The following is a 115,343-nucleotide window of genomic DNA, read 5'->3' as shown; positions in this document are numbered from 1 at the left end:
AACCTCCGCGAGATCCTGAACTACGGTCACACCCTTGCCCACGCCATCGAGCGACGCGAGCAGTACCGGTGGCGCCACGGTGCTGCAGTGTCGGTCGGTCTGGTGTTCGCGGCCGAGCTCGGACGGCTCGCCGGCCGTCTGGATGACGCCACGGCCGACAGACATCGATCGATTCTCGAATCGGTCGGCTTGCCGGTCACCTACGACGAGCACGCGTTCGGGGACCTGCTCAAAGGCATGCAGACGGACAAAAAAAATCGCGCCGGACTGTTGCGGTTCGTGGTCCTGGACGGTCTGGCCAAGCCGGGACGGCTGGAGGGTCCAGATCCGGCGCTGCTCGTCGCCGCATTCTCCGCAGTCGGTCGCGAGGCCCCGGCAACCGGTGGGTCCGCCATCATGTTGTGACACTCGGCCCCGGGCTCCGGACGAGATGAGAACGGGCGGTGAGCGACGCGTCATGCGTCGCTCACCGCCCGTGTGTTCGTAGCGGGGGTCAGGAACCGTCGGCGGTGCCGTGCCGGTTGCCGCGCTTGTCCAGTCGGGGCTTTCCGTCGGCGTCCACTGCCGAGAAGACCTCGGTGTCGGCTTCGCCGTGCTCTGCAGCCCACTGAGGTTCGGATCGCGTCGGTTCGGACCGCGTCTGCTCTGCCTGCGATCGAGTGCCGCGACTCGACTCGGTGCGTTCCGCGCTGCCCGCATTCACCAGCTCGCGGTTGTGCGCACGGTCGGCGTCGGAGGTGGCCAGCTTCTTCTTCGCGTCGCGGTTGACGATCAGCCGACCCACGAACACCGCAATGGTGGCAACGACGAAAATGGTGAGGATGGTGAACGCTGCACCGGAGGTGAGCTCGAAGATCAGACCGTTCTGACCGAGGCTGAAGTCGACGAAGAAGTCGATGATCCAACTGAGCAGTCCAGCGAGCAGTCCTGCGACGACCGCGGCCTTGAGCCACACCATCGTGAGGTCCTGGCCGTCGTCGGGATCAGGATGATTGCGTCGATCGCGAACGCCGTCGATTCCTGCCCAGACGACGATCACGAGGATCACGAGGGCATACGCCACCCATCGCAGCGCCGAGCCACTCAGCGGCCACATCGATACTGCCGCCCCCAGCAGCAATCGAACGACGGCGTTGATCAATCCCATACCTATGCCACGCACTGCCCACCCAGTCATGCGGCACAGCATATCCGCACGTCGCCGTTCGTGTGGCAGGGCCCACAAAGTTCGAGTCCGATGTGTCCGGGCCGAGGCACGTCGGGGACAGCAGTAATGTCGAGCGCATGCCTGCTGATTTCGGTGCCCGTCGTGGTGCCCTGCGAGAACTGTTGGCCGCCGACGGCCTCGACTCGATGTTGATCACCGACTTGCTGAACGTGCGTTATCTGACCGGTTTCACCGGCTCGAACGCGGCCCTGCTGGTCTCGGCGTCGGATTCCGTCGACGGTGAGAACGAGACCGTGATCTGCACCGACGGTCGGTATGTCACCCAGGTCGCCGAGCAGGTGCCGGATCTGCGTGCCGAGATCGACCGCGCATCGGCGATCCACCTCCTCCGGTCGGGAGTGTCGGGCCGTGGCGGCCGCATCGGTTTCGAGAGTCACGTCGTGACGGTCGATGCCCATCGCAGCTGGGCCGAGTTGGACGGGGGCGTCGACTTGGTGCGCGCACCCGGTGTCGTCGAGTCGTTGCGCATGGTCAAGGACGAGTTCGAGGTGGGATTGCTCCGTGACGCGTGCCGCGCTGCCGACGATGCGCTCGCCCAATTGCTGGCCAGGGGCAGCATTCGCGCCGGGAGAACCGAGCGTGAGGTGGCCCGCGAACTGGAATCTGCGATGCTCGACCACGGTGCCGATGCGATCTCGTTCGAGACCATCGTGGCTGCAGGCGTCAACTCCGCAGTGCCGCATCACCGACCGACGGATGCGGTGTTGGCCGAGGGGGACTTCGTGAAGCTGGACTTCGGGGCGCTCGTGGGCGGGTACCACTCCGACATGACCCGGACCTTCGTGATCGGTAGTCCGGCGCAGTGGCAGCGCGACCTGTACGAGTTGGTGCAGCAGTCGCAGACGGCCGGTCGAGAGGCGCTGGCACCAGGGGTGAACACCGCCTCGGTCGACGCGGCGTCGCGCTCGGTCATCGAGGACGCAGGGTACGGCGAGTACTTCTTGCACGGGCTCGGTCATGGCGTGGGCCTGGAAATCCACGAAGCGCCGGGAATCGCGAAGACGAGCACCGGTATACTGCTGAGCGGTGCAGCGGTCACCGTCGAGCCGGGTGTCTACTTCTCCGGTCGCGGCGGCGTTCGGATCGAGGACACACTCGTCGTTCGTGACGGGGGTCCGGAACTGCTCACCCTGACAAGCAAGGAACTCACGTCCGTCTAGCGCGCGGGCGGGAGCGAATCCAAGCCCGTGACCGACGGCGCGTCACGCGCACAAACGATTGAGGAGACGCGAAGCAAGTGGCTTCCACCAGCGATTTCAAGAACGGCCTGGTTCTCAACCTGGAGAACCAGCTGTGGTCGATCATCGAATTCCAGCACGTCAAGCCAGGTAAGGGACCCGCATTCGTGCGGACCAAGCTCAAGAACGTGCTCTCGGGCAAGGTCGTCGACAAGACGTTCAACGCCGGTGTGAAGGTCGAGACCGCGACGGTCGACCGCCGCGACATGACGTACCTCTACCACGACGGCAGCGACTACGTGTTCATGGACGCAGACACGTACGACCAGCTCTCGATCGGTGAGGCCACCGTCGGCGACGGAGCCCGCTTCCTGCTCGAGAACCTGCGCGTCCAGGTCGCGATGCACGAGGGCGTCCCGCTGTACGTCGAGCTTCCCGTCACCGTCGAGCTCGAGGTCAAGCACACCGACCCTGGTCTGCAGGGCGACCGCTCCACCGGTGGTACCAAGCCTGCGACACTCGAGACCGGAGCCGAGATCTCGGTGCCGCTCTTCATCAACACCGGCGACAAGCTCAAGGTCGACTCGCGTGACGGCAACTACCTCGGGCGTGTGAACTCCTAACGTGTCATCGAAGAAGTCGACATCCTCCGGCGCGCAGAACGGTGCCCCGGGCGCGAAGAAGCTGGGCGCGCGTCACAAGGCCCGCAAGCGCGCGGTGGACTTTCTGTTCGAGGCAGAGGCGCGCAACGTCGATCCGGTGAACCTGGCCGCCGAGCGCATCGAGCTCGCTCGAGCCGACGACACCATCGCGCCGGTCAGCGACTACACCTCGACGCTGGTCGAGGGTGTTGCGGAGAACCTGGATCGCCTCGACGGGGTGATTGCCGATCACCTCAAGGATTGGACGCTCACGCGTCTTCCTGCGGTCGACCGGGCCATCCTTCGGATTGCCGTCTGGGAGCTGTTCCATGCCACCGACGTGCCTCCGGTCGTGGCCGTCGACGAGGCCGTCGAGCTGGCCAAACAGTTGTCCACCGACGACTCGCCCGGCTTCGTCAACGGTGTGCTCGGCCAGATCGTCCTCGTGGCACCGCAGGTACGCGCCGCGGCGGCGGCCGTATCGAGCCGTCCGCAGGTAGACACGGCCGGCGACGCCGAGAACTGATCGAACTCTCGACGGTCCTGTGACCGAACGCTCTGCGAGCCTGGTAGGTGTGGTTCGCAGAGCGTTGCTAGGCTCTACGAAGTTCTATGTCAGACATCCTTTAACGATCCGTCCAGAGAGGCGGAGAAGGAGGTCGTAGTTTGCCTGCGCCCGAAAGCTCGTCTGCGAACCCTGCCGTTCGCGAATTGCTGTCCTCGGCCGATGTGGGACGAACCATCTCCCGCATGGCTCATCAGATCATCGAGAAAACTGCGCTCGACGCTGCCGACTCGCCGCGCGTCGTTCTGCTGGGTATTCCCACCCGCGGCACCACCCTGGCCGAGCGCCTCGCCGAACGCATCGAGGCATTCTCCGGCGTGCGACCCCCGCTGGGGTCTCTCGACATCACCCTGTACCGCGACGATCTGCGGAACAAGCCGCACCGCCCACTCGAGCGGACGTCGGTCCCGGTCGGCGGCGTCGACGACGCGTTGGTCGTGCTGGTCGACGACGTGCTGTTCTCGGGCAGAACGGTCCGCTCCGCGCTCGATGCGCTACGGGACCTCGGTCGTCCACGCGCCGTGCAGCTGGCGGTTCTCATCGACCGCGGCCACCGCGAACTTCCTCTCCGTGCGGACTACGTGGGCAAGAACGTCCCCACCGCGCGCACCGAGGACGTCTCGGTGTTGCTGTCCGAACACGACGGCCGCGACGGTGTCAGCCTGTCCGAGGGAGGATCGGCGCGATGAAGCACCTGCTCTCGGTCGCCGATCTCACCGTCGACTCGGCCACCGAACTTCTCGACGAGGCCGAACGCTTCGAGCAAGCGCTGCTCGGCCGCGAGGTCAAGAAGCTACCGACGCTGCGCGGCCGAACGATCATGACGGTCTTCTTCGAGAACTCGACGCGCACTCGCGTCTCGTTCGAGGTGGCCGGCAAGTGGATGAGTGCCGACGTCATCAACGTCAGTGCCAGCAGTTCCTCGGTGTCGAAGGGGGAGTCGCTCCGCGACACCGCGATGACATTGCGTGCTGCCGGAGCCGACGCCCTCATCGTTCGACACCCGGCATCGGGTGCTGCTCACCAGATCGCTCAGTGGACTGCCGACCAAGGATCAGGTGGAGGTCCTGCCGTCATCAACGCGGGCGACGGTACGCACGAACATCCCACCCAGGCCCTGCTCGACGCTCTGACGGTTCGTCAACGTCTCGGCAACATCGCCGGCCGACGAGTCGCGATCGTCGGCGACATCCTGCACAGCCGGGTGGCGCGCTCGAACGCCATCCTGCTGGCCAAGCTCGGGGCCGAGGTGGTGCTGATCGCGCCACCGACACTGCTTCCCGTCGGAGTGACCGGCTGGCCGGTGCGGGTCTCACACGACATCGACGCCGAACTGCCCGGGTTGGACGCCGTGCTGATGCTGCGGGTCCAAGCAGAACGGATGAACGGCGGGTTCTTCCCCTCGGCTCGGGAGTACTCCATCACGTACGGGCTCTCGCAGCGCCGGCTGGAGCTGCTGCCCGATCATGCCGTCGTGCTGCATCCCGGTCCGATGCTGCGCGGTATGGAGATTGCGTCGTCGGTCGCAGATTCTCCCAAAACTGCAGTCTTGCAACAGGTTACGAATGGAGTTCACGTGCGGATGGCAGTGCTGTTCCGATTGCTGGTCGGTTCGGACGGGGGTGCTTCATGACCGCATCCACGGCCTCGGTTCTGCTGCGGGGCGTCCTGCTGTACGGCGAGGGCTCCGAAACCGACGTGCTGATCCATGGCGAGGAAATCGCGGCGATCGGTACCGACCTCGATGCCGACGGCGCGCAGGTGATCGAGGCCCGCGGCCACATTCTGCTGCCCGGATTCGTCGACATGCACACGCACCTGCGCGAGCCGGGCCGGGAGGACACGGAGACGATCGAATCCGGGTCCGCCGCCGCCGCTCTGGGCGGTTACACCGCGGTGTTCGCCATGGCGAACACCGATCCGGTTGCCGATTCGGTGGTCGTGACCGACCATGTGTGGCGCCGCGGACAGGAAGTCGGGCTCGTCGACGTCCACCCGGTCGGAGCGATCACCGTCGGGTTGAAGGGCAAGCAACTCGCCGAGATGGCCACGATGGCCGCGGGAATCGGCCGAGTGAAGATGTTCTCCGACGACGGACACTGCGTCGACGATCCGCTGATCATGCGTCGGGCGTTGGAGTACTCGAGTTCGCTCGGTGTGCTCATCGCTCAGCACGCCGAGGAGCCCAGGCTCACCGTCGGTGCCGTCGCACACGAAGGGCCCACCGCGGCGAGGCTCGGACTGGCCGGTTGGCCGCGCGCGGCAGAGGAATCGATCGTCGCGCGCGACGCTCTGCTGGCCCGAGACGCGGGCGCACGGGTGCACATCTGCCACGCGTCCACCGCGGGCACCGTCGAGTTGGTGAAGTGGGCTCGTGGACAGGGCATTTCGATCACCGCCGAAGTCACCCCGCATCATCTGCTGCTCGACGACTCGCGTCTGGAAACGTACGACGCGATCAACAAGGTGAATCCACCACTGCGCGAGAAGTCCGATGTCGACGCCCTCCGTCGAGGCCTCGCCGACGGTGTGATCGATTGTGTGGCAACCGATCACGCGCCCCACGCCGAGCAGGACAAGTGCTGCGAATTCTCGATCGCACGTCCCGGAATGCTCGGACTCGAGACCGCACTGTCCATCGTGTTCGACACCATGGTGACTCCCGGCCTGCTCGATTGGCGGGGTGTGGCGAGAGTGATGAGCGAGCGTCCCGCGCAGATCGTCGGATTGGCCGACCAGGGCCGGCCGATCGAGGTGGGCGAGATCGCCAACCTCACCGTGGTCGATCCGGACACGAGCTGGACGGTATCGGGCAAGAAGTTGGCCAGCGTCGCGCACAACACGCCGTTCGAGGACATGACCTTCTCCTCGAAGGTGACCACGACCGTGTTGCGCGGACGAATCACAGTCCGCGACGGCGCAGTAGCAAACAGGGGCGCAGTAGCAAATAGAGGCTCAGTGGCGAACAGGGCAGGGGAGTAGAGCCGTGGACAGAGTTCTCATCGTCATCGGATTCATCCTGTTCTGGGCGCTGATGATCGCGCTGATCTTCTGGGGTTGGCGAGGACGGCAGAAGCGTCAGGAAGATCGAATCGGTGAATTCCCGACCGTGCCAGACGACTTGGGTGCCACGCACATCGAGCCGACCACCGGCCTGTACGTCGGTAGCACCATCGCGCCGAGCTGGCAGGACCGGATCGCCGTCGGCGACATCGGCCACCGCGCCACCGGTGAACTCTCCCGATACGAGAAGGGGATTCTTCTCGATCGAAACGGCGAATCTCCCATCTGGATTCCAGCGGCATCGATTCGTGCGATCCGCACCGAACGCGGATTGGCGGGCAAGGTCATGACCAAGGACGGGCTCCTTGTCATCCGCTGGGAGCTGCCGACAGGGACCGAGATAGACACCGGCTTCCGGGCCGACGACAAGCAGATCTACCCGGTGTGGACAGCAAGTTCCACCGGAGAAACCAAGGAGGAAACCGCGTGAGCAGCGCAGTTCTTGTTCTGGAGGACGGCCGGACATTCCGCGGCACCACATTCGGCGCACAGGGGCGCACCCTCGGCGAGGCCGTGTTCTGCACCGGAATGACCGGGTACCAGGAGACACTCACCGACCCGAGCTACCACCGACAGATCGTCGTCGCGACTGCGCCGCAGATCGGCAACACCGGCTGGAACCAGGAAGACGGTGAAGCCGCCAGCGCCCAGGATCCCAACAAGATCTGGGTCGCCGGCTACGTCGTCCGAGATCCGGCCCGCCGCACCTCGAGTTGGCGCTCGACCGGGACTCTGCAGGATCAGCTCGAGGCACAGAACGTCGTGGGCATCGCCGGAATCGACACGCGCGCACTTGTCCGGCACCTGCGTACCCGCGGCTCGATGCGAGCGGGAGTGTTCTCGGGCGACGCGCTCGGCACCTCGGGTGAGATGCTCGAGCAGGTGGTCGGTCAGCCGTCGATGCTCGGTGCCGATCTCGCCGGTGAAGTGACCACTGGAGCCGGCTACACCATCGAGCCGACCGGCGACGCTCGATTCACCGTCGTCGCAGTCGATCTCGGTATCAAGACCAACACTCCGCGGATGTTCGCCGAGCGCGGTATCCGCGTGCACGTGGTGCCGTCGAACACCACCATCGAGCAGGTTCTGGAGCTGAACCCGGACGGTGTCTTCCTGTCCAACGGACCGGGCGACCCGGCCACGGCCGACACCAGCGTCGCGTTGACCAGAGAAGTGCTCGAGCGGAAGCTGCCCCTGTTCGGCATCTGCTTCGGCAACCAGATCTTCGGGCGGGCACTCGGACGCGGCACCTACAAGATGAAGTTCGGGCACCGCGGCATGAACATCCCGGTGATCGAGCACACCACCGGCCGCATCGCGATCACTGCACAGAACCACGGATTCGCACTCGAAGGCGAAGCAGGCGAGGAGTTCGACACCGACTTCGGTCGCGCCCGGATCAGCCACACGTGCGCCAACGACGGCACCGTCGAAGGCGTCGAACTGATCGACGGGAGCGCCTTCTCCGTGCAGTACCACCCCGAGGCCGCGGCCGGTCCGCACGACGCCGCCTACCTCTTCGACCGTTTCACCAGCGTCCTTCAGGAGAAGAAGTAATGCCACGCCGCACAGACCTGAACCACGTCCTGGTCATCGGATCGGGCCCGATCGTCATCGGTCAGGCCTGCGAGTTCGACTACTCCGGCACCCAGGCCTGCCGAGTGCTGCGCGAGGAAGGCCTCCGCGTCAGCCTCGTCAACTCCAACCCGGCGACGATCATGACCGATCCCGAGTTCGCCGACGCCACCTACGTCGAGCCCATCACGGCGGAGTTCATCGAGAAGATCTTCGCGCGCGAGGCCGAGCAGGGGCACCCAATCCAAGCGGTGCTGGCCACCCTCGGTGGACAGACGGCTCTCAACGCCGCCGTCGCACTGCACGATCAGGGCATTCTCACCAAGTACGGTGTCGAGCTGATCGGTGCCGATTTCGACGCGATCCAGCGCGGTGAGGATCGACAGAAGTTCAAGGACATCGTCGCCAAGGTCGGTGGCGAGTCCGCGAAGTCGGCTGTCTGCTACACGATGGACGAAGTGCGCGAGACCGTCGCAGAGCTCGGCTTCCCGGTCGTCGTGCGTCCGTCGTTCACCATGGGCGGTCTCGGATCGGGACTGGCCTACAACGACGAAGACCTGACCCGGATCGCCGGCGGCGGCCTGGCGGCCTCGCCCACGGCGAACGTCCTCATCGAGGAGTCCATCCTCGGTTGGAAGGAATACGAGCTCGAGCTCATGCGCGACGGCCGCGACAACGTGGTCATCGTCTGTTCCATCGAGAACGTCGACCCCGTCGGCGTGCACACCGGCGACTCGGTGACCGTCGCACCCGCGATGACGCTGACCGACCGCGAGTACCAGAAGATGCGCGATCTCTCCATCGACATCCTGCGCGAGGTGGGCGTCGACACCGGCGGCTGCAACATCCAGTTCGCGATGGATCCGGCCGACGGCCGACTCGTTGTCATCGAGATGAATCCTCGGGTGTCGCGCTCGTCGGCGCTGGCGTCGAAGGCCACCGGTTACCCGATCGCGAAGATGGCCGCCAAGCTGGCCATCGGCTACACCCTCGACGAGATCGTCAACGACATCACCCGCGAGACCCCGGCGTGCTTCGAGCCGACCCTGGACTACGTGGTCGTCAAGGCACCGCGGTTCGCGTTCGAGAAATTCCCCGGGGCCGACGGCACGCTGACCACGACGATGAAGTCCGTCGGTGAGGCGATGTCGATCGGCCGCAACTTCACCGAGGCATTCGGCAAGGTGATGCGCTCGCTCGAGACCAAGCGCGCGGGGTACTGGACCGGCCCCGAGGTCGAGGCGGAGAGTCTGGAGAGAATGCTCAAGGACCTGTCCGTTCCTCAGGACGGTCGGATGTACGGAATCGAGAAGGCGTTCGCGATGGGCGCCACTCTCGAGCAGCTCTTCGAGGCGACCAAGATCGATCCGTGGTTCCTGGACCAGTTCCAGCAGATCCACGAACTCGGCGTCCAGGTTCGCGAGGCGGCCGAATTCGACGAGACGCTGTTGCGACAGGCGAAGTACCACGGGCTGTCCGACCGCCAGATCGCCGCGTTGCGACCCGAACTCGACGGGGAGGACGATGTGCGTGCGCTGCGCGACGAGCTCGGCGTGCACCCGGTCTACAAGACCGTCGACACCTGTGCGGCGGAGTTCGAGGCCAAGACCCCGTACCACTACGGCACCTACGAGCTCGACCCCGAAGCCGAGACCGAGGTTGCCCCGCAGCCGGACCGGCCCAAGGTCCTGATCCTCGGATCCGGTCCCAACCGCATCGGTCAGGGCATCGAATTCGACTACAGCTGTGTACACGCGGCGCTGACGCTGTCCGAGGCCGGCTACGAGACGGTCATGGTCAACTGCAACCCCGAGACCGTCTCCACCGACTACGACACCGCCGACCGCCTGTACTTCGAGCCGTTGACCTTCGAGGACGTTCTCGAGGTGTACCGGGCCGAGGCCGCTTCGGGAACGGTGCGCGGGGTCATCGTGCAGCTGGGCGGCCAGACTCCGCTCGGCCTGGCGAAGCGGCTGAAGGCCGCGGGCGTTCCTATCGTCGGAACATCCCCCGAGGCCATCGATCTCGCCGAGGACCGTGGCGAGTTCGGCAAGGTCCTCGACGCGGCCGGGCTGCCCGCTGCCAAGTACGGCACGGCGACCACGTTCGACGGGGCCCGTGAGATCGCGTCGGGCATCGGCTACCCGGTACTGGTCCGTCCGTCGTACGTCCTCGGCGGACGCGGGATGGAAATCGTGTACGACGAGGCGTCTCTCGCGACGTACATCTCCAACGCGACGGAGATCTCGGACGACCGCCCGGTTCTGGTCGACCGCTTCCTCGAAGATGCTGTCGAGATCGACGTCGACGCGCTGTGCGACGGCACCGAGGTGTACATCGGCGGCATCATGGAGCACATCGAGGAGGCCGGCATCCACTCCGGCGACTCGGCGTGCGCTCTGCCGCCCATCACGCTCGGCAAGACCGACCTCGAGAACGTGCGGCGATCCACCGAAGCCCTCGCGAAGGGAATCGGTGTTCAGGGCCTGCTGAACGTGCAGTACGCGCTGAAGGACGACATTCTGTACGTCCTCGAAGCCAACCCCCGTGCGAGCCGGACGGTGCCGTTCGTGTCCAAGGCAACCGCCGTGCAGCTGGCGAAGGCCTGTGCACGGGTGATGTTGGGGGAGAGCATCGCCGAACTTCGGACTGCGGGAATCCTGCCGGAGACCGGAGACGGTGGCACCGTCCCGGCCGGCGCTCCTATCGCCGTCAAGGAAGCGGTGTTGCCGTTCAATCGGTTCCGCCGCGCGGACGGTACCGGCGTCGACACTCTGCTCAGCCCGGAAATGAAGTCCACCGGTGAGGTGATGGGAATCGACTTCGATTTCGGTACCGCCTTCGCCAAGAGCCAGACCGCCGCCTACGGATCGTTGCCTGCAGGTGGCGCGGTGTTCGTATCGGTGGCGAACAAGGACAAGCGCTCGCTGATCTTCCCGGTGAAGCGGCTCGCGGATCTCGGATTCACCGTCCTGGCAACCGAAGGCACCGCAGATGTGCTGCGGCGCAACGGAATCAAGTGCGAGCAGGTGTACAAGCAGTCGGGTGAGGACGTCCCGGAGGGTGAGCAGACCATCGTCGACCGGATCTTGGCCGGCGACATCGCGATGGTGATCAACACCCCGTACGGCAACTCCGGCCCCCGCGTCGACGGGTACGAGATTCGCAGCGCGGCAGTGGCACAGAACATCCCGTGCATCACCACGGTGCAGGGTGCGTCGGCAGCAGTGCAGGGCATCGAAGCCGGTATCGCAGGCGGAATCGGTGTTCGCTCGCTCCAGGACCTGCATGCGGGACTGAAGGAAGGTCTGGTCGTGCCATGAGTCATCTCGGCTGGTCGGATCGGTTGCGTTCGGCGGTGAGTGCGCGCGGTCGGCTCTGCGTCGGCATCGATCCACATCCCGCCCTGCTCGACGCCTGGGAGTTGCCGCGCTCGGCCGACGGTCTCGAGGTGTTCGCCGAGCTGTGCGTCGAGGCGTTCGTCGGCGAAGTCGCGATCGTCAAGCCGCAGGTGGCGTTCTTCGAGGCATACGGATCTGCCGGGTACGCGGTGCTCGAGCGCACCGTCAGTGTGTTGCGTGACGCCGGCACCCTGGTGATCGCCGATGCCAAGCGCGGCGATATCGGCACCACGATGGATGCGTACGCGCACGCGTGGCTCGAGCCCGAGTCGCCACTGTCGTCCGATGCGGTCACGGTGTCGCCGTATCTGGGCTTCGATTCTCTGAACGAGACCGTCGAGCGAGCGGTGCAACACCAGCGCGGGCTGTTCGTGCTGGCTCGAACCTCGAATGCGGAGGGTTCGGCCTTACAGCAGGCGGCGACATCGAACGGCGGGTCGGTGGCTCAGTCGATCGTCGACGCGGCGGCGACGCGCAATCGCGTCGATGCCGACACAGTGGGCTTGGTCGTCGGTGCGACGCGTGACCACGGTCTCGATCTGTCGGATTACACCGGACCGATCCTTGCGCCGGGTCTGGGAGCGCAGGGAGCGACGGTGGCCGATCTCGCGGAGATCTTCCGTGATTCGCGTGAGCTGTTGCTGCCCAACTCGTCTCGGGGTGTCCTGGCCGCAGGCCCGTCGGTGACGGCATTGCGCGACGCGGCGACGCGGTTGCGCGACGAGATCGAAGCCGGTCTCGCATAGTCGACGCTACTGCGCTCCGGCACTCGGGGGCGAGTTAGCGGTGAACGCGAGTCGTCGGTACGGTCGCTAGCGCTGCCGACGAACAGTGCAGATCGCCGATGACCGCGGTCCGCGGCAGTGGTACACCGATGGTCGACGTGCCGACAGCGATCGTGTGCGTCGTACCACCCAGAACGAGAAGACGGAGGAACCGACAGTGGCCCTTCCCCAGTTGACCCCCGAGCAGCGTGCCGCTGCCCTCGAGAAGGCAGCGATCGCACGGAAAGCGCGCGCCGAGCTCAAGGAGCGACTCAAGCGTGGCGGCACCGATCTCAAGCGGGTGCTCAAAGATGCCGAGACGGACGAGATTCTCGGCAAGATGAAGGTGTCCGCGTTGCTCGAGGCGTTGCCCAAGGTAGGCAAGGTCAAGGCCGCGGAGCTGATGACGGAATTGGAGATCGCACCGACGCGTCGCCTTCGTGGTCTCGGAGATCGGCAGCGCAAGGCGCTGCTGACGAAGTTCGATTTCGAGGCCTGACCACAGTGGGTGACACTGCGACTTCATCGGCCCCATCGAACGAGCGGGGTCGATTGGTGGTGCTCTCCGGTCCCTCGGGCGTCGGCAAGTCCAGTGTCGTTCGGCTCGTGCGCGCGGCGTTGCCCGAGCTCGTGTTCAGCGTGTCGGTCACGACTCGATCACCCCGACCCGGTGAGACCGACGGACAGGATTATCACTTCGTCTCCGCCGACGAGTTCGACCGGATGATCGCGGACGGCGAGCTGCTCGAGTGGGCGAGCATCCACGGTGGCCTGCAGCGGTCCGGCACTCCGGCCGCGCCCGTCGATGCCGCTCTCGAGGCGGGCAGCCCGGTTCTGCTCGAGCTCGACCTGGCGGGTGCTCGGGCGGTGCGCGTGTCCAAACCGGAGGCTCTACTGGTCTTCATGGCTCCGCCCACATGGGAAGACCTCGTCTCCCGGTTGGTCGGACGCGCGACCGAGGAAAGCGCGGCCACGGAGCGTCGACTGGAGACCGCGCGGGTGGAATTGGCCGCGCAGGACGAGTTCGACACAGTGGTTGTCAATACCGATGTCGACCATTCGTGCGAACAGTTGGTATCCTTGTTGGTCGGTAGGTCGTCGGTCGGCAACAGCTGACCATTCCCACGGCGCACGAGGCCCCGACCAGCTAGTTCGTAGCACCAACGATGCAATTTCAGGAGATCATCAGTGAGCAGCATTTCAGCGGCCGTTTCCGACTTCGACGGACGCAGCGCTCTGCCGGCCTACGACACGCCGCTCGGCATCACCAATCCGCCCATCGACGAGTTGCTTGCCCGCACCTCGTCCAAGTACGCATTGGTCATCTACGCAGCCAAGCGCGCACGCCAGATCAACGACTACTACAACCAGCTCGGTGACGGCATCCTTGAGTACGTGGGACCCCTGGTCGAGCCAGGCCTGCAGGAGAAGCCGCTGTCGATCGCACTGCGAGAGATCCATGCAGATCTCCTCGAGCACACCGAAGGCGAATAAGAACCTCACAGAGGACATCTGACTTGCATGTCGTCGTCGGAGTAGGCGGAGGTATCGCCGCCTACAAGAGTTGTTCGCTCATTCGCAGCTTCACCGAGAGCGGACATCGGGTTCGAGTGATTCCGACCGAATCCGCGCTCGAGTTCGTCGGACGTGCGACGTTCGAGGCACTCTCCGGCCAGCCGGTGCACACCGGCGTCTTCGCGGAGGTTCCGGAAGTTCCTCACGTGCGTCTGGGCCAGGAGGCGGACCTCGTCGTCGTGGCACCGGCCACCGCGGACCTGATGGCCCGGATTGCGGGAGGGCGTGCGGACGACCTGCTCACCGCAACTCTTCTCACTGCCCGCTGCCCGGTTGTTCTCGCACCGGCGATGCACACCGAGATGTGGGAGCACCCGGCCACTGTCGCCAACGTTGCCACGCTTCGGTCGCGTGGCACACACGTGATCGAGCCGGCGTCCGGGCGGTTGACCGGACGCGACACCGGTTCGGGGCGGCTTCCGGAACCGGACGAGATATTCGCACTGTCGATGCTCGTGAGCGAGAGAGCCGATGCCCTCCCACGAGATCTCGAGGGGCGTCGTGTTCTGGTGTCCGCCGGAGGCACCCGTGAGCCCCTGGACCCGGTTCGCTTTTTGGGTAATCGGAGTTCGGGCAAGCAGGGATATGCGCTGGCCAGGGTCGCCGCGCAGCGCGGTGCCCAGGTGACCTTGGTTGCCGGATACACCAGCGACCTCGACGCGCCGGCTGCAGTCGACGTCGTGAACGTCAAGACCGCCTCGGACATGCAGGACGCTGTTCGCAAACATGCCGTCGGCGTCGATGCAGTGGTCATGGCGGCCGCGGTTGCGGATTTCCGCCCCGAGTCCATCGCGGGAAGCAAGATCAAGAAGGGCGCGAACGAGCCGTCCTCGATCCCGTTGATCCGTAACGACGACATACTCGCCGGCCTGGTCGCAGCTCGACGAGACGGCGACATCGAATCATCGACGGTCATCGTCGGGTTCGCCGCCGAGACAGGCGACGCAGACGGCGATGTGCTGACATACGCGCGGGCCAAGCTCGAACGCAAGGGCTGCGATCTGCTCGTGGTGAACGCGGTCGGTGACGGCAAGGCATTCGAGGTGGACCACAACGACGGTTGGTTGCTCGGAGCCGATGGTTCCGAGGCTGCATTGGGAGAGGGCTCGAAAGCTCTCCTCGCGAGCCGCGTCCTGGATTCGGTGGTGCAGATGCTCGATACGAGGAGCCCTCGACCGACTTCGAATCCCCGATGATGCCAAGGGTGCACGAGCGATGTTGTCCCGGCTACTGTGCTGGGCACCTGCTGTACCGATCGTAGAAATCAGGTTTGCCACGTTCCGGCAGGGGCGATAACACCGAGGGAACGTCAATTTTCGTGGAGTGCCCGACCGGCGCACGGCGCCGGGTCTGGCAGGAACATGCGTCGAGAGGAAGTCCGTGAGCACGTCCGGTAGTCGGCTTTTCACCAGCGAGTCCGTTACAGAGGGTCATCCCGACAAGATCTGTGACGCCATCAGCGATTCGATTCTCGATGCTCTGCTCACGGAGGATCCGCGTGCCCGGGTCGCCGTCGAGACGTTGGTCACAACCGGGCAGGTTCATGTTGCGGGTGAGGTCAACACCACAGCGTATGCCGACATCCCGAAGATCGTGCGCGAGAAGGTCCTCGAGATCGGATACGACTCGTCGGCAAAGGGTTTCGACGGTAACTCGTGCGGGGTGAACGTCGCCATCGGTGCGCAGTCTCCGGAAATTGCTCAGGGCGTCGACCATTCTCACGAGGCTCGCGTCGAAGGGCTGTCCGACGACGAGATCGACCGGCAGGGCGCGGGGGACCAGGGCCTGATGTTCGGGTACGCCAACACCGACACGCCCGAGTTGATGCCGTTGCCGATCGCGTTGGCCCACCGTCTCGCACGGCGGCTGACCGAGGTTCGCAAGAGTGGAGTGCTGCCGTACTTGCGCCCGGACGGCAAGACTCAGGTGACTATCGAGTACGACGGCGACAACGCTGTTCGTCTGGACACCGTGGTGATCTCGACTCAGCATGCGGCCGACATCGACCTCGACAATCTGCTCACACCCGACATTCGCGAGAAGGTTCTGGGTTCGGTTCTGGCCGAGTTGAACGTGCCGACCCTCGACACCTCCGACGTGCGCCTGTTGGTCAATCCCACCGGCAAGTTCGTGCTCGGTGGCCCGATGGGTGACGCCGGATTGACCGGACGCAAGATCATCGTCGACACTTACGGCGGCATGGCGCGGCACGGCGGCGGAGCGTTCTCCGGTAAAGATCCGTCGAAAGTCGATCGCAGCGCCGCCTACGCGATGCGGTGGGTTGCCAAGAATGCCGTCGCGGCCGGCCTCGCCGATCGCATCGAGGTCCAGGTGGCGTACGCGATCGGTAAGGCTGCGCCGGTCGGTCTGTTCGTCGAGACCTTCGGCACGGAGAAGACCGATCCTGTGAAGATCCGCGCGGCGATCAGTGAGGTGTTCGACCTGCGCCCCGGCGCCATCATCCGCGACCTGGATCTGCTGCGGCCGATCTACGCTCCGACCGCGGCGTACGGCCACTTCGGCCGTACCGATATCGATCTGCCGTGGGAGTCCACCGATCGGGCCGACAAGCTCCGGGATGCGGCCGGTCTGTAGACAGGGCGAACACGGTCCAGTACGTACCTCCCCTCGCACCGGCTCGGTTCATCCAGGTCTGTCGAGGTCGGAAGAAGTCGAGAAGGAGGTGCGGTGGCGGTCTCGGCACGGGTAGCGGCGTCGAGTCTTCCCATCGCTCGCATTCTCCCGATGTTGCCGCTGGCGCATCTGGACCGCGAATTCGATTACCTCGTACCCGAGGAGTTCGGTGCGGATGCGCAACCCGGCGTCCGCGTTCGAGTGCGGTTCGCGGGCCGTTTGGTCGACGGTTTCGTGGTGGCCAGGCTGGCCGAGACCGACCATGACGGCAAACTCGGATGGCTCGAACGGGTGGTGTCCGCGGAGCGGGTTCTGACTCCCGAGATCGCCGAGCTCGCTGAGGTGGTTGCAGATCGCTACGCCGGAACACGAGCGGACGTGCTGCGTCTGGCCGTACCGGCCCGCCACGCGCGGGTGGAAGCGGAAGCCACACCTGTCGTCGATCCTCCGAACGAGCCTGCCGTCGACCGCGTGGCATGGTCCGCCTATACCCATGGCCCGAATTTCCTCGATGCCCTGGCGTCCGGCCGCCTCCCGCGAGCCGTGTGGCAGGCGCTGCCCGGCGAACAATGGTCGATTCGTCTGGCCGAGGCGGCCGCGGTGACGGTGGCAGGCGGTAGGTCCGCAGTGGTCATAGTGCCCGATCAGCGCGACCTCGATCGCCTGGAGGCGGCATGCACGGGGTTGCTCGGGGCCGAGCATGTTGTGGCGTTGTCGGCCGGACTGGGTCCGGCCAAGCGGTATCGGCAGTGGCTACGGTGTCTGCGATCGGGACCTGTGGTCGTCGTCGGCACGCGTAGTGCCGTCTTCGCTCCGGTGTCGACGCTCGGCATGATCGCGATCTGGGACGACGGCGACGACAGTTTTGCCGAGCCTCGGTCCCCGTATCCGCACGCGCGCGAGGTGGCGTTGCTCCGTGCTCACGTCTCCGGGGCGGCGGTGGTGATCGGTGGACACTCGCGTACGGCGGAGGCCGAAGCGCTCGTCGACTCCGGCTGGGCCCACGACCTCGTGGCTCCGCGTGAGCTGATCCGAGAGCGTCAACCTCACGTGGTCGCGCTGGCCGATTCGGACCACGCTCTGGCGCGGGATCCAGCGGCTCGCGTGGCACGACTACCGGCGATTGCCTTCGAGGCTGCTCGGGCGGCGTTGAAGGCCGACGCACCTGTGCTGGTGCAGGTTCCGCGTGCGGGCTATGTGCCGTCACTGGCATGCGCGAAGTGCCGGAATCCGGCGCGGTGTCGTCGATGCAACGGCCCGCTGGCGCTGCCCTCGGCTGCGGGCAGCGACGGTGCCAGCAGCCCTACGTGTTCGTGGTGCGGAATCGCCGACGCTGCGCATCGGTGCACGGTCTGCGGTTCGCGAAACCTACGTGCAGTCGTGATCGGTGCGGGTCGAACCGCCGAGGAACTGGGGCGGGCCTTTCCTGGTGTTCCCGTGCACAATTCGGGCGGCGCGACAGTACTCGACTCGGTCCGTCCCGGGGCCGGGCTCGTGGTGTCCACGGTGGGTGCCGAGCCGACGGTCGAGGGTGGCTACGGCGCGGCGTTGCTGCTCGACGGCTGGGCACTGCTCGGCCGCGCAGATCTGCGCGCCGCAGAGGAGACGCTGCGTCGGTGGATGACGGCCGCAGCCATGGTGCGGCCGGGTTCGGACGGTGGCCGTGTGGTCGTCGTGGCCGAATCCGAAATACCTACCGTGCAGGCTCTGGTTCGCTGGGATCCGTTGTGGCACGCGAGGAGTCAGCTGGACGAGCGTGTGGAGGTTCGCTTTCCGCCGGCCGTGCACGTTGCGGCGATCGACGGCACCACCGACGCGATCACTGCGCTGGTCGAGAGTGCAGACCTGCCCGAGGCAGTGGAAGTGCTCGGACCGGTCGATCTGCCGGACGGCCAACGCCCTCCTGCAAGTAGCGGAGAGGACGGGCTTTCCGGTGATGTGCAGCGGCTGCTGATACGCGTACCCCGCAGTACCGGGGCGGCACTGGCTCGGGCGTTGTCGGCTGCGCAGGCATCTCGCAGTGCCAAGAAACTCGGTGCGGGAGTGCGGATTCAGATAGATCCTATTCGGATCGGTTGATGCTGCCATCGGGGTGCGGCAGGGCTTAAGGTTGCGTCGGGGAGGCGCACGGGGCGCTGACGAGAGGTGGGGTCGGGGACATGAAGAGAAGGCAGCTGTTTCGCCGAGTGACGACAGGTGTGGCAGTGCTGGTGGGGGCAAGGCTGGTTGCGCCTGCCACCGCCGACGCCCTGCCCGGTACCGGCTCGGCGCAGCCTGCCGGGCCTGCCGTTCCGTTGGATCGCCTGCTGCAGATCGTGTCTCTGTCGCACGTCAACGATCCGGCTCTCACTCCGATCTTTCCCGGCGATCCCGAGTTCACTCTCGAGACGGCGTTCACTGTCGCCGAGGACGGGTTCTACCTCCAGTACGTCAAGGAAGGCGAGCACACCGGAACCCACTGGGGAGCGCCCGCGCATTTTCAGGAGGGTGGACTGACCGCCGACCAACTCGATCCGCAAGACCTGTTTCTGCCCGCGGTGAAGATCGATATCCGCGAGCAGGCGGCGGCCGACGCAGACTACGCCGTCACGGTCGCAGATCTGCAGAGCTGGGAAGCCGTGCATGGACCAATTCCGGCGGGGGCGGCCGTCATTGCGTGGACCGGATGGTCGTCGCGTTGGGGCACCGACGCGTACGCCAACGCAGACGCGGACGGTGTGACACACCAACCCGGCTTCTCGGCGGAGGCGGCTCAGTGGCTGATCGACACGGGCAAGCTCGCAGATCGAGGAGCGCTCGGCACCGATACCTTCGGGCCCGATCTTGGCAACGACGAGACCTACCCGGTGTCGGTCAAGCTCTACGACAGGCGTCGGATCAGCTTGGAGAACCTGACCAATTTGGAGTCCATCCCGGCCACAGGTGCCTACGTTCTGGTCGGCGGTCCCATCAACCGTGCCGGATCTGGTTCTCCTGCAACCATTTTCGGTTTGGTACCCAGGTTGTCCTGATCGATGTCCATCGGTACTCGGCTGAGCGTGCCCACGGCGTCGTAGCCGTAGACCCCGGCCTTCCCCTCATGTTTGGCCCGATACATCGCGCGATCGGCGAGCCGCATCAGCTCGTCCTCGTCGACACCGGTGGTTCGTGGTGCAGTGTCTTCGGGGTCGACGCCGGTTGTGCGGCCTATCTGCACGACACCGACGCACGCGCCGACCGAGACCGGATGCCCGTCGATTTCATGGGGAGTGCGCATAGCTTCGGCGATGCGCGCTGCTGTGGCGCGCCCGGTGTCGAGGTCGGCGTGGACCAAGGCGGTGAACTCGTCGCCGCCGAAACGCGCCACCACACCCTCGCCCACGCATCTGTCGAGTCGGCGTGCGAGTTCGATCAACAGTTCGTCGCCGCCGCCGTGCCCGAATCGGTCGTTGACACTCTTGAAATTGTCGAGGTCGATCAGCAGTAGGACTGCGCTCTTCCGGCCCGCTCGGGCGTCGTTCACCGCTGCGCGCAGGTGTTCGTCGAACGACGATCGATTGAGCAGTCCGGTCAGTCCGTCGTGGTGCGCGCGGTAGGTCAGCTCGTCCCGAGCCAGAGTCAAGCTACGGAGCAGGTTGTCGTTCTGTATCAAGGTGATCATCTGTCGGACGAGCGAGAGCAGCACCACCGCAACCCCGAGCACGATGACCGTCGAGTCGAGGGTGCCGGTCAGCACACGCAGAACCGCCAGCACGATGCCGATGGCGCCCATGAGCGCATAGGGCAGCAGCATCTGCGTTCGTTCACCGGCAATGCTGTCCGTGCCGGCAAACGCAGTGGGTTCCTGGCCGGGCGTCGAAGGGTTGTAGGTCGAAGGGCCGTATGTCGAGGGGATGTACACCGAAGGGCCGTTGTCGACGGTTCTCGGTGTGGCGGCCGCGAGCGCGATGAGCGCGGTGCCGGCGATGAATCCGCCGTCCGTCAGGACGGGCATGAACTCTGCCCCGATTGCGACCAGGTACGCGTAGATGCTGTCCGAGATCGCCAGCATCAGGATTCCTGCACCGAGCAGGGTGAGCTGTGACCTGTACCGCGCCGCGATGGTCGGAATCACGATGAGCAGCACGATCATGGCGACGAGAACCAGATCGGTGATGGGGTACATGACGGCCACCAGGAACTCGATGGGTTCGGACTCCGACGAGTGCACGACCGCACCGAGCACGGTGGCCCATGACAGAACGAAGAGTGATCCCACGACGACTGCACCGTCGAGCAGCGACATGAGCCAGATGTGGCGGGCACCTGCGGCCGCTCGTCGGGGCGACACTCCCACGAAGGCGAACAGAGCGGGAACGGCGAAGACGGGAAAAAGGAAGAACCCGACGTCTGCGACCGATGCGGTCGGCAGCGGCATGTCGAGCACGGATCGGTAGAAGGCCCATACCGCCATGCCTGCGCTCCAGCACGCCATTCCCGCGGCCATCAGCACGCGCCACTGGCGTTCGGAACCCGTCCGACTCCTGGCTGTCCGGCCGCAGACGACCGTCGCGGCGATTCCGCCTGCGAGCTGTGCGACGTCGTCGATCAGCACCGAGATGCGGTGGCCGAGAACGCCGGATCCGACCAGGAGGACGACGGCGAGAACGCAGCCGAGCACGACGACAACCCGTCGCCCCGCTGATCCGGCCATGCGGCCCTCCTCGTTCGTGAGCGAGCGCCGCCCCGCCGGGCGCTGTGATCGGTGGCTCGGACCGGCCGATTCATCGTACCGAGAGGTGGCTGTTGTCCATGGGCTCATCGGTGTCGAAAAGAAGGAATCGGACTCGGGATCTTGCGTAAACTGTATTGCCGATATATCGTCGAAATGTCAATCGATACATAGGAGAACGACATGAACTACGCATTCGAAGGATTCGCACACGAATTCGGACGCCGCGGAGGCCCCCGGATGGGGCCGTTCGCAGGCAGTGGAAACGGACGTGCGCACATGCGCGGCGCACCGTTTCAGATGTGGGTTGCTCAGGCCGACGATGACGTCCCGGTGGACGAGGGCGGTCATCGAGAGCGAGGACGCGGAAAGAGAGGACACGGTGAACGCGGCAGGCGCGGTGCAGGAGGTGGGTTCGGACGCGGCCGCGAGGGCATGCGGCCCGGTTTCGGTGCCGGCGGTTTCGGGGCTGGTGGTTTCGGACCGAATGCAGATTTCGGCCGAGGTCGGGGTCGAGGAGGGCGAGGTCGACGCGGAGATGTGCGTGCGGCAATCCTGCTGCTGCTCGAGGAGCGTCCGATGCACGGATACGAGCTCATTCAGCAGATCGCCGACAAGAGCAACGGCACCTGGAAGCCGAGCCCGGGCTCGATCTATCCGGCTCTGTCTCAGCTCGAGGACGAGGGCCTGGTTCTCATCGACAAGGTGGCCGGACGCAAGACGGCAGCTCTCACCGATGAGGGGCGATCGCACATCGAGCAGCATCGCGAGGACCTGGGCAGTCCGTGGGACGACGTCGCCGATTCGGTCGGTTTCGACGCACGGGATCTGCGCGCACTCATCGGACAGTTGATGGGTGCGGCCGGCCAGGTGGCCGGAGTCGGCACGTCCCGACAGGTCGAACAGGCTGCCGACATCCTCGTCGAGGCGCGGAAGTCCATGTACCGCATCCTCGCGGAGGACGGGCCGAACGACGCCGAGCCCGACGAGACGGTCGACGCTCCCGACGCGACATGACCGCTGGGTGCGGAATCGTCCGCAGCTCCAGGCACTCCCTAGGATGGACACCCGAGATCGTTTCGTCCATCCCAGGGAGTTGCCTACAGTGCGCGTCGTCTTTGCCGGAACACCGGACCCCGCAGTCCCATCGCTGCGAAGGTTGCTGGAGTCCGAACGCCACGAGGTGATCGCCGTGGTGACCCGGCCCGACGCCGCATCCGGTCGAGGGCGAAAGACCGTTCGCTCCCCGGTCGGCCTGCTGGCCGACGAACACGGCATTCCGGTGTTCACGCCCGCGAAGCCGTCGGACCCGGATTTCGTCTCGCAGCTGATCGACCTCGCACCCGATGTCTGCCCGGTGGTTGCATACGGCGCGCTACTGCCTCAGCCGGTGCTCGACATTCCCCGCTTCGGCTGGATCAACCTGCACTTCTCGCTGCTGCCCGCATGGCGCGGTGCCGCGCCCGTACAGGCCGCCATCGCTGCAGGCGACGAAATCACCGGTGCTTCCACGTTCCTGCTCGACGCGGGAATGGATACCGGCCCGGTGCTCGGCGTCGTCACCGAGAGAATTCGCTCGACCGACACCACGGGTGACCTGCTCACCAGACTCGCATCGAGCGGAGCCGAGCTGCTGAACGCAACCCTCGACGCGATAGAAGACGGAACCGCAGGCGCCCATCCGCAACCCGACGACGGTATTTCGTATGCGAGCAAGGTCACCGTCGACGCGGCGCGCATCGACTGGAACCGATCCGCCGCCTACATCGATCGGCACATCAGGTCGGTCACTCCGGCACCGGGGGCATGGACGACGATCGGTGAACTCCGCGTCAAGATCGCCCCGGTACAGCTGGTGCCCGATACGTTGCCTCCCGGCACGATCGAGGTACGCAAATCCGGTGTGCACATCGGAACAGGCACGACCGCACTCGTTCTCGGAGATATCCAACCCCAGGGCAAGAAGGTCATGAAGGCACTCGACTGGGCGCGCGGCGCTCGGCTGGACGATACGGCGGTAGCGCGATGACAGAACCCGACAGGCCCCGTAAGCGCGAGTCCGGTCAGCCGAGAAAGTTCGTGAAGAAGTCGCCGGGCGCCCGCGGTCCCAAAGGAAACCGGCCTCCGCAGGGCGCGGGGCCCCGCGGCGTCGATGCGATCGATCCGGCACGCCGCGCGGCCCGTGACGTACTGAAGGCGGTCCGCGAGCGTGATGCCTACGCCAACCTGGTGCTGCCCGGCTTGCTGCGAGAGCGGAAGCTGGACTCGCGCGATGCCGCGCTGGCCACCGAACTCGCGTACGGCGCGTCCCGCGCACGTGGGGTGCTCGACGCGGTGATCGCCCACGCGGCCGGGCGGCTTGCTGCAGAAATAGACGGGCCTCTGCTCGACATTCTGCGCCTCGGCTCCTACCAGCTGCTCCGGACCCGGGTGGCACCGCACGCGGCCGTCGCCACGTCGGTGGATCTGGCCCGGTCCGAATTCGGCACCGGCAAGGCCGGTTTCGTCAATGCGGTGCTGCGGCGCGTGTCCGAACGCACGGCGGCGCAGTGGGTCGACGAGCTGGCGCCACCAGCAGCGTCCGATCCGGTCGGCCACCTTGCCTTCGAGTACGCACATCCCAAGTGGATCGCGCAGGCCTTTGCCGACGCACTCGGTGCCGATGCCGGTGAACTCGCTGCCGTGCTCGAAGCCGACGACGCACGGCCCTCGGTTCACCTGGTCGCGCGGCCCGGAGAGATCTCGGCCGAAGAACTGGCGCTGGTCACCGGGGGAGAGGAAGGACCTTATTCCCCGTACGCCGTGCACCTCGACGGCGGCGATCCCGGCAAACTCGACGCCGTACGTGACGGGCTGGCCGGTGTTCAGGACGAGGGCAGTCAACTCGTCGGACGGGCGCTCACCCTGGCACCACTCGTCGGTGCGGACGGTGGTCGATGGCTGGATCTGTGCGCCGGCCCGGGAGGTAAAGCCGCGCTGCTCGGTGCCATCGCCGAGATCGACGGTGCCACAGTCGACGCCGTCGAGCCGACGCCGCACCGCGCCGACCTGGTGTCCAAGACGACCAAGGACCTGCCGGTGACGGTGCACACCGTCGACGGCAGGCAATCCGGACTCGACGGTGGCTACGACCGCGTACTCGTGGACGCGCCGTGCACCGGGCTCGGCGCTCTACGTCGTCGGCCCGAGGCGCGCTGGCGGCGACTGCCGTCCGACGTCGCAGCCTTGGTGACGCTGCAGAAAGAGTTGCTGGCAGCGGCGATCGACCTGGTGCGCCCCGGTGGCGTGGTGCTGTATTCGACGTGCTCGCCGCATCTGTCCGAAACCACGGCTGTCGTCGCCGACGCGGTCCGCCGATTCGGCGTCGAGCCGCTCGATACACGCGAACTCGTGCCGGGCGTGCCGCAGCTGGGCGACGGTACGTCCGTGCAACTGTGGCCACACCGACACGGCACCGATGCAATGTTCATGGCGGCGCTACGCAAACCGATGTGACCGAACGGCGGCAGGATCAGCCGCCCGCCAGGAACGTCTCGGCGACGTTCTTCGGGGCGTAGACGAGCCACCCGTCGATCAGCAGTTCCCGTAGTTCGTCGTCGTCGGTGTTGTCGAGGTCCACCAGCACCGCGGCGAAACCGTCGAAGTGCGAGATGGTGAAGCACGCCCGCGGATGTGCAGCGAGGATGGCCTCCTTCTCGTGCAGGTCCGCGGTACGAACGGCAAGGATCGGCCCGCGGGGCGGGGTCCGGTCGCCGAACCGTTTCAGGTCGGCCTTGCTGAACGGGCGAATCCACGCGAACACGTTCTTGCCGACCGCCCACGACGAATGCCCGTACCTGACGCCCACGGTGACCCCGGGCAGTTCGGCGATCATCGCCGTCGCGGAGTCGATGGTGGCCATGGGCGCACCATACCGCTCGGCTAGGCTCGTCAATCGTGGTTTCCCCGATGATTGCCCCCTCCATTCTGTCCGCCGATTTCGCACGGCTCGCCGCCGAAGCCGAGGCGGTGTCCGGAGCTGATTGGCTGCACGTCGACGTCATGGACGCGCACTTCGTTCCCAACCTCACCCTCGGGCTTCCGGTGGTGAAGAGTCTGCTGAAAGCGACGAACATCCCCCTCGACTGCCACCTGATGATCGAGGATCCGGCGCGCTGGGCCCCGCCCTACGCCGAGGCCGGGGCGTACAACGTCACCTTTCACGCCGAGGCCACCGACGACCCGTCGGCAGTGGCGCGCGACATCCGCGCAGCGGGCGCAAAAGCCGGCCTGTCCGTCAAGCCCGGCACGCCGATCGAGCCGTACCTCGAGATCTTGCGTGACTTCGACACCCTGCTGGTGATGAGCGTGGAGCCCGGCTTCGGCGGGCAGTCGTTCATGCCCGAGGTGCTCTCGAAGGCGAAAGCTGTTCGCGCACTTGTCGATTCGGGTGATCTGCGACTTGTGGTCGAGATCGACGGCGGAATCAATTCCGACACGATCGAGCAAGCCGCCGAAGCGGGAATCGACTGCTTCGTCGCCGGCTCGGCCGTCTACGACACCGCCGATCCTGCCGCCGCCGTGCGTGACCTTCGCACCCGGGCCGCCCACGCATCGCACCACCTGTCCTGATGGGCAACCCGGGCGCAGTCGCATGAGCGTCGACGGCGGGGCGGTGTCGATCACCGACGCCATGAACCTCGCCATCGAGGCCTCCCAGTCCGCCCGGGGTATCAGTGCTCCGAACCCTGCGGTCGGTGCCGTGATCCTCGATGCCAGCGGAACGGTCGTCGGTGTCGGATCCACGCGTCCACCCGGCGGACCGCATGCCGAGATCGTCGCCCTGGCCGAGGCCGGGGATCGAGCTCGCGGCGGCACTGCGGTCGTGACCCTCGAGCCCTGTGACCACACCGGTCGCACCGGGCCCTGTTCGCAGGCACTGATCGAGGCCGGCATCGCGACGGTCGTGCACGCCGTCGCGGATCCGAACCCGCTCGCATCCGGCGGAGCCGAGACTCTGCGCGGTGCGGGCATTCGCGTCGAGCAGGGGATCGGGGAACGCGAGGTACGGCAGGGTCCACTGCGGGCATGGCTGCACAAGCAACGCACCGGACGGCCGCACGTGACCTGGAAATATGCCGCAACTCTCGACGGACGCAGCGCCGCCGCGGACGGTACGAGTCAGTGGATCACCGGTCCCGAGGCGCGCGCGCACGTGCACGCCGAGCGGGCCAAGCTCGACGCCATCGTCGTGGGAACCGGAACGGTGCTGGCCGACGACCCGCGGCTGACCGCCCGGCGTCCCGACGGGTCCCTCGCGCTCCACCAGCCCGTGCGCGTCGTCGTCGGATCGCGGCAGATACCGGCGAACGCCGCGATTCGCGGGGCGGAGGCACCCACGGTGTTTCTCGACACACACGATCCGGCGGCGGTGATCGAGGCTCTCGGCGAACACACCGATGTCCAGATCGAAGGTGGTCCGACGTTGGCCGGAGCGTTTCTCGCTGCCGGGCTGATCGACCGCGTGGTGGCATACGTCGCCCCGGCCGTGTTGGGCAGCGGACCCGCGGCGGTGGAGAATGCGGGCATCGGAACAATTGCCGACGCAATTCGGTTCCGCACGGAGACAGTCACCATGATCGGCAACGACATACTGATCGGCGTCGTGCCCGAAGGAGCGAATTAGATGTTCACCGGAATCGTCGAAGAGCTGGGCGAGATCGTGGCCAAGGACGAACTGCCCGACGCTGCTCGCTTCACGGTGCGCGGCCCGGTGGTGACCTCCGATGCAGGCCACGGCGACTCCATCGCGGTCAACGGGGTGTGTCTGACCGTCGTGGAGGTACTGCCGGACGGCGGCTTCACCGCCGATGTCATGCAGGAGACGCTGAACCGATCGAGCCTGGGTGCACTCGACGTCGGCAGCCGCGTCAATCTCGAACGCGCCGCGGCACTCGGCAGCAGGCTCGGTGGGCACCTCGTCCAGGGCCACGTCGACGGAACCGGAACCGTGGCGGGCCGCTCGCCGTCCGAGAACTGGACAGTCGTGCGCATCACCATGCCTACCTCGGTCGCGCGCTACGTCGTGGAAAAGGGCTCGATCACCGTCGACGGAGTGTCGCTGACCGTGTCCGGACTGGGTGTCGACGACGGTTCGCACTGGTTCGAGATCTCGCTGATACCCACCACCCTCGATCTGACCACGCTCGGCACGGCCGAGGTCGGATCACCGGTCAACCTCGAAGTCGATGTCATCGCCAAGTACGTGGAGCGGCTGCAGTCGATCGACGCACAGTAAGTACTGTTGAAGTGCACGCAGGTAACGGTGCATCGGAGACATTCCAAGGGTGCTGAGCCAGGCCCGAGACCTATGGAGCGCACTTTCGTGACCAGGTTCGACAGTATCGAGCGCGCAGTTGCGGACATCGCTGCGGGCAAAGCCGTGGTGGTCGTCGACGACGAGGACCGCGAAAACGAAGGCGATCTGATTTTCGCCGCCGAGAAGGCCACCCCGGAGCTGGTTGCCTTCATGGTCCGCTACACCTCGGGCTATCTCTGTGTTCCGCTGTCCGGCGAGGATTGCGACCGACTCGGCCTGCCGCCGATGTTCGCCACCAACCAGGACAAGCACGGAACCGCGTACACGGTGACCGTCGATGCCCGCGAGGGAATCGGAACCGGGATCTCGGCCTCCGACCGTGCCGCCACGATGCGACTGCTGGCCGACCCCGACACCGGAGCCGGCGATTTCACCCGCCCCGGCCATGTCGTACCGCTGCGCGCCAAGGACGGCGGAGTGCTGCGTCGCCCCGGCCACACCGAGGCCGCCGTCGATCTGGCCCGCATGGCCGATCTGCGGCCCGCAGGCGTCATCTGCGAAATCGTCAGCCAGAAGGACGAGGGCGCGATGGCCCAGACCGACGAACTGCGCGTGTTCGCCGACGAGCACGACCTCGCGCTCATCTCGATCGCAGACCTGATCGCGTGGCGCCGCAAGCACGAGAAGCACGTCCTCCGCGTCGCCGACGCTCGTATCCCCACCAGCCACGGCACCTTCCGTGCGGTCGGCTACCAGAGCATCTACGACGAGGTCGAACACGTTGCGCTCGTGCGCGGCGACATCGCAGGGCCCGACGGTGACGGCAACGACGTCCTCGTTCGTGTGCACTCCGAATGCCTCACCGGTGACGTCTTCGGTTCGCTGCGCTGCGACTGCGGACCGCAACTGGACGCCGCTCTCGAAATGGTCGCCGCCGAGGAACGCGGAATCGTCCTGTACATGCGCGGACACGAGGGCCGCGGAATCGGACTGCTGCACAAACTGCAGGCCTATCAGCTCCAGGACGCCGGCTCCGACACCGTCGACGCCAACCTGCAGCTGGGCTTGCCCGCCGACTCCCGCGACTACGGAATCGGTGCTCAGATTCTCGTCGACCTCGGTGTGTCGTCGATGCGTCTGCTCACCAACAATCCGGCCAAGCGAGTCGGGCTCGACGGATACGGCCTGCACGTGACCGAGCGCGTACCGATGCCGTTGCGCGCCAACGCCGAGAACCTCACGTACCTGCGCACCAAACGCGACCGCATGGGCCACGACCTCACCGGTCTCGACGATTTCGAGAACGGAGTGACCTCATGAGCGGCGACGGCGAACCCACCCTCCAGCTCGCCGGTGCGAACGACCTGAAGCTGGCGATCGTGGCCGGCCAGTGGCATCGAACGATTTCCGAGGCGCTGCTCGACGGTGCGCTGCGCAAAGCCGAGTCTGCGGGAGTTCGGGACGTCACGGTCATCCGCGTCGCCGGTGCCATCGAGCTGCCCGTGGTCGCCCAGGCGCTCGCCCGCAACCACGATGCCGTCGTGGCGCTCGGCGTCGTCATCCGCGGCGGTACACCGCATTTCGAGTACGTGTGCGACGCCGTCACGGCCGGCTTGACGCGAGTATCGCTGGACGAGGGCACTCCGGTCACCAACGGGGTGCTCACCACCAACGACGAGCAGCAGGCGCTCGATCGTGCCGGCCTGCCCGGCTCGTTCGAGGACAAGGGCGCTCAGGCCACTGCAGCCGCAATCGACACGGCACTGACTCTGAAGCATCTGCGTCAACCTTGGACGAACCAGGAGTTCACGTGACCGGCGGCGAACCGACCCCGCAGTGGGACATGCAGGTGAAATCGCGCAAGTCCGCTCGCTACGCCATCGCGGCGGCAGTGTTGCTCGTCGTGGCGCATTCGACCGTCGCCGTCCTGCTCCGGGTGTCACCGACCGGGGTGTATTTCCGTACCGCCGACCAACTCGCGATGGCGGGAATCGGAGTATTGCTCGGCGGCTTGGCGCTGGTGCTGACTCGCCCGCGGATTCGCGTCGGACCCGCAGGTGTCGCGGTACGTAATCTGCTCTCGGAGCGCCTGATCGAGTGGGATCTGGTGCGCGGACTGTCCTTTCCCGACGGGGCGATGTGGGCGCGCGTCGACATCCCCGACGACGAGTTCATCAACGTGATGGCCATCCAGTCCAACGATCGTGAGCACGCGGTCGCCGCAGTGCGGAAATTCCGGACACTCGAACGCAAATACGCACCCGCCGCATCCGTCTCGACCGACGCCGTGGATCAAGACTGACCGATCAGGACTGACCCAGCAGGACTGGCGTAGCAGGGCATGCACCACACCTGAGCTGCGGATGCGGAGAACGTCGGACCCGACGGCTAACGTGGATGCCGTGTCCGACCCCGCTACCTACCGCCCGGCCACCGGAACCATCCCGGTGGAGCCGGGGGTGTACAAATTTCGAGATCCGCATGGTCGCGTCGTCTACGTGGGTAAGGCCAAAAGCCTCCGCAGTCGGCTCAATTCCTACTTCGCCGACGTCGCCTCGCTGCATCCTCGCACCCGCCAGATGGTCACCACCGCGGCGTCGGTCGAATGGACGGTCGTCACCACCGAGGTAGAGGCACTGCAGCTCGAGTACAACTGGATCAAGGAATTCGATCCGCGATTCAACGTCCGCTACCGCGACGACAAGAGCTATCCGATGCTCGCGGTGACGATGAACGAGGAATACCCACGTCTGTTCGTGTACCGCGGACCCCGCCGCAAGGGCGTGCGCTACTTCGGCCCGTACGCCCATGCGTGGGCCATTCGCGAGACGCTGGACCTGTTGCTCCGGGTGTTCCCCGCGCGCACGTGCTCGACCGGAGTGTTCAAGCGGCACAACCAGATCGGCAGACCCTGCCTGCTGGGGTACATCGACAAGTGTTCGGCACCGTGCGTGGGCCGGGTCAGCGCGGAGGAACACCGCCGCACCGTCGAGGATTTCTGCGACTTTCTGGCCGGTAAGACCGACAAGCTCGTGCGGCAACTCGAGAAGAAGATGCAGGCGGCATCCGAGGACTTGGACTTCGAGACCGCAGCGCGCCTGCGCGACGACGTCGGCGCACTGCGTCGAGCATTGGAGAAGCAGGCGGTGGTGCTCGGCGACGGTACCGACGCCGACCTCGTCGCGTTCGCCACCGATGCCCTCGAAGCTGCCGTCCAGGTGTTCCACGTTCGCGGGGGCCGGGTTCGTGGACAACGTGGCTGGGTGGTGGAGAAGGCAGGCGAAGTGATCGAGCGGCAGGACGAGGCCGATCTGCCCGCATTGGTCGAGCAGTTCCTCACTCAGTTCTACGGCGAGCAGGCCGCGCTGACTGCGCAGGCACCGGGTGGCGACGACGGCGGTTCCAATGCAGTTCCGCGCGAAGTGCTGGTGCCCGTTCTGCCCGACAATGCCGACGAGGTCCAGACGTGGCTCAGCGAGCTTCGGGGGTCCAACGTGACCCTGCGCGTTCCTCAGCGCGGCGACAAGAAGGCGTTGGCCGAGACCGTCGAGCGCAACGCCAAGGAGGCCCTGCAGCAACACAAGCTGAAGCGAGCGGGAGATTTCACGTCGAGATCTGCTGCGCTGCAGGGGATTCAGGAAGCTCTCGATCTCGATTCGGCACCGCTGCGCATCGAGTGCATCGACATCTCCCACGTACAGGGAACCGATGTGGTGGCCTCTCTCGTCGTCTTCGAGGACGGGCTGCCTCGCAAGAGCGACTACCGCCACTACGCGATCAAGGAAGCGGCCGGTGACGGGCATTCCGATGACGTCGCCAGCATTGCCGAGGTGACTCGGCGTCGATTCCTCCGACACTCCGCCGATGGGTCGACCGAAGCGAGCGGAGGCGATCTGGCTCCGGAAGCCGCGCTCGATCCTCAGACCGGCAGACCTCGAAAGTTCGCCTACCCACCGAACCTGTTCGTCGTGGACGGCGGTGCCCCTCAGGTGGCCGCAGCCGCGGCTGTGCTGGACGAACTGGGCGTGACCGATGTGGCGGTGGTCGGTCTCGCCAAGCGACTCGAAGAGGTGTGGGTGCCGGGCGAGGAGGATCCGGTCATCCTGCCGCGAACGAGCGAGTCCCTCTATCTGCTGCAGCGAGTTCGCGACGAGGCGCACCGATTCGCGATCACGTTCCACCGCAGCAAGAGGTCTCGTCGGATGACGGCCTCGGCACTGGATTCGGTCCGTGGACTCGGTGAATCGCGGCGAACGGCCCTGGTCGCACACTTCGGTTCGGTAGCCAATCTCAAGCGCGCGACGGTCGCGGAGATCGTCGAGGTGCCGGGAATCGGTGAGACCACCGCGAAGTCGGTGCTGGCGGCGCTCGGTTCGGACACGGACGACGCCGATGTAGGCGATGATGGCAACGCAACTGCAACGACATCGGGCGAGAACACGACGGAACATGCGATCGCGCCGCGCGTGGAATCGGCGGGACAGGCTTCGTAGTGAGCGAACACCAGACACAGAGACATCCGCCGTCCGACGAGCACCTCGAGCCGTCTGCCGAGGCGGAGTCTCGGCACGACGGGATAGAGGTGGCGTTGGTCACCGGCGTCTCCGGCGCAGGGCTGCGCACCGCGGCCAAAATTCTCGAAGACCTCGGCTGGTACGTCGCGGACAACCTGCCCCCCGAGCTCATCTCCAAGATGGTCGACCTCGGACTCGAGTCCCAGCCCCGCATCGAGCGACTCGCGCTGGTGATGGATGTCCGAAGCCGTCTGTTCACAGGGGATCTGGGCTGGGTCGTCAAAGAGCTCGACTCCAAGGGTGTGCGCAACCGAGTGCTGTTCCTGGACGCGTCCGACGCCGTGCTCATTCGCAGATTCGAGTCCAATCGGCGCAGCCATCCGTTGCAGAACGACGGTCAGGACGGAACGCTGACCGAGGGCATCACTGCCGAACGGTTGCGGCTCGCCCAGGTCAAGGCTGCGGCCGATCTGACGGTCGACACCACGTCGCTCTCCGTGCACCAGCTTCGACGCAAGATCGAGACGGTGTTCGGTGAAGCGAACACCAGTGGCGTCGGCGTCACCGTGCAGTCGTTCGGCTTCAAGTACGGCTTGCCGATGGACGCCGATCTGGTCTGCGACGTCCGCTTTCTGCCCAATCCACATTGGGTGCCCGAGCTCCGCGACCACACGGGACAGGACGCAGACGTACGCGATTACGTCCTGGGGCAGGACGGAGCCCGCGACTATCTGCAGACGTACACGCACCTGCTGAATTTGACGATCGAGGGATACGTGCGGGAAGGCAAGAGGTACATGACGGTAGCCGTGGGCTGCACCGGAGGTAAGCATCGAAGTGTTGCGATGACCGAGGCGTTGGCAGGAATTCTCGCCGAGCAGGGTGATGTGTCCGTGCGCGTGCTGCACCGGGATCTGGGTCGCGAATGAGCGAGTTCGACACCGCAACGCAGGAACCGGGCCCGAAGATCGTCGCCCTCGGGGGCGGTCACGGTCTGTACGCCACCCTGTCCGCGGCCAGGCTGCTCGGCCACGACGTCACCGCCATCGTCACAGTCGCCGACGACGGAGGATCGTCGGGGCGGCTGCGGGCCGAGCTCGGCGTCATTCCGCCCGGAGACCTACGGATGGCGCTGGCTGCACTGGCGCGCTCCGACGAACGAACACAGCTGTGGACCGATGTGCTGCAGCATCGGTTCGGGGGTACCGGTGCGCTGGCCGGACACTCGGTGGGCAACCTCATCCTCGCCGGACTCACCGAGGTGCTGGGAGACCCCATCGCCGCCCTCGACGAGATGGTGCGGATGCTCGGAATCGACGGCCGAGTGCTGCCGATGTCGCCCATCGCACTCGACATCGAAGCGGACGTCTCCGGCCTCGAGGACGACCCGCGAGTCAGCCGCGTCATTCGCGGACAGGTCGCGGTGGCGACGACCCCCGGCAAGGTTCGGCGCGTGCGGTTGCTGCCACCCGACCCGCCTGCCTCGGCAGATGCCCTCGCGGCGATCGACGAGGCCGACCTGGTGGTGCTCGGTCCCGGATCCTGGTTCTCGAGTGTCATTCCACACGTTCTGGTGCCGGATCAGCTGGCCGCCCTGGCACGTACTTCCGCGCCGAAAGTGCTCGTGCTGAACCTGGCGCCGGAGCTGGGGGAGACCACCGGATTCTCCGCCGAGCGCCATGTCCACGTACTCTCCCAACACGCACCTGATTTGGGAATCGACTACGTGTTGGTCGATTCCGCCTCGGTCCCGGAGGGCAGCAACCGCGAACACGTAGCGCGGGCAGCGGCCCGGCTCGGTGCCGAGGTCGTTTACGTCGATGTTGCCGAAAACGGCACTCACGCACATCATTACGGAAAGCTTGCTGCAGCTCTCGGCTCCATCGTGACGCCCACCGGCGGCACTGCACCGACTGCTGCAGGCAGAGAGGGGATCACTTCGTGGCCATGACAGCGGAGGTCAAGGACGAGCTGAGCAGGCTCACCGTCAGTCAGGTCAGTTGCCGCAAGGCAGAGGTGTCCGCTCTCCTGCGATTCGCCGGTGGATTGCACATCGTGGCCGGTCGGGTGGTGGTCGAGGCGGAAGTGGATCTCGGGTCCATCGCGAGGCGGCTGCGTCGCGAGATCTTCGAGCTGTACGGCTACTCCTCCGACGTGCACATGCTCGGTGCCGGCGGACTGCGCAAGACCTCGCGTTACGTGGTCCGGGTGGCCAAGGACGGGGAGGCCCTGGCTCGCCAGACCGGACTGCTGGATCTGCGCGGGCGCCCGGTTCGTGGACTGCCCGCCCAGGTGGTCGGTGGCACGGTGGGGGATTCCGAAGCTGCGTGGCGCGGTGCGTTCCTCGCACACGGCTCGCTCACCGAGCCGGGCCGATCCTCGGCGCTCGAGATCAGCTGCCCAGGACCGGAAGCAGCTCTGGCGCTCGTCGGAGCAGCCCGCCGACTCGGAGTGGCCGCGAAGGCCCGCGAGGTGCGCGGAACCGATCGAGTGGTGGTGCGCGACGGTGAGGCGATCGGAGCGCTGCTCACCCGCATGGGAGCACAGGACACCAGGCTCGTCTGGGAAGAACGTCGAATGCGGCGCGAGGTGCGAGCCACGGCGAACCGACTCGCCAATTTCGACGACGCCAACCTCCGGCGCTCGGCGCGGGCGGCCGTTGCCGCCGCAGCGCGGGTCGAGCGAGCCCTGAACATCCTCGGTGAGGACGTGCCGGATCATCTTGCTGCTGCGGGTTCGCTCCGAGTACAGCATCGCCAGGCTTCCTTGGAAGAACTCGGGCAGTTGGCCGACCCGCCGATGACGAAAGACGCGGTGGCGGGCCGAATCCGACGTCTGCTGTCCATGGCCGACCGCAAGGCGAAGGAAACCGGCATTCCGGACACCGAGTCCGCGGTCACCGCGGAACTGCTCGACGAGGCCTGACCGCCTCCGACGAGTGATGCGCGCGCTCTGCCTGCGCGCACACTAGGGTGGGAACCGCGTGTGGCACCCCGCATGCAGGCATGACCAGACATCTGTTTTCACAACTTTTAGGAGCGAACAGTGACGATCCGGGTAGGCGTCAACGGCTTCGGCCGCATCGGGCGTAACTTCTTCAGGGCTGTCGACGCGCAGAAGGCGCTCGGTACCACCGACATCGAAATCGTTGCTGTCAACGACCTGACCGACAACGCATCGCTCGCACACCTGCTCAAGTACGACTCGATTCTGGGCCGCTTGCCGCACGATGTCTCGCTCGAGGGCGAGGACACCATCGTCGTCGGCGGACAGAAGATCAAGGCGCTGTCGCTGCGCGAGGGCCCGTCCGCACTTCCGTGGGGTGACCTGGGCGTCGACGTCGTCGTCGAATCGACCGGCATCTTCACCGACGCTGCGAAGGCACAGGGCCACATCGACGCCGGTGCCAAGAAGGTCATCATCTCCGCGCCCGCCAAGGGTGAGGACATCACCATCGTGATGGGCGTCAACGACGACAAGTACGACGGCAGCCAGAACATCATCTCCAACGCGTCGTGCACCACCAACTGCCTCGGCCCCATCGCCAAGGTTCTCGATGACGAGTTCGGCATCGTCTCGGGCCTGATGACCACGATCCACGCGTACACGCAGGATCAGAACCTGCAGGACGGCCCGCACAGCGATCTGCGTCGCGCCCGCGCTGCAGCGCTCAACGTCGTCCCCACCGGTACCGGTGCAGCCAAGGCCATCGGCCTGGTTCTCCCGCAGCTGCTCGGCAAGCTCGACGGCTACGCACTCCGGGTGCCGATCCCCACCGGCTCGGTCACCGACCTGACCGCTCTGCTGAAGAAGAAGGCCAGCGCGGACGACATCAACGCCGCGATGAAGGCAGCTGCGGAAGGCCCGCTGAAGGGCATCCTGAAGTACAACACCGATCCGATCGTGTCCTCGGACATCGTCACCGACCCGCACTCGTCGATCTTCGACGCGCCGCTGACGAAGGTCATCGACGACCAGGTCAAGATCGTCTCCTGGTACGACAACGAGTGGGGCTACTCCAACCGCCTCGCCGACCTCATCGGTCTCGTCGGCAAGTCCCTCTGACACCGATGGCTGTCAAGACACTGCAGGATCTGCTCGATGCCGGTGTCGAAGGCCGTGGCGTCCTCGTGCGATCGGACTTCAACGTCCCGCTCGAGGACGGCACGATCACCGATCCCGGCCGTATCCAGGCGTCGATCCCGACTCTCCGAGCACTGGTCGAGGCGGGTGCCAAGGTCATCGTCACCGCCCATCTCGGTCGTCCCGACGGCAAGCCCGACGCGAAGTACAGCCTGGCTCCGGTCGCAGCGAAGCTCGGCGAGCTGCTCGGACGCCACGTTCAGCTCGCAGGCGACGTGGTGGGTCAGGACGCCGAGGCTCGCGCCGAGGGCCTGACCGACGGCGACGTGCTGCTGCTCGAGAACATTCGCTTCGATCCGCGCGAGACCAGCAAGGACGAGTCCGAGCGAGCTGCTCTGGCTCGTGAGCTCGTCGCGCTGGCCGGCGACGACGCGGCATTCGTCTCCGACGGATTCGGCGTCGTGCACCGCAAGCAGGCGTCGGTCTACGACGTGGCGCAGTTGCTGCCGCATTACGCGGGCACCCTCGTCGCTGCCGAGGTCGAGGTGCTGGCCAAGCTCACCGAGGATGCGGCACGTCCGTACGCGGTGGTGCTCGGCGGCTCCAAGGTCTCGGACAAGCTCGGCGTCATCGAGGCGTTGGCTCCCAAGGTCGACACCCTGGTGATCGGCGGCGGCATGGCCTTCACTTTCCTTGCGGCACAGGGTTATTCGGTTGGAAACTCGCTTCTTCAGGAGGATCAGATCGGTGTCTGCAAGGATTTGCTCGAGCGCTTCGGTGACGTGATCCACCTTCCTGTCGACATCGTCGTGGGAGACAAGTTCGCGGCGGATGCCGAGGCGAAGACCGTGAAGGCCTCCGAGATTCCGGACGGCTGGATGGGTCTGGACATCGGTCCGGACTCGGTCAGTCGTTTTGCGGTCGTGCTCTCGAACGCCAAGACCGTCTTCTGGAACGGACCGGCCGGCGTGTTCGAGTTCGACAAGTTCTCGGCCGGCACCAAGGGCATTGCGGAAGCGATCATCGGAGCCACCGAGAAGGGCGCGTTCAGCGTGGTCGGCGGCGGCGACTCCGCGGCGGCCGTGCGCACCCTCGGGTTGCCCGACGACGGCTTCTCGCACATCTCCACCGGAGGCGGTGCATCCCTCGAGTACCTCGAAGGCAAGCAGCTCCCCGGTCTATCGGTCCTGGAGGCATGACGCATGGCACGTAAGCCGCTCATCGCGGGCAACTGGAAGATGAACCTCAACCACCTCGAAGCCATTTCGCTGGTGCAGAAGATCGCTTTCTCGTTGCCCGAGAAGTACTTCGACAAGGTCGACGTGACGGTGATCCCTCCGTTCACCGACATTCGCAGTGTGCAGACGCTGGTCGAGGGCGACAAACTGCTGCTCACCTACGGTGCGCAAGACGTGTCGTCAGAGGACAAGGGTGCGTTCACCGGCGAGATCAGCGGTTCGATGCTGGCCAAGTTGGGATGCACCTTCGTAGTGGTGGGTCACTCCGAGCGGCGCACTCTGCACAGCGAGGACGACGCCGTCGTGCTGGCCAAGACGAAGGCGGCGCTGAAGAACGGCCTCACCCCGATCGTCTGCATCGGTGAGGGGCTGAACATCCGCGAAGCCGGCGAGCACGTGGCCTACAACGTGGCTCAGTTGCGTGGTTCGCTCAGCGGCCTGTCGGCCGACGACATCTCCAAGGTCGTCATCGCCTACGAGCCGGTGTGGGCGATCGGCACCGGTCGGGTCGCGTCGGCATCGGACGCCCAGGAAGTGTGCGGGGCGATTCGCGAGGAACTGAAGGCACTGTCCTCGGACGACGTCGCGGCGGGCGTGCGGGTGCTGTACGGCGGCTCGGTCAACGCCAAGAACGTCGGCGAGATCGTCGGCCAGCCCGATGTCGACGGTGCCCTGGTCGGGGGAGCGTCGCTCAAGGCGGACGAATTCGCCACGCTGTCGGCTATCGCCGCAGGTGGACCCCTGCCCTGATCGGTCATCGGCAACGCCGACCGAACGATTTTCGGACACCTCGCTTCGGCGGGGTGTCCGAAGCCGTTCGTGGGGCCAGGTAGGCTGCTGGAGGCATCGAATCGAGTTTGAGGTGGACATGGATCTGTTTCTGGATATTCTGCTGGTCATCACCAGTCTGGCGTTGATCTTGCTGATCCTGCTGCATCGCGGCAAGGGTGGCGGATTGTCCAGTCTGTTCGGTGGCGGAGTGCAGTCCAGCCTGTCCGGTTCCACGGTCGTCGAGAAGAACCTGGATCGTCTGACAGTGTTCACCGGCCTGATCTGGCTCATCGCGATCCTCGGAATCGGCCTGGAGATCAAGTACACCTGATCCACTTCGGCTCCGAGTGCGAGTTGGTGACGAAGCGACGATACTGGGTGGATGAGCGAATCCTCCTACGAGTCAGTCGGTTCCCCAGCCTTCGTCCCACCGACAGCTCAGGGTCGAGAGTTGACCGAGCCTCTCCGTGAGGACATCCGCTACCTCGGCGGCATCCTGGGTGAGATCATTCGTGAGCACGAGGGCGACGACGTTTTCGAGCTGATCGAAGCGGCGCGAGTCGAATCCTTCGCGGTTCGCAGGTCCGAGATAGAGCGTGACGACTCGGTCGGTCGGTACACCGATGTGGAAGTGGTGCAAGCGGTTCCGCTCATCAGAGCCTTCAGTCATTTCTCGCTCCTGGCCAACCTCGCCGAGGATCTGCACCGCGAACGTCGTCGTGCGATCCACCTCGATCGCGAGGATCCGCCACAGAACAGCAGTCTCGACGCAACATGGCTGAAGATCGATGCTGCGGCCCCGACGCGCGAGCAGGTGGCCGCGGCGTTGACCGATGCGTTGGTGGCTCCTGTCATCACCGCCCATCCCACCGAAACACGCCGACGGACCGTCTTCGACGTGCAGTCGAAGATCACCGAACTGATGCGCCGGCGCGATGTGGCCACGGCAGCTCTCGAGGGCAAGGCTGCGAGCGCGACGAAGGAATTGGTCGTCATCGACGTGCAGATTCGACGGCAAGTGCTGACCCTGTGGGAGACCGCTCTGATTCGGTTGTCGCGCTTGCGAATTCAGGACGAAATCGAAGTCGGCCTTCGCTATTTCGAGTCCTCGCTGTTCGACGTCATGCCGGCCCTCAATGCCGATGTGCGCGCAGCGCTGCGAGCACGGTGGCCCGAGGACGACCTGCTGCCCCGCCCCATCCTTCGCCCGGGATCGTGGATCGGCGGCGATCGAGACGGCAACCCGAACGTCACCGGAGAAGTGGTGCACACCGCGACGCACCAGGCGGGCTACGTCGCCTTCGAGCACTATCTGGACGAATTGGTGGCGCTGGAGAAGGAACTGTCCATGTCTGCGCGTCTGGTCGACGTGACCGAGGAGCTGACGGCTCTGGCCGGTGCATCGGCGGAACCGGACGATCGGCGGGCGGACGAGCCGTACCGGGTAGCCGTCGTCGGTATCCGGGCCAGACTGACTGCCACCGCTCGTGCTGTGCTCGACGCGGTTCCGGTGTCCGGCATCGACCTCGGAGCGAAGAAATACAACGGTCCACAAGACATTCTCGACGACCTCGACGTCATCGATCGCGCCCTGCGGGCCGACGGAGACGGATTGATCGCCGACGATCGCCTGCTCCGGCTCAGGCAATCGGTCGAGACGTTCGGATTCCATCTGCAGGCTCTGGACATGCGGCAGAACTCCGAGACACACGAGGAAGTGGTCGCCGAGCTGCTGGCGTGGGCCGGTGTACACCCGGACTACATGTCCCTCGGGGAGGATGAACGGGTCTCCGTACTGTCGCAGGAACTCGCCACTCGGCGCCCGCTCATCGGCCCCAATGCGCAGCTCAGTGAACTCGCCACCAAGGAACTGGGCATCGTCAGGGCAGCCAAGGAAGCCATCGACCACCTGGGACCCGACACGATCCAGAACTACATCATCAGCATGTGTCAGTCGGTCAGTGACATGCTCGAGGCTGCCTTGCTGCTCAAAGAAGCCGGCATCTTCGACCCCGGCACCGATGGGGCGTCGCCTACGTCCACGGTGGGTGTGGTGCCGCTGTTCGAGACCATCGAGGATCTTCAGCAGGGCGCAGCGACGTTGCTCGCCACCCTCGACGTTCCCATCTACCGCGCTCTGGTGGCCGGGCGCGGCATGAATCAGGAAGTCATGCTCGGGTACTCGGACTCGAACAAGGACGGCGGGTATCTCGCAGCCAACTGGGCCCTGTATCGCGCCGAGCTGGATCTGCTCGAGGCATCACGCAAAACGGGTATTCGGCTGCGGCTCTTCCACGGTCGCGGCGGCACGGTCGGCCGCGGCGGCGGTCCCAGCTACGACGCCATTCTGGCGCAGCCGCCCGGCGTGGTGCAGGGATCGCTTCGACTCACCGAGCAGGGTGAGATCATCGCGGCGAAGTACGCCGAACCGTCCATGGCGCGCCGCAACCTCGAATCCCTCGTCGCGGGAACCCTGGAATCGACTCTCCTCGATGTCGAGGGCCTGGGTGACGGCGCGGAGGCTGCCTACGACATTCTGGACGATCTCGCCGCGAAAGCCCGCGCGGCATACGGCCGTCTGGTGCACGAGGAGCCCGGATTCGTCGAGTACTTCCGCACCTCGACGCCGGTCGCCGAGGTCGGTGAGCTCAACATCGGCTCGCGGCCTGCGTCACGGAAGCCCACGAACTCGGTGTACGACCTCCGAGCGATCCCATGGGTGATGTCGTGGAGTCAGTGCCGCGTCATGCTGCCCGGTTGGTACGGCACCGGTTCTGCGTTCGAGGAGTGGGTAGGCGACGACGACGGCAAACTCGAGGTGCTGTCGGATCTGTACCGCAAGTGGCCGTTCTTCCAGACCGTCCTGTCCAACCTCGCGCAGGTGATGGCCAAGTCCGATCTGGGGATCGCGGCCCGGTACGCCGAACTGGTGCCCGACGCAGACCTACGGGCGCGGATCTTCGGCATGATCGAGGCCGAACACGCCACCACCGTCCGGATGTATCTGAAGATCACCGGCCACAGTCGTCTGTTGGAAGACAACCCGTCGCTCGAGCGCTCGGTGCACAACCGGTTCCCCTACCTGGAACCGCTGAATCAGATGCAGGTCGAGATGTTGCGACGCTATCGCAACGGTGACGACGACGAACGCGTCAAGCGCGGCATCCTGCTGACGATGAACGGCCTCGCGACGGCACTGCGGAACAGCGGCTAGCCTCGGGCTCCGCCCTCGTGCGCGTTTTGCGTAGTCCTGAACGCGCAAAACGCGCACGAGGGGCGAGGAACCGGTGGGTATCCGCTCGCGTCCAACGATGTATGAGGCAGTGCAGCAACGACACCGATGCCTGGCGCGACGGATCCGCCTACCGCACCAGCGGTAGGCGGATCGGTCACCCGGAACCAGGACGTGCCTGGGACGCCGGCTACAACGACGGCGAGCGGCAGGGACGTGACCCCGACGTTGCCGAGACCGACTAGTCGTGGGGGATCAGACGGTGTCCAGCTTGGAGGCTGCGCCGGAGTCGAGGAACCACACGGTCGATTCGGTACCCAGTGCGCCGGCCGACGGGACCTCGTCCGAATCGGCCCCACCCACCGCGGCTGCGACAGCGTCGGCCTTGTTCGCCCCGGATACGAGCAGCCACACGTGCTGTGCGCGGCGAACCGCGGGCAGCGTGAGCGTGATGCGAACCGGTGGGGGCTTGGGGGAGTCTTCGACGGCAACGACATAGCGATGCTCTTCGCGCACGGCATCCGTATGGGGGAACAGCGAGTTGATATGACCCTCGCCTCCCATACCCAACAGGTGGATGTCGAATGCCGGTGTCGGCTCTCCCTCGGAGCGAGAATGCAGGATCTGCGCATACGTCGCTGCGGCCACCTCGGGGTCGCTCCCGTGTGGCCCGTCGGACGCAGCCATTCGAAAGACTCGATCAGGATGAACGTCGACGTGATCCAGCAGTGCCTCGGCGGCCTGAACCTCGTTGCGCTCCGGGTCACCCGAGGGCAGGAAGCGCTCGTCGCCGAAGTAGATGTCGACCTTGCCCCAGTCGATCGATCCGGAATCGTGGCGCAGCGCTTCCAGTAACGCAATGCCCGTGCCACCGCCGGTGAGCACCACCGAAGCCGAGCCTCGCTCGGCCTGCGCGGCGGTGACGACCTCGACGAAGCGAGATCGCGCGGCATCGACCAACGCCTGCGCGTCCAGGTACTGAAGGATCGATGTCTTACTCATAGCTCACTTTCGACAGTCCGTGCAGGGCAAGCTCGTAGATCTCGTCGGTGTCGAGTCGGCGCAGTTCCTCGGCCAGGCACTCTCGCGTGTTGCGCCGTGCCAGTGCGACTTCGGCGTCGGGCTGGCCGGTGCGCCGTAACGTTGCGGTCTTCCCGGTCTGCGGACGCGTCAGCGAGATACTGCTGCTCTCTCTGATCAGCTCCACTTTCAGCTCACCCGCGCGGCGATACACCGGCACGTCGAGTTTCGCGGCAAGCCAACCGGCCAAGATGTCGAGTGCCGGCTCCTCTGCCAGTCCCGACACCGTGGCCGAGACGACGGCCTCGAACGGAGCCTGGTCCAGGGCCGTGGCCAACAGACCGCGCCAGTACGTGATGCGACTCCAGGAGAGATCGGTGTCGCCCTCGGTGTAGCTGCTCAGCCGTCCCTTGATCGCAGCTGTAGTGTCGGGCGAATTCGTGGCATCGGTGATCCGTCGAATTGCCAAGCGTCCCAGCGGGTCCTTTGCTGGAACGGCCGGTGCTTCGTCCGGCCACCACGCCACGATCGGAGTGTCGGGCAGCAGGAACGGGATCACCACACTGTGTTCGTGATCAGCGAGTTCGCCGTTGAGACGCAGCACCACGACCTCCGACGCACCGGCGTCACCCCCGACGCGGATCTGTGCGTCGAGGCTCGACTCGGCCGATCGGTCGCCGTGGATGAGCACGATCACGCGGCACGGATGCTCGCGGCTCGCTTCGTTCGCTGCGTCGATCGCCCGTTCGGCTTTCGCCGGATCGCGACTGGCGACGATCAACGTCAACACGCGGCCGATGGTCACCGCACCGCCTGCCTCGCGAACCTCCACCAACTTCTTGCCGACCTCGGCCGTCGTCGTGGCGGGGATGTCGACAATCACGGCATTCTCCATTCGCGTCCGGTGCGCTGCATCATCTCGTCACCCGAGGAGGGACCCCAGGTTCCGGCCTCGTACGGTTCCGCGGTTCCGCCCGAGGCCCAGAAGTCGAGAATCGGATCGAGAATCTTCCACGACAGTTCGACCTCGGCGTTGACGGGGAAGAGCGAAGGCTCACCGAGCAACACGTCGAGAATGAGACGCTCGTACGCTTCCGGCGAGGATTCCGTGAATGCCTGCCCGTAGCTGAAGTCCATGCTGACGTCGCGCACCTGCATGCCCGATCCGGGAACCTTGGAGCCGAACCGCATGGTCACACCCTCGTCCGGCTGAACTCGAATGACCAGCGCATTCTGGCCGAGCTCCTCGGTCATCGTGGCGTCGAAGGGAAGGTGTGGTGCGCGCTTGAACACCATCGCGATCTCGGTGACTCGACGACCGAGTGCCTTGCCGGTGCGGAGATAGAACGGCACTCCACCCCACCGTCGAGTGTCGACCTCGAGGGTGATGGCCGCGTAGGTTTCGGTGTTGGACTCGGAGTCGAAACCCTCTTCCTCCTTGAGCCCCTTCACCTTCTGGCTGCCCTGCCACCCCGCGGAGTACTGACCGCGGGCGGACGTCCGATCGAGCGGCTCGGCGAGTTTCGTGGCCGAGAGCACCTTGATCTTCTCGGACTGCAGCTCCTTGGGGTTGAAGCTGACCGGCTCCTCCATCGCCGTGATGGCGAGTAGCTGGAGAAGGTGATTCTGGATGACGTCGCGGGCTGCACCGATGCCGTCGTAATACCCTGCGCGACCGCCCAATCCGATGTCCTCGGCCATCGTGATCTGAACGTGGTCGACGTAGTGTGCATTCCAGATCGGATCGAACAACTGGTTCGCGAAGCGCAATGCCAGAATGTTCTGCACTGTCTCCTTGCCCAGGTAGTGATCGATGCGGAACACGGTGTCCTCGGGAAACACTCGATTCACGATCGCATTGAGTTCTTTCGCACTCTGCAGGTCGTGGCCGAACGGCTTCTCGATGACCACCCGTCGCCAATTCCCGTCCTGGCTCTGAGCCAGACCGGAACGCGACAGTTGCTCGAGCACAACGGGAAACGCGCTGGGCGGGATGGACAGGTAGAAGGCGTGGTTGCCCCCGGTGCCGCGGGTTTCGTCCAACTCGGTCAGAGTTCGTGAGAGCTCGTCGAAGGCATCGTCGTCGTCGAACGAACCTTGAACGAATCGGAACCCCTCGGCGAGGGTGTTCCATACCTCTTCGCTGAACGGAGTTCGCGCGTGATCACGAACGGAATCGTGCACGATCTGTGCGAAATCCTGGTTCTGCCATTCCCGCCGGGCGAACCCGACCAAGGCGAAACCGGGGGGTAGCAGCCCCCGGTTCGCCAGGTCGTACACCGCAGGCATGAGCTTCTTACGAGCGAGATCGCCGGTCACTCCGAAGATGACCATGCTGCACGGGCCCGCAATGCGGGGGAGCCGCTTGTCTCGCGCGTCGCGGAGTGGGTTGAGCCAATCCGCTGAATGGAGAGGTTCGGTTTCTGCGGTGGGCACAGTCGGTCAGCTCTTCTGACCCGCTTGGCGCAGCTGCTCTCCGGTGGCCTCGAGCAATTCGTTCCAGGCCGACTCGAACTTCTGCACGCCTTCGTTCTCCAACGTCAGGAAGACATCGGTGATGTCGATCCCGAGAGCCGAGATGCGATCGAAGATCTCCTGCGATTCCGGTCCCTTGCCCGAAACGGTATCGCCGACGATCTCGCCGTGATCGGCAACCGCGTCCATCGTCTTCTCCGGCATGGTGTTCACGGTGTTGGGAGAGACCAACTCGGTGACGTACATCGTGTCGGGGTAGGCGTCGGACTTGACACCCGTCGAGGCCCACAGCGGCCGTTGCGGACGCGCGCCGCTACCGACGAGCTCGCGGAACCGAGGAGCGACCTCGAAGACCTGCTGGTACGCCACGTAGGCGAGACGCGCGTTGGCCAGAGCGGCCTTGCCCTTGAGCTCTTCGGCGTCCGGCGTGCCGATCGCGTCGAGCCTGGAATCGATCTCGCTGTCGACGCGGGATACGAAGAACGACGCCACCGAGTGGATCTTGTCGAGATCGTGACCGGCAGCACGCGCGGCCTCCAGACCTTCGAGGTAGGCGTTCATCACCAGCTCGTACCGCTCGACGGAGAAGATGAGCGTCACGTTGACACTGATACCTTCACCGACCACCTTGGCGATGGCAGGGATGCCTTCTTCGGTCGCCGGAATCTTGATCAGCAGATTGGGTCGGTCGACGATCTTCCAGAGTTCGACGGCCTGCTCGTACGTCTTGTCCGCGTCGTGGGCCATGCGGGGATCGACCTCGATGGATACGCGTCCGTCGACGCCTGCGCTGGCCTCGTACTGGGGCATCAGGATGTCGCACGCCTCACGGACATCGTCCGTGGTGACGGTGCGGATCGTGGTCTCGACGTCGGCACCTTCGCCGGCCAGCTTGGTGACCTGCTCGTCGTAGGCGTCGCCCTTGCTCAGGGCGGCCTGGAAGATCGACGGGTTGGTCGTGACGCCCACGACGCTCTTGGTGTCGATGAGGTCCTTCAGGTTGCCCGAGCGGATGCGGTCACGAGAGAGGTCGTCCAGCCATACCGAGATACCTGCTGCGGAGAGCTCTGCGAGATTCTTGTTCTGGGTCATGGATTATCCCTTCACGTTGGTGATGGAGCGCTGAGCGGCTGCGGTGACGGCCTCGGCGGTGAAGCCGAACTCACGGAAAAGTGTTGCAGCATCGGCAGATTCGCCGTAGTGCTCGAGCGAGATGATTTCGCCGAAACCGCCGACGATCTTCCACCACGGCATGGCGATGCCTGCTTCGATCGACACGCGCGCCTTGACGGTCGGCGGGATGACCTGGTCGCGGTAGTTCTGATCCTGGCTCTCGAACCACTCGACACACGGCATCGAGACGACACGGGCAGCAATGCCCTGGGCCTCGAGCTGCTTCTGCGCTTCGACTGCGTACTGCAGCTCCGAGCCGGTACCGATCAACACGACGTCCGGTGTCGCCTTGGACGACTCGACGAGGATGTATCCACCCTTCGAGACGCCCTCGAAGCTGGTGCCGTCGAGGATCGGGATGCCCTGACGCGTCAGGGCGAGACCGACGGGTCCGCTGCTGCTGGACTTGGCCAGCACTGCCTGCCACGCGAAGGCGGTTTCGTTGGCGTCACCCGGACGCACGACCGACAGGTTGGGGATCGCCCGCAGTGCGGCGAGGTGCTCGACCGGCTGATGCGTCGGGCCGTCCTCGCCCAGGCCGATGGAATCGTGGGTCCACACGTAGATGGGATCGATGTCCATCAGGGATGCGAGCCGAACGGCAGGTCGCATGTAGTCGCTGAACTGCATGAACGTTCCGCCGTAGGCACGGGTCGGTCCGTGCATGACGATGCCCGACAGGATGGCACCCATCGCGTGCTCACGAATGCCGAAGTGCAGCGTGCGGCCGTAGGGCTCGGCGTCCCAGTCGTCGGTGGAGATCGACGTGGGGCCGAAGGACTTGGCACCCTTGATGGTGGTGTTGTTGCTGCCTGCGAGGTCGGCGGAGCCGCCCCACAGTTCGGGCAGAACAGGTCCGACGGCATTGAGGACCTCGCCCGACGCCGCACGTGTGGCGACGGCCTTGCTGCCGGGCTCCCAGGTGGGGAGAACATCGGTCCAGTTCTCGGGCAACGTGCCCTGGGTGAGGCGATCCAGCAGCTTCTTGCGCTCGGGCTCGCGTGCAGCCCACGCGTCGAACTGGGTGGTCCACTCGGTGTGGGCCGCACGGCCACGTTCCTGCAGCTTGCGGGTGTGCCCGATCACCTCGTCGGTGACCTCGAAGGTCTTGGCGGGGTCGAAATCGAGTGCCTGCTTGACCTTGGCGATCTCTTCGTCGCCGAGTGCAGCTCCGTGGACGGCGCCGGTGTTCATCATGGTGGGGGCCGGGAAGCCGATGATGGTGCGCAGCACGATGATCGACGGCTTGTCGGTGACGGCCTTGGCTGCTTCGATTGCCTCTTCGATCGCGGTGACGTTCTCGCCGCCCTCGACCACCTGCACGTGCCAGCCGTAGGCCTCGTAACGGGCAGCCGTGTTCTCGGAGAGAGCGATATCGGTCGAGTGCTCGATCGAGATCTTGTTGTCGTCGTAGAACAGGATCAGGTTGCCGAGCTGCTGAGTGCCCGCGAGGGACGAAGCCTCGGAGGTGACGCCTTCTTCGATGTCGCCGTCGGAGGCGATCACGTAGATGTAGTGATCGAACGGGCTCTCACCGAGAGCGGGCTCGGGATCGAACAGTCCGCGCTCGCGGCGTGCCGCCATCGCCATGCCGACGGCGGAGGCGAGTCCCTGACCGAGCGGGCCGGTGGTGATCTCGACGCCGTCGGTGTGACGGAACTCCGGGTGCCCGGGAGTCTTCGACTTGTAGGTACGCAGCGCCTCGATATCGGAGAGCTCGAGGCCGAAGCCGCCCAAGTACAGCTGCAGGTACAGCGTCAGGCTCGAGTGTCCGCACGAGAGCACGAACCGGTCGCGCCCGATCCAGTGCGTATCGGTGGGATCGTGGCGCATGGTGCGCTGAAAGAGGGTGTAGGCGAGGGGAGCCAGGCTCATCGCGGTTCCGGGGTGGCCGTTGCCGACCTTCTGCACTGCGTCCGCTGCCAGAACGCGAACGGTGTCGACCGCTCGGGTGTCCAGGTCCGTCCAGTCGCTCGGGTGGTGCGCCGTGGTGAGGACGTCAATATCGTCTGTGATCGACACGAGCAGAAATCTCCTGACATTCGTTCGAGTTGTGGCTCTGTGGAATTCGTCGCTCGGCCGCGACTGCCGTGCGCCTGCGTTGAGCGCGCACATGGTCGGTGCCGAAGGACGTCCTCCACCAGCCTAGTTCTGTCCGACCCTACTGTCGTGCCTTCCCCCGGCCGATTGCGCGCGGGTTACTCGCAGACGACGTATTTCCCCACTTTGGGTGCCCTGCGAATTGGAGGTGCAAACCCTGCCGTCTACCATCGTCTGTAGTAGGTGCACGTGCGTCGGATTCGGAGCCAGGTTTTTCGGATCGTGGCGACCTGACGTGCGCGCTGGCGTCCATGGTCGTCGTGCAGAGTGAACCCGTGTGCCGGTGGCGCGCGAGCAAGTGGCCCAGCGCCAGAGAATGACAGTCGTGCAAGGAGACGCAGTGCGAATTGGGCAGCAGCCGGGCGGACACGGATTCGCCGGCGGCCCCGGATTCGGAGCCGACGATCAGGGTGAGTCCGCGCAGGCCGCACCGGTGACGTCCGCCCCGCGTCGAGCGTTCGCTCTCCTCCTTGCGTATGTCGCGCTGACGAAGCCTCGCGTCATCGAACTTCTTCTGGTGACAACCATCCCCGCGATGCTGTTGGCCGACCGCGGTCATGTCGATCCATGGCTGATCCTCACCACGCTCTTCGGTGGCATGCTGGCCGCGGCCAGTGCGAACACCCTGAACATGGTGGTCGACGCCGACATCGACAAGGTGATGAAGCGCACCGAGAAGCGCCCGCTGGCCCGCGGTGCCATGCCGGTGTCGCACGCTCTGGTCTTCGGGCTCGTGCTCGGTGTGTTCTCGTTCTTCTGGTTGTGGGCCACCACGAACCTGCTCAGCGGCGTGCTCGCGGTCGTGACGATCTGCTTCTACATTTTCGTCTACACCCTGATCCTCAAGCGGCGCACCTCACAGAACGTGGTGTGGGGCGGCGCGGCCGGATGCATGCCGGTGATGATCGGCTGGTCCGCTGTGACCGGAACGATCGGCTGGCAGGCGCTGGTGATGTTCCTGGTCATCTTCCTGTGGACACCGCCGCACACCTGGGCGCTGATGTTGCGCTACAAGGAGGACTATCAGGCCGCGAACGTGCCGATGCTGCCGGCAGTCGCCTCGGAAACCAAGGTCACCAAGCACATCGTGCTGTACGCATGGGCGACCGTGGCTGCCACGCTGGCCCTGGCACCGGGCTCGGGCGTCATCTATGCCGTCGTCGCCGTGGCCTCCGGAGCATGGTTTCTCGTCGTCGCTCATCGCCTGTACGCGGGAGTTCGAGCCGGAACTCCGGTCAAACCGCTGAAGTTGTTCATCCTGTCCAACGAGTACCTGGCCCTGGTGTTCTGTGGCCTTGCCGTGGACTCGGTGCTCGGCTGGCACACGCTCGCCCAGATCTTCTCCTGAGCGAGCGTCCGCCGAGAGTCGGATCAGGGAACCAGAACGATGGACCCGGTCGTCTTGCGTGACTCGAGATCGATATGGGCCTGCGCCGCGTCCTCGAGGGCATAGCGCGCACCCACCTGGACCGTGAGCGTTCCACTCGCCATCGCTGCGAACACGTCACCGGCCCGCCACTCCAGTTCGGCTCGGTCCCGTATGTGATGCGCGAGCGTGGGCCTGGTGAGGAACAGCGAACCCGCGCCGTTGAGACGCTGCGGATCAAGGGGCGGCACCGGCCCGCTGGCGGCACCGAACAGGGCCAGCGTGCCCCTGATCCGAAGCGACGCCAAACTGGCCTCGAACGTGTCCGCACCGACGCCGTCGTACACCGCGTGCACTCCTTCGCCGTCGGTGATGTCGCGAACGCGTGCGGCGATGTCGTCGTCGTACCGGAGCACGTGCGCTGCGCCGGTCCGTTTCGAGAGTTCGGCCTTCGCGTCCGTCGATACCGTCGTGATCACGTTCACGCCTTTGGCCACCGCCAGCTGCGTCAGGAGCAATCCGACGCCACCCGCCCCGGCGTGGACGAGCACGGTGTCACCCCGCTGAGCGGGGTAAGTGGATTCGATCAGATAGTGCGCCGTCATGCCCTGCAGCAGCGCCGACGCGGCCTGATCCGCCGGAACGCCGTCGGGAACCGAGATGGCCGACGAGGCGTCGACCAGCACGTATTCGGCATAGCTACCGGGTGCCGCGGCCCAGGCGACGCGATCTCCTGGAGCGAAGTCGGTGACGTCCGAGCCGATCTGGTCGATCACGCCCGACCCTTCGTCGCCGGGAACGTACGGCAACGCACGCGGGTACAGGCCGCTGCGGAAGTAGGTGTCGATGTAGTTGATTCCGATGGCATCGGTCCGGACCAGGATTTGACCAGCTCCCGGTGTCGGAACCGGGAGATCGACGACGGTCAAGACCTCGGGCCCGCCGGTGTTGTCTATTCGAATGGCTCGCATGAACACCGTTCTACACGGGCGATCAGCACCTCGGCACGCGGATGTTCGTGGCGAGGGCGATCGGCCGAAGTTACCGATCAGTAACGAGTGGGTGGGTCGATGCAGGGACGGTGGACAACCTGGGTATCGTGTCCGCATGGCTACCGAAATCGACAGTGCGGGCATCGAGAAGAACACGTCGAACGATGTCCCCAAGGGAACGCTGGCGGCAGTGAAGAGTTTTCTCGCCGATCACGGAAACTCCGCTCAGGTCGTGATCCAGCCGATCGGCCGGGCCGGGACACGGCTCACCATGGTCGGTGCCGATGGCGTGCTCGGTGACCAGGTTGTTGCCAGCCACGCCATTGCCCGAGCGGTCGTCGACGAGTTCGACGAACTGACCGAGGCCGAATGGGACCGTGAGCTGGTCAGCTCCGTGAACCCGGCTCCGGGCCATTACGAGAAGATGGCCGGCTGGGTGGCGCGTCAGAAGAAGTTCCCCAAGGCGCGCAACCAGGCGATCGTCTGAGCGAAATTCGCTCCGAAATTTGTTCGATCCCGCGGGAACCATCTCGGAACCCGGTGCGTCGAAGTCAGTGGAGGGGCAGTCGGCCATCTGAGGGGGAGGTCGGCTGCCCCTCCACCCTGTTCGAAGCCGGACCACTCGTCACGACCGTACTGCGACGTCCTCGACGGTCTCGATCTCGTCCGTCACGACCGGGCCACGGGTGCGGCAGGCAGCCCAGACGGCTGCGGTCGCAGCAGTGCACGCGCCCGCTCCTGCGACGTGAAAGGCGACGAGCACAGCCGGAACGCCGGTGAAGTACTGCACCAGTCCGATCAGTGACTGCGCCAGCACCAGCGCGATCAGAACGTGCAGGCGACGCTTGACCGGACTCGGCGCTCGCACCGCGTACAGCGCGAATCCCAGCCCGACCAACAGGGCGAGGTAGCCGACCAAGAACTGGGAATGAGCGTGAACGAGCGTCACGATCTCGATGCCGAGACGGGGCACCGGCTCTTCGATGCTCTTGTCGCCTGCGTGGGGACCGGCCCCGGTCACCATTGTGCCCGCGACCAGTACACCGGTCAGGGCCACTCCGGACAGTCCGACGAGGGCGCGCAGCGCAGCCGGGACAGTGGGGGTCGATTCGGATGCTGCGTCGCTCTCGCCCACCTTGGCGTACAGCAGAGTGGCCAACCAGACCATGGCCATCGAGACGACGAGGTGAACTGCGACCGTCCACCACAGCAGTCCGGTCAACACGGTGAATCCGCCGATCACGGCCTGGACGACGGTGCCCAGCGGCATCAGCCATGCAAAGAACAGCACCTCGCGACGACGCCGTGCACGTGTGACCGCAACGACGATGGCGGCGGCCGCGAGCACCACCACGAATGTGAGGAGTCGATTCCCGAACTCCACGGCCTGATGCAGCACGGGGACCTCGGATACACCGACCGGAGTGAAGCTGCCGGGAAAGCACTGCGGCCAGGTGGGGCACCCGAGGCCTGAACCGGTCACTCGCACGACTGCACCGGTGACGGCGATGCCGCCCTGGGTCACTATCGCGATGAACGCCAGAATTCGCTGCACACGAAGCGACGGCAGAGGAAGGAGATCGACGACGCGCAAGAACGCTCTGTACAGCACACCACGATGGTAAACGCCGATCAACTACACAGCGTCGTTGGGTGGTGAGGCTGCGTCAGGTGAACTTGAACGTGCGGACCGCCAGAGTGCCGCACACCGCTGCCCACACCAGCAGCACGACCACGCCGAACACGTCGAAGGACGACGAGACGCCTCGGCTCAGTGCCTCACCGAGCGCTCCGGACGGAACGATGCGAGCAACGTTCTGCACGCCCTGGGGAATTTGATCGTCGACGAATACCACGCTGCCGATGCCGAGCATGACGAACCAGGCGATGTTCGCCAGCGCCAACACGATCTCCGCCCGCAACGTGCCGCCCAGCAGCAATCCCATGGACGCGAACGTGACGGTGCCCAGAGCGATGATCAAGGCACCGAGCACAAGGCCCGTGGCGCTCGGACGCCAACCGAGGCCGACGCCGATGGAGCCGAGCAGAATCGACTGCAGGATCACGACGATCACAACGGCAGCGGATTTGCCGCCGATGATTCCCCAGCGCGGAAGCGGTGTGGCACCGAGCCGTTTCAGCGCGCCGTAGCGGCGGTCGAAACCGACCGCGATGGCTTGGCCGGTGAACGCCGTCGACATGATGGCCACCATCATCACCGCAGGCACCACCTGGGCAACTCGGTCGTCGCCCAGTGCGCCGAACGGCAGCAGCGTGAGACCGATCAGCAACGTGATCGGGATGAACATCGTCAGCAGCAACTGTTCGCCGTTGCGTAGCAGCAACTTCAGTTCGAGGCGGGTCTGCGCGAACAGCATTCGCGACGCCGAGGCCGGTTGCGGACGAGGCGCGAACAGACCTGTCTCGAATCGGTTGTCGGCGAGCCGGGCTTCTCTGCGCACCGTCACTTCCTCAATTCTCTACCGGTCAGTTCGAGGAACACGTCCTCGAGACGGCGCTGATCGACCTGCAACTCGGTGGCCAGGACGTCCTGCTGGGCGCACCAGGACGTGACGATCACCAGTATCTGTGGCTCGATCACACCCGACACCACGTAGGACCCGGGCGTCGGTTCCGACGGTACGTACCCTGGGGGGAGCGCCGCGTCGAGCATCGACAGTTCGAGACCAGGGGGAGCGGTGAAGCGCAGTTGGCCCTCGGCGCCCTGTTTGGTCAGTTCCGACGGTGAACCCGACGCCACGACACGGCCGTTGTCGATGATCGTCAGCCGATCCGCCAGCTGCTCGGCCTCGTCCATGAGATGCGTCGTGAGCAGCACGCCCACACCGTCGCGCCGCAATGCGTCGATCAGCTCCCACACCAGCAGTCGCGCCTGCGCGTCGAGACCGGCAGTCGGTTCGTCGAGAAACACCAGTTCGGGACGCCCGACGATGGCGCAGGCCAGCGCGAGTCGCTGCTGCTGTCCGCCGGAGAGGCGCCGATACGGGGTGCGAACAGCCGAGGTCAGACCGAGGCAGTCGAGCAGCCACGCCGGATCGTGCGGATCGGCCGAGTACGACGCAACGAGCTCGAGCATCTCACCGGCTTTGGAACCGGGATACGCGCCGCCGCCCTGGAGCATGACGCCGATACGCGGCCTCAGCTGCGCCGACTCTTCGATGGGGTCGAGCCCCAGGACGCGGACCGAACCACTGTCGGGGACGACGAAGCCTTCGCACATCTCGACGGTGGTGGTCTTGCCTGCACCGTTCGGGCCGAGGAGCGCCAAGACTTCGCCGGGGCCGATATCGAGGCTGAGGCCGTCGACAGCGGTGACGCCGTCGTACGACTTGCGCACGTCGCTCAGCTGTACGACAGGTTGCGCCGCTTTCGACGTCCCGGAGATCACGAGGACTCAGCGTATTCGTCGGCCCCGCGGTCGCGTGCCGGTGGTCCGGTGCGTGTGGGCCACGGCATACGGTTTCGTGTCAACAGATACAGCACCGCAATGGTCAGGATCGTCATCACTGCGGCCTGGACGATCTGGAACGGCAAGTACTCACTGCCGTTCGGCATCAGGATGACGCTGACCAGAGACGAGAAGGCGATCGCAGGTCGTCGGAACGACGGCGTGGTGGCCCAGGCTGCCAGCGGAATCACCGCCCACAACAGATACCAGGGTTGTACCACCGGAAACAGCAGTACGACCGCGCCCAGAGCCACGCCGAGTGCGCCGACCGGATGCAGTCGACCCCGCAGAACCGCGACCAGCATGCGGACGACGATGACGGCGGCGACGACGGCCGCGATAGGACGAGTGAGTCCCAACACGGCGGTGGTGTGGTCGCCGAGGCCGAGCAGCACTCCCACGAATCCGGTGCCCAGGCCGAGGATCGTGGGTATGGACATCCAGCTGCGTACGACGCCTGCTGTCCCGAGAGTGTTGATCCAACCGAATCCGAGTCCGCTACCCAGGCTGACGGCGACTTGGACCGCGACGGCGATCGTGCCGAGGAGGACTGCCACATACACCACGGATCGGAGGGTCCCGCCCCACCGCCTCGACAGCGCCATTCCCACGAAGCCGAGCGCGATCAGAGAAGGGATCTTGATCGTCGACGACAGCGCAATCAGCGCCGCTCCGCCGACGAGGAAGGCGACGTCGGTCCTCCGCATCGCTCCTGAGTGTTCGACGGCCCGCAGCGCGAGCTCGGTGCCCGCGAGCATGAGACCGATCATCAGGGCTTCGTTGTGAATTCCGGCAACCAGATGGAACAGCAGCAGCGGATTGGCGGCACCGAGCCAGAGCGCACTCACCGAGGCCACCCCGCAGCGACGGGCCAGGCGCGGCAGAGCCCAGACGATCAGCGCGACGCCCGCCAGCGCGAGGAGGCGATGCAGAAAGATGCCGGCGACGATGTTCTCGCCGGTCAGGTAGGTGATTCCGCGACCCATCCACAGAAACAGCGGACCGTAGGGTGCCGGAGTTTCGCGCCAGATGTTGGGAACGGTACGGGTCAGCACGTTGTCCGCACCGAGTGCAGTTTGGGGGCCGACTTCGTAGGGGTCGAGCCCGCGCGCGGTGATCTCGCTCTGCGCCAGATACGAGTAAACGTCACGCGAGAACATCGGTGGCGCGACACACAGCGGCAGAATCCACAACAGCAGAGTGCGGTCCATCTGGGATCTGGTGAGTCGCCGCGGAATGTTTCCTGATCGCGTTCGACCGAGGGCGAACCTGCCCAGCAGCAACCAGGCGATCACCACGATGACGGTGCCGGTCATCGTGACCGTGAGGGCAGAGGTGGCCATGCGCGACGGCAGGCTGAGGAATCGAACGCCGAAGACGGGGTTCTGCAGCACCGGTTGCGCGCCTGCGCCGAGGGCACCGATCGCCATCAGCAGTGCGCCCGCGGCACCGAAACGGCGGATGTTCCTGAGCTGAACCGTCTCCGCCGGGTTCAGCCCGGGCGCCTCCTGCTCGTCTCCGTGCAGGGTGGCGACCACGCCACCCGGCGGAGTGGGTTCGAGCCCGATGACTCGGCGTGCGGGGGCCACCACGTATCGGTGGAGAATCTGTCCGAGCGCCGATCTCGAGTCGTCGGTACCGATTTGCCGACGTGCTCTGCCCGTGAATCGTGAGCGTTCGGCACTCTGCTCACTGTCGGTCGATGACACAGTGGGAGCGTAGCTGTGCTCTTGCCCGACGCCCGCACCGTCCTCCCGGCCGAGATGGAACGAGGATCGCGACCGGCATAGGGCACCCTTGGTGGACCAGGCAAAACAATTCCGTCACACTGGTGTTGTGAAAACAACCGAAAGCACGTTCGCGCGTCCGGGGAGTGTCGATTCCTCGACCGCCGGCGCAGGCGCGCCGTCGGTTCGACAGGCCTCGCTCCCCGAAGGACAGACCAGGGGTGCAGTTGTCACTCTACTGCTGGAAGAGGGCCCCATCACGGCCTCCGACATCGGCACGCGGCTGGGTTTGAGTGCGGCAGGTGTCCGGCGTCATCTCGATGCGCTCATCGATGCCGGCGAGGCTCGCATCACCACCCCGGCAGGGGCGCGGCAGCGTGGCCGTGGTCGACCGGCCAAGTGTTTTCAGCTCACTGCCGCCGGACGTAACCGCCTCGGACACACGTACGACGATCTCGCCGGTGCCGCAATGCGGCAGCTCCGCAAGATCGGCGGGGACGCGGCCATCGAGACGTTCGCCCGGCAACGCGTGAACACCATCGTGGCCGACGTCGAACCGGCATCGGGGTCCGATGCGCACTCCGTGGAGGATGCGGCAGAGCGAATCGCCGATGCGTTCAGCGCGGCCGGCTTCTCTGCCACCACCCGTCAGGTGGGCAACGGTGTGCAGATCTGCCAGCACCACTGCCCGGTGTCGCACGTCGCCTCGGAGTTTCCGGAGCTGTGCGAAGCGGAACAGTCCGCGTTCGCAGAGATTCTCGGCACACACGTGCAGCGTTTGGCGACCATCGCCAACGGCAACTGCGCCTGCACGACGCACGTACCGCTGTCACCGACGCGGTACTCGAACACCGATAGTTCCGACAAGAAGACTCCCGACGCGCAGCCCCGTGTCGGAGAACGCCCAAGCCTCCGGAAGGAGCCCGCATGACCGTCACACCAGACCAGGTGACACCCACCGCGCCGCTGACTCAGGACGAGACCATCGCCTCGCTCGGCACGTACGGATACGGCTGGGCCGACTCGGACGTAGCCGGTGAAAGCGCCAAGAGAGGCCTCTCCGAGGCTGTCGTTCGGGACATCTCGCAGAAGAAGAGCGAGCCCGAGTGGATGCTCGAGGCACGCCTGAAGGCTCTCAAGACGTTCGAGCGCAAGCCGATGCCCAATTGGGGTTCGAATCTCGACGGCATCGACTTCGACAACATCAAGTACTTCGTGCGCTCCAGCGAGAAGCAGGCTGCGACGTGGGAAGACCTGCCCGAGGACATCAAGAACACGTACGACAAGCTCGGCATCCCCGAAGCCGAGAAGCAGCGCCTGGTCTCCGGTGTCGCCGCTCAGTACGAGTCCGAGGTCGTCTACCACTCGATCCGTGAGGACCTCGAGGCGCAGGGCGTGTTGTTCCTCGACACCGATACCGCGCTCAAGGAGCAGCCGGAGCTGTTCCGCGAGTACTTCGGCACCGTCATTCCCGCAGGCGACAACAAGTTCTCCGCACTGAACACCGCGGTGTGGTCCGGTGGATCGTTCATCTACATCCCGCCGGGCGTCCACGTGGACATTCCGCTGCAGGCCTACTTCCGGATCAACACCGAGAACATGGGTCAGTTCGAGCGGACGCTGATCATCGTCGACGAGGGTGCGTACGTGCACTACGTCGAGGGCTGCACCGCCCCGATCTACAAGTCGGATTCGCTGCACTCCGCCGTGGTCGAGATCATCGTCAAGAAGGGTGGCCGTTGCCGTTACACGACCATCCAGAACTGGTCGAACAACGTCTACAACCTCGTCACCAAGCGCGCCAAGGCAGAAGCAGGCGCAACGATGGAGTGGGTCGACGGCAACATCGGCTCCAAGGTCACCATGAAGTACCCGGCCGTCTGGATGACCGGTGAGTACGCCAAGGGCGAGGTTCTCTCGGTCGCGTTCGCCGGCCCGGACCAGCACCAGGACACCGGCTCGAAGATGCTGCACCTCGCGCCGCACACGTCGTCGAACATTGTCAGCAAGTCCGTCGCCCGTGGTGGTGGACGGACGTCCTACCGCGGTCTGATCCAGATCAACAAGGGTGCGCACGGTTCGCGCTCGACGGTCAAGTGCGATGCGTTGCTCGTCGACACGATCAGCCGTTCGGACACGTACCCGTACGTCGACATCCGTGAGGACGACGTGTCGATGGGTCACGAGGCCACGGTCTCGAAGGTCAGCGACGATCAGCTGTTCTACCTGATGAGCCGCGGCATGACCGAGGACGAGGCGATGGCGATGGTCGTCCGCGGATTCGTCGAGCCGATCGCTCGCGAACTGCCGATGGAGTACGCGCTCGAGCTCAACCGGCTCATCGAGTTGCAGATGGAAGGGTCGGTCGGATAAGTGAACAACCCCCTCACCGGAGTCATGGGTGCCGTGGCATCCGAGAACCCCGATTCCGCCAAGGAAGACAAGTCGAAGCTTGTCGCGAACAAGGGCGCTCAGTTCACGTCGTACGACGTGAATGCGTTCGAGGTGCCGTCGGGCCGTGACGAGCTGTGGCGCTTCACGCCGCTGCGTCGGCTCCGCGGCCTGCACGACGGTTCCGCCGTCGCCGACGGGGCCGCTCAGGTCACCGTCGGGGCGCCGGACTCGGTGGTCGTGGAAACCGTCGGACGCGATGACGAGCGCCTCGGCAAAGCCGGAGTACCGGCCGATCGCATTGCAGCTCAGGCATTCTCGGCGTTCGCCGAGGCCACTATCGTCTCCGTGCCGAACGAGGTCGAGGTGGCCGATCCGATCGAGATCACGATCGACGGCCCCGGTATCGACCACATCGCCTACGGACATGTGCAGGTTCGACTCGGCACGTTCGCTCGTGCGACCGTCGTGATCGATCAGCGCGGGAGCGGAACGTACGCCGAGAACATCGAGTTCGTTCTGGGCGACAGCTCGCAACTGCACGTCGTCCTGATCCAGGATTGGCAGTCCGACGCCGTGCACGTGGCTGCGCATCACGCGCTGCTCGGTCGCGATTCCGTGTTGCGGCACTACAACGTCAGTCTCGGCGGCGATCTGGTCCGCATCAGTCCGACAGTGCGCTACAGCGCGCCCGGCGGCGACGCGAACCTGCTCGGTGTGTACTTCGCCGACGCCGGCCAGCACCTCGAGCAGCGACTGCTCGTCGACCACTCGGCACCGCACTGCAAGTCCAATGTCATGTACAAGGGCGCGCTGCAGGGCGAAACCGGACCCGGCACCGTCGACGCGCACACCGTATGGATCGGCGATGTTCTGATTCGTGCCGAGGCCGAGGGCACCGAGACGTACGAGCTGAACCGAAATCTGGTGCTCACCGACGGCGCTCGCGCCGACTCGGTGCCGAACCTGGAAATCGAAACCGGCGAGATCGTCGGAGCCGGGCACGCGAGTGCGACCGGTCGCTTCGACGACGAGCAGCTGTTCTACCTGCGTGCTCGCGGCATCTCGGAGGAGGTCGCTCGTCGACTCGTCGTTCGCGGTTTCTTCCACGAGATCATCGACAAGATTCCGGTCCCCGCCGTACGCGAGCGTCTCGACGCCGCCATCGAGACCGAACTCGCCGTCGCCGGCGCATAGGTCCACCCGAACCTTTCTCGACTGCACAAAGGAACTTTGATGTCCACACTCGAAATCCGCGACCTGCACGTCAGCGTCGCCAACACCGACTCGTCCGCCGAGCCGATCAACATCCTCAAGGGTGTCGATCTGACCGTGAAGTCCGGCGAGACGCACGCGATCATGGGGCCCAACGGTTCCGGCAAGTCCACCTTGTCGTACGCCATTGCAGGCCATCCGAAATACACCGTCACCTCCGGCACCATCACCCTCGACGGTGAAGACGTGCTCGAGATGAGCGTCGACGAGCGCGCCCGCGCCGGCCTGTTCCTGGCGATGCAGTACCCGGTGGAGGTGCCGGGAGTCTCGATGTCGAACTTCCTGCGCACCGCCGCCACCGCAGTACGCGGCGAAGCTCCCAAGCTGCGGCACTGGGTCAAGGAAGCCAAGACCGCGATGAGCGAACTGGAGATCGAGGCCAACTTCCTCGAGCGCAACGTCAACGAAGGTTTCTCCGGTGGCGAGAAGAAGCGTCACGAGATCCTGCAGCTGGGACTGCTCAAGCCCAAGATTGCGATCCTGGACGAGACCGATTCCGGTCTCGACGTCGACGCGCTGCGCGTGGTGTCCGAGGGCGTCAACAAGTACAAGGAACGCGAGGACGGCGGAGTGCTGCTGATCACGCACTACACCCGCATCCTGCGCTACATCAAGCCCGATTTCGTGCACGTCTTCGTCAACGGTGAGATCGTGAAGTCCGGCGGTGCGGAGCTGGCAGACGAGCTCGAAGCCAACGGATACGCCGGCTACACCCAGGCCGCGACCACCGGAGCATGAGCATGGCTGCGCCGGCAGCTGTAGCGGTGGCGGCATCGTTCGATGTCGCTGCCGTTCGCCGCGATTTCCCTATCCTTTCGCGCACCGTCCGCGACGGAAAGCCGTTGGTGTACCTGGATTCCGGTGCCACCTCGCAGCGGCCGGTGCAGGTACTCGACGCCGAACGCGAATTCCTCACCACGTGCAATGCCGCAGTGCACCGCGGGGCGCATCAGCTGGCCGAGGAAGCCACCGACGCGTACGAGGGAGCCAGGGCGGCCATCGCCACGTTCGTCGGTGCCGACGTCGACGAGATCGTCTTCACCAAGAACGCCACCGAGTCGCTCAACCTCGTGACGTACGTCCTGGCCGATCAACGCTTCGATCGCCATCTCGGACCCGGGGACGAGATCGTCGTCACCGAACTCGAACATCACGCCAATCTCGTTCCGTGGCAGGAGCTTGCGGCCCGCACCGGCGCGACGCTGCGGTGGTACGGCGTGACCGACGACGGCCGCATCGACCTCGACTCACTCGAATTGTCTTCTGCCGTCAAGGTTCTCGCGTTCACGCATCAGTCCAACGTGACCGGCGCCGTTGCTCCGGTCGAGGAATTGGTGCGTCGGGCCAGGGCGGTCGGTGCGCTCGTCGTCCTCGACGCATGCCAGTCGGTGCCGCACATGAAGGTCGATTTCCACGCGCTCGATGTCGACTACGCCGCGTTCTCCGGTCACAAGATGCTCGGTCCCTCGGGAGTGGGCGTGCTGTACGGCAAGGCCGCACTCCTCGCGGCGATGCCTCCGTTCATCACCGGCGGTTCGATGATCGAGACCGTCACCATGGAGAAGACGACGTTCGCCGCGCCTCCGCAACGATTCGAGGCCGGGGTTCCGATGACCTCACAGGTCGTCGGACTCGGTGCCGCTGTGCGGTACCTGGAGAACATCGGTATCGATGTCATCGCCGCGCACGAGAAGGCCTTGGTCGCAGCAACTCTCGCCGAGTTCGCCAAGATCGACGGTGTTCGCGTGATCGGCCCGACGGAGAGCGTCGACCGCGGTTCGGCAGTGTCGTTCGTGGTCGACGGTATCCACGCCCACGACCTCGGACAGATCCTGGACGACGAGGGCGTCGCCATTCGCGTCGGGCATCACTGCGCGTGGCCGCTGCATCGACGGTTCGGTGTGGCTGCGACAGCGCGCGCCTCGTTCGCGTTGTACAACACGGTCGAGGAAGTACAGGTTCTTGCACAGGCGATCCGCCGCGCACAATCGTTCTTCGGAACCACCGACCAGGGCGGGGGAGGGGAACTCTAGATGCGGATGGAACAGATGTATCAGGAAGTGATCCTCGATCACTACAAGCACCCGCACGGTCGCGGACTGCGCGAGCCGTTCGGTGCAGAGGTACACCACGTCAACCCCACGTGTGGCGACGAGGTCACTCTGCGGGTTCACGTGGACAACGGCACCGTTGCGGACGTCTCGTACGACGGCCAGGGGTGCTCGATCAGTCAGGCAGCGACGTCGGTTCTCACCGATCAGGTCGTCGGTCTGACCGTGGTCGATGCGTTGAAGACGGTCGACGCGTTCAGCGACATGGTCGGCAGCAGAGGTACCGTCGAGGGTGACGAGGACGTCATCGGCGACGGCATTGCGTTCGCCGGTGTGGCCAAGTATCCGGCTCGCGTGAAATGCGCGTTGCTGGGTTGGATGGCTTTCAAGGATGCGGTTGTTCAAGTAGTGGACGCAGATTCGACAGCTACGACGGGCGGGACCGCCCAGTCGGCACTTTCCGGAGGACAACAATCATGACCGATGCAACAGATACGACGCCGGCCGAAGCCACGCCGGTGGCATTGACCGCCGACGAGATCAAGGTGCTCGAAGACCTCGAAGAGGCCATGCGTGACGTGGTCGACCCCGAGCTCGGAATCAATGTCGTCGATCTGGGTCTGGTGTACGACATCAAGATCGACGCCGACGACATCGTCACGGTCGACATGACGCTGACCTCGGCGGCGTGTCCGCTGACCGATGTCATCGAGGATCAGGCCCGCGGCGCTCTGGTGCGCAGCGGACTGGCGGCAGACCTGAAGATCAACTGGGTATGGATGCCGCCGTGGGGTCCGGACAAGATCACCGACGACGGCCGCGAGCAGCTCAGGGCACTCGGCTTCACCGTCTGACCCGACGACGGTTCTGCTCGGTCAGGCACCTTTCGCTTCGTCGGTTTTCGACTCCGCGGCCTTGGCGGGTGCAGACTTCTTCGCTGCAGTTTTCTTGGCCGGGGCCTTCTTCGCGGCCGCTTTCTTTGCGGGTGCCTTCTTGGCGGGAGCCGAGGTCGACGACGATCCCGACTTCGCGTTCTTGCCGGCCGCCTCGACACTCCGCTGCAGCGCTGCGACCAGATCGACGACCTCGGCGTCCTCACCGTCGTCGTCTTTCTCGGCCTCGGTGTGGACGACCTTCTCGCCCCCGTTGGCGAGGGTCTCGTCGATCAGCTTGCGCAGCTCGATCTGGTAGTCGTCGGTGTACTCGGTGGGGTCGAACTCCGAGGACATGCTCTCCACCAGTGACGTGGCCATCTTCACCTCTTGCGGACGTGCCGACGGTGCATCCTCGAGTGACGGGAACTCGGCTGCTCTGACTTCGTCCGGCCACAGCAGCGTCTGAATCACCAACACGTCGTCACGCACCCGCAGCGCAGCCAATCGGGTCTTCTGCCGCAGCGTGAAGTGAACGAGCGCGGTGCGTTCGGTTTCTTCCAGCGTCTCTCGCAGCAGAACGTACGCCTTCGGTGACGCGGAGTCCGGCTCGAGGAAGTAGCTCTTGTCGTAGAGAATCGGATCGATCTGCTCGGTCGGTACGAATTCGAGAACCGGAATCTCGTGCTTCTCGGCCGCCGGAAGTTTGTCGAAGTCGTCGTCGGTGAGAATCACGCGTTCGCCGTCGGGGGAGTCGTAGGCCTTGTCGATGTCGGCGAACTGCACCGACTTGCCGCATTCCTGACAGATGCGGTCGTACTTGATGCGACCGCCGTCCTTCGCGTGCACCTGATGGAACCGAATATCGTGCTGCTCGGTGGCCGAATAGACCTTCACCGGAACATTGACCAGTCCGAAGGCGATCGAGCCCTTCCATATGCTGCGCATCTGTCCATGATCGCCGACCGAGCACCCGCGTGTCGACCGTTGGCAGGAAAGTCAGGCTCTGTGCAGCGGTCGAGCTATCGTGCGCGCGATTGCGACCCTGGCCGAGGCCGGGAGCGTGGGAAACATCTTCACCATTGCGGTCATCGTGCCGATTGCGTCGTCGTGTCCGGAAAGATACGAACGCTGCAGTTCGACCGGGAGCGAGAAGAAACTGGAGAAGAACTGGGGCACCATCTCCGGTTCCAGACCGAGCGCGGTGCGGAGGCCGAGATTGCGAAGCTTCTGGACCGTCCAGATGTGCACCGCACGGCTTCGTCGCGGATGACCGCCGTCGCGGAACCTCTCTACCAGGTGGTCCGCGGACGCCAGCGATGCCGCAACGCTGTACCCAGTGGCAGGGTGCATCAGGTTGGACCGGGATCCGAAGAGCACAGGACCTCCTCGTCCAGTGCGTACTCGCGAACGCGGCGGCGGTTCGACCGAGAAGCGGACTCGCTCGACAGCCTCGTGCCCCGTGGGTTCGAGATCGCGCTGGGACAGCCGGTGGTGCAATCGCGTACGGAGAACGTCCAAACCGAGCGCAGGTCGACCGACCAGACAGGTCTCCTCGAGCAGAACGCGATCGTCATCGAGCGCCACGGCGTACAGAAAGCTGGGAGCTTCGCCGGGCGACGCGCCGTTGTCGGTGCGCCAATCCATGAACCAGGCGTCGGCGCCCTCGAGGATCGGTTCGGCGCGTCGACGTTCGACGACGATCCCGTAGGCGGTCTGCTGCGCGAGGTCGCGCGAATCGAACGTCCCTCGGGCATCGACGACGTGACCAGCGTCGATGATCGTCCCGTCGGACGTGGTCACCCGGGAACCGGTGACGTCGACGGCCGTTCCAGCGAGCACCTGCACTCGATCGAGAGCCAGAGTGCTCTGCAGCGCAGATGTATCCAGCACGCAGTACGTGCGATCGATGATCCGATGGCGGTCGGTCCACACCGCGGGCTCGAGCGCGGTCGAGGCGACTGCCGTCTCGGGTAGCCATGATGGCAGTTCGTCCGCCCAGGCCGAGTACGTCGGCGTCCACGTACGCGCCGGGTGTGGATCGAGGGCCAGCACGTCCAGGCCCGCCGCGGAACAGCGATGAGCGACTGCCCTTCCTGCGGGACCCAGACCTACCACCGCGACGTCGGCCGAGAAATCGTTCACATTCCGCCGGTGGCGAGCTGACCACCGTCCACCCGCACGGTTTCTCCGGTGATCCAGGACGACGCGTCCGACACCAGGAAGGCGACAAGCGCGGCCACGTCCTCCGGGTTTCCGAGACGCTTCATCGGGTAGCCGGCGGCCGCGGCGTCTTCGCCGTTGGCGACGAGGGCCTCGGCGAATTTGGTCTTCACCACGCCCGGTGCCACGGCATTCACTCGGATCTTGGGTCCCAGTTGCCAGGCGAGTTCCTCGGTGAGCCGTATCAGGGCGGCTTTGGACGCACCGTACGCCGCGATCACTCCGGTGGAGCGAATGCCCGCCACGCTGGCGATGTTGACGATCGCGCCGCCGTGCTGGCCCATCCAGGCGTGGAATGCCTGCTGGACGAAGCCGAGGGTACCGACGACGTTCGTATCGAAGATCTTGCTCACGCCGGTCAGATCGGCATCCATCAGTGAGCCGTAAACGGGATTGATGCCGGTGTTGTTCACCAGGATGTCCAGCGAACCGAAGGTCTCCACGGTCTGCGCCACGGCGTCGCGTCGATGGTCCGGATCGCCTGCATTGCCGTCCAGTGCAAGCACGGAGTCACCCAGTTCTGCTGCTGCCGCCACGAGAGGCTCGCGCTTACGTGCGGTGATGGCGACATTCGCGCCGCGAGCGAGCAGCTCTGCGGCGATTGCCTTGCCGATGCCCCGGCTGCCGCCGGTGACGAGTGCAGTACGCCCGGTGAGGTCGGGAATCGGTGCGCTGCGTTGGGTGACTGTTTCGGAGGCGTCGGTCATCGACCAGACGTTACCGGTGTCACCGTCGTTCCTGGGTGAGGGCACGTGAATGCTGAGCTAAAATGAGAGTTTGCTGTGCCGTCGTTCGGCGCACCTGTGTTCGCTCGTCGGTCGACGGGCAACGATCTTGTTCGGCAATCGCTAGGAGCTCACGCGTGATCACCGCCACCGACCTGGAAGTTCGTGCCGGTGTGCGGACCCTTCTGTCCACCGAGGGGCCCGCGCTCCGTGTACAGGCAGGCGACCGCATCGGGCTGGTGGGCCGTAACGGTGCAGGCAAGACCACCACTCTGCGCATCCTGGCAGGCGAGGGTGAGCCGTATGCGGGTGAGGTCGTGCGCACCGGAGAGCTCGGTTACCTTCCGCAGGATCCCAAAGAAGGCGACCTCGACGTCCTGGCCAAGGACCGAGTGCTCTCGGCCCGGGGCCTGGACACTCTGCTGCACAGTATGGAGAAGCAGCAGGCGCTGATGGCCGAGGTGGCCGACGAGGCGTTGCTCGACAAGGCCGTCCGCAAGTACGGCGAGCTCGAAGAGCGGTTCGCTTCGCTCGGTGGTTACGAAGCCGAGAGCGAAGCGGCTCGCATCTGCAACAGTCTCGGCCTGGCCGACCGCATCCTCGGTCAACCGCTGCGGACCCTGTCCGGTGGTCAGCGCCGACGCGTCGAACTGGCTCGCATTCTGTTCGCCGCGTCCGATGGCAGTGGTGGGCGCTCGAACACCACGCTGCTGCTCGACGAGCCGACCAACCACCTCGACGCGGACTCCATCACGTGGCTGCGGGGATTCCTGCAGAACCACGAGGGCGGACTCATCGTCATCAGCCACGACGTCGAACTACTCGGTGATGTGGTGAACCGGGTGTGGTTCCTCGATGCCGTGCGCGGTGAGGCCGACATCTACAACATGAACTGGAAGAAGTACCTCGACGCACGGGCCACGGACGAGCAACGGCGCCGTCGCGAGCGCGCGAACGCCGAGAAGAAGGCGGGCGCACTACGCGTCCAGGCCGCCAAGATGGGGGCCAAGGCGACGAAAGCCGTTGCGGCACAGAACATGGCGAAGCGCGCAGACAAGCTGATGGCCAACCTCGATGCGGAGCGCGTATCCGACAAGGTTGCGCACATTCGTTTCCCCGAGCCGGCTCCGTGCGGCAAGACACCGTTGATGGCCAAGAACCTCACCAAGATGTACGGGTCGCTGGAGATCTTCGCCGGCGTCGATCTGGCGATCGACCGGGGGAGCCGCGTGGTGGTGCTCGGTCTGAACGGTGCGGGCAAGACGACGCTGCTCCGAATCCTGGCGGGAACCGAAAAGGCCGACACCGGAGAGATCGAGCCGGGCCACGGCATGCGCGTCGGGTACTTCGCGCAGGAACACGACACCCTCGACGATCACGCGTCGGTGTGGGAGAACATCCGGCATGCGGCACCCGACACCGGCGAGCAGGAGCTCAGATCGCTTCTCGGTGCTTTCATGTTCACCGGCCCCCAGCTCGAGCAGCCGGCAGGAACACTCTCGGGCGGTGAGAAGACACGTCTGGCGCTCGCCGGACTGGTGTCCTCGGCTGCGAACGTCCTGCTGCTCGACGAGCCGACCAACAACCTCGATCCGATCTCGCGCGAGCAGGTCCTCGACGCGCTGCGCAGCTACAAGGGTGCAGTGGTGCTGGTGACTCACGATCCGGGTGCCGCCGAGGCACTCTCACCCGAACGAGTGATCCTCCTTCCCGACGGCACCGAGGATCACTGGTCGCAGGAATACCTGGAACTGATCCAACTCGCCTGACCTGGGGTCAGTCCTGCCGGCGGACCGATTCTTCGACCAGATCCAGAATGGCCGAAAGATTGGACCCGCCCTGCCCTGACGCGATTCGGGCGACCAGACCGTCCAGCACGAGGTCGAGGTAGTCGGCCAGGACGTCGTTGGGTACGTCGTCGCGCAGTTTTCCTGCCGTCTTCTGCCGTTCCAGTCGGCCCAGGGTCGCGTCGGTGAGCTCTGCCGACCGTTCGGCCCAGCTGGTTCGGAAGTCGGCGTCGGTTCGCAGCCGTCGGGTGATCTCGAGCCGCGTTCCGAGCCACTCGAACTGCTCCGGCTGGGCCAGCATGTCTCGCATCACCTGAACCAGACCTTGCGTCGCCGCGACCTCTGCCATGCGACGGGCATCCTCCTGCGCCAAGGCGAGGAAGAGACCGTCCTTGTCTTTGAAGTGGTGGAAGATGGCGCCACGCGAGAGTCCCGTCGCCTCCTCGAGGCGTCGCACGGTCGCGCCCTCGTAGCCGAACTCTCCGAAGCACTTGCGCGCACCGTCGAGAATTTCGCTGCGGCGGGCGGCCAGGTGGTCTTCGCTGACCTTGGGCACGTGTGAAACTCCTACTTTTCGATGAAGGGCCCCGCACCGATACGGCGATGGGCCCGAAACACGTATCGAGTTCCGGGCCCATCGCTGTGTGGCGTCTGTCTTCAGTGCCGTGTGACTAGCCTCTGATCATGTTGCGCAGGACGTACTGCAGGATTCCGCCGTTGCGGTAGTAGTCCGCTTCACCGGGGGTATCGATACGGACCACGGCGTCGAACTCGACCTTGGTTCCGTCTTCCTTGGTCGCGGTCACTGCCATCGTCTTCGGGGTGGTGCCCTCGTTCAGCTTTTCGACGCCGACGATGTCGAACGTCTCGGTTCCGTCGAGCTTGAGCGACGCTGCGCTCTCGCCGGCCGGGAACTGCAGGGGAACGACGCCCATGCCGATGAGGTTGGAGCGGTGGATGCGCTCGAACGACTCGGTGATGACGGCCTTGACGCCGAGGAGCGAGGTGCCCTTGGCCGCCCAGTCACGCGAGCTTCCCGATCCGTACTCCTTGCCGCCCAGTACGACCAGCGGAATGCCGGCCTTCTGGTAGTTCTGCGACGCGTCGTAGATGAACGACTGCGGTCCACCGTCGAGGGTGAAGTCGCGGGTGTAGCCACCCGAGACGTCGTCGAGCAGCTGGTTCTTCAGACGGATGTTCGCGAAGGTTCCGCGAATCATGACCTCGTGGTTACCGCGGCGCGATCCGAGCGAGTTGTAGTCCTTGCGCTCGACCCCGTGGGAATCGAGGTACTGCGCAGCAGGCGTACCTGCCTTGATGGGTCCTGCCGGGCTGATGTGGTCGGTGGTGACCGAATCGCCGAGCAGGGCCAGTACGCGTGCACCCTTGATGTCCTCGACCGGAGCCGGGTCCATCGTCATGCCGTCGAAGTACGGAGGCTTGCGCACGTACGTCGACTTGGGATCCCACTCGAACGTGTCGCCCTCGGGGGTGGACAGGTTCTGCCAGCGGCTGTCGCCGGCGAAGATGGTCTCGTAGGACTTGCTGAACATGTCCCGGCTGATCGACGACTTGATGGTGTCTTCGATCTCCTGCGAGGACGGCCAGATGTCCTTGAGGTATACGGGGTTGCCCTCGTGGTCCTCGCCGAGTGCGTCGGTCTCGAAGTCGAAGTCCATCGTGCCCGCGAGACCGTAGGCGATGACCAGCGGCGGTGAGGCCAGGTAGTTCATCTTGACGTCGGGGGAGATGCGACCTTCGAAGTTGCGGTTGCCCGACAGCACGGCGGTAACCGAGAGGTCGTTGTCGTTGATCGCCTTCGAGATCGGCTCGAGCAACGGGCCGGTGTTGCCGATGCACGTGGTGCAGCCGTAACCACCGAGGTAGTAGCCGAGCTTCTCGAGGTAGGGCCACAGGCCGGCCTTCTCGTAGTAGTCGGTGACGACCTGCGAGCCGGGTGCCATGTTGGTCTTGACCCACGGCTTGGTGGACAGGCCCTTCTCCACGGCGTTGCGCGCGAGCAGTGCTGCGCCGAGCATGACCGAGGGGTTCGAGGTGTTGGTGCAGGAGGTGATGCCTGCCACCACGACGGCACCGTGATCGAGGACGAACTCGCCTGCCTCGTCGGTGGTGACCCGGATCGGCTTGCTCGGACGACCCTCGGAACCGTATGCGGCAGAACGAACGTCGACGGAATCCTCTTCGGCGAAGCTCAGCGAAGCGGAGTCGCTTGCCGGGAACGATTCGTCGAGGGCCTCGTCGAGCTTGCTGTCACCCTCGTGCTTCGGGTGGTTCTCCTCGACGTAGTTGTGGATGTCCTTGCGGAACGCAACCTTGGACTCGGACAACAGGATTCGGTCCTGCGGGCGCTTCGGGCCTGCGATGGACGGAACGACCGTGTTGAGGTCGAGCTCGATGTACTCGGAGTACACGGCTTCGTTCTTCGGGTCGTGCCACATGCCCTGTTCCTTGGCGTACGCCTCGACGAGCGCGAGCTGCTCGTCGCTGCGGCCGGTGAGGCGCAGGTAGTTGATCGTCTCTTCGTCGATCGGGAAGATCGCTGCGGTGGAACCGAACTCCGGGCTCATGTTGCCCAGGGTGGCGCGGTTCGCGAGCGGAACCTCGGCCACGCCCTCGCCGTAGAACTCGACGAACTTGCCGACGACGCCGTGCTTGCGCAGCATCTCGGTTGCGGTCAGCACCACGTCGGTCGCGGTGACGCCGGGCTGGATCTCACCGGAGAGTTTGAAGCCGACGACGCGGGGGATGAGCATCGAGACGGGCTGGCCGAGCATGGCCGCCTCGGCTTCGATGCCGCCGACGCCCCAGCCCAACACACCGAGGCCGTTGACCATCGTGGTGTGCGAGTCGGTGCCGACGCAGGTGTCGGGGTAGGCCTGGCCCTTGCGGGTCATGATCGTCGGTGCGAGGTACTCGATGTTGACCTGGTGCACGATGCCCATGCCCGGGGGGACGACCTTGAAGTCGTCGAACGCGCCCTGTCCCCAACGCAGGAACTGGTAGCGCTCACCGTTGCGCTCGTACTCGAGGTCGACGTTGCGCTCGAGGGCATCGGCGCGGCCGAAGACGTCGAGGATGACCGAGTGGTCGATGACCATGTCGGCGGGGGAGAGGGGGTTGACCTTGTTGGGGTCGCCGCCCAGGGTGGTGACGGCTTCACGCATCGTGGCGAGGTCGACGATGCACGGAACGCCGGTGAAGTCCTGCATGATGACGCGTGCAGGGGTGAACTGGATCTCGAAGCTCGGCTCCGCGGACGGATCCCACGAGGCAATCGAACGAATGTGGTCGGCGGTGATGTTGGCACCGTCCTCGGTGCGAAGGAGATTCTCCGCGAGGACCTTCAGTGCGTAGGGCAGTTTCTCGGCACCGGGCAAAGCCGACAGCCGGAAGATCTCGTACGAGTTCTCTCCGACTTCGAGGGTGCCCTTTGCACCGAATGAATCATTACTTGCGGTCACTTCAGCTCCACTCGTCTATGAGGCACACCGCCGACGGGGCTGTGTCGACGGTTGAAGCGAGACGCTGTCCGTGTGTCTCGGCATGGCATCCGGCGTGCGTATTGCCTGCGGACGCTCGGGCAGTGTCTCGATGGAAGTCTAACAGTACGCTTGTCCTGTGAAAACGTGCGGGTCCGTTTCGCGGAGGATGCCGACAGAACGACCCGCGTCACAATCCTCACGTACTGTTTCGAGCGACGCAATGAAGGGCGACCTCAGTTGCTGCCCTGGAGGTGCACGCCTCCCGGGTATCGAGAGCACTGTGACGTAGGGTTTCACGCGACTGGTTCCTACCGACTGGACGAGAGATGCCTGAACCGATTCACGCCGTTTCCCCACTTGCCACCGATATTCCGGCAGGTCTGGACGTCGACAGCATCGTCGCCACGGTCCGCGAGACCGGCGTGAGTGCGCCCGCCGACGAGGAAGCAGCGTTGTCCGCAGCTGTGGCTCGCGCAGAAGACCATGGGATCGATCTGAGCATCGTGATCGTGCCGAACGAACCGCGCCACGACTCGCAGCTGCGCGACCTCGCCACCGCAGTCGGTGCACGCGAGGGTGGCACCGTACTGGTCCTGAGCCCCGGGCAAGTGGGCACGTTCAGCGACTCGATCAGCCGGGTGACCCTCGAAGCCGGTCAAGATCGCACCTACACCGGAAACCACATCGTCGCGGCCGACAATTTCGTCGACACGCTCGTCGAGGATCAGACGCCGTGGGGTCTGCTCACCGGTGGACTCGTCGTCGTCGTAGCTGCCGTTGCCACTCTGACTGCAGTCGTGAAGGCCCGCAGATTCCGGGCTCGGGCGACGGCACCCGAGAGCGCGAATCGCGACTCCGGAGAGAATTGACACGACGCGTCGACGCGTCGTTCGGGTGACTGACGCCCGCACCGTAGATCCGGCCGTGATTGCAACGGCCGTGCCGCAGGAAAAAGTCGGAAAAATTGTTTCCGGCAAACCCCGAGTTCACGGCGTTGTGCCTGGTGGAATTACAAATGTGTCATTTGGGACTGGAGTTTCTTTAGGGTGCAAAGTGTCGTACGGTGCCATTGGCACTGCTGGGGAAGGAGTGTCGCAGAAGGCAGAGTGTCGTCCGTGGGGAACTCGGGAGGCCACTGCTTCGGGTGTGACTGACGTGGTTCGCACCTGTCGTGTCGCTGCGTGCTTCTTTCCCGCCCGGCGATAGCGCTCACCGTCACCTGCGATCGGGGTGGGAACGGCAAGCGCGTCGGCGGCACGACGGTTCGACTCGGACCTGACTGAATGCCGGACCCGAGGGAGATATTCGTGAGCCGACGTCCAGTCCGCGCCACCCGCCGTAAAGCGCTCGTCCGTACCCGATTCGTGCTGGTAGGTGCCGGCCTCGTCATCGCGTTGATGGCAACCCTTCCCGGAGTTGCCGCCGCCGTGCCGCCGCCACCGCCGAACCCATCCGACAGCGACCTCGCTGCCGCCGGAAGTGCAGTCGATTCCCGCCTGGGCCAGGTCGGTCAGCTGATCGACGCGATCGCGTCGGCCAACCAGCAACTCGCTCGACTCGACGACGAGGTTGCCTCGAAGCGGGAGGGCGTCAACAAGGCCCTCGTGGATCTGCAGAATGCGCGCGACGCAGCGGACGTCGCTGCCGCGGTCGTCGGCGCAGCACAACAGGCACTTGCCGATGCCGGCACCCAAATTCAGGCAGCCCAGCGCAAATTCGACGAATTCGCGAAGTCCAGCTACACGCAGGGCTCCGGTGTTGCGTCGATGGCCTCGTTCCTCGGTTCGAGCGGACCGGACGACGTCTTGGATCGTGCCCAAGTACTCAAGGTGCTCTCCAACAGCCAGAACGCGGTGCTCGACGGGCTCCAGCGGGCCCGGACCGAACAGGCGAATCGCGATTCTGCGGCGCGGGACTCGAAGCAGCAGGCAGATGCAGCGGCGTCGGAAGCCGAGGCCAAGAAGGCTGAGGCCGAGCAGGCCATCGCCGAGGCCCAAGCTGCTCTGCAGGCCGAGGCCGATCAGAAAGCAGCGATCGAGTCCCAGCGTGACGCCGCCCAGACCGAGCTCGATTCGGCGCGCAGCAATGTCGCCGGTCTGCAGGATCAGCGAGCGGCATACGGCGACTGGGAAGCCCAGAAGGCAGCCGAGGATGCGGCCATCGCGGCCGCCACCGCCGCAGCGAAGGAAGCTGCTGTGCAGGCAGCTGCCCGGGTGTCGGCCAATCTTGCCGCCCAGCAACGCGCGGCAGCCATTGCCGAAGGCCAACGTTCGCACGTGGACGTTGACGAAGATTCGAGCGCGACGACCGATTCGGACAGCTCGACCACAACCACGCCCACCAAACCGAAGACACCGACCAAACCGAAGACGTCCACCACGCCGTCGGTCACCGGAAGCGCAGCCGTCGAGTTGGCGATCGACCGCGGAATGAGTCAACTGGGAGTGCCGTATTCCTGGGGCGGCGGCGACGAGAACGGCCCGACCAAGGGCATCAGGGACGGCGGCGTCGCCGACAGCTACGGCGATTACAACAAGGTCGGGTTCGACTGCTCCGGCCTGATGATCTACGCCTTCGCCGGCCTCGGCATCTCGTTGCCCCACTACACCGGCTATCAGTACACCGCAGGTAAGCAAGTGCCTTCCTCGGACATGAAGCGCGGCGACATGATCTTCTACGGCCCGAACGCCAGCCAGCACGTTGCGCTCTACCTCGGTGACGGCAAGATGCTCGAAGCGCCACAGTCCGGCTCGGTGGTCAAGGTGTCCGACGTGCGATACAGCGGCATGACTCCCTACGCAGTCCGCATGGTGTCCTGAGCACGATCCGGTGCCTCTCCGGCCTCGCCTCGGGGGTGCCTTTCGGCGCGCTCGGCGATCACCTGGAATAGTTGATCGCGGCGGTATCGACACGCGCCCGACGATGATCGACTGAAAGCGGTGAATTCTTGGTGACATCACGTGACGGCCGGATTTCGAACGACGAGGAGTCGGCTCACGTCGAGACCTCGACTCGTGATCCACAGGGTGGGGAGCCGAAGCGGGTGGACAGCCCAGGCCTGGCCGAGGACGTCCAGCTTCTCGAGAAGGCCGTGTACGAGGTCAAACGCGTCATCGTCGGTCAGGATCGCCTGGTCGAACGCATTCTGGTCGGATTGCTCGCCCGCGGACACGTGCTGCTCGAGGGCGTCCCGGGCGTAGCCAAGACACTTGCCGTCGAGACGTTCGCGCGCGTCGTGGGCGGCTCTTTCTCGCGAGTCCAGTTCACTCCCGACCTGGTTCCGACCGACCTCGTCGGAACCCGGATCTACCGTCAGGGCCGGGAGGAGTTCGACACCGAACTCGGCCCCGTCGTCGCCAACTTCGTCTTGGCCGACGAGATCAACCGCGCGCCGGCCAAGGTGCAGTCCGCGTTGCTCGAGGTCATGGCCGAGCGTCATGTCACCATCGGTGGCCGGACTTTCCCGATGCCCGATCCGTTCCTGGTGATGGCAACGCAGAACCCCATCGAGAACGAGGGCGTGTACCCCCTTCCCGAGGCTCAGCGCGACAGGTTCCTGTTCAAGATCGTCGTCGACTACCCGACGGTCGAGGAAGAACGCGAGATCGTCTATCGCATGGGCATCAAGGCGCCCGAGCCCAAGCAGGTCCTCGACCCGGTCGAGTTGGTTCGGCTGCAGAATCTGGCCAGCTCGGTGTTCGTGCATCACGCGCTCGTCGACTACGTCGTTCGGGTCATCGCTGCCACGCGTACGCCCGAGCAGTTCGGCCTGGACGACGTGGCCAGCTGGATCGCCTACGGTGCATCACCGCGCGCAACGCTCGGAATCATCGCGGCGTCGAGGGCTCTCGCTCTGCTCCGTGGACGCGACTACGTGGTGCCGCAGGATGTTCTCGAAGTCATTCCCGACGTGCTTCGGCACCGTCTCGTGTTGTCCTACGACGCCCTCGCGGACGAGGTGACTCCCGAGACGGTCATCTCTCGAGTGCTGCAGACCGTCGGTTTGCCGCAGGTGTCGCCGCAGGCGGTTCCGGCGCCGCAGAGCAACGGATCCGGTCCGGACGGCCCGCACTTCGACGGCCGTCAGGCCGGGCCGCAGGGGCAGTACCCGGCCCAGGGCCAGTATCCCGCTCCCGGCCAATTTCCGCCACAGGGCCCGGTGCAGCCGCAGTCGCAGCAGCCAGGACCTCAACAGCCTCCGCAGGGCGGCGGTCAGTACGGTCAGCCGGCACCCTCGCTGCAGAAGCCGTCGGGTGACGGATCGTCGATCGGTACGCCGGGTCAGTGAGCGGATCCGACACCGCTCCCGTGACGGCCGGCAGTACCGGCGTTTCTCGGCCGCCGTCCTTCCGCTCGGGTGAGCTTCGTGATCCTAAGTTGGCTGCAGCGTTGCGGACCTTGGAATTGACGGTGCGCCGACGGCTGGACGGGGTACTGCACGGGGACCATCTCGGGCTGATTCCTGGTCCCGGTTCCGAGCCAGGCGACGCCAGGGAGTACCAGCCCGGTGACGACGTTCGCCAGATGGACTGGTCGGTCACGGCACGCACAACGCATCCGCACGTGCGCCAGTCCGTGGCCGATCGTGAACTCGAGACCTGGCTCGTGGTCGATCTGTCGGCCAGCCTCGATTTCGGCACCACCGGGTGCGAGAAGCGGGATCTGGCTGTTGCGGCTTCGGCCGCCATCACGCATCTGTCGGGCGGTGGTGGCAATCGAATCGGCGCGGTGGTGGCCACCGGGGCCAGCACCACTCGCATTCCGGCACGAGGTGGTCGCGTACACACCCAGTCGATGCTGCGTGCCATTGCCACGACGCCCTCGGCCGAGGACGGTGTGCGGGGCGATCTTCGGGCGGCCATCGAAGCTCTGCGGCGGCCGGAGAGACGCCGCGGCATGGCTGTGGTGATCAGTGACTTTCTCGGGCCCATCGACTGGGAACGATCACTTCGCGCCATCTCGGCCAGACACGACGTGCTGGCCGTCGAGGTACTCGACCCGCGTGACCTCGAACTACCCGACGTCGGCGACGTCGTGCTGCACGATCCGGAGTCCGGCCGCACTCGCGAATTCAGCACGACGCCTCGGCTACGAGCAGACTTCGCCCGTGCCGCGGCAGCGCACCGCGACGACGTGGAGAAGGCGCTGCGGCGCTGCGGAGCGCCCCGGCTGACACTGCGTACCGACGGTGATTGGATCGCCGACGTCGTCCGCTTCGTCACTGCGCGCAGACACACCATCGGATCCGGTTTCACCAATACCGCTCGGACAGGTACGCGATGAGCCTGACGGATTTCGCTTCGCCGTGGTGGCTCGGGTTTCTCGTCGTCGTCATCGCGCTCACGGTCGGCTACATCTGGGTCCAACGGCGCAAGCAGAAGCACGTTCTTCGCTTCTCCAACATGGAGCTGCTCGAGTCCGTTGCGCCCGCCCGGCCGAACCGACTGCGACACCTGCCCACCGCCCTGGTGCTGGTCGGTCTGCTGTTTCTGACAGTCGCGATGGCGGGTCCTACGGCGGACGAGCGCGTCCCACGCAACCGTGCCACCGTCATGCTCGTCATCGACGTCTCGCTGTCGATGGAGGCCACCGACGTCGAGCCGACCCGGTTGGCCGCTGCTCAGGAAGCCGCGAAGTCCTTCGCCGACGGTCTGACACCAGGAATCAACCTCGGGTTGGTCGCCTTCGCGGGCACCGCGTCCGTGTTGGTGTCGCCCACGGCCAACCGCGAAGCCACCAAGTCCGCCATCGACAAGCTGCAGCTCAGCGAGCGAACGGCCACCGGTGAGGCGATCTTCACGTCGCTGCAGTCGATCGACACTCTCGGAGCGATCCTCGGCGGCGGCGACGCGGCACCGCCGGCGCGCATCGTGCTGCTCTCGGACGGTAAGCAGACCGTTCCGCAGAACCTCGACGACCCACGCGGCGGGTACACCGCGGCGCGGGCAGCCAAGGACAAAGGCGTACCGATCTCCACGATCTCGTTCGGCACGAGCTACGGCTCGGTCGAAATCGAGGACGAGGGTGGGGTGGAAAGAGTGCCGGTACCCGTCGATGATCCGTCCCTGCGCGAGATCGCGACTCTCTCCGGCGGCAGCTTCTTCACCGCGTCGTCGCTCGAGGACCTGCGCGACGTGTACGACACCCTCGAGGAGCAGATCGGTTTCGAGATCACTCGCGGAGACGCCTCGCGCCCGTGGTTGATTCTCGGTGTCCTGTTCATCTCGTCGGGGTTGGGTTCGGCTTTGGTGATGCGACAACGATTGCCGTGATCGCTGTTATTACTCACCAGTAAGTTTCGCTTTGTCATTCCAGGACGAACAGATAGGTTGCTAGGCATGTCCACACCTGACTTCATCGCGCGATCGGTACTCGTCACCGGAGGTAACCGGGGTATCGGTCTGGCCATCGCCCAACGGCTCCAAGCCGACGGACACAAGGTGGCCGTCACCCACCGCGGATCGGGAGCGCCCGACGGTCTGTTCGGAGTCGTCTGCGACGTCACCGACTCCGCCTCGGTGGACGCAGCCTTCAAGGAGGTCGAGGAGAAGCAGGGACCGGTCGAGGTGCTGGTGGCCAACGCGGGCATCACCGACGACACGTTGCTGATGCGGATGACCGAGGATCAGTTCCAGCGGGTCATCGATGCAAACCTCACCGGAGCCTTCCGCGTCGCCAAGCGCGCCAACCGCGCCATGTTGCGCGCACGCTGGGGCCGGATGATCTTCTTGAGTTCGGTCGTGGCCATGGCCGGTGGACCGGGGCAGATCAATTACGCAGCGTCCAAGGCGGGAGTCATCGGCATGGCTCGGTCGATCACGAGGGAACTGGGCTCGCGGTCCATCACGGCGAATGTCGTGTCCCCGGGGTTCATCGAAACCGACATGACCGCAGAGCTCTCGGACGACCTGCGCGGCAAGGCAAAAGAATTCATCCCCCTTCAACGTCTCGGTCAGCCCGAGGACGTCGCGGCAGTCGTGAGCTTCCTCGCGGGACCGGACTCGTCGTACGTATCCGGCGCGGTCATTCCCGTCGACGGCGGTATGGGTATGGGGCACTGAAGTCCTACTCGCACAACGATTTCGATAGACGTACACCTCCGAACTAAGGAAAACAGCACTATGGGCGGATTGCTCGAAGGCAAGACCATTCTGATCACCGGCATCATCACCGACGCGTCGATCGCGTTTCACGCCGCAGCCATGGCGCAGGAGCAGGGTGCCAAGGTGATCATCACCGGCTTCGATCGGCTCCGGCTCATCGACCGGATCGCGCAGCGGCTGCCCAAGGAGGTGCCCCCGGCGATCGAGCTCGACGCTACCAACGAGGAGCACCTCGCCGCGTTGGCGGATCGAGTACGCGAAGTGGCCCCCGAGGGCATCGACGGGGTCCTGCACTCCATCGCGTTCGCACCCCGCACCCTGATGGGACCGGACGCCAAGCCGTTCCTCGACGGCCCCGGCCCCGATGCCGCGAGGGCATTCGAGATCTCTGCGTGGAGTTACGCGTCGCTCGCGCGCGCCGTGCTCCCGGTCATGAACGAGGGTGGCTCGATCGTCGGAATGGACTTCGATCCGCGCACCTCGATGCCGTACTACAACTGGATGGGTGTGGCCAAGGCCGCCCTCGAGTCGGTGAACCGTTACGTGGCACGGGAAGTGGGCGCAGCCAAGCGCATCCGCTCCAATCTTGTTGCCGCAGGACCGATCAGGACTCTCGCCGCCAAGGCGATTGCGGGTACCGCGACCGGTGATGCGGCCAAGATGGACCAGCTGAACGTGTACTGGGACGGTGCTGCGCCGATCGGTTGGGATGTCAACGACCCCACTGTCGTCGCCAAGTCCATCGTTGCGCTGCTGTCGGATTGGCTGCCCGGCACCACCGGATCCATCGTGTACGTCGACGGTGGAGCGAGCCACAACACGTACCTGCCCGAAAACATGTGACGTCGCGGTGAGCGGAGTCCGACGTGGGCTCGCTCACCGTAGGTTTCGTCGACCGATTGTGCCCCTGCCGCAGCCCTGCTGCGGCAGGGGCACAATGGATTCATGACCACCCCTGGAGATTTCGACGCACTGTTGGTGCTCTCGTTCGGCGGACCGGAGAAGCCTGCCGACGTTCGACCGTTTCTCGAGAACGTCACTCGCGGACGCGGTGTTCCGCCCGAGCGTCTCGACGCCGTCGTCGAGCACTACATGCATTTCGGGGGTGTTTCCCCGATCAACGAGCTCAATCGCAACATCATCTCTGCATTGCAGGCCGAATTCGATTCGGCTGGAATCGATCTGCCGATCTACTTCGGAAACCGCAACTGGCATCCGATGATCGAGGACACCGTGGCGACCATGAAGTCGGACGGAATCGGCAACGCCTTGGTGTTCCCGACGTCGGCGTGGGGCGGCTACTCCGGGTGCAGGCAGTATCACGAGGACATCGCCCGAGCCCGCGACGCAGTGGGCGACGGCGCACCGCACCTGCTCAAGATCCGGCAGTACTACGACCACCCGCTGATGGTCGACGCTTTCACCGATGCCGTCGCATCGGCGCGAGCCTCACTGCCCGAGCAGCACCGCGCCGGTGCACGCCTGGTGTTCACCGCACACTCCATCCCCTCGGCCGCCGACGCCAATGCCGGTCCGCCCGAAGACGGCGGTCACCTCTACAGCCGTCAGGTTGCCGAGGCCTCGAGGCTCGTTGCGGCCGCGTCCGGTGTCGAGGACTACGACCTGGTGTGGCAGTCCCGATCGGGACCGCCACAGGTTCCGTGGCTCGACCCCGACATCTGTGACCATCTCGAAGCGCTCTCGGCTCGGTCGGTCGACGCGGTGATCGTGTGTCCGATCGGATTCGTGTCCGACCATCTCGAGGTCGTGTGGGATCTCGACACCGAGGCCGAGGAGAAGGCCCGCGAGCTCGGGATGGCCTTCGCCCGCGCCGGAACCCCCGGGTCGGATGTGCGTTTTCCCAAGATGATTCGCGAGCTCGTCGACGAGTACCGCCTCGGTGCCGACTGCCGCGGGCTCGGACGCGTACCGGGCTACGGTTCGACGCTGGACGGAAATCGCTGCGCCGTCGGCTGCTGCGAGCAACCGACCCGGCCGGCTCGTCCTGCCGGGGCCGCTTCCCGATAGTCACCGATCGAACGACCGACGGGCATCAAGCGGAGTGCATCGCCGCTTCGATGCTCGTCGCGACAGCGATGGTGCGGGCAGTACGGACAGCAGCCCACAGCGGCCGAACCAACTCCTCGCGCGCCGCAGCAGCTGTCGCGGTGGGGGCTTCCGACGGAGCAGACCCCGCCGCGACGGTCAGAATAGCCGCAACCCGGTCTGCCGATTCGAGCACCCGGAATGCCCTGTCCGACATCTCGGCGGGGTAGCGATGCCGGGCCGCGTCGGCGATCAGTGCGGCGATGCGGGCGCGTGGATCGGATTGCAGGGTTCGGGTGGGGAGCGACTGCATCTGGGCGAGAGCGTCCGCCGCGCCGCGAACGGCCTCGCGCATCTCGTATTCGGCCTCGCCCAAGCCTTGTTCGCGATGGCCGTGCTCGGGAACGACGATCGAATACACGGTCCAGCGCAACACATCCGGTCCCTCGACGATCGGCACCACTCCGATCCCGTGGTTGCCCGAGGCACCGACTATCACGGCCTGCCCGGCGTTCAGGGCGGCGCGCGAGAAATCCGTGTTCGCCGGCATTCCGCTGACGGCACCGGGGGCAGGCAGAACGAGTCTGACCCGGTCGTCTCCGACTGCAGACCGCATCTCTGCCCCTGCGGTGGCCCTGATCGCCTGCAGCAGGCCTGCGATGCCCTCGACGTAACCGGGATGCTGCAGTCCGAAGCTCGCGGCCGCACCCGCATCGCCCGCACCCACCAGATGCATCGGAGCCCACTCGGACATGGCGTCGATGACGTCGTCCGGTGAGCTGGCACCGGCCAGCCAGGAACTGGCCCACAGGGCAAGACTCGCACTCGAAGAACACACGACTCACGAGCATAGGTCGGCGTGGCGAACCGTGCTCGGGACGCCGGTGTCGCTAGCGTTGACCGCCGTGAACGACATGTACGGCGGAGACATTCTCAAAGGGCACAGTCGGATGCGGAAGGTGCCGGCGCCGGAAGTTCCGGCCGACCGCGGACTGGTCGTCGAAGACGCCGGAACCGGTTACTGCGGTGCGGTGGTCGGATTCGAGCGCACCTATGACGGAGACTTCGTCCGACTCGAGGACGGTGCCCGCACCACGCGACTGTTCGCCCTGCGCGAAGCCGCGTTCCTGATCGACGGCCGTCGGGTGACTCTGGTCCGCCCGAAGCCCGCCGCTGCGACACCGCAGCAGTCGCGCTCTGCCTCCGGGTCCACCAAAGTCGAGGGACTGCGGGCACGAACGGCCCGCGCGAGCCGGATCTGGGTCGAAGGGGTGCACGACGCGGCCCTCGTGGAAAGTGTGTGGGGGCACGATCTTCGAGTGGAGGGAGTGGTCGTCGAGCACCTGGAAGGCCTGGACAATCTGGGGGAGCGATTGGCTGATTTCGGTCCAGGCCCCGGCCGGCGTGTCGGAGTGCTGGTGGACCATTTGGTGACCGGTTCCAAGGAGTCGAAGTTGACGAGGTCGCTGGGCGAGCATGTGCTGGTCACCGGTCATCCGTTCATCGACGTCTGGGAGGCGGTCAAGCCTGCTGCTGTCGGTATCGATGCCTGGCCGAAGATCCCGCGGGGCGAGGATTGGAAGACCGGAATCTGCCGAGAGCTGGGGTGGGGGAGTCCGCGGGAGGGATGGCGTCGGGTGTATTCGTCGGTGTCGAGCTTTCGGGACCTCGAGGCACCGTTGATCGGAGCCGTCGAACAATTGGTCGACTTCGTCACCGAGTGAACGCTCTGTACTGCTGAACGCCCAGGTCAGGACGTTCCGCAGGCTTCACTCCACCGCCGGATGTCCGATTCGTGATTGGATGGAGGCTGTGGCAGCGATCATTTGGCTCATAGCGGCAGTGGTGCTCGCCGGTGCCGAGGCACTGACGGGTGACTTCTTCCTTCTGATGATTGCCGGCGGTGCCCTTGGTACTGCCGGTGTCTCTGCTCTCACGGATTTCCCGGTGTGGGCCGATGCGATCGTCTTCGGTGTCCTGTCTCTGGCGCTGGTTCTCGGGTTGCGACCGATTCTGTTGCGGCGCTTCGCTAATCCGCCCGATACCCCGATGGGCATGGCAGCACTCACCGGCAAGAGTGCCGTGGTGCTCGAGCAGGTCACTGCACACGAAGGTCAGATCAAGCTCGGTGGTGAGGTGTGGACCGCTCGTCCACTCGACGAGACCGAGGTCTATGCCCCGGGTACCACCGTGACCGTGATGGAAATAGACGGCGCTACCGCCGTCGTATGGAAGGGACCGTAGCCAGTGGAAGCACTCATCGCACTGGCTGTCATCGTCGTGTTCGTCGCGGTGCTGATGGCCAAGTCCATCTCGATCGTCCCGCAAGCCGAGGCAGCCGTGATCGAGCGGCTCGGCCGCTACACGCGCACCGTGTCCGGGCAGCTCACGGTCCTCGTACCGTTCGTCGACCGCATTCGTGCCAAGGTCGACCTGCGCGAGAGGGTCGTGTCGTTTCCCCCGCAGCCGGTGATCACCAAGGACAACCTGACCGTGTCGATCGACACCGTCGTCTACTTCCAGGTGACCAATCCGCAATCGGCCGTGTACGAGATCAACAATTACATCGTCGGCGTCGAGCAGTTGACGACCACCACTCTGCGCAACGTCGTCGGTGGAATGACGCTGGAAGAGACGCTCACCTCGCGTGATTCGATCAACGGTCAACTCCGCGTCGTGCTGGACGAGGCAACCGGCCGATGGGGCCTGCGAGTGGCCCGAGTGGAGCTCAAGAGCATCGATCCGCCGCCCTCGATTCAGGAGTCGATGGAGAAGCAGATGAAGGCCGATCGTGAAAAGCGAGCGACCATCCTCACTGCCGAAGGACATCGTGAATCGGCGATCAAGACAGCCGAGGGTGACAAGCAGAGTCGAATTCTTGCAGCCGAGGGTGGCAAGCAGGCAGCGATTCTCACCGCCGAGGGTGAGCGGCAGTCGCGCATCCTGCGAGCGCAGGGTGACCGCGCCGCGAAGTACCTCGAAGCTCAGGGTCAGGCCAAGGCGATCGAGAAGGTGTTCGGTGCCATCAAGGCAGGCAAGCCCACACCCGAGTTGCTCGCGTACCAGTACATGCAGACGCTGCCACAGATGGCTCAGGGCGACGCCAACAAGGTGTGGATGATCCCGAGCGATTTCGGCGATGCGCTCAAGGGCTTCGCCAAGACACTCGGTGCTCCCGGCGAGGATGGGGTGTTCCGCTACGAGCCCAACGAGTCGGCGGGCAACGAGCCCAAGCCCGAGGACGACTCGGACGAGGTAGCCGAATGGTTCGAGACCAAGACCGATCCGGCGGTCGCCGAGGCGGTCAAGGCTGCTGAAGCAGTGGCGCGCAAGCCGGTCGACACGTCGTTGGCTGCGTCTCCCGAACTCTCGAAGGGCTTCGACGTCGGTGCCCTCTCGGCGTCGCCCGAGGCGGAGCCGGAACAGCGCTGAGATCTTCGGTGATCAGTTGAACAGGGCGGTTCCTACACCGGCAGCGGCCAGGGCCCACAGCACGCTGGCGAAGGTGCCGATGATGAACTGTTCGGAGGCATGGGATTCGCGCAGCTCGGGATAGCGCGCGAGTCCCTTGACTGCCAGCACGATGGCGATCCCTTCCGGCCAACCGGCGAGGATCGACACGGCAACGGCCACGCGTTCGAGGATGCCGATGGTCAGTCCACCACGCAGCGGCTCGACCGGATCGTCTCCGGTCGAGTCGCTTTGTCGTCGTGCGACGCGAAACACTGTGGGTACCATCGCTGTTCCGCCCAGGGCCGCAGCGAGGACGGTGAGGACCACTCCGATGGCGTGGCCGAGACCGTAGGCCGGTCCGGCCACCGTGGCCAGGATCGCGGCTGCCGCGAGCAGACTCGACGCGGCGGCGGTGGGCAACCATCGGCGAATGCTGGTGCCGGCGGGGATGGTAGCGGCGACTGCGGTCAGTGCCAGTAGCACCAGGGTGGCAACGATCATGGCCGATGGCTTCCCGTCGTGTTCGCGGTGTCGAGCAATCGAGTCGCCAGGGTGCGTCCCGCATTCTCCACCTGCCAGCCGGCGACGGAGAGTCGTTGCGACATAGCTTGTTTGCTGATCTTCAACCGCTCTGCCGCGTCGGTCTGCGACAACCCGCCCTCCATGAGTGCAACCGCTTCGCGGCCGTGGTCCGAGCGGCGGCCGATCAGGAGGGCAACAAGGGTGAATGCCGTCTCCGCATCTTCGGCGGCAGTGGGCTCGGGGCCGGAGACGGCAAGCGCGGCGGGGGTTCCCTTGGCTCTGGTCACAGCGTCTCGAGCTGCCTCGAAAGCCGGACCACGTCCGGCTCGCGTGGTTTCCGGTAGCGGAAGCTCTACGGAACCGATGCCGATTCCTACGCTCCACTGTGGCGTGGATACCAGTTCGAGCGCGATGGAGACGACGGTGGCGGCGTCCTCGCACACGGCTTGGACTTCGTCTCCTGCCGTGCGATCGAAAGGACGGATCAGCCCGTGGTTGCGATACCGGTCGAGCAGTTCGGGCACCCGATCGATATCACGTCTACTTCGACGTTGGTCCACGGTCAGAACGAACATTGGACAAGGCTAGGTCGTTGATTTGGAATAGTCAAGCTTCAAGGCTTGATTCATCGGAGTCAAGGCTCCCGCCCTGCTGACTGCCGGCAGGAACACGCTCCGACTTCGAGCCGCGCGAGAGCCGCCAATCCACCACCAGGCCGCTCAGTCCGATCGCGATGCAGACCGCGGACAGCACCAGCAGCACCGGATGCGTCTCACCTCCGATGGCACCGCCGATCACGACGATCCCGAGAGTGCCCGGCAGCATGCCGATCGCGGTCGCCACGGCGAACGGCACGAGACGCACCGCCGATACACCGCAGGCGTAGTTCACCAACGAGAACGGCACCGGGGCGATCAAGCGCAGAGAACCGACGGCGAGCCAGCCTCTCCGGCGAAGGCTGTCGTCGATCGAGTCCAGGGCCGAATGGGACATTCGAGCTGCCACGGCCTCGCGTCCGATCGCGCGGACCAGCAACAGAGCCAAGATTGCGCTGACCGTCGACGCACCGATAGTGACGGCCAGGCCGGTCAGCGGCCCGAACAGAACTCCGGCACTGAGTGTGAACAGGGTTCTCGGGACCGGCGCGATGGTCACGATCGCGTGCACGGCGAAGAAAGCGAGCGGGAACGCAGGCCCGACGGCTGTTCCCCACTGGCGAATCTCTTCGACACTCGGATGGGGAGCGAACACGGCCACGAGGGCGAAGACAACGATCACCGCCACCAGCGCGATCAGTCGGAGGTCGCGCAGGTGCCGGGTCACGAGAGGCCAGCGTACCGGCGCAAGGTGACACCTTCGCCATCTCGGAGTTCGACGACCGAGTGGTACGACCGAACGTGAGGTGATCCTCACGATAACCTGCAATGAAGTGGGGTTAGCATCACTTCAAGTCGGGTGTAGAACTGCCCGCCGAACCGAGGGAGCAGCACACGTGTCCATCGCGTCGCACGAAGATGCCGCACGCAGTGCTCATGCGGCCTGGCAGAAGTCAGTGGCCGGTGTGTTGGCCAAATCTCGCAGGGTCGAGGTGGCCGATCTGCCCGCCGATCCCGAACATCTTCTCGATTCCACGACCTACGACGGGATCACGGTCTCCCCGTTGTACACAGCGTTCGACGAGCGACCGGAAGGTCCGCTACCGGGCCAGTTTCCGTACCTACGGGGTCGCGATCCCCATCGCGACGTCAATGCAGGCTGGAAGGTGTGCACTCGGCACGGCTCGACTGCCCGTGACGCCGCCGACGGTGACGCGTCCGTTCTCAACACCCAGATTCTCGACTCGCTGTCCAACGGCACCAGCGCCCTGTGGTTGACGGTCGGCGGCCACGGCGTCGACCCGACCGTGCTGCCGGAGGCTTTGCGCGGGGTGTTCCTCGAGCTCGCACCGCTGACGATCGATGCGCGCGAGGACGTATCTGCCGCGGCAGCCTCGTTGTTCTCGATTCTCGACTCGGCCGACATCGACGATCGCGCCGCGGTCGATATCCGACTCGGAGTGTCCACCCTCACTGCGCAGTTGGGGGGCACCGCGACGATCGAGATGACCGAGGCACTCGAGCTGGTCCGCGAGTCGATCGGTCGCGCCGAGACCGTTCGCACGATCACCGTCGACGGCACCGTCTTCCACAATCTCGGAGCCGGCGACGCGCAGGAACTCGGTGCGTCGATTGCCGCAGGCCTCGAGTACGTCCGCTCCATGACGAACGCAGGAATCGGCATCTCGGATGCTCTGCGCCAGATCGAATTCCGGTTCGCCGCCACCGATGATCAGTTTCAGACCATCGCCAAGTTCAGGGCCGCGCGCACACTGTGGGCGCGCGTTGCGCAGGTGTGCGGATCCCCGGACGCCGGTGATGCTCCACAGCATGCGGTGACCTCGGAAGCAATGATGTCTCAACGAGATCCGTGGGTGAACATGCTGCGCACCACACTCGCGTCGTTCGGTGCCGGGGTGGGCGGCGCGGATTCGGTGACGGTACTGCCGTTCGATGCCGCGCTGCACGGCGGCGCGGCGGGCGTGTCGAAGACCTTCGCGGCCCGCATCGCCAGGAACACCCAATTGCTGCTGCTCGAGGAAGCCCATCTGGGACGGGTGCTGGATCCGGGCGCGGGGTCCTGGTACATCGAGGAGCTGACGGCCGCGGTCGCCGCGAAGGCCTGGGAGTTCTTCCAGAATGTCGAAGCGTCGGGTGGATTCCGCGCCGCCGTCGACGACGGTTCACTCGTGGCGGCGATCGAGAAGACCCGTGCAGAGCGCGATTCCGACATCGCCCACCGGCTCACCCCACTGACCGGCGTCAACGAATTCCCCAATCTGGCCGAGGCTCCACTGAGCCCCGAGCAGACCGCGCAGCAGGGCTCGGCGGTGCACCGGTACGGCAGAGCCTTCGAGGCGCTTCGGGATCGGTCGGATGCCTTTCTGGCCGAGCATGATTCGCGGCCCACCGTGCTCCTGATACCGCTGGGAAGCGTCGCCGAACACAACGTCCGAACGACGTTCGCATCGAATCTGCTGGCTTCGGGCGGAATCGAGGCTGTCAATCCAGGTCCACTGACCGTGGACGGAATTGCCGGATCGGTCGGGAGCTCTCGAGCCTCCGTGGCAGTGGTGTGCGGTACCGACAAGCGATACGCCGACGAGGCGTCCACTGCCGTGGATGCAGCACGCGCCGCTGGTGTTTCGCGGGTTCTTCTCGCCGGACCCGAGAAGATCTTCGCCGGCATCGAGGGCACGTCGCGTCCCGATGGATTCCTGACCGCGAAGGTCGATGCCGTCGCCGTGCTGACCGAACTTCTCGACACCCTGGGAGCCTCGAAGTGACGACCGACGAGAACCGAATCTCGCACACCATCGGCAGTTTCGCCGACGTGCCCCTGGTCGACCCCGACGAGCCGACGCCGTCACCCCCCTCGGCCGAGGACGTCGCCGCTCATGTGGAGCAGGGTGCGAAGGCCAATTTCTACACTCCCGAGCAGGTGGTGTGGTCCACCCCCGAGGGCATCGACGTCAAGCCGGTGTTCACCGAGGCGGATCGTGACGCCGCGGAGGCCGAGGGCTATCCGCTGCACAGCTATCCGGGTGCCCCGCCGTTCCTCCGCGGGCCGTATCCCACGATGTACGTCAACCAGCCGTGGACCATTCGTCAGTACGCCGGATTCTCCACCGCGGCCGAGTCCAACGCCTTCTACCGCCGTAACCTCGCGGCCGGCCAGAAGGGCCTGTCGGTGGCATTCGACCTGGCCACCCACCGCGGGTACGACTCCGATCATCCGCGCGTGCAGGGTGACGTCGGAATGGCCGGTGTCGCAATCGATTCCATCTACGACATGCGTCAGCTGTTCGACGGCATCGACCTCGGTAGTGTCTCGGTGTCGATGACGATGAACGGAGCGGTGCTGCCGATCCTGGCGCTGTACGTCGCCGCCGCGGAGGAGCAGGGCGTCGGGCCGGAGAAACTCGCCGGCACCATCCAGAACGACATCCTCAAAGAGTTCATGGTGCGCAACACCTACATCTATCCGCCGAAGCCGTCGATGCGCATCATCTCGGACATCTTCGCGTACACCAGCGAGAAGATGCCGAAGTACAACTCGATCTCGATCTCCGGCTACCACATCCAAGAAGCCGGTGCCACAGCCGATCTCGAACTGGCCTACACCCTCGCGGACGGTGTCGAGTACATCCGCGCCGGCCTCGATGCAGGTATGGACATCGATACGTTCGCACCGCGACTGTCGTTCTTCTGGGCCATCGGAATGAACTTCTTCATGGAGGTCGCCAAGCTCCGTGCCGGGCGCCTGCTATGGGCCGAACTCGTCCAACAATTCGAGCCCAAGAGCGCCAAATCCCGTTCGCTGCGCACTCATTCGCAGACGTCGGGTTGGTCGTTGACTGCACAGGACGTCTTCAACAACGTCGCGCGTACCTGCGTCGAAGCCATGGCCGCGACCCAGGGCCACACCCAGTCCCTGCATACCAATGCGCTCGACGAAGCACTGGCGCTGCCGACGGACTTCTCGGCCCGCATCGCACGCAACACCCAGCTGCTCATCGCTCAGGAATCCAACACCGTGCGCCCGATCGATCCGTGGGGCGGCTCGCATTACGTCGAATGGCTCACCCACCAGCTCGCGAATCGGGCTCGGGCACATATCGCCGAGGTCGAGGAAGCGGGCGGTATGGCCCAGGCCATCGGTGAGGGCATTCCCAAGCTGCGCATCGAGGAGGCGGCGGCCCGCACCCAGGCTCGCATCGACTCCGGCCGACAGCCGCTGGTGGGCGTCAACAAGTACGTGCCCGACGAGCCCGACACCATCGAGGTGCTCAAGGTCGAGAACTCGAAGGTCCGCCGTGAGCAGATCGAGAAGCTCGAACGCCTTCGTGCCGAGCGCGACACGGCCGAAGTCGAGGCAGCACTGGCGAATCTGACCCGGGCCGCGGCCTCGGATCAGCCGGGAATGGAGAACAATCTGCTCGCTCTCGCCATCGACGCCGCGCGCAAGATGGCCACCGTCGGCGAAATCTCCGATGCGCTCGAGAAGGTCTACGGGCGCCATCAGGCGGAAATCCGGACAATCAGTGGTGTGTACCGCGACGAGGCAGGTAAATCCGAGAACATCACCCGCGCCACCGGGCTGGTCGAGCAGTTCGCCGAGGACGAGGGCCGTCGGCCCCGTGTGCTGGTGTGCAAGATGGGTCAGGACGGGCACGACCGTGGCCAGAAGGTCATCGCCACGGCGTTCGCGGACATCGGCTTCGACGTCGACGTCGGCCCACTGTTCCAGACGCCGGAGGAGGTGGCCCGCCAGGCCGCCGACAACGACGTCCACGTGGTCGGCGTGTCGTCCCTGGCGGCAGGCCATCTGACGCTGGTGCCCGCCTTGCGTCAGGCCTTGGCCGACGTCGGCCGCGGAGACATCATGATCGTCGTCGGTGGCGTCATCCCGCCCGGTGACTTCGACGAGCTCTACGCGGCGGGCGCCGCGGCGATCTTCCCTCCGGGCACCGTCATCGCCGACGCCGCAATCGGGCTGGTGGAGAAGCTGTCCGTCGCGCTCGGGCACGCACCACGCGAGGCCAACGCCTGAGTATGGGTTCTCCGAACGACAACACGAGTACCTCGACCGGTGCAGCGTCGCCGAGAGGCCGAACCATCGACATCGATGCGGTGGCCGACGCGGTCCGAGCGAACGAGCGATCCGGTCTGGCGCGTGCCATCACCCTGGTCGAGTCGACTCGATCGGATCATCGAGACCTTGCTCAGCAGTTGCTTCTTCGGGTTCTGCCCGATGCAGGTGGTTCCCATCGCGTCGGAATCACCGGCGTGCCGGGGGTCGGCAAATCGACCTTCATCGACGCGCTCGGAATGCGGTTGATCGAGAAGGGGCACCGGGTCGCGGTGCTGGCCGTCGATCCGTCGTCGACGCGGACCGGTGGTTCGATCCTGGGTGACAAGACCCGGATGTCGCGATTGGCGGTGCAGGAGAACGCGTACATTCGGCCGTCTCCGACGTCGGGAACTCTGGGCGGAGTGGCGCGTGCGACCCGAGAGACCATCGTCCTGCTCGAAGCAGCCGGTTTCGACGTGATCCTGGTCGAGACGGTGGGCGTCGGACAGTCGGAGGTGACGGTCGCGAACATGGTCGACTGCTTCACGTTCCTCACGCTTGCGCGCACCGGAGATCAGTTGCAGGGCATCAAGAAGGGCGTTCTCGAACTCGCCGATCTGGTGGCCGTCAACAAGGCCGACGGCAAGCACGCGACCGACGCGAAGAACGCGGCGCGGGAGTTGGCGGGCGCGTTGCGGCTGATCTATCCACACGATGCGATCTGGAAGCCCCCGGTGTTGACGATGAGTGCCATCGAGGGCACCGGGCTCGACGAGTACTGGGATACAGTGCTGCGCCATCGGCAAGTACTCAGTGACGCAGGCGAATTCGCAGAGAAGCGTCGCAAGCAGCAGGTCGATTGGACGTGGACGATGGTCAACGATCAGCTGCTGCGCCGGCTGGCGCAGAATCCCTCCGTCAAGGCCATCCGCAGCGACGTCGAGGCCCGGGTGCGCGACGGTTCCCTGACCGCCGCGCTCGCGGCGCAGGAGCTACTCGACGCGTTCGATTCCTGAATCTGCGTCGGCCGCCGGCGTCGCGGGATAGAGCCGGGCGGCGAGAGCTCCGACACGATCGATCAAGCGGTCGAAGAACGCCTCCGGATCGGTGTGCGTCGCGATCGCGACGTTCGCGTCCCTGCCCCACATTCCGCGCCAGTCCGCGACTGTGGTTCCGCGCGTGAGGGTTCCGACGAGTTCGACGTCGACGGTCGCGTGACGGTAGGTGGCGATATCCGCGTCCAGTGCGACAGCGGCCGCGAACGGATCGTGCATGTGCGCCAGGAATCCTTGATCGTGATCACGATGAAATTCCATGTAGAACCGCACCGCGTCGGAGAAGTGCCGCACGATCGGATTCGACGCGGTCGACCGAACCCCTGGTGCATCACTCGACGAGATCACCTCGCCTGGAGAGCTTCCGGCCCGTTCGGCAAGCCGCCGGACGTGTTCCGGCGTCATCTCGATGGTCTCGGTGATGTCGAGCGCACAGACGATGGGGCGACGCTCGGCAGGTAGTCCGGAGAAGGCCGCGAACACCTCCGCGGCTGCCTCCGGGTCCACCGCGATGTTCCATTCGCTGGTAGGTGTGGTGTTGCCCTGGTGTTGGAAGGCTCCGCCCATCAGCACCAGACGCTTCAACAGTCGAGGAAGCTCGGGGTCACGCCGGATCGCCAGCGCGAGATTGGTCAGTGGACCGGTGACGAGACCGGTGATCTCGCCCGGACGCGACCGGACCAGCTCGATCCACATCGTGGTGGCGTCTCGCTCCGACAGCGGTCGCGGCGAGACCGGTAGCTCTGCATACCCGATTCCCTGTGGCCCGTGGGTTTCCTCCGTGGTCATCAGCGGTGCCACGAGCGGCATCTGGGCACCGAGCGCTACTTCGACATCGCCTGCGCGGCACAGGTCGAGCCAGGCCAGGTTGTTCGCGGCAACCTGATCGACCGGCACGTTCCCGGCGGTGGAGGCGATACCCAGTATGTCTGCCTCCTCGGTCGCGAGCAGGTAGAGCAGGGCGAGCGAGTCGTCGATCCCGGTGTCGACGTCGACGATCAGTGGCACCGTCATGCGGCCACCTGCGTGGTCGGGGTGTGGCGAACCGGAAAATTGACCGAACGTGCGATGAAGCACTTCGACGACGCGGATGCGTGCAGTTTCTCGGCGCGGGCCACCATCGACGGGTCGGCCACGCTCACGACCGGGGCCAGGGTGACTTCGACGAACTGCCCGGACCCGTCGGATTGCTCGGTCATCACCCCGGTGGGGGAGTCGATGTAGCCGGTGACGGTCACGCCCGATGCGGCGGCCAGTCCGAGGTACCAGAGCATGTGGCAACTCGACAGCGAGGCCACGAGGAGCTCCTCGGGATTCCAGCGCTCTGCATCTCCGCGGAAGCTGGGATCGGAACTTGCTGCGAGGTCGGGTTTCCCTGGAGCCGAGACAACGTGGTCGCGGTCGTAGCAGGAGGCGCCCGAGGTGCCCTCGCCGCGGTTGCCCGTCCAGTTCACTGTGAGTCCGTAGTTGTGGTTCGGCACGAGTCCATCGTGCCAGTACCGGGCCGAGGGGCGACGGTCCACCTCGTCCCCCGATGTCCGGATCGACCGTATTGCCCCAATTGTCAAGGGGGCCAGGCAAAACGGATCATTCGACCACCGACCTGGCGAAACCTGGACCGATGTCGCTTTTTGTCGTGTTCGCTGTTTGATCAGCGGTCATTCCCCTGGCTAACGTTGCAGCAATGACGGTTGCGCAAGGTCCAGAATCTCCCGAGTCGTCACCCCGACAATCGCGATGGGGACATCGGCATGTCCAACTCCTCCGACGTGACGCGTTCTCCCATCGGATGCGGAGAAAGCCGGCGCTGTCGGAGGAGAGCATCACCGTCGTCGATCAACCGATGCTCAAACGCGCGGTGTCGGCTGCGGCCCTCGGCAACACGATGGAGTGGTTCGACTTCGGTGTCTACGGCTACCTGGCGGCGACGCTGGGCAAGGTGTTCTATCCCGACGCCACGCCCGCGGTTCAGCTCATCTCGACGTTCGCCACGTTCGCCGCAGCATTCGTGGTTCGGCCACTGGGCGGCCTGTTCTTCGGCCCGTTGGGGGACCGAATCGGTCGGCAGAAGGTGCTCGCCGCCACGATGATCATGATGGCCATCGGCACCCTGGCCGTCGGACTCATCCCCAGCTACGCGACCATCGGAATCTGGGCACCGATTCTCCTTCTCGTCGCACGCTTGGTTCAAGGCTTCTCCACCGGCGGTGAGTACGGCGGTGCCACGACCTTCATCGCCGAGTACTCCCCGGACAAACGGCGTGGCTTCCTCGGTAGTTGGCTCGACTTCGGCACCTTCGTCGGGTACGCGATGGGCTCCGGTCTGGTGACGATCCTCAACGCGGTGCTGGGCGAGGCCTCGATGGTCGAATGGGGCTGGCGCATACCGTTCTTCGTTGCCGGCCCGATGGGGCTCATCGGGCTGTATCTACGGCTCAAGCTCGAGGACACTCCCGCATTCCGTAAGCAACTCGACGAACACGACAGCAAGGTGAAAGCGCAGGAGAGTGCACGGAGGTCGGTGGGAAAGATCTTCACCGATCACTGGCGGGCTCTGCTGATCTGCATGGGAATCGTGCTGTTGTACAACGTGACCAACTACATGGTGACGTCGTACCTTCCGACGTACTTCACCGAAGTTGTCGGACGTAGTCAGCTCAGTGCCGACTTGCTCGTGCTTTCGGCGATGATCGTCGTGGTGAGCATCATCGTGCTCGTGGGCCGACTCACCGACAGGATCGGCCGCAAACCGGTATTCGTGTTCGGGGCCGTCGGGCAGATCGTTCTGGCCGTGCCGTGTTTTCTTCTGTTGCGTGGCAGCGGATGGGTCGGGCCGCTCGTCGCGTGCCTCCTGCTCGGCCTCGTACTGGCCTGTTTCGCGGCACCGAGCGCATCGACGCTGCCTGCCCTGTTTCCCACCCGGATTCGCTACGCCGCGCTCTCGATCGGGTTCAACCTGTCGGTTTCCATCTTCGGCGGAACTACGCCCCTGGTGACCTCGGCTCTGGTCAGTGCAACGGGCAGTCCGATGATTCCTGCCTACTACCTCATCGTGAGCGGCGTCATCGGACTCATTGCAGTCGGTTTCCTGCGCGAATCCGCCACGCAACCGCTCGACGGGTCTCCGCCGCAGGTGGATTCGACCGAGGAAGCCAAGGAGCTCTACACCGAGGCATCGGCTTTGGCCGGACGACCCTGACGAGACCCTGGCCCTGACGAGACAGAGGGCACGTCACAACCAGAGCGCCTCGTCGGCTCCCCATGGGCGTGCTGGAAACGGGAAGTCGGCGTAGTCGTCGAACACCGGACGCGCCGCTGTGACGCGACCGTTCGTGACCACACAGTCCGGTGTCGGGGTCTCGACCGGACCGTGATCGGGATCCCGTCCGGGTGATTCGAGCAACCAGGCGGCCGTCCGGGCCAGGGATACTTCGACGGTGGCGGCCGACCCGAATCCGGACGCACGATCGGCCAGCTCCGAGACGATTCCAGCAGCGAGCAGGTACCCGCTCGCGTGGTCCAGCGCCTGGGCCGGCAGGCGCCCGAGTTCTTCACCACTACCTTCGAGTACCGAGATGCCGGTGGCAGCCTGGACGAGACTGTCGAAGCCACGCCGTCCCGACCATGGTCCGCGGGTACCCCAGGCACTGACCCGTCCGTGCAGGACGTCCGCTCGGTGTTCGAGTCCGAAGCGCTCGAGAGCGCCCGGGCGGTACCCGGTAACCAGGACATCGGCGAATTCGAGCAGTCGGTTCACCACTGCACGTCCGTCACGCGTGTTCATGTCCACCGTCGCCGAACGCTTCCCCTGCCCATTTTCCAGGTGCTGCCAGGTGATTTCGGGGCGGTGGGGCGGATCGACGCGAAGCACCTCGGCGCCGAACAGGGCGAGCGCGCGGGTGGCCACCGGTCCGGCGATGACGCGGGTCAGGTCCAGTACCCGCACTCCGGCGAGCGGAGCAGCCGTAGTCCCTCGGAATTCGGGAACTCGATACGTGGCAGAGCCCGTGTCGTCCGAACGCGCGATCACCGGACCGGACCCGGCCGCAATTCCTGCAGGCTCAGCGGACCACTGGTCTTCGGTGCGGACCTGCACTGCCAGAGCGCCGTTCTGTGCGCACGACCATTCGAGATCTGCAGCGGCGATACCCGCCACCCGAGCCGCGAATTCATCTGTGCCGCACCCTTCGTCGAGACCGACTGTCTCGAGCAGCGCGGTCCGGTGGTGCGGATAGTTCGCGTGAGTTCTCACCCAGCCGTCGGACACGCGGAAGAAGCCGGACAGATCTGCGAACGGCTGCACCGGTGCGCCGTCGAGGCGCAGCATCGAGTCACCCATGAACGATGCCGCTATCCGCTCCGCCGACGCGGTCGGGCCCGCGCCGGTGGGGGACGGTCCGAGAACACCCCGCAGCCTGCCGACTGCGGTACCGAGGGCACCAACCGACTCGGCAGCGATGGTCGCCACCGGCAGTGTCGCCGCGAGCCATGCACTCACGGGCGCAGGCCCCGTGCCGATGGGACTGCTGTTCCCGACATCAGTTCCGCTTGGCCCAGATCTCCATTCCGGCCGCGTTGAGACGGTCGATGAGCACGTCGCCGATCGCGGTGGCCGGAGTCAGAACTCCACTGGCCTTCGGCAATGCATCGCCACCGAGCACCAGCGCCAGCGCCGATTCCCCGAGCATCACCGCGGTTGCCTTGTAGCCGGGGTCGCCCGACGCCTTGACCCGGGCCCGGTAGCGAGCACCCGAGGTGGTGAGGGTGTACAGGTCGACGGTGAAATGCCCCTTCTCGCGGGCTTTCTCGCTTGGACCGGTTCCTGGCTTGGGCAAGATGCGGTCGAGGACCTTACCCGGCAATACCGTCATGGCGGACACTCCGACGAACAGCCCTGCCGAGAGCGCCCCGGCGAGTACCGGACTGGCGAACGACGACCCGACGCTCATCACTTCGCTGTAACGGAACTGCTTGCCGTAGGCCCAATCACGAAGAGCGTTGCTGCGCCGGACGACGCGTGTGTTGTAGGAGGCCATCACGAACGGTGCTTTCCATCCGCGCAGGCTCGGGTCGATCTTCTTACCGTCGATCAGGACGGTGTCGAGTTGACGGCCGAGCTGCGGCTCCAGGCCTCGGTCCGGGCTGAGTGAGTACGGTCGAGCGGCGATCCGTCGGGCCCGCTTGTCCTTCTTCATCGCCTCGATCTGTCCTCGCAGCGAGTCGATGGTGCCGCCGCTGACTCCACCGGACATCGAGGTGACCACCAGCGTCGTGTCGGTGAGTTCGCCTGCGTTGTCGGCCGTGACGGCCTCGTACAGGGCATGCACACCGATGTCGGACGGGACGGAATCGAATCCACACGAGTGGACGATGCGTGCTCCGGTGCGCTGAGCGATCTCGTGATTGGCGTCGATGCTCTCGCGGGCGAACAGGACCTCGCCGGTGAGGTCGACGTAGTCCGTGCCGGCTTCGGCGCAGGCCGTGGCCAGCGCCAAACCGTACTTCGCGTAGGGGCCGACCGTGGTGATGACGACCTTGGTGGACCTGGCCATGGTGTTCAGCGACGCGACGTCGGTGGCGTCGGCCTCGAGTGCGGACCAGTGTGCGGCCTTCGGTCCGAGTTCCTTCTGCGCAGCGTGTACCCGTGCGGTCGAACGACCGGCCAGAGCGATGCGTGTGCCGGCCGGAGCGTGCTCGGCAAGGTACTTCGCCGTCAGTTTCCCGACGAAGCCGGTGGCTCCGTAGACGACGATGTCGTAGGTGCGATCGGGGCCGATGGTCGAGTCCGAAGCAGGCGAGTTCATAGCAGCGACACTAACGCGGTTGCCGCACCGAGTCGAAGCGCCGTCAGTTGGTCCAGGTGTGTACGGGCTCTCCGGAGTTCATCTGCGTGACGTAGTCGCCCAGCATTCCGGCGAGGGCTCGATCCCGCTTGTCGCCTGCACGTTCGCGGGCGACGACCGAATTTCGCTGCCAGACCGACCCGGACTGCTTCGCCAGGCACCGCGCTTCGATCACGCCGAGGTACCGGTCGCGCACGGCCGTGTCCACGCCGTAGGCGGCCAATCCGGCATCGGCCATCGGCAGCAGTCGACGCAACACCAGTTCCTGTGGACTGACCCAGCCGACCTCGGGCCAGTACAGCATCGAATCGAAGCCGCCGCGTGCGGCGGAGTGCACGTTCTCCTCCGCAGCGTCGAACGACATCTGCGACCACAACGGTCGATCGGCATCCGCCAGTGCTCGCACCGTGCCGTAGTAGAACGCGGCGTCGGCAAGGGTGTCCACCACCGAAGGTCCGGCCGGGAGGACGCGGTTCTCGAGCCGGATGTGGTGACCGTCGCCGGACCGGTCGTAGATCGGTCGGTTCCACCGGTAGACGGTTCCGTTGTGCATGCGCAGCTCGGCCAGCGACGGCGTCTTTCCCTCGGCCAGCGCAGCCTTGGGGTCCTCGTCGCTGCAGACGGGCAGCAACGCCGGGAAGTAGCGCGAATTCTCCTCGAACAGATCGAAGATCGACGTGATCCATCGTTCGCCGAACCACACCCGTGGCCGAACACCCTGATTCTTCAGCTCCTGGGGGCGGGTATCGGTGGCCTGCTCGAACAGCGGGATGCGAGTTTCGTGCCACAGCGCGCGGCCGGCGAAGAACGGCGAGTTGGCGGCAAGGGCCACCTGAACTCCCGAGAGTGCTTGCGCCGCATTCCAATACGACGCGAACTCGTCGGGCGCGACCTGCAGATGCAACTGAACGGAGGTGCACGCCGCCTCGGGAAGGATGGTGTCGGTGACGATGTCCAGGTCCTCGGTAGCGGCGGCACCGGGCAGTCGAACACCACCGATCTTCAGTTCGATGTCCTCGCCTCTTGCGGCGAATATCTGTTGGTTGAGCAGGTCGTAGCGAGGATTGGCCGACAGCCAGCGGTGCTGAAAGTGTTCTTCGTCCAAGGTCGGGAGCATGCCGATCATGGCGAGACGGCTACCCGAGGTGCGGGCGCGTTCGTCCGCTGCGTTCAGCGAGCGCCGCAGGTCCTCTTCCAGTTCTGCGATGGAGGCACCACGCAACGGCCGAGGATCGACGTTGATCTCGATGTTGAACTGGCCGAGTTCGGTTTGGTAGTCGGGGTCGGCGATGGCGTCGAGCACGGCGGCGTTGGCCATCGAAGGTGCCATGTCGTCGTCGACGAGATTGAGCTCGATCTCCATACCGATCTGCGGCTCACCGACGTGGAAGGTCTCGTCGGCCAGCATGATCGCCAAGGCGTCGAGACAGTCCTGAACTTTCTGACGAAACTCGTGTCGATCCTGCCTGGTGAACTTGCGACGCTCGACGTCCTCGCCCATGGTGACCGCCTATCGGTGCGTGAAGAAGGGCCGATCGCTCACACGTAACGGCTTTTCGAGTATCGCAGCCCGTCTTCGCCCTGGGGCACGCACACCGAAATTACTCCGCAGTCGAAGGCCGACTCACCACGGAGACGGTTGGTAGTCCTTGAGGAAGGAGCCGTACAGATCGTGTCCGAGCTCTCCCTGCACGATCGGGTCGTACACCCGAGCCGCACCGTCCACCAGGTCGAGCGGAGCGTGGAATCCTTCGTCGGCCAGCCGCATCTTGGTGGGGTGCGGGCGCTCGTCGGTGATCCAGCCGGTGTCGACGGCGGTCATCAGAATTCCGCTCTCGAGCATCTCCTTCGCGCTGGTCCGCGTCAGCATGTTCAGCGCGGCCTTGGCCATGTTGGTGTGCGGGTGTCCGGGGCCCTTGTATGCGCGTCCGAACTGGCCCTCCATCGCCGAGACGTTGACGACGTACTTGCGTCGCGCATCCGAGGCTTCCATTGCCGGACGCAGACGCGACACGAGAATGAACGGGGCAACGGAATTGCACAGCTGCACTTCGAGCAACTCGACCGGGTCGACCTGCTCGACGGTGTGGATCCAGCTGTTCGTTTCGGCCAGGTCGGGCACCAGACCGCCTGCATCGATAGCGAGCCCACTCTCGATTCGCTCGGCCGTCACCGAGCCCGCGACCATGGCGAGCGAGGCCACGTCGTCCGCACTCAGTACTGCGGCCGGCTGCCCGCCGAGCGCCGTTGCCGGCAGCGAACTCGCGAGCGACGCAGGGTGGGCATCACTGGTCTTGCCGAACGTGATGCGCTCCGGGCCCGCCCCGTCGGCCAAGGCGGCCGGCAGAGGCTCGGCCTCGGCGTCGGCCAGTGCGCTGTACGAACCGGGGGAGCGCTTGACGGTCTGTGCGGCATTGTTGATCAGAATGTCCAGCGGTCCCTCCGCCGCAACCGAATCGGCAAGGGCCACAACCTGAGCCGGATCACGCAAATCGATCCCGACGACGCGAAGACGATGCAGCCACTGGTCGCTGTCGTCCATCGCGGCGAATCGCCGAACCGCATCGTTGGGGAAGCGGGTGGTGATGGTCGTGTGTGCACCGTCCCGAAGCAGTCGAAGCGCGATGTACATCCCGATCTTCGCCCGACCTCCGGTCAACAACGCGCGTCGTCCGGACAGGTTCGTCCGCGCGTTGCGCTTACCGCGATTGAGCGCCGCGCACTCCGGGCACAGCTGGTGGTAGAACGAGTCGACATCGGTGTAGCGCTGCTTGCAGATGTAGCAGGGGCGAGCCTTGATCAGCGTGCCCGCGATGTCGCCCTCGGCGCGCGAGGTGAGCGAAAGACCCGCAGTCTCGTCGTCGATGCGGTCCGGCGATCCGGTTGCGGTTGCAGCGACGACGGCACGGTCGGCGGCATTGACGGCATTACGCGCGGCGACGCGTCGGGCACGCTTGAGATCTTTGAACATGGCGCCGGAGGCACGTTGAACGGCAATGGAATCAGGATGATTCTTGTCCAATTCGGCGGCCTGCTGCAGCACCCGTAGGCACGTCTCCAGATCGGTGGGGTCGATCGAGTCCATCGTCAATCTCCTAGCATCTGCCCGGTCGAGCCGAACGAGGCGAGTGGAGAACGAAAAAGACCCCGATTCCGAAGAATCAGGGTCCGTTTCGTCTGTCTCAACTCAGATCTTTGAAAATCTTTGTCTGCCTACATCTTTCAGACGGTGTCCGAGGGGGGACTTGAACCCCCACGTCCGTTAATAGGACACTAGCACCTCAAGCTAGCGCGTCTGCCATTCCGCCACTCGGACCAGCGCGACTGGTGTCGCACGTTTCAACCTTGCATTCACAACCGGCCGCTGTGCGCTGCGTTAGATTATCCGACGGGTTCCCGATAACCCAAATCCGCACGTCAGTTCATGTCCGAAGGCGTTCGCCGGTGGTGCCCACAGCGGATTCTGGTGGTAGGAACAACGGTGTGCCCAACGAAGTGAGCAACCCCGGACATCGCACCACCGACAACCCCACCGTCGCCCTCGACGAAGTCGTGGATCTGGTCAGTTCCCTCATTCGATTCGATACGTCGAACACCGGAGAACTCGAGACCACGGTCGGCGAGAAGGAATGCGCCGAGTGGGTGGCGAACAAGCTCGAGGAGGTGGGGTACGAGACCGAGTACGTCGAATCCGGTGCTCCCGGCCGTGGCAACGTGTTCGCCTGGTTGCGCGGAGCGGACTCCTCGCGCGGTGCCCTACTGGTCCACGGCCACCTGGACGTCGTGCCGGCCGAGCCGGCCGATTGGAGCGTGCACCCGTTCTCCGGCGCCGTCGAGGACGGGTACGTGTGGGGTCGTGGTGCGGTCGACATGAAGGACATGGTCGGTATGGCCCTTGCGCTGGCCCGGCAATTCAAATCGAACGGAACCGTGCCGCCGCGCGACATCCTCTTCGCGTTCCTCGCCGACGAGGAGGCGGGTGGCAAGTACGGATCGCATTGGCTGGTCGACAATCGACCCGACCTGTTCGAGGGCGTCACCGAGGCAGTCGGCGAAGTCGGTGGATTCTCACTGACCGTCGCTCGGCCGGACGGCACCGAGAAGCGGCTCTACATGGTCGAGACGGCGGAGAAGAGCCTGGCGTGGATGCGGCTCACCGCCAAGGCCCGCGCCGGCCACGGATCGTTCCTGCACGACGACAACGCCGTGACGTATCTGGCCGAGGCCGTCGCCAAACTCGGCAATCACACGTTTCCGTTGGTCCTCACCGAATCGGTGTCGCAGTTCCTGCACGCGGTCTCCGAGGAGTCCGGCCTCGACTTCGACCCCACCTCGCCGGATATCGACGGCACCCTGCTCAAACTCGGCAGCATCGCGCGCATCGTCGGAGCAACCCTGCGTGACACCGCGAATCCCACGATGCTCTCGGCCGGATACAAGGCCAACGTGATTCCGCAGACCGCGACGGCGGTAGTGGATTGCCGGGTGCTGCCCGGGCGGCAGGCGGCCTTCGAGAAGGAGGTCGACGAGTTGATCGGCCCCAATGTCGAACGGGAATGGATCACCAAGCTCGAACCCTACGAGACCACGTTCGACGGTGACCTCGTCGATGCGATGAACGAGGCCGTCCTCGCGCACGATCCGAACGGCCGAACTGTTCCGTACATGCTGTCCGGGGGTACCGATGCAAAGGCGTTCGCGCGCATCGGGATTCGTTGCTTCGGCTTCGCTCCGTTGAAGCTGCCGCCGGAGCTCGATTTCGCGGCGTTGTTTCACGGCATCGACGAACGAGTACCCGTGGAGTCGTTGGAGTTCGGTACACAGGTACTGGAACACTTCTTGATGCACAGCTGACACGAAAGGAACCATCGTGGCGTACAACCCATACGACTCGCTTCCGGACCTCCCGTCCTTCGAGTTGACGTCCGAGGACGTCGAGGACGGCCAGGCGTTGGCCGCTCAGCAGGTCAGCGGAATCATGGGAGCCGGTGGGCACGACAACTCTCCGCAGCTGTCCTGGTCCGGCTTTCCCGAGGGAACCAAGAGCTTCGCTGTCACCGTCTACGATCCCGACGCTCCTACTGCGTCCGGATTCTGGCACTGGGCAGTGGCGAACATCCCCGTCGAGACGACGTCACTGGTGTCGGGCGCAGGCGACGACGGCGGCACCGGAGTGCCCAGCACCGCGGTGACGCTGAAGAACGACGCGGGCCTGTTCCGCTACATCGGTGCGGCTCCGCCGGCCGGTCATGGTCCGCACCGGTACTTCATCGCCGTCCATGCGGTGGACGTCGAGCGACTCGAAGTGGACGAGACGGCCACCCCGGCCTACCTCGGCTTCAATCTGTTCTCGCACGCCATCGGGCGTGCGGTCATCACCGGCACGTACGAGGCCTGACCTCGGCCCTGTCGTGCGCGTTTTGCGTAGCTCCAGCTACGCAAAACGCGCACAAGGGGATCAGGGCCTGTTCGCCGAACCCACGGCGTCGGCGATCGTGGCGAACCCGTTCTGTTCCAGGCGCGCCGACAGTCCCCGATGAATGCCCTTGATCCACAGCGGGCCGCCGTAGATGAAGCCCGTATAGCCCTGCACCAAGGAAGCGCCTGCGGTGATGCGCTCCCAGGCCTGCGCCTCGGTCTCGATTCCCCCGACCGAGATCAACGTCAGCTGGCTACCCACTCGGCGGTAGAGACGACGCAGCACCTCGAGTGACCGCTCTGCCAGCGGTGCGCCGGACAGGCCTCCAGCTCCCATTTCGGCAACCAGTTCCACATCGCTGCGCAGGTTCGCGCGCGAGATCGTCGTATTGGTGGCCACGATGCCGTCGAGACCGAGTTCGACGGCCAGGTCGGCCACGGCATCGATATCCTCGTCGGAGAGGTCAGGGGCAATCTTGACCAGCACCGGCACGGACACCACCGACTGCACCGCCGCCAGGATCGGGCGCAGTGATTCGACGGCCTGCAGGTCGCGGAGCCCCGGGGTGTTCGGTGAGCTCACGTTGACCACGACAAAATCCGCCAGCGGCCCCAGCAAACGAGCGCTGGCGGTGTAGTCCGCAGCAGCATCGGCGGGTTCTACGATCTTCGTCTTGCCGATGTTGGCACCGATCGGGATCCGGGTGCGCCTCGAGCGCAATCGCTGGGCGGCATGTTCTGCGCCGTGGTTGTTGAATCCCATGCGGTTGACGATGGCGCGGTCGAGGGGCAACCGAAACAATCGAGGCGTCGGATTACCCGGTTGTCCCTGCGCCGTCACGGTGCCGATCTCGGCGAACCCGAACCCGATGGGTTCCCAGTTGTCGATGCCGTCGGCGTTCTTGTCGAAGCCGGCCGCGAGGCCCAGCGGAGCTGGGAAGTCGACGCCGAACACCGTCGAGCGCAGGCGCGGGTCGTCGGCCACGAACGTCTTCTCGGCCAGGAAGCGAAGCGGCGGAACGACTGCCACCGCACGGAGCACACCGAAAGCAAGATGGTGTATCCGCTCCGGTGGCACGAGGAACATCAGGCGCAACAGGGCGCGGTACAGACGGTCTCCCACGGTCTTCTTTCCGATCGATAAGGCTCGGTAGACATGCTGAGGTAGAACTTCCACTGCGGTCGAACGGTACTGCTGTGACGATCAGATTCCGGGTTCCGGGATGTGATGCGCAGTCTTCTTCCGCTTGAGCAGAACACGCCGGCTGCCGTCGGTGTACAGGCGAACCCGCGACAGCTCCCAGCCGCCGAACTCCGCTTGGATCGCGAGCCTCATCGACGCCGTGACCCGAGTGACGTCCGGGGGCAGCCGCAGCGGAACGTACTCCCAGTCGTCGGATGGGGACACTTCCCAGCCGACGGGCATCTTGGCTCGGCCCGGTGTCGAACTCTCGTGTGCGTTCACGTGCCTCCTTGACGACCCGCGGACGGGATGCGCTGCAGCCCGTCGCCGGTTGCCGATCCGATGTACAGATCGCCGGTGTTGTTGTCGACGGCAATCGAGTCAGGCTGCCGCACCGTGGCCAACCGCTCGGTCTCGACGGGAATTCCGGTATCGAGTGTGTATCCGACCACCTCGTTGAGGGCGGGTAACGTCACCCACGCGACGCCGGACTGTTCATCGTAGGCGATCGCCCAGGGCTTCGACCCGACCGGAAACCGTTGCCGCATGAGCAGGTCGTGCGAGGTGAAGACGAGCAACTCCGTGCCGGTCGAATCGGTGACCAGAAGCCGCCCGAATTCGTCGCTGGTCATCTCCGCAGCACCTTCGCCGGCCCGCAGAGCCACTCCGAGGGTGCCGTCGTCCAGATTCAGATCGGTCACCGATGTCTGTCGGCGATCGAGAACCGAGACGCCCTTTGGGGTACTGGCGAGCGCATCGGCAGAGGTGACACTGCCCCCGGAGACCGTACGGGTCACCTGTCCGCTCGCGTCGAGGACGCGGATCGTGCCGGTGTCGTCGCCGACAGCAGTGGTGCCGTCGGGCAGGTCGGCAGCCGACAGGGCATTCGATTCGACGGCCAGATCGGTGCGCTGCCCGTCCGCGACGTCGATCCTTGCCACCGAACCGTTCAGGGGAACCAGGACGGTCGAATCCCGACCGGCAACCAGTTCTGCTCCGGCAGAGCCCAGGTCGATCACCCGCGTCTGCGCCGCCGCGTCGTTGCCGACCAGACTCACCGAGGTCGACGAGTCGGTGAGCGCAGCGAGCGTCCGGGTGACAGGATCGAAGGTGAGCGCGCTGACGGGCGCAAAGTCGGTGACGATTCCGGCAGGAGTCACAGTCGTCGCGGGGGACTGGGCCGGTGGCTGCGGTTCGACCGAAATCTCGTCGGCATTCTCGTCGTCGCTCGAACACCCGCTCACCGACAACACTGTGACCACGGCGAGTGCGGATGCAACTGCCGCTCGAACCGTACGAGCCGACGGTGTTCGCATGGAACCGAACCTACTTCCTTGGTGGCACTGCCCTGTTGTGGCGATGCCACATCTGTACCAGCGTGCGACGATCCCGGTGAAATCGACCGTGCCGGATCGGGTGTCGACCGGCCGTGCCGGGCGAGGCGGTAGCGTGATCGTCCGAGGTGAGTGCACGACATGGGAGTGGACGTGGAATCCGAGGAAGCACACTTCGTCGTCGAAGAAGTGAATGCCGGAACGCATGCGAACGGTTTCGGGCACACCGACGACGGTCGGGCGTTTGCGTTCAGAGTGCACCGCAGCACGCTGTACGTGGAGATCTACCGAGCCGACGTCCGATCCCCGGTGCCGGATCGGTCCGAGGTCGAAGCGGTTTCCGAACACTCGGTCACGGAGATCGATCTGACCGACGAACGCAGCATCATCGGTGTCGTGCGTGACGCGGTCGCACATGCACAGCAGCTGTCCGATGCGTCACAACGAGACACGACGGCAGTCCGAGCCTTCTTCAATCGGGTCAACTCCGTGCTCGAGGGTTTCTGACTCGACGGGGAACGACCAGTTGTTCACCGGTGTCGGGGTGATCGAAGACGTCGACGGGGTGTCCGTACACGCGAGCGAGCAACTCCGAGGTCAGCACCTGTCGCGGCGGACCGACGGCAACGAGTGAGCCCGAGTCGAGTATCGCAACGCGATCTGCGTACGCCGCTGCGAGACCGAGATCGTGCAACACGACGACGACGGCGCGGCCCGCGGCAGCGAGGGAGCGCACCACAGCCATGACGGACTCCTGATGTCCGAGGTCGAGTGCGGCGGTGGGCTCGTCGAGCATGATCGTCGCGGTGTCCTGTGCGATCACCCGTGCCAGCGCAACCCGAGCCTGTTCACCCCCGGACAACGACGCGAATGGTCGACGCGCGAAGCCCGAGACGTCGCATGCAGCCATCGCGGACTCGACCCGAACATCGTCGTTGCGTGCCTCGGCCGTCCCCACCCAGGGGGCACGGCCCATCCGGACTATCTGTTCGGCGGTGAAGGCGAATCCGACAGTGTGGTGCTGCGGCAGCACCGCGCGTCTTCTGGCCAGATCGAGGGACCGGTACGGCTGGGTTCCGAGTGGGCTCGGTGATTGCGACGCCACCACCACCGATCCGGTACCGGGCTCGGTGTCACCCGACAGGACCGAGAGCAGCGTCGACTTTCCCGCGCCGTTGGGTCCTACGAGCGCCAGAATCTCGCCGGCGACGACGTCGAGGTGGACGTCGTCGAGCACCGTTCTCTCGCCCAGCCGCGCACTGACTCCGCGAGCGACGATCGTGTTCGAGCCCGGGATCGGGGCAGCAGGAATGTCGTTGCGAACCCGGCCGAATCGCCGCATCACGCCCAACCGCCTTGCCGAGCGCGAGTGCGACGAAGCAGCCAGAAGAAGAACGGCGCGCCGGCCAGGGAGGTCACCATGCCAAGGGGGAGGTCGACGTTCGCGACGAGGGTGCGCGTGACGAGGTCGGCAGCGAGCAACACGATGGCTCCCGCGAGCGCGCTGGCCGGAATGAGGACGCGATGCGATGGGCCGAGCACCATCCGCATCGCGTGGGGGACGACCAGGCCCACGAACAAGATTATTCCGGTGAACGCGACACCGGATGCGACGAGCAGGGCGACGATCACGATGGCGAATTGTCTGAGACGTTCGACGTTCACTCCGAGATGACGCGCCACGTTCTCCCCGAGCGCCAACAGATCGAGTCGGCGAGCGATCACCAGCGAGGCTGCGATCCCGAGCACCGCCAGTGGGGCGACCACAGCCACCGACTGCCACGTTGCGCCCGCCAAGGACCCCAGTTGCCAGAACACGATCTGATCCCTGGCAGCGGGACTGGCGACGAAGGTGAAGAAGGCGATCACACCGCCTGCAAAGGCATTGACTGCGACGCCGGTGAGGATGAGGGTCACCACCTCGGTGCGGCCACCGTTGCGCGCCAGGAAATACACCGCGATCGTGGTGATCAGCCCGCCGACGAACGCGGCCAGAGCCACACTCCAGACCCCGGCGAAGCTACCACCGAGGACGATGACCGAACTGGCACCGACGGCTGCTCCCGAGGACACTCCCACAACGCCTGGCTCGGCCAGAGGATTCGCGAACACACCCTGCAGCAGTGCGCCCGCGCACCCGAGACACGCGCCGACGAACACTGCGAGGATCAATCGAGGAAATCGGACCTGCCACAACGTCACCTCGCCGCTGGGGTGAGCGGGCAGCGGACCGATGTCGAGACCGGCCCGATGGGCGAGGCTTCCCAGCACTTCCAACGGCGACGTCGGCACTTGCCCGACGACGGCAGAGACCAGCGCCAGGGCAACCAACGCCACGACCGATATGCCGAACGTCACGACGACCCGGCGTGTGTCCGTTCGCGCCCCGATCGGTGATGCCTCGGTCATGACGGCGGGTCGTACACGGCTGTGGACAGTGCTCGCAGCACCTTGCCGGTGTTGGGGCCGAAACTGAGGATGGTGCCGTCGTCCATGTCCACCACGCGGCGTTCTCGACCGGCCGGGGTCTGTGCGATTCCTGGAATCTGCTCGAGTCCCTCGATGCCGCCGATCGACTGCAGTCCTTTTGTCATCATCAGGATGACGTCGGGCGCCGCGGCGATGAGTGCCTCGCTCGTCACCGGCACGAATTGTTCGGTCAGACCGGATTGGACACCCGCGTCCGTCGCCCCGAGCGCCTCGATCAGCGCGTCTGCACCCGAGCCGGGACCGGCGAGCATCTTGATCGCCGGACCACGCATGTAGAGAAAGGCGATCTTCAGCGGTATGTCCGATGTCGGAGTGTCGTCGGCAGCTGCAGCGATATCGGCGTTCGCGCGTTCGGCGAGAGCGCGGCCGGCGTCGGGTACACCGAGTGCGGCGGCAACGGCTTCGATCTGGTCGGCGACCCCGGTCAACGTTCGGGTCGGGTCGAAGTACACGACGGGAATGCCCGCGGCGCGGATCTGGTCCTGCACAGCGCGCGGACCGATGCTGGTGTCGGTGAGTACGACGGTGGGCGAGAGCGCCAGGATTCCCTCGGCGCTCAACGAGTGGCCGGTGGGGGTGACATCGGGCACGTCCTGTGCCGCCGGAAACGCCGCTGATGTGTCGCGTCCGACCAGTTTGTCACCGAGTCCCAGTGCGAAGACCGTCTCGGCCAACGTGCCGTACTGGTCGGCAGCGACGATGCGGCTGTTGTCGGTCACCGTGACGGCGACGCCGTCGAATCCGGTCACGGTGGCGGGTAGCACCGCTTCCGGGTTCTCGGCGACCGGTTCCGGATTCGGGTCTTCGACCACGGCGGTGCGGGGGCCGAATGTGCCGGTGGGCCCGGCGTCGGGCGTGGTCGCCGAGCAGGCGGCCGATAGTGCGGCGACGACAAGCACGGCCGCGAGGCGTTCGACGATCACCATCGAAGGTTAGCCTGTCCGATGTTTCTGGTCGCCCCCGACGTTTCTCGGTGAGAACGACTCGACCGATCAGGCGCTGACGTCGTCCAGGGCGGACGCAATCGCCGGCGGTAGTTCGAGTTCTTCGGCCATCAATGCGCCCATCAGCTGAGCAAGATCGCGGGCACCCACGATAGCGCTGCTCACACCCGGACGATCCCGAGCCCATGCGAGCGCTACGACGAGGGGAGAGGTCGCGAGCCCGTCGGCAGCGGTGACGGCAGCGTCGACGATGCTGACAGCTGAGTCGGTCAGGTAGGACAGCACGGATTCGGCGTGCACCTCGTCGGCACCGCGTGAGTCTGCAGGAATTCCGTTGCGATACTTGCCCGTCAGCACGCCGCCCGCGAGGGGAATTGCGGCCAGGACGCCGATGCCGTGGTGATGTGCTGCAGGAACCAACTCGTCCTCGATCCCGCGGGCAAGCAGGGAGTATTCCGCCTGCGTGGCCACGATCCGACCGGTATCGGCAGCTCCCGCTGCCGTTGCCAACTGCCAGCCGAGGTAGCCGCGGGCACCGGTGTAGCGCACCCGTCCGCTGGTGACGGCATAGTCGAGCGTCGCCGCGACCTCGTCGACAGGCGTCATCGGGTCCCAGGCCGCGACCTGCCACAAGTCGAGATAGTCCGTTCCGAGCTCTCGCAGCGTGGCGTCCAGCTGTCCGAGGAGACCGCGTCGTGAGCAGTCGACGTCGTACCGGCCGTGGCGCGGGTTCAGTCCCGCTGCACTGCTGATCACCAGTTCGTGCCGGGGAACCACGTCGTCGAGCAATTCGGCGAGTACTCGCTGCGCACGACCGTCCCCGTACGCCGGTGACGTATCGACCAGGGTGCCGCCGGCCTCGGCGAACGCCGACAGCTGTGCTGCGGCATCGTCACCGTCGGTTCCGCTGCCCCAGCCGAGGGTGCCGAGGCCGAGTCTGGAGACTCGAAGTCCGCTGGTGCCGACCGATCTCTGCTTCATATGTGCCGAATGTCCTTTTACGTGTGATCGTCGGTGTCGAACTGCACTGTCGCCAGTGCACAGTAGTGCGCCCTGCCGCTGTCTGTGAATGTGCCGCGCCGCGTCGCTCGGCTCGGTACGAACCTGCCTCGCCGGGTACGGTCGTGCCCGTGAATCGCGAATTCAGGGGGCGTGCCGTCGGCCGCGCATCGGTAACGAACAGTCCATCCGCTTCCATATCGGAGATGTCGATGTCGGAGCGGGGTGCCGCATGATCGACATGACGTGGCTGCAGGCGATCATTCTCGGTGCAGTGCAGGGCCTGACGGAATTCCTGCCCATTTCGTCGTCGGGGCACCTCCGCATCGTGTCCGGAGTGTTCTGGAACGAGGACGCGGGTGCCTCGTTCACCGCCGTGACTCAACTCGGCACCGAAGCTGCTGTGCTGCTGTTCTTCTGGCGCGACATCGTCAGGATCGTCAAAGCCTGGTTCGTCGGACTGACGAAGAAGGACGAACGCGGTCTCGATTACCGGATGGGCTGGTACGTGATCATCGCCACCATTCCCATCGGCGTTCTCGGATTGCTGTTCAAAGATCAGATCCGAACCGGTGCCCGCAACCTGTATCTCATTGCGTTCATGCTCATCGCGTTCGCCATCGTCATCGCGGTCGCGGAGAAGGTCGGCCGCAAGGAACGTCCGATCGAGAAGTTGACCACCCGCGACGGCATCGTGATGGGTCTGGCGCAGTGTCTGGCATTGATTCCCGGAGTGTCTCGCTCCGGCGCGACGACCAGCGCCGGCCTGTTCCTCGGCCTCGAACGCGAGGCAGCAGTGCGATTCTCGTTCCTACTCGCCATTCCGGCGGTGACCGCCTCCGGATTGTTCTCGCTGCCCGACGCCTTCGAACCGGTCGGCACGGGACTGGCCGCGTCCGGCCCGCAGTTGCTGGTGGCAACCGTCATCGCCTTCGGCCTCGGCTACGCCTCGATTGCCTGGCTGCTCAAATTCGTCGCGAACCACTCGCTGTACTGGTTTGTCGGGTACCGCATCGTGCTCGGCGTCGTGGTGCTCGGTCTGCTGGCCGGCGGGGTCGTATCGGCTACCTGAGCCCCACTAGGCTCAGAGCAATGACAGTCATCTTGCTTCGGCACGGCCGCTCGACGTCGAATACCGCGGGCACTCTCGCAGGTCGCAGTGCCGGCATCGAACTCGACGACCGTGGGCGCGAGCAGGCGCAGGCGGTCGCGGACCGCCTCGGTGAGCTTCCGGTCGCCGAGATCGTCCGTTCGCCGTTGCTCCGGTGTGAGCAGACGGTGGAGCCCTTGGCGGCCAGGCTCGGCATGTCGCCGGTGGTCGAGGACCGTCTGGTGGAAGTGGACTACGGCCGATGGACCGGCCGGACGATCAAGGAATTACTGGCCGAGCCCCTGTGGAAGGTGGTTCAGCAGCATCCATCGGCAGCTGTGTTTCCCGACGGCGAAGGCCTGGCGACGGTGCAGCAGCGCGCGGTGCAGGCCGTGCGCGAGCACGACGCCCGGTTGGCTGCGCAGCACGGCCGGGACGTGCTGTGGGTGGCGTGCTCACACGGCGATGTCATCAAGTCGGTGCTGTCGGACGCGATGGGTGCCCACCTGGACTCCTTTCAGCGCATCGTCGCCGACCCGGCGTCGATCAGTGTCGTTCGATACACCTCGACGCGGCCGTTCGTTCTGCGGACCAACGACACCGGGTCCGATCTCAGTGCATTCGTACCGAAAGCCGAGGAGCCCGACACGTCGGAATCGGACAATTCGAGCTCTTCCGACGCGGTCGTCGGCGGTGGAGCGGGTAGCTGAGGCGGCCGATTCGGCACCGAAGTCCCCATCGGTGGCAGGCTGGAGAGCAAGCAATACCGTCCGTGGTCGATCTGTGGCCGATAATGAAGGTTCCGCGATGTGCCACGCGGAGCTGTTCGAGTCGTTAGGAGGTGCAATGCCGCGCGCAATACACGTTTTTCGCACCCCTGATCGTTTCGTTGCCGGGACCGTTGGTGAACCGGGCGACCGAACGTTCTTTCTGCAAGCGGTGCACGACGCACGAGTGGTGTCGGTCGCGCTGGAAAAGCAGCAGGTTCAGGTCCTGGCCGACCGGGTGGGACTTCTGCTCGAGGAAGTGCACCGCAGATTCGGAGCCGATGTGCCGGCCGAGGAAACGGACACGGTGGACACCAGCCCGCTTCTGACACCGATCGACACCGAGTTTCGTGTCGGCACGATGGGACTCGGCTGGGACGCCGATGCCAACGCAGTCGTGGTGGAACTGCTTGCTGTCAGTGAGGTCGAGGTGGACGAATCCGTCGTACTCGACGACACCGACGAAGGCCCAGATGCGGTCCGAGTGTTCCTGACTCCGGTTCAGGCTCGCGAATTCGCGGTCCGATCCGAGCGCGTGATCGCAGCGGGTCGCGCGCCGTGCCCGTTGTGCGGACAGCCGTTGGCACCCGAGGGACACGTCTGCATCAGAACCAACGGATATCGCCGTGGTGCGACGTTCGGACCGGTGACCGAGGTCGACGAGTCTTGACCGTCGACCTGCCTCCGTTCGAGGGCCGCGACACGATGGAGACCGGCGAGCTCACGATCGTCGGGCGAGTGGTTTCGGCCAGCAACGCCACGTTGGTGTGCGAAGCAGGCGAGGGCGATTCGCCTGTCCGGTGCGTCTACAAGCCCGTTCGTGGGGAGGTGCCGCTCTGGGACTTCCCCGACGGCACTCTCGCCGGCCGCGAAGTTGCGTCCTACGAGATATCCGAGTCGCTCGGCTGGGGTGTGATACCGCCGACCGTTCTGCGCGACGGGCCGTTCGGGCCCGGAATGGTGCAGAAGTGGATCGACACACCCGAGGTTCACGCCGAAGGACGAGTCGACCTCGTCGACATCTGTCGACCCGATCTGGTGCCCGCAGGATGGATTCCGGTGTTGCAGGCGTACGACGGCGAGGGAGAAGAGATCGCGCTGATCCACGCCGACGATCCGCGTCTGCAGCGGATGGCAGTCCTCGACGTGATCCTCAACAACGCCGACCGCAAAGGCGGACACGCGCTCGAAGGTCTCGACGGTTACGTGTACGGGGTCGATCACGGCATCTGCCTGCACGCCGAGAACAAATTGCGCACGGTGCTGTGGGGATGGGCCGGCCAGGCGGTGGACGACGCGTTGATGAACGACGTCGTTCGGTTCGTCGAGACCTTCGACGCCGTCACCGCCCCGCGTCTGGTGGACAAGATCACGCTGACCGAAACCATCGCGGTTCTCGATCGGGCACAGGAGCTCATCGCACGCCCAGTCATGCCGGAGCCTCGTTCGAGCAGACCCATACCGTGGCCCGCCTTCTGATCGGGCTCGGATAGGCTCGGCTGCATGCATTCTTGGTCCAGCCCGGAGATCCCGACAATCCCAGGACAGGGTCCAGCGCTTCGATTGTTCGACACCGCCGACCGCCAGGTCCGTCCCGTCACCCCGGGTTCGACCGCCCGCATGTACGTCTGCGGCATCACCCCGTACGACGCCACCCATCTGGGACACGCAGCGACCTACCTGACGTTCGACCTGATCAACCGGTTGTGGCGAGATGCCGGTGTCGACGTGCACTACGTGCAGAACGTGACCGATGTCGACGATCCGCTGTTCGAGCGTGCCGATCGCGACGGTGAGGACTGGCGCGACCTGGGGGCGCGCGAGATCGAGCTCTTCCGCGCCGATATGGAAGCTCTGCGGGTGATCCCTCCTCGCGACTACATCGGGGCCGTCGAGTCCGTCGACGAGGTCGTCGAACTGGTGGAGAAGTTGGTGGCGTCCGGTGCCGCCTACGTCGTCGACGACGCCGAGTACCCCGACGTGTACTTCCGCGCCGACGCCACCGAGCAATTCGGCTACGAGTCCGGATACGACCGCCCCACGATGGACACGTTCTTCGCCGAGCGCGGTGGCGATCCAGATCGCGCAGGCAAGCGAAATTCACTCGACGCATTGTTGTGGCGCGCGGTGCGTCCCGGCGAACCGTCGTGGTCGTCGCCGTGGGGCCCCGGCCGACCGGGTTGGCACATCGAGTGTGCTGCAATCGCACTCAATCGCATCGGAACCGGCTTCGATATCCAGGGCGGCGGAAGCGATCTCATCTTCCCGCACCACGAATTCTCTGCGGCCCACGCCGAGGCTGCGACCGGCGATCCCCGCTTCGCCCGCCACTACGTGCACACGGGAATGATCGGGCTGGACGGCGAGAAGATGTCCAAGAGCCGCGGCAACCTCGTGTTCGTCTCCAAGCTCCGCGCCGAGAACGTCGATCCGGCCGCTGTGCGTCTCGGCCTGTTGGCGGGTCACTACCGGCAGGATCGACCGTGGTCCGACGAGGTCCTCGAACGGGCTCACACCCGGCTCGCGCTGTGGCGTCGGGCAGCGGCGCTCGACGCGGCGGCGTCGGCCGACGACGTGGTCAACCGGCTCCGGCAGCACCTGGCCGACGACCTCGACACACCCAAGGCGCTCGACGCTCTCGACGCGTGGGCGAGTTTTGCAGTCGAGCGGGGTGGATCGGATGCAGGCGCACCCGGTGCCTTCGCCGATGCCGTCGACGCGCTGCTCGGAGTGCCGCTGCGTTAGTTCGCGGGCCCAAGGCGTAGATCCGCCAGCAGATCCGGGATCAGTCGTTCTTCCATGACCGCTCGACCCGAATCACGGAGTGCGGCAGCCAGTTCCGGGTCCCACGGACTGTCCGTGGGATGTCCCTTCAGTGGTTCCGAATTCCGCGCATCCAGTCCGTGCCGGTAGGAATCGACATCCATCCGCCACGGTGACGCGCCGTATCGATCCACGGCTCGTTTCACTATGTGCAGTCCGGCCCAGTCGAAGTCGGCTCGCCACTCGATGGCGGTGTCGGGAGCGCGCGAAGCCAGCAGCCGATGCACCGCGGCCGAGGGCTGGCCGTCGGTGCAGATCACGCTTGCGCTGTTCGAGCCGAGAGTTCGGGCTGCGGCGGCGAGCACAGCGATGTTCTCGCAGACGAACACCGTCGACGAGCTGTTCGTGAGCGGGCCACGCGCGAGCATGTCCACGGTGACGGGAAAAGGCACGCCCTCGTCGGCTGCGTCGTTGAGCCAGCGAGCCACGGTGTGGTTCTCGGCGACGCGGTAGCCGAGAACCAGGACCCGACTCGACAGTGCGTCGACCGACACCCCGGCCGTTTCCCACAGCGCCCTGATGCCCACCGGGTCGACGGGTCGAGGCACGTTCTCGCGCAACGACAGTGCGTCGAGGACGAGCTTCGCAGCTCCTCCGCCCGCGAGGGCCTTGGTATCACCGGTGGCCAGTTCCGCCAGCTCGGTGAGCGACATCCCGTCCACCGGAAGCAGGGCCAGGACCTGCGTTGCCACCGCCAATGCGTCGACGGCGACGCGGCCGCCGAGCGTGCCGTCCTGATTGAGCAGCGAGGCGATCCAGTACTCGATCCACTCGCGATCGGCACCACCGCCGAGTACCTCCCTGGCTCGATCCAGCGCGTCGGAGCGCACCTGAGCCTTGTCCGCCGCGATGCGCTTCTTGTCCTGCAACGGGGCCTGCTCGCTGAGAGTCTCGATCAATCCGGCGCCACCGTTGAGCGGATGGCTCAGCCACACGTCGAACCGCTCGAGGTCGAGCTTGGTGCTCCGCGCCCGAGAATGCAGACTGGAGTTGGACCGAGAGATGGCGCTGCACAGACGCCACAGCTCCGGGGCATCGCTCAGATCGACGGTGATGTTGCCACCGACCCGAAGCCAGTTGGACTCCAACTTCTTTCGCGCAGCATCCAGCAGCGCAGACAATTCCGCGCTGCCCCGCCATTCGCCGTTACTGGACAAACTCCAGCCCGCCTTCGGTTCGCGTCGGCACACGGCGCGTCAACGGTGATCCGAGTGCGGCCGCGAGGTCGGTGCCGTCGTGTTCGGCGAACAGTTCGCCGTCCTCCCACACCAGAAGCGCTGCACTGACGGTGTTCTCGGCCGTCGAATGCGCCAGGTCGTAGTGCGCGCAACCGGGGACGTCCGCGTAGGTGATCCACAGGTCGTAGCCGGTCATGAACAGGTCGAGATCGAATTGCACACTCAGGCCGAGCAATTCGCTGCGGCCGTTGTCGTCGACACCGGCGAACGCCTCGTCGAGAGCGAGCAGACGAGGGGAGTGCGGATCGGCGGACGAGAGCATCACATGCGCTGCCGCGAACAGCGGCAGGTGCAGCGAGACAGACTGTTCACCGCCGGAGAGCGCACTGTGCCGGGCGACGGTGAGACGATCCTCGTTGCCGTCCCCACTGATGAGTGTGAAGGCGAACACACGCCAACGGCGATAGTCCAGAGTCGCAGAAAGGATCTCGGGGTACGACCGTTCCGGATGTGCGGCACGGGCAATCCTGATCTCCGACGCGAAGTGGGCGCGCATCGCGGCCAGGTCGTCCTGGTTCAGTGCCGAGGCGTCGCGGTCCAGCAGTTTGGACACTGCCCGCGCCCCGTCGTCGAGATTGTCCGCGAGCACCCAGTGCACGCCGATCGTGTTGCCCGAGGACATCCGCCGTTGCTTCATCTCGGCGGACATCTGTGCGATCAGCTCGCGCGCGTCGACGGTGCGCTCGTGGATCTGCTGCGCCAGGCCGGTCAGCAGGGCATCCTCGAGAATGCGACGCTCCTGCTCGGTCAGCAGCAGTTCCTGGTC

The 115,343-nt window shown here is 65.3% G+C and carries 107 protein-coding genes and 1 tRNA gene (2 of these 108 cut by a window edge); 70 read left to right on the top strand and 38 right to left on the bottom strand.

Annotated elements, in window-relative coordinates; translation table 11 throughout:
- Positions 1 to 405 carry the 3' end of a 3-dehydroquinate synthase gene (gene aroB, locus BH93_RS14285; RefSeq protein WP_037173833.1) on the top strand. The gene continues 708 nt to the left of window position 1, outside the view, so 405 of the gene's 1,113 nt are visible here — the last part of the coding sequence; its start codon lies off the left edge, out of view; the stop codon is at positions 403 to 405.
- Positions 406 to 493: 88 nt separating this feature from the next.
- On the opposite strand, the gene BH93_RS14280 is transcribed toward aroB, so the two are convergent.
- Positions 494 to 1,177, bottom strand: a complete 684-nt coding sequence (locus BH93_RS14280; protein WP_037174312.1) for a B-4DMT family transporter — start codon at positions 1,175 to 1,177, stop codon at positions 494 to 496.
- Between the two features lie 107 nt (positions 1,178 to 1,284).
- On the opposite strand from BH93_RS14280, the gene BH93_RS14275 reads away from it, so the two are divergent.
- From BH93_RS14275 to BH93_RS14200, 17 genes are all read left to right on the top strand, one after another.
- The gene (locus tag BH93_RS14275; protein WP_037173832.1) at positions 1,285 to 2,388 is read left to right on the top strand and encodes a M24 family metallopeptidase; all 1,104 of its coding nucleotides are present in this window, start codon (positions 1,285 to 1,287) and stop codon (positions 2,386 to 2,388) included.
- A gap of 77 nt (positions 2,389 to 2,465) precedes the next feature.
- On the top strand, positions 2,466 to 3,029 hold the full coding sequence (gene efp / locus BH93_RS14270; protein ID WP_027496978.1) for an elongation factor P: 564 nt from the start codon (positions 2,466 to 2,468) through the stop codon (positions 3,027 to 3,029).
- A gap of 1 nt (position 3,030) precedes the next feature.
- The gene (nusB, locus tag BH93_RS14265) at positions 3,031 to 3,573 is read left to right on the top strand and encodes a transcription antitermination factor NusB (RefSeq protein ID WP_052058392.1); all 543 of its coding nucleotides are present in this window, start codon (positions 3,031 to 3,033) and stop codon (positions 3,571 to 3,573) included.
- Positions 3,574 to 3,713: 140 nt separating this feature from the next.
- Entirely contained in the window at positions 3,714 to 4,301 is a 588-nt protein-coding gene (gene pyrR / locus BH93_RS14260) for a bifunctional pyr operon transcriptional regulator/uracil phosphoribosyltransferase PyrR (RefSeq protein ID WP_032377801.1), read from the top strand.
- On the top strand, positions 4,298 to 5,245 hold the full coding sequence (locus tag BH93_RS14255) for an aspartate carbamoyltransferase catalytic subunit (RefSeq protein ID WP_032377802.1): 948 nt from the start codon (positions 4,298 to 4,300) through the stop codon (positions 5,243 to 5,245). The genes pyrR and BH93_RS14255 overlap by 4 nt, the downstream gene beginning before the upstream one ends.
- The gene (locus tag BH93_RS14250) at positions 5,242 to 6,594 is read left to right on the top strand and encodes a dihydroorotase (protein WP_037173831.1); all 1,353 of its coding nucleotides are present in this window, start codon (positions 5,242 to 5,244) and stop codon (positions 6,592 to 6,594) included. The genes BH93_RS14255 and BH93_RS14250 overlap by 4 nt, the downstream gene beginning before the upstream one ends.
- Before the next feature lie 4 nt (positions 6,595 to 6,598).
- Entirely contained in the window at positions 6,599 to 7,105 is a 507-nt protein-coding gene (locus BH93_RS14245) for a PH-like domain-containing protein (protein ID WP_037173830.1), read from the top strand.
- Entirely contained in the window at positions 7,102 to 8,232 is a 1,131-nt protein-coding gene (carA, locus tag BH93_RS14240) for a glutamine-hydrolyzing carbamoyl-phosphate synthase small subunit (protein WP_037173828.1), read from the top strand. Before BH93_RS14245 ends, carA begins: the two co-directional genes overlap by 4 nt.
- Positions 8,232 to 11,573, top strand: a complete 3,342-nt coding sequence (gene carB / locus BH93_RS14235; protein WP_037173825.1) for a carbamoyl-phosphate synthase large subunit — start codon at positions 8,232 to 8,234, stop codon at positions 11,571 to 11,573. The genes carA and carB overlap by 1 nt, the downstream gene beginning before the upstream one ends.
- Complete coding sequence (pyrF, locus tag BH93_RS14230; RefSeq protein WP_037173824.1) at positions 11,570 to 12,397, top strand: orotidine-5'-phosphate decarboxylase; 828 nt, start codon at positions 11,570 to 11,572, stop codon at positions 12,395 to 12,397. The genes carB and pyrF overlap by 4 nt, the downstream gene beginning before the upstream one ends.
- 196 nt (positions 12,398 to 12,593) lie before the next feature.
- Complete coding sequence (gene mihF / locus BH93_RS27805) at positions 12,594 to 12,914, top strand: integration host factor, actinobacterial type (RefSeq protein ID WP_037174309.1); 321 nt, start codon at positions 12,594 to 12,596, stop codon at positions 12,912 to 12,914.
- Positions 12,915 to 12,970: 56 nt separating this feature from the next.
- Positions 12,971 to 13,531, top strand: a complete 561-nt coding sequence (gene gmk / locus BH93_RS14225) for a guanylate kinase (RefSeq protein WP_008716577.1) — start codon at positions 12,971 to 12,973, stop codon at positions 13,529 to 13,531.
- A gap of 72 nt (positions 13,532 to 13,603) precedes the next feature.
- Complete coding sequence (gene rpoZ, locus BH93_RS14220; RefSeq protein WP_032377808.1) at positions 13,604 to 13,909, top strand: DNA-directed RNA polymerase subunit omega; 306 nt, start codon at positions 13,604 to 13,606, stop codon at positions 13,907 to 13,909.
- Positions 13,910 to 13,932: 23 nt separating this feature from the next.
- Positions 13,933 to 15,186 carry a bifunctional phosphopantothenoylcysteine decarboxylase/phosphopantothenate--cysteine ligase CoaBC gene (coaBC, locus tag BH93_RS14215; protein WP_037173823.1) on the top strand — a complete coding sequence of 418 codons (1,254 nt, stop codon included), beginning with the start codon at positions 13,933 to 13,935 and terminating at the stop codon, positions 15,184 to 15,186.
- Between the two features lie 184 nt (positions 15,187 to 15,370).
- Complete coding sequence (metK, locus tag BH93_RS14210) at positions 15,371 to 16,585, top strand: methionine adenosyltransferase (protein WP_032377810.1); 1,215 nt, start codon at positions 15,371 to 15,373, stop codon at positions 16,583 to 16,585.
- Positions 16,586 to 16,735: 150 nt separating this feature from the next.
- Positions 16,736 to 18,703: a primosomal protein N' gene (locus BH93_RS14205; protein ID WP_197914667.1), complete on the top strand. Its 1,968-nt coding sequence runs from the start codon at positions 16,736 to 16,738 to the stop codon at positions 18,701 to 18,703.
- Between the two features lie 80 nt (positions 18,704 to 18,783).
- Positions 18,784 to 19,635, top strand: a complete 852-nt coding sequence (locus BH93_RS14200; RefSeq protein ID WP_037173820.1) for a cyclase family protein — start codon at positions 18,784 to 18,786, stop codon at positions 19,633 to 19,635.
- Here BH93_RS14200 and BH93_RS28135 read toward each other — a convergent pair.
- On the bottom strand, positions 19,551 to 21,296 hold the full coding sequence (locus BH93_RS28135; RefSeq protein ID WP_037173819.1) for a GGDEF domain-containing protein: 1,746 nt from the start codon (positions 21,294 to 21,296) through the stop codon (positions 19,551 to 19,553). The genes BH93_RS14200 and BH93_RS28135 overlap by 85 nt on opposite strands.
- Positions 21,297 to 21,593: 297 nt before the next feature.
- Here BH93_RS28135 and BH93_RS14190 point away from each other — a divergent pair, with 297 nt between their 5' ends.
- The 3 genes from BH93_RS14190 to BH93_RS14180 all read left to right on the top strand — a co-directional run bounded on the left by BH93_RS14190 (position 21,594) and on the right by BH93_RS14180 (position 24,809).
- Positions 21,594 to 22,331 carry a PadR family transcriptional regulator gene (locus BH93_RS14190; RefSeq protein WP_032378465.1) on the top strand — a complete coding sequence of 246 codons (738 nt, stop codon included), beginning with the start codon at positions 21,594 to 21,596 and terminating at the stop codon, positions 22,329 to 22,331.
- Between the two features lie 88 nt (positions 22,332 to 22,419).
- Positions 22,420 to 23,343: a methionyl-tRNA formyltransferase gene (gene fmt, locus BH93_RS14185; RefSeq protein ID WP_037173817.1), complete on the top strand. Its 924-nt coding sequence runs from the start codon at positions 22,420 to 22,422 to the stop codon at positions 23,341 to 23,343.
- Positions 23,340 to 24,809: an RsmB/NOP family class I SAM-dependent RNA methyltransferase gene (locus BH93_RS14180; protein WP_037173816.1), complete on the top strand. Its 1,470-nt coding sequence runs from the start codon at positions 23,340 to 23,342 to the stop codon at positions 24,807 to 24,809. The genes fmt and BH93_RS14180 overlap by 4 nt, the downstream gene beginning before the upstream one ends.
- A gap of 16 nt (positions 24,810 to 24,825) precedes the next feature.
- On the opposite strand, the gene BH93_RS14175 is transcribed toward BH93_RS14180, so the two are convergent.
- Positions 24,826 to 25,215 carry an MmcQ/YjbR family DNA-binding protein gene (locus tag BH93_RS14175; protein WP_037173814.1) on the bottom strand — a complete coding sequence of 130 codons (390 nt, stop codon included), beginning with the start codon at positions 25,213 to 25,215 and terminating at the stop codon, positions 24,826 to 24,828.
- 35 nt (positions 25,216 to 25,250) lie between these two features.
- On the opposite strand from BH93_RS14175, the gene rpe reads away from it, so the two are divergent.
- The 16 genes from rpe (at position 25,251) to BH93_RS14095 (ending at position 41,695) form a co-directional block, all read left to right on the top strand.
- A complete protein-coding gene (rpe, locus tag BH93_RS14170) occupies positions 25,251 to 25,925 on the top strand; it encodes a ribulose-phosphate 3-epimerase (protein ID WP_032377816.1) in 675 nt (224 codons plus the stop codon).
- A 22-nt stretch (positions 25,926 to 25,947) separates the two neighbouring features.
- Positions 25,948 to 26,979, top strand: coding sequence for a bifunctional diaminohydroxyphosphoribosylaminopyrimidine deaminase/5-amino-6-(5-phosphoribosylamino)uracil reductase RibD (ribD, locus tag BH93_RS14165; RefSeq protein ID WP_037173812.1), 1,032 nt, complete (start codon positions 25,948 to 25,950; stop codon positions 26,977 to 26,979).
- The gene (locus BH93_RS14160; RefSeq protein ID WP_032377818.1) at positions 26,980 to 27,591 is read left to right on the top strand and encodes a riboflavin synthase; all 612 of its coding nucleotides are present in this window, start codon (positions 26,980 to 26,982) and stop codon (positions 27,589 to 27,591) included.
- A gap of 87 nt (positions 27,592 to 27,678) precedes the next feature.
- Positions 27,679 to 28,932, top strand: a complete 1,254-nt coding sequence (locus BH93_RS14155; RefSeq protein WP_032378466.1) for a bifunctional 3,4-dihydroxy-2-butanone-4-phosphate synthase/GTP cyclohydrolase II — start codon at positions 27,679 to 27,681, stop codon at positions 28,930 to 28,932.
- On the top strand, positions 28,929 to 29,426 hold the full coding sequence (gene ribH / locus BH93_RS14150; protein WP_032377819.1) for a 6,7-dimethyl-8-ribityllumazine synthase: 498 nt from the start codon (positions 28,929 to 28,931) through the stop codon (positions 29,424 to 29,426). Before BH93_RS14155 ends, ribH begins: the two co-directional genes overlap by 4 nt.
- A gap of 29 nt (positions 29,427 to 29,455) precedes the next feature.
- Positions 29,456 to 29,914 carry a PH domain-containing protein gene (locus BH93_RS14145; RefSeq protein ID WP_037174304.1) on the top strand — a complete coding sequence of 153 codons (459 nt, stop codon included), beginning with the start codon at positions 29,456 to 29,458 and terminating at the stop codon, positions 29,912 to 29,914.
- 100 nt (positions 29,915 to 30,014) lie between these two features.
- Positions 30,015 to 32,105, top strand: a complete 2,091-nt coding sequence (gene uvrC / locus BH93_RS14140; protein WP_032403662.1) for an excinuclease ABC subunit UvrC — start codon at positions 30,015 to 30,017, stop codon at positions 32,103 to 32,105.
- Between the two features lie 83 nt (positions 32,106 to 32,188).
- The gene (gene rapZ, locus BH93_RS14135) at positions 32,189 to 33,055 is read left to right on the top strand and encodes an RNase adapter RapZ (RefSeq protein WP_037174302.1); all 867 of its coding nucleotides are present in this window, start codon (positions 32,189 to 32,191) and stop codon (positions 33,053 to 33,055) included.
- Entirely contained in the window at positions 33,052 to 34,077 is a 1,026-nt protein-coding gene (locus tag BH93_RS14130) for a gluconeogenesis factor YvcK family protein (protein ID WP_032377821.1), read from the top strand. The genes rapZ and BH93_RS14130 overlap by 4 nt, the downstream gene beginning before the upstream one ends.
- Positions 34,068 to 35,051: a DNA-binding protein WhiA gene (gene whiA / locus BH93_RS14125; protein WP_032377822.1), complete on the top strand. Its 984-nt coding sequence runs from the start codon at positions 34,068 to 34,070 to the stop codon at positions 35,049 to 35,051. The genes BH93_RS14130 and whiA overlap by 10 nt, the downstream gene beginning before the upstream one ends.
- A 120-nt stretch (positions 35,052 to 35,171) precedes the next feature.
- Positions 35,172 to 36,191: a type I glyceraldehyde-3-phosphate dehydrogenase gene (gene gap / locus BH93_RS14120; RefSeq protein ID WP_032365753.1), complete on the top strand. Its 1,020-nt coding sequence runs from the start codon at positions 35,172 to 35,174 to the stop codon at positions 36,189 to 36,191.
- A 5-nt stretch (positions 36,192 to 36,196) separates the two neighbouring features.
- On the top strand, positions 36,197 to 37,408 hold the full coding sequence (locus BH93_RS14115; protein WP_032377823.1) for a phosphoglycerate kinase: 1,212 nt from the start codon (positions 36,197 to 36,199) through the stop codon (positions 37,406 to 37,408).
- 3 nt (positions 37,409 to 37,411) lie between these two features.
- A complete protein-coding gene (gene tpiA, locus BH93_RS14110; RefSeq protein ID WP_032377824.1) occupies positions 37,412 to 38,197 on the top strand; it encodes a triose-phosphate isomerase in 786 nt (261 codons plus the stop codon).
- Positions 38,198 to 38,315: 118 nt separating this feature from the next.
- Entirely contained in the window at positions 38,316 to 38,549 is a 234-nt protein-coding gene (gene secG, locus BH93_RS14105; protein ID WP_027497008.1) for a preprotein translocase subunit SecG, read from the top strand.
- Positions 38,550 to 38,600: 51 nt separating this feature from the next.
- Positions 38,601 to 41,432: a phosphoenolpyruvate carboxylase gene (gene ppc / locus BH93_RS14100; protein WP_165712712.1), complete on the top strand. Its 2,832-nt coding sequence runs from the start codon at positions 38,601 to 38,603 to the stop codon at positions 41,430 to 41,432.
- A 101-nt stretch (positions 41,433 to 41,533) separates the two neighbouring features.
- Positions 41,534 to 41,695 carry a hypothetical protein gene (locus BH93_RS14095; RefSeq protein WP_155290944.1) on the top strand — a complete coding sequence of 54 codons (162 nt, stop codon included), beginning with the start codon at positions 41,534 to 41,536 and terminating at the stop codon, positions 41,693 to 41,695.
- 10 nt (positions 41,696 to 41,705) lie between these two features.
- Here the strand turns inward: BH93_RS14095 and pgl are convergent, their stop codons facing one another.
- From pgl to tkt, 5 genes are read right to left on the bottom strand one after another with little or no spacing between them, the layout of a single operon-like run.
- Positions 41,706 to 42,452, bottom strand: a complete 747-nt coding sequence (gene pgl, locus BH93_RS14090; protein ID WP_032377825.1) for a 6-phosphogluconolactonase — start codon at positions 42,450 to 42,452, stop codon at positions 41,706 to 41,708.
- Positions 42,445 to 43,353, bottom strand: a complete 909-nt coding sequence (gene opcA, locus BH93_RS14085; protein WP_170944819.1) for a glucose-6-phosphate dehydrogenase assembly protein OpcA — start codon at positions 43,351 to 43,353, stop codon at positions 42,445 to 42,447. The genes pgl and opcA overlap by 8 nt, the downstream gene beginning before the upstream one ends.
- Positions 43,350 to 44,906 (bottom strand): glucose-6-phosphate dehydrogenase, encoded by a 1,557-nt coding sequence (gene zwf / locus BH93_RS14080; protein WP_032377827.1) that lies wholly within the window; start codon positions 44,904 to 44,906, stop codon positions 43,350 to 43,352. Before zwf ends, opcA begins: the two co-directional genes overlap by 4 nt.
- A gap of 6 nt (positions 44,907 to 44,912) precedes the next feature.
- Entirely contained in the window at positions 44,913 to 46,037 is a 1,125-nt protein-coding gene (gene tal, locus BH93_RS14075) for a transaldolase (protein ID WP_032403373.1), read from the bottom strand.
- A gap of 3 nt (positions 46,038 to 46,040) precedes the next feature.
- Positions 46,041 to 48,140 carry a transketolase gene (gene tkt, locus BH93_RS14070; protein WP_037173804.1) on the bottom strand — a complete coding sequence of 700 codons (2,100 nt, stop codon included), beginning with the start codon at positions 48,138 to 48,140 and terminating at the stop codon, positions 46,041 to 46,043.
- Between the two features lie 418 nt (positions 48,141 to 48,558).
- Here tkt and BH93_RS14065 point away from each other — a divergent pair, with 418 nt between their 5' ends.
- Positions 48,559 to 49,566 carry a heme o synthase gene (locus BH93_RS14065; protein ID WP_032378471.1) on the top strand — a complete coding sequence of 336 codons (1,008 nt, stop codon included), beginning with the start codon at positions 48,559 to 48,561 and terminating at the stop codon, positions 49,564 to 49,566.
- Positions 49,567 to 49,589: 23 nt separating this feature from the next.
- On the opposite strand, the gene BH93_RS14060 is transcribed toward BH93_RS14065, so the two are convergent.
- Positions 49,590 to 50,555 (bottom strand): quinone oxidoreductase family protein, encoded by a 966-nt coding sequence (locus BH93_RS14060; protein ID WP_037174299.1) that lies wholly within the window; start codon positions 50,553 to 50,555, stop codon positions 49,590 to 49,592.
- Positions 50,556 to 50,691: 136 nt separating this feature from the next.
- Between BH93_RS14060 and BH93_RS14055 the strand changes: the two genes are divergently transcribed.
- Positions 50,692 to 51,063, top strand: coding sequence for a hypothetical protein (locus BH93_RS14055; protein WP_037173802.1), 372 nt, complete (start codon positions 50,692 to 50,694; stop codon positions 51,061 to 51,063).
- 138 nt (positions 51,064 to 51,201) lie between these two features.
- Here the strand turns inward: BH93_RS14055 and BH93_RS14050 are convergent, their stop codons facing one another.
- The 4 genes from BH93_RS14050 to mptB are packed head-to-tail and all read right to left on the bottom strand — an operon-like array spanning position 51,202 to position 55,652.
- A complete protein-coding gene (locus BH93_RS14050) occupies positions 51,202 to 52,188 on the bottom strand; it encodes a COX15/CtaA family protein (RefSeq protein ID WP_037173801.1) in 987 nt (328 codons plus the stop codon).
- A gap of 55 nt (positions 52,189 to 52,243) precedes the next feature.
- Positions 52,244 to 53,038: an ABC transporter permease gene (locus BH93_RS14045; protein ID WP_371832067.1), complete on the bottom strand. Its 795-nt coding sequence runs from the start codon at positions 53,036 to 53,038 to the stop codon at positions 52,244 to 52,246.
- 2 nt (positions 53,039 to 53,040) lie between these two features.
- On the bottom strand, positions 53,041 to 53,982 hold the full coding sequence (locus tag BH93_RS14040; RefSeq protein ID WP_094618515.1) for an ABC transporter ATP-binding protein: 942 nt from the start codon (positions 53,980 to 53,982) through the stop codon (positions 53,041 to 53,043).
- Entirely contained in the window at positions 53,982 to 55,652 is a 1,671-nt protein-coding gene (gene mptB, locus BH93_RS14035) for a polyprenol phosphomannose-dependent alpha 1,6 mannosyltransferase MptB (protein ID WP_371832102.1), read from the bottom strand. Before mptB ends, BH93_RS14040 begins: the two co-directional genes overlap by 1 nt.
- 358 nt (positions 55,653 to 56,010) lie before the next feature.
- On the opposite strand from mptB, the gene BH93_RS14030 reads away from it, so the two are divergent.
- The 7 genes from BH93_RS14030 to BH93_RS14000 are packed head-to-tail and all read left to right on the top strand — an operon-like array spanning position 56,011 to position 62,343.
- Positions 56,011 to 56,703 (top strand): helix-turn-helix transcriptional regulator, encoded by a 693-nt coding sequence (locus BH93_RS14030; protein ID WP_371832101.1) that lies wholly within the window; start codon positions 56,011 to 56,013, stop codon positions 56,701 to 56,703.
- Positions 56,700 to 58,145 (top strand): Fe-S cluster assembly protein SufB, encoded by a 1,446-nt coding sequence (gene sufB / locus BH93_RS14025; protein ID WP_032377835.1) that lies wholly within the window; start codon positions 56,700 to 56,702, stop codon positions 58,143 to 58,145. The genes BH93_RS14030 and sufB overlap by 4 nt, the downstream gene beginning before the upstream one ends.
- 24 nt (positions 58,146 to 58,169) lie before the next feature.
- The gene (gene sufD / locus BH93_RS14020; protein ID WP_155290956.1) at positions 58,170 to 59,360 is read left to right on the top strand and encodes a Fe-S cluster assembly protein SufD; all 1,191 of its coding nucleotides are present in this window, start codon (positions 58,170 to 58,172) and stop codon (positions 59,358 to 59,360) included.
- 39 nt (positions 59,361 to 59,399) lie between these two features.
- Positions 59,400 to 60,176 carry a Fe-S cluster assembly ATPase SufC gene (gene sufC / locus BH93_RS14015; protein WP_032403380.1) on the top strand — a complete coding sequence of 259 codons (777 nt, stop codon included), beginning with the start codon at positions 59,400 to 59,402 and terminating at the stop codon, positions 60,174 to 60,176.
- A gap of 2 nt (positions 60,177 to 60,178) precedes the next feature.
- On the top strand, positions 60,179 to 61,471 hold the full coding sequence (locus tag BH93_RS14010; RefSeq protein ID WP_037173794.1) for a cysteine desulfurase: 1,293 nt from the start codon (positions 60,179 to 60,181) through the stop codon (positions 61,469 to 61,471).
- A complete protein-coding gene (gene sufU / locus BH93_RS14005) occupies positions 61,472 to 61,969 on the top strand; it encodes a Fe-S cluster assembly sulfur transfer protein SufU (RefSeq protein ID WP_037173792.1) in 498 nt (165 codons plus the stop codon).
- Entirely contained in the window at positions 61,966 to 62,343 is a 378-nt protein-coding gene (locus BH93_RS14000; protein WP_032377840.1) for a metal-sulfur cluster assembly factor, read from the top strand. The genes sufU and BH93_RS14000 overlap by 4 nt, the downstream gene beginning before the upstream one ends.
- Before the next feature lie 21 nt (positions 62,344 to 62,364).
- On the opposite strand, the gene ku is transcribed toward BH93_RS14000, so the two are convergent.
- From ku to BH93_RS13985, 3 genes are read right to left on the bottom strand one after another with little or no spacing between them, the layout of a single operon-like run.
- On the bottom strand, positions 62,365 to 63,309 hold the full coding sequence (gene ku, locus BH93_RS13995) for a non-homologous end joining protein Ku (protein ID WP_037173791.1): 945 nt from the start codon (positions 63,307 to 63,309) through the stop codon (positions 62,365 to 62,367).
- A gap of 51 nt (positions 63,310 to 63,360) precedes the next feature.
- Positions 63,361 to 64,506 (bottom strand): lycopene cyclase family protein, encoded by a 1,146-nt coding sequence (locus tag BH93_RS13990; RefSeq protein WP_037173790.1) that lies wholly within the window; start codon positions 64,504 to 64,506, stop codon positions 63,361 to 63,363.
- Positions 64,503 to 65,291, bottom strand: coding sequence for an SDR family oxidoreductase (locus BH93_RS13985; protein WP_037173789.1), 789 nt, complete (start codon positions 65,289 to 65,291; stop codon positions 64,503 to 64,505). Before BH93_RS13985 ends, BH93_RS13990 begins: the two co-directional genes overlap by 4 nt.
- Before the next feature lie 155 nt (positions 65,292 to 65,446).
- On the opposite strand from BH93_RS13985, the gene BH93_RS13980 reads away from it, so the two are divergent.
- Positions 65,447 to 67,078, top strand: coding sequence for an ABC-F family ATP-binding cassette domain-containing protein (locus tag BH93_RS13980; protein WP_032377844.1), 1,632 nt, complete (start codon positions 65,447 to 65,449; stop codon positions 67,076 to 67,078).
- Between the two features lie 7 nt (positions 67,079 to 67,085).
- Here the strand turns inward: BH93_RS13980 and BH93_RS13975 are convergent, their stop codons facing one another.
- Both BH93_RS13975 and BH93_RS13970 read right to left on the bottom strand, forming a co-directional pair.
- Positions 67,086 to 67,652, bottom strand: coding sequence for a TetR/AcrR family transcriptional regulator (locus BH93_RS13975; protein WP_032377845.1), 567 nt, complete (start codon positions 67,650 to 67,652; stop codon positions 67,086 to 67,088).
- 115 nt (positions 67,653 to 67,767) lie between these two features.
- Positions 67,768 to 70,578, bottom strand: a complete 2,811-nt coding sequence (locus tag BH93_RS13970) for an aconitate hydratase (protein ID WP_032377846.1) — start codon at positions 70,576 to 70,578, stop codon at positions 67,768 to 67,770.
- Positions 70,579 to 70,925: 347 nt separating this feature from the next.
- Here BH93_RS13970 and BH93_RS13965 point away from each other — a divergent pair, with 347 nt between their 5' ends.
- The 8 genes from BH93_RS13965 (at position 70,926) to BH93_RS13930 (ending at position 79,730) form a co-directional block, all read left to right on the top strand.
- On the top strand, positions 70,926 to 71,468 hold the full coding sequence (locus BH93_RS13965; protein WP_032377847.1) for an Rv1476 family membrane protein: 543 nt from the start codon (positions 70,926 to 70,928) through the stop codon (positions 71,466 to 71,468).
- 438 nt (positions 71,469 to 71,906) lie between these two features.
- A complete protein-coding gene (locus BH93_RS13960) occupies positions 71,907 to 73,418 on the top strand; it encodes an NlpC/P60 family protein (protein WP_032378474.1) in 1,512 nt (503 codons plus the stop codon).
- Between the two features lie 224 nt (positions 73,419 to 73,642).
- The gene (locus BH93_RS13955; protein ID WP_037174295.1) at positions 73,643 to 74,887 is read left to right on the top strand and encodes an AAA family ATPase; all 1,245 of its coding nucleotides are present in this window, start codon (positions 73,643 to 73,645) and stop codon (positions 74,885 to 74,887) included.
- Positions 74,884 to 75,882, top strand: a complete 999-nt coding sequence (locus tag BH93_RS13950; protein ID WP_230592489.1) for a DUF58 domain-containing protein — start codon at positions 74,884 to 74,886, stop codon at positions 75,880 to 75,882. The genes BH93_RS13955 and BH93_RS13950 overlap by 4 nt, the downstream gene beginning before the upstream one ends.
- Positions 75,879 to 76,871 carry a VWA domain-containing protein gene (locus tag BH93_RS13945; RefSeq protein WP_032377848.1) on the top strand — a complete coding sequence of 331 codons (993 nt, stop codon included), beginning with the start codon at positions 75,879 to 75,881 and terminating at the stop codon, positions 76,869 to 76,871. The genes BH93_RS13950 and BH93_RS13945 overlap by 4 nt, the downstream gene beginning before the upstream one ends.
- 66 nt (positions 76,872 to 76,937) lie before the next feature.
- The gene (fabG1, locus tag BH93_RS13940; RefSeq protein ID WP_032377849.1) at positions 76,938 to 77,660 is read left to right on the top strand and encodes a 3-oxoacyl-ACP reductase FabG1; all 723 of its coding nucleotides are present in this window, start codon (positions 76,938 to 76,940) and stop codon (positions 77,658 to 77,660) included.
- A gap of 60 nt (positions 77,661 to 77,720) precedes the next feature.
- Positions 77,721 to 78,545, top strand: coding sequence for an NADH-dependent enoyl-ACP reductase InhA (inhA, locus tag BH93_RS13935; RefSeq protein WP_032377850.1), 825 nt, complete (start codon positions 77,721 to 77,723; stop codon positions 78,543 to 78,545).
- A gap of 102 nt (positions 78,546 to 78,647) precedes the next feature.
- Positions 78,648 to 79,730, top strand: coding sequence for a ferrochelatase (locus tag BH93_RS13930; RefSeq protein ID WP_037173788.1), 1,083 nt, complete (start codon positions 78,648 to 78,650; stop codon positions 79,728 to 79,730).
- Positions 79,731 to 79,755: 25 nt separating this feature from the next.
- On the opposite strand, the gene BH93_RS13925 is transcribed toward BH93_RS13930, so the two are convergent.
- Positions 79,756 to 80,586, bottom strand: a complete 831-nt coding sequence (locus BH93_RS13925; protein ID WP_037173787.1) for a hypothetical protein — start codon at positions 80,584 to 80,586, stop codon at positions 79,756 to 79,758.
- 76 nt (positions 80,587 to 80,662) lie between these two features.
- Here BH93_RS13925 and BH93_RS13920 point away from each other — a divergent pair, with 76 nt between their 5' ends.
- From BH93_RS13920 to BH93_RS13910, 3 genes are all read left to right on the top strand, one after another.
- A complete protein-coding gene (locus BH93_RS13920; protein ID WP_037174292.1) occupies positions 80,663 to 81,472 on the top strand; it encodes a DUF3097 domain-containing protein in 810 nt (269 codons plus the stop codon).
- An 88-nt stretch (positions 81,473 to 81,560) separates the two neighbouring features.
- Positions 81,561 to 81,992, top strand: a complete 432-nt coding sequence (locus tag BH93_RS13915; RefSeq protein ID WP_032378478.1) for an NfeD family protein — start codon at positions 81,561 to 81,563, stop codon at positions 81,990 to 81,992.
- A 3-nt stretch (positions 81,993 to 81,995) separates the two neighbouring features.
- A complete protein-coding gene (locus BH93_RS13910) occupies positions 81,996 to 83,180 on the top strand; it encodes an SPFH domain-containing protein (protein WP_032377853.1) in 1,185 nt (394 codons plus the stop codon).
- 12 nt (positions 83,181 to 83,192) lie between these two features.
- Here the strand turns inward: BH93_RS13910 and BH93_RS13905 are convergent, their stop codons facing one another.
- Genes BH93_RS13905 through BH93_RS13895 form a run of 3 tightly spaced genes read right to left on the bottom strand, consistent with a single transcriptional unit; the run spans position 83,193 to position 85,046 of the window.
- A complete protein-coding gene (locus BH93_RS13905) occupies positions 83,193 to 83,702 on the bottom strand; it encodes a hypothetical protein (protein WP_037173786.1) in 510 nt (169 codons plus the stop codon).
- Entirely contained in the window at positions 83,699 to 84,298 is a 600-nt protein-coding gene (locus BH93_RS13900; RefSeq protein WP_037173784.1) for a hypothetical protein, read from the bottom strand. The genes BH93_RS13905 and BH93_RS13900 overlap by 4 nt, the downstream gene beginning before the upstream one ends.
- Before the next feature lie 31 nt (positions 84,299 to 84,329).
- Positions 84,330 to 85,046, bottom strand: a complete 717-nt coding sequence (locus BH93_RS13895) for a TVP38/TMEM64 family protein (RefSeq protein WP_037150482.1) — start codon at positions 85,044 to 85,046, stop codon at positions 84,330 to 84,332.
- 169 nt (positions 85,047 to 85,215) lie between these two features.
- Here BH93_RS13895 and mutA point away from each other — a divergent pair, with 169 nt between their 5' ends.
- The 3 genes from mutA to meaB are packed head-to-tail and all read left to right on the top strand — an operon-like array spanning position 85,216 to position 90,409.
- Positions 85,216 to 87,105: a methylmalonyl-CoA mutase small subunit gene (mutA, locus tag BH93_RS13890; protein WP_037173783.1), complete on the top strand. Its 1,890-nt coding sequence runs from the start codon at positions 85,216 to 85,218 to the stop codon at positions 87,103 to 87,105.
- Positions 87,102 to 89,372 (top strand): methylmalonyl-CoA mutase, encoded by a 2,271-nt coding sequence (scpA, locus tag BH93_RS13885; protein WP_037150476.1) that lies wholly within the window; start codon positions 87,102 to 87,104, stop codon positions 89,370 to 89,372. The genes mutA and scpA overlap by 4 nt, the downstream gene beginning before the upstream one ends.
- 2 nt (positions 89,373 to 89,374) lie before the next feature.
- Complete coding sequence (meaB, locus tag BH93_RS13880) at positions 89,375 to 90,409, top strand: methylmalonyl Co-A mutase-associated GTPase MeaB (RefSeq protein ID WP_052065085.1); 1,035 nt, start codon at positions 89,375 to 89,377, stop codon at positions 90,407 to 90,409.
- On the opposite strand, the gene BH93_RS13875 is transcribed toward meaB, so the two are convergent.
- Positions 90,386 to 91,462, bottom strand: coding sequence for a nucleoside hydrolase (locus tag BH93_RS13875; protein ID WP_052065084.1), 1,077 nt, complete (start codon positions 91,460 to 91,462; stop codon positions 90,386 to 90,388). The genes meaB and BH93_RS13875 overlap by 24 nt on opposite strands.
- Positions 91,459 to 91,929, bottom strand: a complete 471-nt coding sequence (locus tag BH93_RS13870; RefSeq protein WP_037174286.1) for an OsmC family protein — start codon at positions 91,927 to 91,929, stop codon at positions 91,459 to 91,461. Before BH93_RS13870 ends, BH93_RS13875 begins: the two co-directional genes overlap by 4 nt.
- Before the next feature lie 308 nt (positions 91,930 to 92,237).
- Between BH93_RS13870 and proP the strand changes: the two genes are divergently transcribed.
- On the top strand, positions 92,238 to 93,647 hold the full coding sequence (gene proP / locus BH93_RS13865; RefSeq protein WP_230594580.1) for a glycine betaine/L-proline transporter ProP: 1,410 nt from the start codon (positions 92,238 to 92,240) through the stop codon (positions 93,645 to 93,647).
- A gap of 33 nt (positions 93,648 to 93,680) precedes the next feature.
- Here the strand turns inward: proP and BH93_RS13860 are convergent, their stop codons facing one another.
- The 5 genes from BH93_RS13860 to BH93_RS13840 form a co-directional block, all read right to left on the bottom strand.
- A complete protein-coding gene (locus BH93_RS13860) occupies positions 93,681 to 94,946 on the bottom strand; it encodes a CoA transferase (RefSeq protein ID WP_155290943.1) in 1,266 nt (421 codons plus the stop codon).
- A gap of 40 nt (positions 94,947 to 94,986) precedes the next feature.
- Positions 94,987 to 96,252, bottom strand: coding sequence for a saccharopine dehydrogenase family protein (locus BH93_RS13855; RefSeq protein ID WP_052058386.1), 1,266 nt, complete (start codon positions 96,250 to 96,252; stop codon positions 94,987 to 94,989).
- 43 nt (positions 96,253 to 96,295) lie between these two features.
- The gene (locus BH93_RS13850) at positions 96,296 to 97,792 is read right to left on the bottom strand and encodes a glutamate-cysteine ligase family protein (RefSeq protein ID WP_037173776.1); all 1,497 of its coding nucleotides are present in this window, start codon (positions 97,790 to 97,792) and stop codon (positions 96,296 to 96,298) included.
- 123 nt (positions 97,793 to 97,915) lie between these two features.
- Positions 97,916 to 99,376, bottom strand: coding sequence for an SDR family NAD(P)-dependent oxidoreductase (locus BH93_RS13845; RefSeq protein WP_037173775.1), 1,461 nt, complete (start codon positions 99,374 to 99,376; stop codon positions 97,916 to 97,918).
- Between the two features lie 145 nt (positions 99,377 to 99,521).
- Positions 99,522 to 99,607 (bottom strand) — tRNA-Leu (locus tag BH93_RS13840).
- Positions 99,608 to 99,774: 167 nt separating this feature from the next.
- Between BH93_RS13840 and BH93_RS13835 the strand changes: the two genes are divergently transcribed.
- Complete coding sequence (locus BH93_RS13835; protein WP_371832066.1) at positions 99,775 to 101,145, top strand: M20/M25/M40 family metallo-hydrolase; 1,371 nt, start codon at positions 99,775 to 99,777, stop codon at positions 101,143 to 101,145.
- Between the two features lie 16 nt (positions 101,146 to 101,161).
- Positions 101,162 to 101,689 carry a YbhB/YbcL family Raf kinase inhibitor-like protein gene (locus BH93_RS13830; protein WP_032377863.1) on the top strand — a complete coding sequence of 176 codons (528 nt, stop codon included), beginning with the start codon at positions 101,162 to 101,164 and terminating at the stop codon, positions 101,687 to 101,689.
- Positions 101,690 to 101,749: 60 nt separating this feature from the next.
- Here BH93_RS13830 and BH93_RS13825 read toward each other — a convergent pair whose 3' ends face one another.
- The 3 genes from BH93_RS13825 to BH93_RS13815 form a co-directional block, all read right to left on the bottom strand.
- A complete protein-coding gene (locus BH93_RS13825; protein ID WP_037174283.1) occupies positions 101,750 to 102,820 on the bottom strand; it encodes a quinone-dependent dihydroorotate dehydrogenase in 1,071 nt (356 codons plus the stop codon).
- A 93-nt stretch (positions 102,821 to 102,913) separates the two neighbouring features.
- A complete protein-coding gene (locus BH93_RS13820; protein WP_032377864.1) occupies positions 102,914 to 103,135 on the bottom strand; it encodes a DUF5703 family protein in 222 nt (73 codons plus the stop codon).
- Positions 103,136 to 103,170: 35 nt separating this feature from the next.
- Positions 103,171 to 104,208 carry a YncE family protein gene (locus BH93_RS13815; RefSeq protein WP_032377865.1) on the bottom strand — a complete coding sequence of 346 codons (1,038 nt, stop codon included), beginning with the start codon at positions 104,206 to 104,208 and terminating at the stop codon, positions 103,171 to 103,173.
- 159 nt (positions 104,209 to 104,367) lie between these two features.
- Here BH93_RS13815 and BH93_RS13810 point away from each other — a divergent pair, with 159 nt between their 5' ends.
- Positions 104,368 to 104,733: a hypothetical protein gene (locus BH93_RS13810; RefSeq protein ID WP_032377866.1), complete on the top strand. Its 366-nt coding sequence runs from the start codon at positions 104,368 to 104,370 to the stop codon at positions 104,731 to 104,733.
- Here the strand turns inward: BH93_RS13810 and BH93_RS13805 are convergent.
- The 4 genes from BH93_RS13805 to BH93_RS13790 form a co-directional block, all read right to left on the bottom strand.
- Positions 104,708 to 105,568, bottom strand: coding sequence for a heme ABC transporter ATP-binding protein (locus BH93_RS13805; protein WP_052065083.1), 861 nt, complete (start codon positions 105,566 to 105,568; stop codon positions 104,708 to 104,710). The two genes, BH93_RS13810 and BH93_RS13805, sit on opposite strands and share 26 nt — an antisense overlap.
- Positions 105,568 to 106,635, bottom strand: coding sequence for a FecCD family ABC transporter permease (locus BH93_RS13800; RefSeq protein ID WP_052065082.1), 1,068 nt, complete (start codon positions 106,633 to 106,635; stop codon positions 105,568 to 105,570). The genes BH93_RS13805 and BH93_RS13800 overlap by 1 nt, the downstream gene beginning before the upstream one ends.
- Positions 106,632 to 107,642, bottom strand: coding sequence for a heme/hemin ABC transporter substrate-binding protein (locus BH93_RS13795; protein ID WP_037173774.1), 1,011 nt, complete (start codon positions 107,640 to 107,642; stop codon positions 106,632 to 106,634). Before BH93_RS13795 ends, BH93_RS13800 begins: the two co-directional genes overlap by 4 nt.
- A gap of 66 nt (positions 107,643 to 107,708) precedes the next feature.
- Positions 107,709 to 108,641: an aldo/keto reductase gene (locus BH93_RS13790; RefSeq protein ID WP_032377868.1), complete on the bottom strand. Its 933-nt coding sequence runs from the start codon at positions 108,639 to 108,641 to the stop codon at positions 107,709 to 107,711.
- A 259-nt stretch (positions 108,642 to 108,900) separates the two neighbouring features.
- On the opposite strand from BH93_RS13790, the gene BH93_RS13785 reads away from it, so the two are divergent.
- The 5 genes from BH93_RS13785 (at position 108,901) to mshC (ending at position 113,261) form a co-directional block, all read left to right on the top strand.
- Positions 108,901 to 109,731: an undecaprenyl-diphosphate phosphatase gene (locus BH93_RS13785; protein WP_032378487.1), complete on the top strand. Its 831-nt coding sequence runs from the start codon at positions 108,901 to 108,903 to the stop codon at positions 109,729 to 109,731.
- A gap of 20 nt (positions 109,732 to 109,751) precedes the next feature.
- Entirely contained in the window at positions 109,752 to 110,459 is a 708-nt protein-coding gene (locus BH93_RS13780; protein WP_037173772.1) for a histidine phosphatase family protein, read from the top strand.
- A 136-nt stretch (positions 110,460 to 110,595) separates the two neighbouring features.
- Positions 110,596 to 111,186, top strand: coding sequence for a DUF3090 domain-containing protein (locus BH93_RS13775; RefSeq protein ID WP_032378488.1), 591 nt, complete (start codon positions 110,596 to 110,598; stop codon positions 111,184 to 111,186).
- A 35-nt stretch (positions 111,187 to 111,221) separates the two neighbouring features.
- Positions 111,222 to 111,995, top strand: coding sequence for an SCO1664 family protein (locus tag BH93_RS13770; RefSeq protein WP_052065142.1), 774 nt, complete (start codon positions 111,222 to 111,224; stop codon positions 111,993 to 111,995).
- A gap of 24 nt (positions 111,996 to 112,019) precedes the next feature.
- The gene (gene mshC / locus BH93_RS13765; RefSeq protein WP_037173764.1) at positions 112,020 to 113,261 is read left to right on the top strand and encodes a cysteine--1-D-myo-inosityl 2-amino-2-deoxy-alpha-D-glucopyranoside ligase; all 1,242 of its coding nucleotides are present in this window, start codon (positions 112,020 to 112,022) and stop codon (positions 113,259 to 113,261) included.
- Here mshC and BH93_RS13760 read toward each other — a convergent pair.
- Both BH93_RS13760 and BH93_RS13755 read right to left on the bottom strand, forming a co-directional pair.
- Positions 113,258 to 114,496, bottom strand: a complete 1,239-nt coding sequence (locus BH93_RS13760; RefSeq protein ID WP_080739057.1) for a DUF2399 domain-containing protein — start codon at positions 114,494 to 114,496, stop codon at positions 113,258 to 113,260. The genes mshC and BH93_RS13760 overlap by 4 nt on opposite strands.
- Positions 114,486 to 115,343: the 3' portion of a TIGR02680 family protein gene (locus BH93_RS13755; protein WP_037173759.1), read on the bottom strand. It continues 3,327 nt past the right edge of the window; only the last 858 of its 4,185 coding nucleotides appear in the window; the start codon falls outside the window, past its right edge; it ends in the stop codon at positions 114,486 to 114,488. Before BH93_RS13755 ends, BH93_RS13760 begins: the two co-directional genes overlap by 11 nt.

Origin of the sequence: Rhodococcoides fascians A25f, assembly GCF_000760935.2 — a bacterium.
Taxonomy (GTDB): domain Bacteria; phylum Actinomycetota; class Actinomycetes; order Mycobacteriales; family Mycobacteriaceae; genus Rhodococcoides.
Note: the sequence above shows the minus strand (reverse complement) of the source record. Positions and strands in the feature narration are given on the sequence as shown.

Excerpts from the sequence above, each read along its gene's own strand:
- BH93_RS14280 (WP_037174312.1), bottom strand. The coding sequence starts at position 1,177 with ATGACTGGGTGGGCAGTGCGTGGCATAGGTATGGGATTGATCAACGCC.
- BH93_RS14275 (WP_037173832.1), top strand. The coding sequence starts at position 1,285 with ATGCCTGCTGATTTCGGTGCCCGTCGTGGTGCCCTGCGAGAACTGTTG.
- BH93_RS14255 (WP_032377802.1), top strand. The coding sequence starts at position 4,298 with ATGAAGCACCTGCTCTCGGTCGCCGATCTCACCGTCGACTCGGCCACC.
- BH93_RS14250 (WP_037173831.1), top strand. The coding sequence starts at position 5,242 with ATGACCGCATCCACGGCCTCGGTTCTGCTGCGGGGCGTCCTGCTGTAC.
- carB (WP_037173825.1), top strand. The coding sequence starts at position 8,232 with ATGCCACGCCGCACAGACCTGAACCACGTCCTGGTCATCGGATCGGGC.
- pyrF (WP_037173824.1), top strand. The coding sequence starts at position 11,570 with ATGAGTCATCTCGGCTGGTCGGATCGGTTGCGTTCGGCGGTGAGTGCG.
- BH93_RS14205 (WP_197914667.1), top strand. The coding sequence starts at position 16,736 with ATGTTGCCGCTGGCGCATCTGGACCGCGAATTCGATTACCTCGTACCC.
- BH93_RS14200 (WP_037173820.1), top strand. The coding sequence starts at position 18,784 with ATGAAGAGAAGGCAGCTGTTTCGCCGAGTGACGACAGGTGTGGCAGTG.
- BH93_RS28135 (WP_037173819.1), bottom strand. The coding sequence starts at position 21,296 with ATGGCCGGATCAGCGGGGCGACGGGTTGTCGTCGTGCTCGGCTGCGTT.
- BH93_RS14190 (WP_032378465.1), top strand. The coding sequence starts at position 21,594 with ATGCGCGGCGCACCGTTTCAGATGTGGGTTGCTCAGGCCGACGATGAC.
- BH93_RS14180 (WP_037173816.1), top strand. The coding sequence starts at position 23,340 with ATGACAGAACCCGACAGGCCCCGTAAGCGCGAGTCCGGTCAGCCGAGA.
- BH93_RS14175 (WP_037173814.1), bottom strand. The coding sequence starts at position 25,215 with ATGGCCACCATCGACTCCGCGACGGCGATGATCGCCGAACTGCCCGGG.
- ribD (WP_037173812.1), top strand. The coding sequence starts at position 25,948 with ATGAGCGTCGACGGCGGGGCGGTGTCGATCACCGACGCCATGAACCTC.
- BH93_RS14160 (WP_032377818.1), top strand. The coding sequence starts at position 26,980 with ATGTTCACCGGAATCGTCGAAGAGCTGGGCGAGATCGTGGCCAAGGAC.
- ribH (WP_032377819.1), top strand. The coding sequence starts at position 28,929 with ATGAGCGGCGACGGCGAACCCACCCTCCAGCTCGCCGGTGCGAACGAC.
- BH93_RS14145 (WP_037174304.1), top strand. The coding sequence starts at position 29,456 with ATGCAGGTGAAATCGCGCAAGTCCGCTCGCTACGCCATCGCGGCGGCA.
- BH93_RS14130 (WP_032377821.1), top strand. The coding sequence starts at position 33,052 with ATGAGCGAGTTCGACACCGCAACGCAGGAACCGGGCCCGAAGATCGTC.
- BH93_RS14115 (WP_032377823.1), top strand. The coding sequence starts at position 36,197 with ATGGCTGTCAAGACACTGCAGGATCTGCTCGATGCCGGTGTCGAAGGC.
- tpiA (WP_032377824.1), top strand. The coding sequence starts at position 37,412 with ATGGCACGTAAGCCGCTCATCGCGGGCAACTGGAAGATGAACCTCAAC.
- secG (WP_027497008.1), top strand. The coding sequence starts at position 38,316 with ATGGATCTGTTTCTGGATATTCTGCTGGTCATCACCAGTCTGGCGTTG.
- ppc (WP_165712712.1), top strand. The coding sequence starts at position 38,601 with ATGAGCGAATCCTCCTACGAGTCAGTCGGTTCCCCAGCCTTCGTCCCA.
- BH93_RS14095 (WP_155290944.1), top strand. The coding sequence starts at position 41,534 with ATGAGGCAGTGCAGCAACGACACCGATGCCTGGCGCGACGGATCCGCC.
- pgl (WP_032377825.1), bottom strand. The coding sequence starts at position 42,452 with ATGAGTAAGACATCGATCCTTCAGTACCTGGACGCGCAGGCGTTGGTC.
- tal (WP_032403373.1), bottom strand. The coding sequence starts at position 46,037 with ATGACCCAGAACAAGAATCTCGCAGAGCTCTCCGCAGCAGGTATCTCG.
- BH93_RS14060 (WP_037174299.1), bottom strand. The coding sequence starts at position 50,555 with ATGCGAGCCATTCGAATAGACAACACCGGCGGGCCCGAGGTCTTGACC.
- BH93_RS14055 (WP_037173802.1), top strand. The coding sequence starts at position 50,692 with ATGGCTACCGAAATCGACAGTGCGGGCATCGAGAAGAACACGTCGAAC.
- sufB (WP_032377835.1), top strand. The coding sequence starts at position 56,700 with ATGACCGTCACACCAGACCAGGTGACACCCACCGCGCCGCTGACTCAG.
- sufD (WP_155290956.1), top strand. The coding sequence starts at position 58,170 with ATGGGTGCCGTGGCATCCGAGAACCCCGATTCCGCCAAGGAAGACAAG.
- sufC (WP_032403380.1), top strand. The coding sequence starts at position 59,400 with ATGTCCACACTCGAAATCCGCGACCTGCACGTCAGCGTCGCCAACACC.
- BH93_RS14010 (WP_037173794.1), top strand. The coding sequence starts at position 60,179 with ATGGCTGCGCCGGCAGCTGTAGCGGTGGCGGCATCGTTCGATGTCGCT.
- sufU (WP_037173792.1), top strand. The coding sequence starts at position 61,472 with ATGCGGATGGAACAGATGTATCAGGAAGTGATCCTCGATCACTACAAG.
- BH93_RS14000 (WP_032377840.1), top strand. The coding sequence starts at position 61,966 with ATGACCGATGCAACAGATACGACGCCGGCCGAAGCCACGCCGGTGGCA.
- ku (WP_037173791.1), bottom strand. The coding sequence starts at position 63,309 with ATGCGCAGCATATGGAAGGGCTCGATCGCCTTCGGACTGGTCAATGTT.
- BH93_RS13985 (WP_037173789.1), bottom strand. The coding sequence starts at position 65,291 with ATGACCGACGCCTCCGAAACAGTCACCCAACGCAGCGCACCGATTCCC.
- BH93_RS13965 (WP_032377847.1), top strand. The coding sequence starts at position 70,926 with ATGCCTGAACCGATTCACGCCGTTTCCCCACTTGCCACCGATATTCCG.
- BH93_RS13945 (WP_032377848.1), top strand. The coding sequence starts at position 75,879 with ATGAGCCTGACGGATTTCGCTTCGCCGTGGTGGCTCGGGTTTCTCGTC.
- fabG1 (WP_032377849.1), top strand. The coding sequence starts at position 76,938 with ATGTCCACACCTGACTTCATCGCGCGATCGGTACTCGTCACCGGAGGT.
- inhA (WP_032377850.1), top strand. The coding sequence starts at position 77,721 with ATGGGCGGATTGCTCGAAGGCAAGACCATTCTGATCACCGGCATCATC.
- BH93_RS13930 (WP_037173788.1), top strand. The coding sequence starts at position 78,648 with ATGACCACCCCTGGAGATTTCGACGCACTGTTGGTGCTCTCGTTCGGC.
- BH93_RS13920 (WP_037174292.1), top strand. The coding sequence starts at position 80,663 with ATGTACGGCGGAGACATTCTCAAAGGGCACAGTCGGATGCGGAAGGTG.
- BH93_RS13905 (WP_037173786.1), bottom strand. The coding sequence starts at position 83,702 with ATGATCGTTGCCACCCTGGTGCTACTGGCACTGACCGCAGTCGCCGCT.
- BH93_RS13900 (WP_037173784.1), bottom strand. The coding sequence starts at position 84,298 with ATGTTCGTTCTGACCGTGGACCAACGTCGAAGTAGACGTGATATCGAT.
- meaB (WP_052065085.1), top strand. The coding sequence starts at position 89,375 with ATGGGTTCTCCGAACGACAACACGAGTACCTCGACCGGTGCAGCGTCG.
- BH93_RS13875 (WP_052065084.1), bottom strand. The coding sequence starts at position 91,462 with ATGACGGTGCCACTGATCGTCGACGTCGACACCGGGATCGACGACTCG.
- proP (WP_230594580.1), top strand. The coding sequence starts at position 92,238 with ATGCGGAGAAAGCCGGCGCTGTCGGAGGAGAGCATCACCGTCGTCGAT.
- BH93_RS13855 (WP_052058386.1), bottom strand. The coding sequence starts at position 96,252 with ATGAACTCGCCTGCTTCGGACTCGACCATCGGCCCCGATCGCACCTAC.
- BH93_RS13850 (WP_037173776.1), bottom strand. The coding sequence starts at position 97,792 with ATGGGCGAGGACGTCGAGCGTCGCAAGTTCACCAGGCAGGATCGACAC.
- BH93_RS13845 (WP_037173775.1), bottom strand. The coding sequence starts at position 99,376 with ATGGACTCGATCGACCCCACCGATCTGGAGACGTGCCTACGGGTGCTG.
- BH93_RS13820 (WP_032377864.1), bottom strand. The coding sequence starts at position 103,135 with ATGCCCGTCGGCTGGGAAGTGTCCCCATCCGACGACTGGGAGTACGTT.
- BH93_RS13815 (WP_032377865.1), bottom strand. The coding sequence starts at position 104,208 with ATGCGAACACCGTCGGCTCGTACGGTTCGAGCGGCAGTTGCATCCGCA.
- BH93_RS13810 (WP_032377866.1), top strand. The coding sequence starts at position 104,368 with ATGGGAGTGGACGTGGAATCCGAGGAAGCACACTTCGTCGTCGAAGAA.
- BH93_RS13805 (WP_052065083.1), bottom strand. The coding sequence starts at position 105,568 with ATGCGGCGATTCGGCCGGGTTCGCAACGACATTCCTGCTGCCCCGATC.
- BH93_RS13800 (WP_052065082.1), bottom strand. The coding sequence starts at position 106,635 with ATGACCGAGGCATCACCGATCGGGGCGCGAACGGACACACGCCGGGTC.
- BH93_RS13795 (WP_037173774.1), bottom strand. The coding sequence starts at position 107,642 with ATGGTGATCGTCGAACGCCTCGCGGCCGTGCTTGTCGTCGCCGCACTA.
- BH93_RS13790 (WP_032377868.1), bottom strand. The coding sequence starts at position 108,641 with ATGAAGCAGAGATCGGTCGGCACCAGCGGACTTCGAGTCTCCAGACTC.
- BH93_RS13785 (WP_032378487.1), top strand. The coding sequence starts at position 108,901 with ATGACGTGGCTGCAGGCGATCATTCTCGGTGCAGTGCAGGGCCTGACG.
- BH93_RS13780 (WP_037173772.1), top strand. The coding sequence starts at position 109,752 with ATGACAGTCATCTTGCTTCGGCACGGCCGCTCGACGTCGAATACCGCG.
- BH93_RS13775 (WP_032378488.1), top strand. The coding sequence starts at position 110,596 with ATGCCGCGCGCAATACACGTTTTTCGCACCCCTGATCGTTTCGTTGCC.
- BH93_RS13770 (WP_052065142.1), top strand. The coding sequence starts at position 111,222 with ATGGAGACCGGCGAGCTCACGATCGTCGGGCGAGTGGTTTCGGCCAGC.
- mshC (WP_037173764.1), top strand. The coding sequence starts at position 112,020 with ATGCATTCTTGGTCCAGCCCGGAGATCCCGACAATCCCAGGACAGGGT.